The organism is Streptomyces sp. NPDC058308 (genome assembly GCF_042880275.1).
In the GTDB taxonomy this organism is placed as follows: domain Bacteria; phylum Actinomycetota; class Actinomycetes; order Streptomycetales; family Streptomycetaceae; genus Streptomyces.
The window spans coordinates 1-82,478 of the sequence record NZ_JBHVZA010000032.1; the positions used below are offsets into that span (position 1 = coordinate 1).

Consider the following 82,478-nt stretch of genomic DNA (forward strand, 5'->3'; position numbering starts at 1 on the left):
CAGCCTTTCGGCTGCGGCCACCCCGGCGGCACGTTTCTGCTGATGTCTTACGCGGTGGGATCAGACCTCTTCGTGGGCGACGGCGCGGCGCGCGTCGGCGTCCAGGACGCCCCAGCTGATCAGCTGCTCGGTCAGCACCGAGGGGGACTGGTCGTAGATGACGGCGAGGGTGCGCAGGTCGTCCTGGCGGATCGAGAGCACCTTGCCGTTGTAGTCACCGCGCTGCGACTGGATCGTGGCGGCATAGCGCTGCAGCGGGCCCGCCTTCTCCTGCGGGACGTGCGCGAGGCGCTCCAGGTCGAGGACGAGCTTGGGCGGCGGCTCGGCGGCGCCACCAGGAGCGGTACCCGGAAGGAGCTCCTGCACGGGGACGCCGTAGAAGTCCGCCAGCTCGGCGAGGCGCTGCACGGTCACGGCACGGTCGCCGCGCTCGTACGACCCCACGACGACCGCCTTCCAGCGTCCCTGGGACTTCTCCTCGACACCGTGAAGGGAAAGGCCCTGCTGGGTACGGATCGCGCGGAGCTTGGCCCCGAGCTGCTTGGCGTATTCGCTGGACATATAGCTCCCCGGACGCTGCGACAATCATGCGGCTCCGCCGCGTGGCTGGTAACTCACTGTGAGGTTACGCAGCGTTACTTGCCTGCGTCAAGCCGAATGGTCCTTACCGCCCCACCGGTGGAACCCGATGACGTGCCCGGCCTTGAGTACTGGTACCGTGGATGGCGCAATTTCGACGTCCTTTAACGTCCGTCCTGTGAGGCGGAGAAGGAGGTCCGTTTCATATGGACACGAATGACTCCGGTGTCGCGCGCCCTGTGCTCGAAGGGCCGGACATCGCGCGGGTGTTGACCCGCATCGCTCACGAGATCGTCGAGCGCGCCAAGGGCGCCGACGACGTGGTTCTGCTCGGCATTCCCACCCGCGGCGTCTTCCTCGGCCGCCGGCTCGCCCAGAAGCTCGAAGAGATCACCGGCCGCACGATCCCGGTCGGCTCCCTCGACATCACCATGTACCGCGACGACCTGCGCATGCACCCGCCGCGCGCCCTCGCCCGCACCGAGATCCCCGGTGACGGCATCGACGGCCGCCTGGTCGTCCTCGTCGACGACGTGCTCTTCTCCGGCCGCACCATCCGCGCCGCCCTCGACGCCCTCAACGACATCGGCCGCCCCCGTGCGGTGCAGCTCGCCGTGCTCGTCGACCGCGGCCACCGCGAACTCCCCATCCGCGCCGACTACGTCGGCAAGAACCTCCCCACGTCGCTGCGGGAGACGGTCAAGGTCCAGCTGGCGGAGGAGGACGGCCGCGACGCCGTGCTGCTCGGCGCCAAGCCCGCTTCCGCGTAGGACCGGCTTCCTCCCCCCTCACGGGCCCAGGGCACATCCCTGCGCGCCCGCGTGCCCGCAGACCTCCACACACCGGAGTACACGCAGATGATGCGACACCTCATCTCGGCCGCCGACCTCTCCCGCGACGACGCCGTCCTCATCCTCGACACGGCCGAGGAGATGGCGCGCGTCGCCGACCGGCCGATCAAGAAACTGCCCGCCCTGCGCGGCCGCACCGTGGTCAACCTCTTCTTCGAGGACTCGACCAGGACCCGGATCTCCTTCGAGGCCGCCGAGAAGCGCCTTTCCGCCGACGTCATCAACTTCGCCGCCAAGGGGTCGTCCGTCTCCAAGGGCGAATCCCTCAAGGACACCGCACAGACCCTGGAGGCGATGGGCGTCGACGCCGTCGTCATCCGGCACGGCGCCTCCGGCGCGCCCTACCGCCTGGCGACCTCCGGCTGGATCGACGCCGCCGTCATCAACGCGGGCGACGGCACCCACCAGCACCCCACGCAGGCCCTGCTCGACGCCTTCACCATGCGCCGCCGGCTCGTCGGACCGGACGCCGGTCTCGGCCAGGACCTGGCGGGCAAGCACATCACTCTCGTCGGCGACATCCTGCACAGCCGCGTGGCCCGCTCCAACGTGGACCTGCTGCACACCCTCGGCGCCGAGGTCACCCTCGTCGCCCCGCCCACCCTGGTGCCGGTCGGCGTCGAACAGTGGCCCTGCGAGGTCAGCTACGACCTGGACCGCGTACTGCCCAAGTCCGACGCCGTGATGATGCTGCGGGTGCAGCGCGAGCGCATGAACGCCGCGTTCTTCCCCACCGAGCGCGAGTACTCGCGGCGCTACGGCCTGGACGGCGAGCGGATGGCGAAGATGCCCGAGCACGCCATCGTCATGCACCCGGGACCGATGGTCCGCGGCATGGAGATCACCGCCGAGGTCGCCGACTCCGACCGCTGCACGGTCGTCGAGCAGGTCGCCAACGGCGTCTCCATCCGCATGGCCGTCCTCTATCTGCTTCTGGGCGGCAACGAGCCCGCCGTCACCCACACCCGTTCCGAGGAGAGCAAGTAAGCATGAGCAAGATCCTGATTCGTGGTGCGAAGGTGCTCGGCGGCGAGGCGCAGGACGTCCTGATCGACGGCGAGACCATCGCCGAGGTCGGCACGGACCTGAGCACCGAGGGCGCGACCGTCGTCGAGGCCGGCGGCAAGGTTCTCCTGCCGGGCCTCGTCGACCTCCACACCCACCTGCGCGAGCCGGGCCGCGAGGACTCCGAGACCGTCCTGACCGGCACCCGCGCGGCCGCCTCCGGCGGCTTCACCGCCGTCTTCGCCATGGCCAACACGTTCCCCGTCGCCGACACCGCCGGAGTCGTCGAGCAGGTCTACCGGCTCGGCAAGGAGTCCGGCTACTGCGACGTGCAGCCCATCGGCGCCGTCACCGTGGGCCTCGAGGGCAAGAAGCTCGCCGAGCTCGGCGCCATGCACGAGTCCGCCGCCGGGGTCACCGTCTTCTCCGACGACGGCAAGTGCGTCGACGACGCCGTGATCATGCGCCGCGCCCTGGAGTACGTGAAGGCCTTCGGCGGCGTCGTCGCGCAGCACGCGCAGGAGCCGCGGCTCACCGAGGGCGCCCAGATGAACGAGGGCGTCGTCTCCGCCGAGCTGGGCCTCGGCGGCTGGCCCGCGGTGGCCGAGGAGTCGATCATCGCGCGGGACGTGCTGCTCGCCGAGCACGTCGGCTCGCGGGTGCACATCTGCCACCTGTCGACCGCAGGCTCCGTCGAGATCGTGCGCTGGGCCAAGTCGCGCGGCATCGACGTCACCGCCGAGGTCACCCCGCACCACCTCCTCCTCACGGATGAGCTGGTGCGCTCCTACAACCCCGTCTACAAGGTCAACCCGCCGCTGCGCACCGAGCGCGACGTCATGGCCCTGCGCGAGGCACTCGCCGACGGCACCATCGACATCGTCGCCACCGACCACGCCCCGCACCCGCACGAGGACAAGGACTGCGAGTGGGCCGCGGCCGCCATGGGCATGGTCGGCCTGGAGACCGCGCTCTCCGTCGTCCAGCAGACGATGGTCGAGACCGGTCTGCTGACCTGGGAGGCCGTCGCCGACCGGATGTCCTTCAAGCCCGCCGCCATCGGGCGGGCCACCGGTCACGGCCGCCCCGTCTCGGCAGGTGAGCCCGCGAACCTCGTCCTGGTCGACGCCGATTACCGTGGGGCAGTGGACCCCGCGGGCTTCGCCTCGCGCAGCCGCAACACTCCCTATGAGGGCCGTGAGCTGCCGGGCCGCGTCACGCACACGTGGCTCCGGGGTCGGGCCACGCTCGTCGACGGGAAGCTCGCGTGACATCTCTTCTGGAACTGGCCGCCGAGAAGGAATCGGCGGACGTGACCGACTGGGCCGCACGGCTCGGCTGGGTCGTCGGACTGCTGCTCTTCATCGCGCTCGTCTACTGGCTGATGCGCGAGGGCTGGAAGTGGCGCGGCACGCTCCAGGGCGACCTGCCCGAGCTGCCCGCCGCGCCGGATGACCCGGGCCCGGCCAGACTTGAGCTGAGCGGCCGCTACCACGGCTCGACCACGGCAGGGCAGTGGCTCGACCGCATCGTGGCGCACGGCCTTGGCACCCGCAGCCGCGTCGAGCTGACGCTCACCGACGCGGGCCTGGACGTCGTACGCCCCGGCGCGACGGACTTCTTCGTCCCGGCCGCACAGCTGCGCGAGGCCCGCCTCGACAAGGGCATCGCCGGCAAGGTCCTCACGGAGGGCGGTCTCCTGATCGTCACGTGGGAGCACGGCGGCAAGCTGCTCGACTCCGGCTTCCGCTCGGACCACGCGGCCGAGCAGACCGAGTGGGTCGAGACGCTCAACAACATGATCGACACGAACAGCACTACGGAAGGCACCGCACGATGACGACCTCCAAGCAGGGGACGGCCTCGCAGAGGAAGGGGGCGCTTCCCGCCGTACTCGTCCTGGAGGACGGCCGCATCTTCCGCGGCCGCGCCTACGGGGCGACGGGGGAGACCTTCGGCGAAGCGGTGTTCTCCACCGGCATGACCGGCTACCAGGAGACCCTGACCGACCCCTCGTACGACCGCCAGATCGTGGTCGCCACCGCCCCGCAGATCGGCAACACGGGCTGGAACGACGAGGACGACGAGTCGGCCCGCATCTGGGTCAGCGGTTACGTGGTCCGCGACCCCGCCCGCATCCCCTCCAACTGGCGTGCCGCGCGCTCGCTCGACGACGAGCTGGTCGCCCAGGGCATCGTCGGCATCAGCGGCATCGACACCCGCGCCCTCACCCGCCACCTGCGCGAGCGCGGCTCCATGCGCTCGGGCATCTTCTCCGGCGAGACGCTCCCGTCCGACGCCGAGCTCGTCGAGCGCGTCACGGCGCAGCCCTCGATGAAGGGCCTGAGCCTGTACGAGGAGGTCGCCACCAAGGAGGCGTACGTCGTCCCGGCGGTCGGCGAGAAGCGGTTCACCGTCGCCGCCATCGACCTCGGCATCAAGGGCATGACCCCGCACCGCATGGCCGAGCGCGGCATCGAGGTGCACGTGCTGCCCGCCACCGCCACCGAGGAGGACGTCTACGCGATCAGCCCCGACGGCGTCTTCTTCTCCAACGGCCCCGGCGACCCGGCCACCGCGGACGGGCCGGTCGCACTGATGACCGCCGTCCTCAAGCGCAGGACGCCGCTCTTCGGCATCTGCTTCGGCAACCAGATCCTCGGCCGCGCCCTCGGCTTCGGCACGTACAAGCTGAAGTACGGCCACCGGGGCATCAACCAGCCGGTTCAGGACCGCACCACCGGCAAGGTCGAGGTCACCGCGCACAACCACGGCTTCGCCGTGGACGCGCCGCTCGACCAGGTCAGCGACACCCCCTTCGGGCGCGCCAAGGTCTCCCACGTCTGCCTCAACGACAACGTGGTGGAAGGCCTGCAGCTGCTCGACCAGCCGGCCTTCTCCGTGCAGTACCACCCCGAAGCGGCCGCGGGCCCGCACGACGCCGCGTACCTCTTCGACCGCTTCACGTCTTTGATGAACACCGCTCCGATGGAGGGCCAGCGTGCCTAAGCGCACCGATATCCAGTCCGTCCTGGTCATCGGCTCCGGCCCGATCGTCATCGGTCAGGCCGCCGAGTTCGACTACTCCGGCACCCAGGCGTGCCGGGTCCTCAAGTCCGAGGGCCTGCGCGTCATCCTCGTCAACTCCAACCCGGCGACGATCATGACCGACCCGGAGATCGCCGACGCCACGTACGTCGAGCCGATCACCCCGGAGTTCGTCGAGAAGATCATCGCCAAGGAGCGCCCCGACGCGCTCCTGCCGACGCTGGGCGGCCAGACGGCCCTCAACACGGCGATCTCCATGCACGAGCAGGGCGTCCTGGAGAAGTACGGCGTCGAGCTCATCGGCGCCAACGTCGAGGCCATCAACAAGGGCGAGGACCGCGACCTCTTCAAGGGCGTCGTCGAAGAGGTCAACAAGAAGATCGGGCACGGCGAGTCCGCCCGCTCGTACATCTGCCACTCCATGGACGACGTCCTCAAGGGCGTCGACGAGCTCGGCGGCTACCCCGTCGTCGTCCGCCCCTCCTTCACCATGGGCGGCGCCGGTTCCGGCTTCGCGCACGACGAGGAGGAGCTGCGCCGCATCGCCGGACAGGGCCTCACGCTCTCGCCGACCACCGAGGTGCTCCTTGAGGAGTCCATCCTCGGCTGGAAGGAGTACGAGCTGGAGCTGATGCGCGACAAGAACGACAACGTCGTGGTCGTCTGCTCCATCGAGAACTTCGACCCGATGGGTGTGCACACCGGTGACTCGATCACCGTCGCCCCGTCGATGACGCTCACCGACCGCGAGTACCAGACCCTGCGCGACGTGGGCATCGCGATCATCCGCGAGGTCGGTGTCGACACCGGCGGCTGCAACATCCAGTTCGCGGTGAACCCCGAGGACGGCCGGGTCATCGTCATCGAGATGAACCCGCGCGTCTCGCGGTCCTCGGCGCTCGCGTCGAAGGCCACCGGCTTCCCGATCGCGAAGATCGCCGCGAAGCTGGCCGTCGGCTACACGCTCGACGAGATCCCCAACGACATCACCGAGAAGACGCCGGCGTCCTTCGAGCCGACCCTCGACTACGTCGTCGTCAAGGCCCCGCGCTTCGCCTTCGAGAAGTTCCCGTCCGCCGACTCCACGCTGACGACCACCATGAAGTCGGTCGGCGAGGCCATGGCCATCGGCCGCAACTTCACCGAGGCGCTGCAGAAGGCGCTGCGGTCCCTGGAGAAGAAGGGCTCGCAGTTCACCTTCGTCGGCGAGCCCGGGGACAAGGCCGAGCTGCTGCGCGAGGCCGTGCGGCCCACCGACGGCCGCATCAACTCCGTCATGCAGGCCATCCGCGCCGGCGCCACCCCCGAGGAGGTCTTCGAGTCCACGAAGATCGACCCGTGGTTCGTCGACCAGCTCTTCCTGATCAAGGAGACCGCCGACGAGCTGGCCGCCGCCGAGCGCCTCGACGCCGACCTGCTCGCCCACGCCAAGCGGCACGGCTTCTCCGACGCCCAGATCGCCGAGATCCGCGGTCTGCGCGAGGACGTCGTGCGCGAGGTGCGCCAGGCCCTCGGCGTGCGCCCGGTCTTCAAGACGGTCGACACCTGCGCCGCCGAGTTCGCCGCGAAGACCCCGTACTTCTACTCCTCGTACGACGAGGAGAACGAGGTCGCCAAGCGCGAGAAGCCCGCGGTGATCATCCTCGGCTCCGGACCGAACCGCATCGGCCAGGGCATCGAGTTCGACTACTCCTGCGTCCACGCCTCCTTCGCGCTCAGCGACGCGGGCTACGAGACCGTGATGGTCAACTGCAACCCCGAGACCGTCTCCACGGACTACGACACCTCCGACCGGCTCTACTTCGAGCCGCTCACCCTGGAGGACGTCCTGGAGATCGTCCACGCCGAGGCGCAGGCCGGGCCGATCGCGGGCGTCATCGTCCAGCTCGGCGGCCAGACCCCGCTGGGTCTCGCCCAGGCGCTCAAGGACAACGGCGTGCCGGTCGTGGGCACCTCGCCCGAGGCCATCCACGCCGCCGAGGACCGCGGCGCCTTCGGCCGCGTGCTCGCGGAGGCCGGGCTCCCCGCGCCGAAGCACGGCACCGCGACGACGTTCGCCGAGGCGAAGGCGATCGCCGACGAGATCGGCTACCCGGTCCTGGTCCGCCCGTCGTACGTGCTCGGCGGCCGCGGCATGGAGATCGTGTACGACGAGACCCGCCTCTCCACGTACATCGAGGAGTCGACCGAGATCAGCCCCTCGCGGCCGGTCCTCGTCGACCGCTTCCTCGACGACGCCATCGAGATCGACGTCGACGCGCTCTACGACGGCGAGGAGCTCTACCTCGGCGGCGTCATGGAGCACATCGAGGAGGCCGGCATCCACTCCGGCGACTCGGCGTGCGCCCTGCCCCCGATCACCCTGGGCGGCTTCGACATCAAGCGCCTGCGCGCCTCCACGGAGGGCATCGCCAAGGGCGTCGGCGTGCGCGGACTGATCAACATCCAGTTCGCGATGGCGGGTGACATCCTCTACGTCCTGGAGGCCAACCCGCGCGCGTCGCGCACCGTCCCCTTCACCTCGAAGGCGACCGCGGTGCCGCTGGCCAAGGCCGCGGCGCGCATCTCGCTCGGCGCGACCGTCGCCGAGCTGCGCGCCGAGGGCATGCTCCCGGCCGTCGGCGACGGCGGCACGCTCCCCATGGACGCGCCGATCTCCGTCAAGGAGGCCGTCATGCCGTGGTCGCGCTTCCGCGACATCCACGGCGCGGGCGTCGACACCGTTCTCGGCCCGGAGATGCGCTCCACGGGCGAGGTCATGGGCATCGACTCGGTGTTCGGCACCGCGTACGCCAAGTCGCAGGCCGGCGCGTACGGCCCGCTGCCGACCAAGGGCCGTGCCTTCATCTCCGTCGCCAACCGCGACAAGCGCTCGATGATCTTCCCGGCGCGCGAACTGGTCGCGCACGGCTTCGAGCTGTTCGCCACGTCCGGCACGGCCGAGGTGCTCAAGCGCAACGGCATCAACGCCACGATCGTGCGCAAGCAGTCCGAGGGCGAGGGCCCGAACGGCGAGAAGACCATCGTCCAGCTCATCCACGACGGCGGCGTCGACCTCATCGTCAACACCCCGTACGGCACCGGCGGCCGCCTCGACGGCTACGAGATCCGCACGGCCGCCGTGGCGCGCTCCGTGCCGTGCCTGACGACGGTCCAGGCGCTCGCCGCCGCCGTACAGGGCATCGACGCGCTGGGCCGCGGCGACGTGGGCGTCCGGTCGCTCCAGGAACACGCGGAACACCTGACCGCGGCCCGCGACTAGCAGCCCACAAGGGGGACACCGGAAACACGGTGTCCCCCTTCTGCTGAGGACACCCGTCTGCCGAGGACCCCCGAGGAACCCCTTCATGTACAAGCTCTTCTTCCACCTCGTCTTCAAGCGCATGGACCCGGAGCAGGCCCACCACCTGGCCTTCCGCTGGATCCGGCTCGCGGCGCGCGTCCCCGTGCTGCGCACCTTCGTCGCGGCCGTCCTCGCGCCGCGCCACAAGGAACTGCGCACCGAGGCCCTCGGGCTGCGGATGCACGGCCCCTTCGGGCTGGCCGCGGGCTTCGACAAGAACGCCGTCGCGATCGACGGCATGTCGATGCTCGGCTTCGACCACATCGAGATCGGCACCGTCACCGGGGAGCCGCAGCCCGGCAACCCCAAGAAGCGGCTGTTCCGCCTCGTGCAGGACCGCGCGCTGATCAACCGCATGGGCTTCAACAACGAAGGCTCGGCGGCCGTGGCTGAGCGCCTGGCGGCGCGTACGCCGGTCTTCCGGACCGTCGTGGGCGTGAACATCGGCAAGACCAAGGTCGTCCCCGAGGACGAGGCCGCCGCCGACTACGTGAAGTCGACCGAGCGGCTCGCCCGCCACGCCGACTACCTCGTCGTCAACGTCTCCTCGCCGAACACCCCGGGCTTGCGCAACCTCCAGGCCACCGAGTCCCTGCGGCCCCTCCTGACCGCCGTGCGCGAGGCCGCCGACCGCAGCGTCGAGGACCGTCGGGTCCCGCTGCTCGTCAAGATCGCGCCGGACCTGGCCGACGAGGACGTGGACGCGGTCGCCGATCTCGCCGTCGAGCTCGGCCTGGACGGCATCATCGCCACGAACACCACCATCGCGCGCGAGGGCCTCGGGCTGACATCCGGACCCGCTCTCTACGAAGAGACCGGCGGACTGTCGGGGGCGCCGCTCAAGGAGCGCTCCCTGGAGGTCCTGAGGCGCCTCTACGCGCGCGTGGGCGACCGGATCACCCTCGTGGGCGTCGGCGGCATCGAGAACGCCGAGGACGCCTGGCAGCGCATCCTCGCGGGTGCCACCCTGATCCAGGGCTACAGCGCGTTCATCTACGAAGGGCCTTTCTGGGGCCGCACCATCCACAAGGGCCTCGCCGCGCGCCTTCGGACGAGCCCGTACGCCACCCTCGCCGACGCCGTCGGCGCCGACGTGAGGAACCCCAAGTGAGCAGCATGAGCCCCCTGCAGCCCTTCGGCACGCGCCTGCGCCACGCCATGGACGAGCGCGGCCCCCTCTGCGTCGGCATCGACCCGCACGCCTCGCTGCTCTCGGCGTGGGGCCTGAACGACGACGTCGCGGGCCTGGAGCGGTTCACGCGGACCGTCGTGGAGGCGCTGGCCTCGACCGTCGCCGTGTTCAAGCCGCAGAGCGCCTTCTTCGAACGTTTCGGCTCGCGCGGCATCGCCGTCCTGGAGAAGGCCGTCGAAGAGCTGCGCGCGGCCGGCGCCCTGGTCGTCATGGACGCCAAGCGCGGCGACATCGGCTCCACCATGGCCGCGTACGCCGAGACCTTCCTGCACAAGGACTCGCCGCTGTTCAGCGATGCGCTCACCGTCTCGCCCTACCTCGGGTACGGCTCCCTGGAGCCGGCCGTCGAGCTCGCCCGCGAGAACGGCGCCGGGCTCTTCGTGCTCGCCCTCACCTCCAACCCCGAGGGCGCCGAGGTGCAGCACGCGGTGCGCGAGGACGGCCGTACGGTCGCGGCCACGGTCCTCGGGCACCTCGCCGCGGAGAACGCCGCCCAGCGGCCGCTGGGCTCCTTCGGAGCGGTCGTCGGCGCGACGCTGGGCGACCTGTCGGCGTACGACCTCGGGATCAACGGCCCGCTGCTCGCCCCCGGCATCGGGGCGCAGGGCGCGACGCCCGCGGATCTGCCCGGCGTCTTCGGCCCGGTCGTCCGCAATGTGGTGCCGAGCGTCAGCCGCGGTGTGCTCCGCCACGGCCCCGACGTCACGGGCCTGCGCGACGCCGCGGCGCGCTTCGCGGACGAGATCAGGGCGGCGGTCGAAGCGGTCTGAGCGGGGCAACGGACCCGCCGCGCGCACTCCGTTGACGGCCCGTTGACGAATTGCCGAGCCAAATCCGGGGCGAAATGCCCGATATGTACGGCTCGACAGAGGCTGACCAGGACTTTTCGTCTGTTCTCGCTGACTCCGGCGGCCATGCCCGCTAGTCTCCGACGAGAGCGAACGGGCAAGCGCGTTGCACGTTGCTCACCTGGTGTGGGGCGATGAGGTCCCGCACCGGTCCGTATCCGACAGTTCGACATCCGAGGTGACGTAGGCGTGGCTCTTCCGCCCCTTACCCCTGAACAGCGCGCAGCCGCGCTCGAAAAGGCCGCCGCGGCTCGCCGGGAGCGGGCCGAGGTCAAGAATCGACTCAAGCACTCCGGCGCCTCGCTTCACGAGGTCATCAAGCAGGGTCAGGAGAACGATGTCATCGGCAAGATGAAGGTCTCCGCCCTCCTGGAGTCCCTGCCCGGCGTGGGCAAAGTCCGCGCCAAGCAGATCATGGAGCGTCTTGGCATCTCCGAGAGCCGCCGTGTGCGCGGTCTCGGCTCCAACCAGATCGCGTCGCTCGAGCGAGAGTTCGGTGGCGGTGCCGCCGGCTGATGTTCTCAGGCACTCCTGAGAACCTGGATAATCGCTGCATGGCTGCAACACCCCGGGGGACGTCCCCCGTACCCCCGGACGTATGTCCGCGGCTGACCGTGCTCTCCGGCCCCTCCGGGGTCGGCAAGAGCACGGTCGTCGCTCATATGCGCAAAGAACACCCCGAGGTCTGGCTCTCGGTCTCCGCCACCACCCGCAAGCCGCGGCCCGGTGAGAAGCACGGTGTCCAGTATTTCTTCGTCTCCGACGACGAAATGGACAAGCTCATCGCCAACGGCGAGCTCCTGGAGTGGGCCGAGTTCGCGGGCAACCGCTACGGCACCCCGCGTCGCGCCGTGCTCGATCGTCTGGAGGCGGGCGAACCCGTCCTCCTGGAGATCGACCTGCAGGGCGCGCGCCTGGTGCGCGAGTCGATGCCCGAGGCGCAGCTGGTCTTCCTCGCCCCGCCGAGCTGGGACGAGCTGGTCCGCCGGCTCACCGGCCGGGGGACCGAGGCGCCCGACGTGGTCGAGCGCAGGCTCGCCGCCGCCAAGATCGAGCTCGCCGCCGAGGCCGAGTTCGACACCACCCTGGTCAACACCTCCGTCGAGGACGTGGCCCGTGAGCTGCTAGCCTTGATGAAAGTTCTTTAGATCTACACCCGTGTCCTGACTGCTGGTCTCGACATCACTTGACCCCATCGGAAGGCGAAGAGTGTCCTCTTCCATCACCGCGCCCGAGGGCATCATCAACCCGCCGATTGATGAGCTGCTCGAAGCCACCGACTCGAAGTACAGCCTCGTGATCTACGCCGCCAAGCGCGCGCGCCAGATCAACGCGTACTACTCGCAGCTCGGTGAGGGCCTCCTGGAGTACGTCGGCCCCCTGGTCGACACCCACGTCCACGAGAAGCCGCTGTCGATCGCGCTCCGCGAGATCAACGCCGGCCTGCTGACGTCCGAGGCCATCGAGGGTCCGGCTCAGTAAGCGGTTCGTACGTTCACCACAGGCCCGGCAGCACGGCTGCCGGGCCTGTGGTGTGTCATGGAGCAGTACGCATCCGAGTGCGGGGAGACAGAGCCAGTGACCGAGAAGCCGAAGGTAGTCCTGGGCGTCAGTGGTGGCATCGCGGCCTACAAGGCGTGCGAGCTGCTGCGGCGCCTGACCGAGTCCGGCCACGACGTGCGCGTCGTGCCGACCGCGTCGGCGCTGCACTTCGTCGGCGCCGCGACCTGGTCCGCGCTCTCCGGCAACCCCGTCTCGACCGAGGTCTGGTCCGACGTCCACGAGGTGCCGCACGTCCGCATCGGACAGCACGCCGATCTCGTGATCGTCGCCCCCGCCACCGCCGACATGCTCGCCAAGGCGGCCCATGGCCTGGCCGACGACCTGCTCACCAACACGCTCCTGACGGCCCGCTGTCCGGTGGTCTTCGCCCCGGCCATGCACACGGAGATGTGGGAGCACCCGGCCACCCAGGAGAACGTCGCCACCCTGCGCCGCCGCGGCGCCCTCGTCGTCGAGCCCGCCGTCGGCCGCCTCACCGGCGTCGACACCGGCAAGGGCCGCTTCCCGGACCCCGTCGAACTCTTCGAGGTCGTACGCCGCGTCCTCGCCCGCAAGGACCTGGCGCAGGACCTCGCGGGGCGCCACGTCGTCGTGAGCGCGGGCGGCACCCGCGAGCCCCTGGACCCGGTCCGTTTCCTGGGCAACCGCTCCTCGGGCAAGCAGGGCTACGCGCTCGCCCGCTCCGCCGCCGCGCGCGGCGCCCGCGTCACGCTCGTCGCGGCCAACGCGGCGCTGCCGGACCCGGCGGGCGTCGATGTCGTACCGGTCGGCACCGCCGTGCAGCTGCGCGAGGCGGTCCTGAAGGCCGCGGCCGACGCCGATGCCGTCGTGATGGCGGCCGCCGTCGCCGACTTCCGCCCCGAGACGTACGCGGCCGGGAAGATCAAGAAGAGGGACGGGCAGGACCCGGCGCCGATCGCCCTGGTCCGCAACCCCGACATCCTGGCCGAGATCGCGGGGGAGCGGCCCCGGGCCGGCCAGGTGGTCGTCGGTTTCGCCGCCGAGACGGACGACGTGCTGGCCAACGGCCGCGCCAAGCTCGCACGCAAGGGCTGCGACCTGCTGGTCGTCAACGAGGTCGGTGAGCGCAAGACCTTCGGCTCCGAGGAGAATGAGGCCGTGGTGCTCGGCGCGGACGGAAGCGAGACGCCGGTTCCGTACGGACCCAAGGAGGCCCTCGCGGACACGGTCTGGGACCTGGTCGCCGAGCGGCTGTCCTGACGCCTCCCACGCCTCCCACGCCGTCTCACGATCCGGACAGCGAGTTCACTCCGGTTTCTGTGACCTGTTCTTGTGTCTCACTTTCGCCTCTTGGCGGAACTTGGCCACATTCAGGTGCTTCTCTTGACGGGGTCTGTGCAGGCAGGGCTCAATGTCACCTTCGCCCCATCGGGCGCCTCATACCCGGGAAAAAGGGGTACGAGGCCCTTTGGCGGAGGCGGATCGTCGTACCGCGCACAGCAGTGCCGCAGGTCACAGACCTCCCAAGTGGCGAGACATGTGGACCGGCGGCCGAGTGTGACCGATAAACTGGTCTCGGACGACGCCGGGCGCAGCTCCCGGCCGTCCACCCATGATCAGCCAGCAGCCGCTGCAACCACAGGGAGCGATGTGTCCCGGCGCCTCTTCACCTCGGAGTCTGTGACCGAGGGTCACCCCGACAAGATCGCTGACCAGATCAGCGACACCATTCTCGACGCGCTTCTGCGGGAGGACCCGACCTCTCGGGTCGCCGTGGAAACGCTGATCACCACCGGCCTCGTCCACGTGGCCGGTGAGGTGACGACGAAGGCGTACGCGCCGATCGCGCAGCTCGTGCGCGACAAGATCCTCGAGATCGGTTACGACTCCTCGAAGAAGGGCTTCGACGGCGCCTCCTGCGGCGTCTCGGTGTCCATCGGCTCGCAGTCCCCCGACATCGCGCAGGGCGTCGACACGGCGTACGAGAAGCGTGTCGAGGGCGATGAGGACGAGCTCGACAAGCAGGGCGCCGGCGACCAGGGCCTGATGTTCGGGTACGCCTGCGACGAGACCCCGGAGCTCATGCCGCTCCCGATCCACCTCGCGCACCGCCTCTCGCGCCGCCTCTCCGAGGTCCGCAAGAACGGGACCATCCCGTACCTGCGCCCCGACGGCAAGACCCAGGTCACCATCGAGTACGACGGCGACAAGGCCGTCCGCCTCGACACGGTCGTGGTCTCCTCGCAGCACGCGAGCGACATCGACCTGGACTCGCTCCTCGCGCCCGACATCCGCGAGTTCGTGGTCGAGCCCGAGCTGAAGGCCCTCCTCGAGGACGGCATCAAGCTGGAGACCGAGGGCTACCGCCTGCTGGTCAACCCCACCGGCCGCTTCGAGATCGGCGGTCCGATGGGCGACGCGGGTCTGACCGGCCGCAAGATCATCATCGACACGTACGGCGGCATGGCCCGCCACGGCGGCGGCGCCTTCTCCGGCAAGGACCCGTCCAAGGTCGACCGCTCGGCCGCCTACGCCATGCGCTGGGTCGCCAAGAACGTCGTCGCCGCGGGCCTCGCGGCCCGCTGTGAGGTCCAGGTCGCGTACGCCATCGGCAAGGCCGAGCCCGTCGGCCTCTTCGTCGAGACGTTCGGCACGGCCACGGTCGACACGGACAAGATCGAGGCGGCCATCGCCCAGGTCTTCGACCTGCGCCCGGCCGCGATCATCCGCGACCTCGACCTGCTCCGCCCGATCTACTCGCAGACCGCCGCGTACGGCCACTTCGGCCGGGCGCTCCCCGACTTCACGTGGGAGCGGACGGACCGCGTGGACGCGCTGCGGGAGGCGGTGGGGCTGTAGTCCCGGCCCCCTGTTGTCCTGACGAGGCCCGGTACCCCTGCGGGGGTGCCGGGCCTCGGCGTGCTCCGGGCACTGTCAGTGCGGTCTGGTAGGAATGCAGCTGTGAGCAGGGAGAACGAAGGGTTCGAGGGTGGCGGGGGAGCCGAGGAGCCGGAGCAGCTTGCGCTCATTCGGGAATCGGTGCGCAAGGCCAAGGTGCCGCGTGCCAAGCCGCGGACGTGGCGGGGAGCCGCGCTGGCCAAGGAGTTGCCGGTCGCGCGCGTGCTCGTCGACAAGGGCGTACTGCATCTCGACCGGTACTTCGACTACGCCGTGCCCGAGGAGCTGGATGCCGTGGCCCAGCCCGGGGTGCGCGTCCGGGTGCGATTCGGTGCCGGGGCGCGGAACGTGCGGGGAGGGCGGCGCGAAGGGGGCGGGCTGATCGACGGGTTCATCGTCGAGCGGTGCGCCGAGAGTGATTACAGCGGGCCGTTGGCGGCCCTGGCCCAGGTCGTGTCGCCGGAGCCCGTGCTCGATGCCGGGCTGCTGGATCTGGCCCGGGCGGTCGCCGACCGGTATGCGGGGAGCCTCGCCGATGTGCTGCAGCTGGCGATCCCGCCCCGGCACGCGCGAGCCGAGGCGCGGGAGTCGCCCGAGCCGCCTGCCCCGCCAGGCCCGCCCGACGCCGGGAGCTGGCGGCGGTACGGGCACGGGCCCGAGTTCCTCCAGGCGCTGGCCTCGGGGGGTGCGCCCCGTGCCGTGTGGACCGCGCTGCCGGGGCCGCAGTGGGCCGAGGAGATCGCCCGTGCCGTCCAGGCCACGCTCGCCTCGGGGCGCGGCGCGCTCGTCGTCGTACCGACCGGGCGTCCGGCCGCGCGCGTGGACGCCGCGCTCACGGAACTGCTCGGTGCGGGCCGGCACGCGCTGCTGACCGCCGATGCCGGGCAGGAGCGGCGCTATCAGGAGTGGCTCTCCGTGCGGCGCGGGGCCGTGCGGGCCGTCGTCGGCACCCGCGCCGCCATGTTCGCGCCCGTACGGGACCTGGGGCTCGTCGTCGTCTGGGACGACGGGGACTCCAATCTCAGTGACGATCACGCGCCGTTTCCGCATGTGCGGGAGGTCCTTGAGCTGCGCGCAACGCGGGACAAGTGCGGGTTCCTGCTGGGGAGCTGGAGCTGCACGGTGGAGGCCGCGCAGCTCGTCGAGAGCGGCTGGGCCGCGCCGCTCGTCGCCGATCGCGAGCAGGTGCGCGGGGCCGCGCCGCTGGTGCGCACCGTGGGCGACGGCGACCTCGCCCGGGACGAGGCGGCGCGGGCCGCCCGGTTGCCCACGCTGGCCTGGCAGGTCGCGCGGGAGGGGCTGAAGCACGGGCCCGTCCTGGTGCAGGTGCCGCGGCGCGGGTATGTGCCGCGGCTCGCCTGTGAGCGGTGCCGCGAGCCCGCGCGCTGCCGGCGGTGCGCCGGGCCTTTGGAGGCGCAGGAGAGTGGATCCGCCCTGCGGTGCGGCTGGTGCGGGGTGGAGGAGGCCCAGTGGCACTGCGAGTCCTGCGGTGCGTTCCGGCTGCGCGCGCAGGTCGTGGGGGCCCGCCGGACCGCCGAGGAGCTGGGGCGGGCGTTTCCCGCGGTGCCGGTGCGGACGTCGGGGCGTGAGCAGGTGCTCGACACGGTGCCGGGCGGGCCGGCGCTGGTGGTGAGCACGCCGGGGGCGGAGCCCGTCGCCGAGGGCGGTTACGCGGCCGCCCTGCTGCTCGACGGGTGGGCCATGCTGGGCCGGCCCGACCTGCGGGCCGGGGAGGACGCGCTGCGACGGTGGATCTCGGCGTCGTCGCTGGTCCGACCGCAGGGGGCGGGCGGCACGGTCGTGGTCGTCGCCGAGCCGACGCTGCGGCCCGTGCAGGCGCTGGTCAGGTGGGACCCCGTCGGTCACGCCGTGCGGGAGCTCGCCGAGCGGGCCGAGCTGGCCTTCCCTCCGGTGTCGCGGATGGCGGCGGTGTCCGGGGCGCCCGAGGCGCTGTCGGAGTTCCTGGCGGGCGCCGAACTGCCGCGCGACGCGGTGGTGCTGGGTCCCGTGCCGGTACGGGAGGCCGGACCGGCGCAGGACCGCCGGGGCGGGGGTGCGCCGACGGGGGAGCCGACGGAGCGGGTGCTGATCCGGGTCCCCCCGGGGAGCGGCGCCGCGCTGGCGGCCTCGCTGAAGGCGGCGCAGGCCGCGCGGATGGCCAGGGGGGCCAAAGGCGCCAGGGAGGTCGGGGGAGAGGCGGTGCGGATCCGGGTGGATCCGCCGGATATCGGGTGACGGATGGGGCGTCTTCGGCGGGGCTGACGGCGCCCGGCACCAGAGCTGACGGCGCCCGGCACCAGAGCTGACGGTGCCCGGCACCGGAGCTGGCCCGTGCGGGTGCCGACCCGCACAAAGCTGCCCCCTCGTCCTTGGCGGAGGAGCGAGGGGGCAGCGGTCGAGGGGGACGTCAGCCGCTGCGGGGGCCGGGGAAGGCGTTCGGCCTGGCTTCGTCGCGGAGCGTGGGGCTGCCCGCGGTGGGCTGGGTCGGCATCGCGCGGGCGGCGGGGACGGACGGCAGGGGGACGCCGACCGGCAGCGGACGCGTCGCTGTGGCTGTGGCTGTGGCTGTGGCGGTCACTGTGGCAGCGGCCGCCACGGTCGGCGCGGGCGCCTCCGTGGCGCGCTCCGCCTCGGCCGCCGCCTGCGTGGTGGCCCGTCGTGCGCCGTAACGGCGGTGGACCGCCTGCTTGGTGACGCCGAGGGCCGAGCCCACCGCGTCCCACGAGAACCCGAGCGAGCGGTCGAAGTCCACCGCCGCGGTCACCAGTGTCTCGACGCTGTCCCGCAGTTCCTGGGCGAGGCGTACGGTCGGGGCGGGGGCCCGCCCATACACGACGAAGCCCGCGGACGGGCTGGAGCGGCGCGGGCGGTAGACGTTCCCGAGCTGGGCGGTGAGGGTACGCAGCGCGTCCACCTGCCGGCGGACCCGCTCGATGTCCCGCACCAAGAGGTGCAGGCTGGCCCGTGCCTGGGCGTCGTGGGTTGCGTGGTCGGCCATGAACAAGCCTCTCGAACCGGCGTTTAAAAGGATCGGGCCGCATCCGAGGCCCGTTGTGGTCAACTCTTTCTTGACCAACGCGCTAGTTCGTGTGGGGTCACGGTGCAGGGGCGTATGTGCATATGCACAGGGCGCGCGGCGATTCGCACGCCCCCGACGGCGTCAACGGCAGGCCTCGCGAGGACCGTCCCGGGCGGCCCTCCGGAGCGGCCCATAGACTGGTGCGCTGCCGTCGCCCCACCCCAGAGATCCGAGGTATCCACCAGTGAAGCTCGTCTTCGCAGGCACTCCCGAGGTCGCCGTCCCCGCCCTTGACGCCCTGATCGCCTCCGACCGGCACGAGGTCGCTGCCGTCGTGACCCGTCCGGACGCGCCCGCGGGACGAGGTCGCAGGCTCGTCGCGAGCCCCGTCGCGGAGCGCGCGGAGGAGGCCGGCATCGAGGTGCTCAAGCCCGCGAAGCCGCGTGACGAGGACTTCCTGGCCCGGCTGCGCGAGATCGGCCCCGACTGCTGCCCCGTCGTCGCCTACGGGGCACTGCTGCCCAAGGCCGCCCTGGACGTCCCGGCCCGCGGCTGGGTCAACCTGCACTTCTCGCTGCTGCCCGCCTGGCGCGGCGCCGCTCCCGTGCAGCACGCGGTGATGGCGGGGGACGAGATCACTGGCGCCTCCACCTTCCTGATCGAGCAGGGGCTCGACTCCGGGCCGGTGTACGGCACGGTGACGGAGGCGGTGCGGTCCACCGACACCAGCGGCGACCTGCTCACGCGGCTCGCGTTCGCGGGCTCGGGACTGCTCGTCGCGACCATGGACGGCATCGAGGACGGCAGCCTGCAAGCGGTGCCGCAGCCGGCCGACGGGGTCACCCTCGCTCCGAAGATCACTGTTGAGGACGCCCAGGTGGACTGGGCGGCGCCGGCTCTGCGCGTCGACCGCGTGGTGCGCGGCTGCACGCCCGCCCCCGGCGCCTGGACCGTCTTCCGCGGCGAGCGTCTGAAGATCATCCAGGCCGCGCTCGTCCAGGACCGCACCGACCTCGCGCCCGGTGAGCTGTCCGCGGCCAAGAACAACGTGTACGTCGGCTCCGGATCGCACGCCGTCGAGCTGCTCTGGGTCCAGCCGCAGGGCAAGAAGCCGATGCGCGGCGCGGACTGGGCCCGCGGGGTGCGGATCGCCCCCGGCGAGCGGGTGGGCGCGGGCGACGTAGGCTGAACGGTGGGCCCGACCGGCCCTTTCCGTCCTGGGACCGCCCCTTTCAAGGCGTGAGGCGCGGTCCACCCCGGGGCCCTGGCGGTCCCTTACGAGCATTCGAACCATTCAGCAGCGGAGCACCTTTGAACGACCAGCCGAACCGGCCTCCCCGCAAGTCCTCCGGCAAGCCCGGGAAGTCCGGCAAGCCCTACCGCCGCCCGCAGAAGGACCCCGTCCGCTTCCTCGCCTTCGAGGCGCTGCGGGCCGTCGACGAGCGCGACGCGTACGCGAACCTCGTCCTGCCGCCGCTGCTGCGCAAGGCCAGGGAGAAGCAGGAGGGCTTCGACGCCCGTGACGCCGCGCTCGCCACCGAGCTGGTCTACGGGACCCTGCGTCGGCAGGGCACGTACGACGCCATCGTCGCGGCCTGCATCGACCGGCCCCTTCGCGAGGTCGACCCGCCGGTCCTCGACGTGCTCAACATGGGCGTGCACCAGCTGCTCGGTACCCGCATCCCGACGCACGCCGCCGTTTCCGCCTCCGTGGAGCTGGCGCGCGTGGTGCTCGGCGACGGGCGGGCCAAGTTCGTCAACGCCGTGCTGCGCAAGGTCTCCCAGGACGATCTGGACGGGTGGGTGCAGAAGGTCGCGCCGCCCTACGACGAGGACCCCGAGGACCATCTGGCCGTCGTCCACTCGCACCCCCGCTGGGTCGTCTCGGCGCTGTGGGACGCGCTCGGCGGCGGCCGCGCCGGCATCGAGGACCTGCTCGAGGCCGACAACGAGCGGCCCGAGGTGACGCTGGTGGCGCGGCCCGGCCGGGTCACCGCCGAGGAGCTCCTCGACTCCGTGGGTGAGGACTCCGCGCTGCCCGGCCGCTGGTCGCCGTATGCCGTGCGGCTCAGCGAGGGCGGCGAGCCCGGTTCTCTCGAGGCCGTGCGCGAGGGCCGCGCGGGCGTGCAGGACGAGGGCAGTCAGCTGGTCGCGCTCGCACTCGCGAACGCCCCGATCGAGGGTCCCGACGAGAAGTGGCTCGACGGCTGCGCGGGACCCGGCGGCAAGGCCGCCATGCTCGCCGGGCTCGCCGCCGGGCGCGGCGCCGCGCTGCTCGCCGCCGAGAAGCAGCCGCACCGCGCCCGTCTCGTCGCGCAGACGCTCGCCGGGAACCCCGGACCGTACGAGGTCATCGCGGCCGACGGCACTCGCCCGCCCTGGCGGCCCGGCACCTTCGACCGCGTCCTGATGGACGTGCCCTGCACGGGACTCGGCGCGCTGCGCCGCCGCCCCGAGGCCCGCTGGCGGCGCCGCCCGCAGGATCTGGAGGGCTTCGCGCCGCTGCAACGCGGGCTGCTGCGCACGGCGTTGGAGTCCGTGCGCGTCGGAGGCGTCGTCGGGTACGCCACCTGCTCGCCGCACCCGGCCGAGACGCGGGCCGTCGTGGACGACGTGCTGAAGCAGGTCGGCGGGGCCGAACTCATCGACGCGCGGCCGCTGTTGGAGAACGTCCCGGCGCTGGGCGACGGGCCCGACGTACAGCTGTGGCCGCATCTGCACGGGACGGACGCGATGTATCTGGCGCTGATCCGGCGGACCGCCTGAGGGAGCGCGGGCCGCAGGTCCGGGGTTCGCGGTCCGTACCGCTTGCGGTCGTCGCGGATGCCGATGGAGCGGGACGGGGCGGGCCGGAATCGCGCGCGGAGCGGTTTCGGCCCGCCGGTGCTCGTTACAGGCCCAGCTGTTGGGCGGCGAGGGCCGTGCCGCGGACCCGGGCCTCGATCTTGGCGAAGGCGATGTCGCGTGAGGTGGAGGTGTCGTCGGCGAAGGGGGAGAAGCCACAGTCGTCGCACGTGCCCAGCTGTCCGACCGGAATGCGTTGCGCCGCGAGCAGGATGCGGGCGCATACCTCTTCGGGGGACTCGACGCGTGGATCGATGGGGTCGGTCACGCCGATGAACACCCGGATGCCCGGGCGGAGTTGGGCGGCAACGACGTCGAGTACCCGCTCGGGGTCGGCCTCGCTGGCAAGCTGGAGGTAGAAGTTGCCGGCCTGGAGCCGGAAGAGGTCGGGCAGCAGCGAGGCGTAGTCGACGTCGAGGCTGTGGGTGGAGTCGCGGTCTCCGCCGGGGCAGGTGTGGATGCCGATGCGGGCCCGTTCGGCGTCGGTGAAGCGGTTCAGGACCTGGTTGTTGAGGTCGATGAAATCGTTGAGGAGGGCGCCGCTGGGATCCAGTTTGAGGGATAACCGGCCCTCGGTGAAGTCGAGTTGCACGACATGTGCGCCCGCATCGAGGCACCCCCGGATGTCGGCCTCGGCCTCGTCGGCGAGGTCGGCCAGGAACGCCTCGCGCGAGTAGCCCGCGAGGGGCTCGGACGGGTAGAGCAGGCTGAGGGCGGAGGGGGCGATGACGGCCTGCTTGACGGGCTTGTCGGTGTGGCGTTGGGCGTCGCGCAGGTAGGCGTCGGCGTGGATCTGGTAGCGGAAGGGGCCGGCCGTCAGGCAGGGCAGTTGCCGGGTGTGCCCGTCGGCGAAGGGGATGATCGCGCCGTCGGGTGAGAGCGTGTCCAGGCCGCTGAGCGGGTACGTGGCGAAACTTGGCTTGGACTGCTCGCCGTCGACGAGGACGGGGCAGCCGATGCGCTCGAGACGTGCCAGCGTGTCGGCGGCGGCTTGTGCCTGAAGCTTCGTTAAGTCGGCGTCGGAGAGCTGGCCTTGGGCGTGCTGGGCGAGGGCTTCCAGCAGGGCGGGCGGACGGGGAATGCTGCCGATGGGCTCAGTGGGGATGCTCATGGTGGGAACGTACGCCGCGGTGACTGCGGTGGGAATGCGATGCGGTTGTTGTGCCCCGGACGGGGGACTGATCTCGGATACCAGACGGTTGAGGCCAGCCCGCCGAGCCCGCCGAGCCCGCCGAGCCTGCCGAGCCCGCCGCACCGACCCCGCTGGGCCGCACGACGTCACTCATCGGCTCCCTCATCGGCGAAGTGAACGGTGCCGTCCTCGTCGAGGGCGGGGTGGATCGGGCCGGGGTCGTGGCTGTCGACGTCGGAGGGGCGGGGGCCCTCGGGTCCGTCGGGGCCCCAGCGCAGCAGCCGGCGGATGCGGCCGATCCGATGGACCGTGCCCAGGACCTCGATTTCGTCGAGGTGGCCGGCGCGGAGCCGGTCGGCGGCCTCGGCGTAGACCGCGAGCTCCGCTGCCGCGGGGTCGGCGCCCTCGGCGGTCAGGGTGCGGGCGTCGGCCGCCATGCCGGCGTCCATGGGGATCAGGCCGCGGTTGCGCGGCTCCCACCAGGTCAGGGAGAAGTCCAGCGTCTTGCGGGCGTCGTGCGCGGTGGCGTGCAGGGCGCTGCCCGGCGTCCAGCTCCTGTCGCTGCGCTGCACGACCGCGAACGTGGCGGGCAGCAGCAGGACGTCGGGGTGCGTGTGCAAGGCGCGGTGCGCGTCGGCGCGTACGTGCTCGGGGAACCGGGAGCCGGTGTAGGCGAGGCTGCGCAGCGCCAGCCGTTCCGCGGCCTGGGCCGGAGTGACGGGGGCGTCCGGGTCCAGGACCAGCCCCTCGTCGATCTTCGGACGGCTTGTGGCGCGGTCCCAGTCGAGAGTGCCGTGCTGTGCGTCGGTCGGGCGGGGCCGCTCGATGTCGCCGTGCGCGTCCAGCCCGGCGTATTCGTCGGCCCGCACGACGCGGTAGCGGGTGCCCGCCACGGTGAGTTCGTCGACGCGCTCGCTCTCCAGCCGGGCGACCGCCGCCAGCAGGGCCCGCCGCTCCGCCCGGTCCCGGGCGTCGTCCTTCGCCCGGAACCACAGCAGCGAGTTGAGGTCGTCCCGGGCCTGTTGCGGACAACCGTGCGTGACCTCGACGGTCACCCGCCACCGCAGGCCATCCTCCCGCCGCTGCGCGGCCACCCCGAACAGCGGGCCACGCACTCCGAGCGCGCTGGTCCGCGACGCGGCGTCGGACGCGTCGGCCTCCATCGCCGCTTCCACCGGCTCCACCGGCACCCGCACCGTCATCGACCACGCACGGACCGGCTTCGCGTCCCTCTGGCTCATGCCATCATCCTGGCGACCTTCGTACGCCGCTGCCGCCGGTTTCCTGAATTGTCCGCTTCCCGGATCGGTTTCAGCGTCGATGGTCGTGGTTGTGGTCGTATTCGTCGAAGTCGGGTGCACGGCGGCGGGCGCGCGGCCGCGGGAGCCGCTGTGCCCAGGCGGTGGACTGCGGTCAGCAACGCGCGCCGGGCATGGCAGGCTTGGGGCATGGCCGTGCAGATCAACCCCAGCATCCTGTCCGCGGACTTCGCCCGTCTTGCCGAGGAGGCGAAGTCCGTTTCAGGCACAGAAGGCGCCGACTGGCTCCACGTCGACGTGATGGACAACCACTTCGTCCCGAACCTCACCCTGGGGGTGCCGGTCGTAGAGTCCCTGGCCCGTGCGACGGACACGCCGCTGGACTGTCACCTGATGATCGAGGACCCCGACCGCTGGGCCCCGCAGTACATCGAGGCGGGCGCCGGGTCCGTCACCTTCCACGCGGAGGCCGCCGCCGCCCCGGTCCGCCTCGCGCGCGAGATCCGTGCCAAGGGCGCCCGCGCCTCGATGGCGCTGAAGCCGGCGACGCCCATCGAGCCGTACGAGGACCTGCTCCCCGAGCTCGACATGCTGCTGATCATGACGGTCGAGCCGGGTTTCGGCGGCCAGTCCTTCCTGGACATCATGCTGCCCAAGATCCGCCGCACCCGTGACCTGATCGGCAAGCATGGTCTGGAGATGTGGCTGCAGGTCGACGGCGGTGTCTCGGCCGAGACCATCGAGCGCTGCGCCGAGGCGGGCGCCGACGTGTTCGTCGCCGGGTCCGCCGTCTACGGCGCCAAGGATCCGGCAGACGCGGTACGTTCATTGCGCACCCAAGCAGAGGCAAAGACGGCGTCAAGTGCGTGGGCGTGCGACCACTGAGCCACCAGAACGTGAACGCAGTCCCTCAGGGCTGATCAACTAGGCCGGATCTGCAAGGATGAACGGCGAACCCAGTTTGTGAACAGCAGTGAGGAGAGCGTCGTGTCGGCCATGTCGGCGGGTCGGTCAGCCATGCGGATGGGACCCGCGGAGCTGGTGCAGGCGGCGGCCATGGCCCGCCGCTTCTACCTCGAGGGCAAGTCCAAGATCCAGATCGCCGAGGAGTTCGGCGTCAGCCGCTTCAAGGTGGCCCGGGTCCTGGAGACCGCTCTGGAGCGGGATCTCGTGCGCATCGAGATCAGGGTGCCCGCAGAGCTGGACGCGGAGCGCTCGGACGCGCTGCGCGCCCGCTACGGCCTGCGGCACGCCGTCGTCGTGGAGTCGCCGGCGCCCGCCGACGAGATCGACGAGTCCCCCGATCCCGAGAATCTCGGCGAGGTGGCGGCGGACCTGCTCGGCGAGCTGGTCAACGAGGGTGATGTGCTCGGCCTCGCCTGGGGCCGCTCCACGATCCACATGGCGGCCGCGCTCGACCAGCTGCCGCCGTGCACCGTCGTGCAGCTGACGGGCGTGTACGACGCGGGGACCGCCGAGCGCGGCTCGGTCGAGGCCGTCCGCCGCGCCGCCCAGGTGTCCGGCGGCGAGGCCCACCCGATCTACGCGCCCATGCTGCTGCCCGATCCCGCCACCGCGGCGGCGCTGCGCAATCAGACCGGTATCGCCCGCGCGTTCGAGTACTTCGACAAGGTCACGGTCGCCTGCGTCTCCATCGGCTCCTGGGAGCCGGGCATCTCCACCGTCCACGACATGCTCAGCGACGAGGAGCGGGCGCATTACGCCTCGCTGGGGGTGGCCGCCGAGATGTCGGCGCACCTCTTCGACGCCGAGGGGCGCCGGGTCGGGCGGGACCTCGGGGAGCGGTGCATCACCGTCGAAGCGGACCGGCTCCGGCGTATCCCGGAAGTCGTCGCCATTGCCGGGGGGCAGCGGAAGGCCGCGGCGATCGACGCGGTGCTCCGGTCGGGGCTCGTCACCAGTCTGGTGACGGACACCGCTGCCGCCGATCAGCTTCTCGTGGCGGGGCCCGCGCCTCGGTCCGCGTTGAACCGGGCCGACCCGGACGGTAGCTAGGCCCTGTCGTCAAGCTCGCGTCGTTCGCCCGGAGGGCGGCCTCGCGGCGTCTGGTGCGTGCGATCGCAAGGCGGAGGGTCATCCCGGTACTGGGCGTACCGGGGTGAGCCCGACAACGCGGCGAGCGTGCGTGCCAGGCGCCGCGAGGCAGACGGGAGTTTGACGACAGGGCCTAGCGGCTGTCGGTGCGCTTCGTCCTGCGGGGCGGTGGGGGCTTGTCGCGCAGTTCCCCGCGCCTCTTTCGGGGCGCTGTGGCAGGGTCTGCTTCATGGTGAGGCAGTTTGTTCCCCGCGTTCTCGGGGTGGTGCTCGGGTGTCTCGTGGTGCTTGTCTCGGGGTGTTCGTCGGGGGGCGGGCAGGCCTCGCCCGCCTCCGTTTCCGCCCCCGGCTGGGCGCACGGCATGGCCACCGTCCAGGCCGACCGCCTGCCCGCCGAGGCACGACGCACGCTGGAGCGCATCGACGACGGGGGCCCGTTCCCGTACGAGAAGGACGGCAGCGTCTTCGGCAACTTCGAGCGGGAACTGCCGCGGCGCGGGCGCGGTTACTACCACGAGTACACCGTCCGCACGCCGGGCGAGCGCGACCGCGGTGCCCGGCGGATCGTCACCGGCAGCGGGGACGAGATCTACTACACCGATGACCACTACGCGTCCTTCAAGGCGGTGCTCAGGTAATGCCCGGCAGTACTGACAGCGCACCCGACCCGCTCGCGCCCGTGCTCGACGCCGCACGCGGCGCCGGCTGGACCACGGCGACGCTCTCCCTGTCCGGCGTGGTGGACAAGACCGCCTTCATGGAGCGCTGCGCCCGAGACCTCGCTCTGCCCGACTGGTTCGGGCGCAACTGGGACGCCCTCGCCGACTGCCTCACCGACCTGTCGTGGGCGCCCCGCGCCAGCGGGCGGCTGCTCGTCGTCTCCGGCTGGCAGGAGTACGCGCGGGCGGCGCCGGGGGAGTGGGAGATCGCGCAGGAGGTGTTCGCGGCGGCGGTCGAGCACTGGCGGGGCGCGGAGACCGGCCTGGAGATCGTCCTCGCACTGGGCCCCGCGCACGGACCCGCGGCCACGGAGCGTCGCGAGCGCTGAACCGAGTGTTCCGCTTCGCTGGCCCGCTTGGACGATCCGACCACCGCCCGCGTCGCCTGCCTGGGTGATCGTCCCAGGCGGCACACCCCCGGTGGCATGGGACAATGAAGTACGTGCTTTCCCCCTGGCCTAACTGTCCGGGGGCCACCTCTGATCGACTGGGATGAGCAGCACGTGCGCTTCCTCAATGACATCCAGCCTGCGTACGACCTGACGTACGACGACGTCTTCATGGTCCCGAGGCGCTCCGCCGTCGGCTCGCGCCAGGGCGTCGACCTGTCCTCGCCCGACGGCACCGGCACCACGATCCCGCTGGTCGTCGCCAACATGACCGCGATCGCCGGCCGCCGCATGGCCGAGACCGTCGCCCGCCGGGGCGGCATCGTCGTCATCCCCCAGGACATCCCGATCGAGGTCGTCACCGACGTCGTCTCCTGGGTCAAGACGCGCCACCACGTCCTGGACACCCCGATCGTCCTGGCCCCCTCGCAGACCGTCGCGGACGCTCTCGCGCTGCTGCCCAAGCGCGCGCACAACGCCGGTGTCGTCGTCGACGCCGACCAGAAGCCCGTCGGTGTCGTCACGGACGCCGACCTGAGCGGCGTCGACCGCTTCACGCAGCTCTCCGAGGTCATGTCCAGGGACCTGCTGCTCCTGGACGCCGACATCGACCCGCGCGACGCCTTCAACAAGCTGGACGGCGCCAACCGCAGGTATGCCCCGGCCGTGGGCAAGGACGGCCGCCTCGCCGGCATCCTCACCCGCACGGGCGCCCTGCGCGCGACGCTCTACACCCCCGCCGTCGACGCCAACGGCGGCCTGCGCATCGCCGCCGCCGTCGGCATCAACGGCGACGTGGCGGGCAAGGCCAAGCAGCTCCTCGACGCGGGCGTCGACACGCTCGTCGTCGACACCGCGCACGGCCACCAGGAGTCGATGATCGCCGCGGTCAAGGCCGTGCGCGGACTCGACCCGCAGGTCCCGATCGTCGCGGGCAACATCGTCGCCGCCGAGGGCGTGCGCGACCTGATCGAGGCCGGCGCGGACATCATCAAGGTCGGCGTGGGCCCCGGCGCCATGTGCACCACGCGCATGATGACCGGTGTCGGCCGGCCGCAGTTCTCCGCGGTGCTCGAATGCGCCGAGGAGGCCAAGAAGTTCGGCAAGCACGTGTGGGCCGACGGCGGTGTCCGTCACCCGCGCGACGTCGCCATGGCGCTGGCCGCCGGCGCATCGAACGTCATGGTCGGCTCGTGGTTCGCCGGGACCTACGAGTCCCCCGGCGACCTCCAGCAGGACGCCAACGGCCGCCTGTACAAGGAGTCGTTCGGCATGGCCTCCGCCCGCGCGGTGCGCAACCGCACGAGCGAGGAGTCGGCGTACGACCGGGCCCGCAAGGCGCTCTTCGAGGAGGGCATCTCCACCTCGCGCATGTTCCTCGACCCGGCCCGGCCGGGCGTCGAGGACCTGATCGACTCGATCATCGCGGGTGTCCGGTCCTCCTGCACGTACGCGGGCGCGGGCTCGCTCGCGGAGTTCGCGGAGCGGGCGACCGTGGGTGTGCAGAGCGCGGCGGGCTACGCGGAGGGCAAGCCGCTGCACGCCAGCTGGAGCTAGCGGGCTCTTTGCGGGGGCTGCGCGTTCGGGTGCGGGGTGGCTGTGGCTTGTCGCGCAGTTCCCCGCGCCCCTGGGGGGCCTGGGCTCGCTCTTTCGGGCGCGGGCCCAGTGTGGTTGCGCGCGCGGTTACCCGCGCCCCTGGTGGGGCGAGCCTCCGGGTCAGCCCCGTACCGCGGCCGCGTATGCGTCGATCGCCGGGCGTGGCTCCCTGCCCAGCAGGGCTCGGAGCGTGCCCCGGTCCTCGATGGCTGTGCCGTCGAGGAAGCCGGACGCTATCGCCGCGTACGTGCTCAGGAGCATCGGCACCTGGAAAGGCAGGGCCTGGCCGGCTTCGGTGATGGCCTTGCGGGTCGCGGTGAGCGTGGCGGGTTCGTACCTGCCACCGGTCGCGGCGGCCAGGTCGGCGCCGCCCAGGGCGTGTTCGCCGACCAGTTCGTAGGTGCGGCCCGCGTGGCGGGCCGGGTCCTTCGCCACCCGTGCCGCGACCTCGGCCAGGTCCTCGCGGGCCACGGCGGCGAGGCGGCCCGCGCCCAGGGGCGCCGCGATGGTCCCGTCGGGGCCGGGCGCGGCGATCGCCGCGAGGAACTCCGCGTACAGGCCGTTGCGCAGGACCGTCCAGTTCAGCGAGGAGCCGCGCAGCCTGCGTTCGGTCCAGCGGTGGGCGAGCGCGTACGTCAGGTGGTCGCCGTCGCCGCTCAGGCTGGTGTAGACGAGATGGCCGACGCCCGCCTTCTCCGCCGCGGAGATCACGGCGTCGTGGCGGGCGGTGACCACATCGTCCTCGGCCGCCCCCGCGGAGATGACCAGGAGCGTGTCGACGCCGGTGAAGTCCAGGGAGTCCGGGTCGTCGAAGTCGATGCGCCGGCCGCCGGGGGCGGGGTTGCGGGTGCCGAGGACGACGTCGTCGCGGTCCGCGAGGCGGGCGGTGACGAGTGCGCCGAGGGCGCCCGTGGCGCCGGTGATCATGAGCATGGGAAGGTTCCCCCGTGGTGAGTGGTCGTGCCCGCTGTCCGGGCGGGGCCGGGTGACCGGGCCTGTGACCATGGTGATCGGCGCGACGCGTGCGCATAAGGAGGCACTCTGATGTCAGTAGGGCACACCGTGGTAACCACCCCGGTCGCTCCCGGCCCCGAACCGGTGATCAGCTGCGATACCCCGCAGGACGAGTGCGGTGTGCGGGACCTCCTCGACCGGCTCGGCGACAAGTGGTCCGTGTACGTCGTGGTCGAACTCGCCTCGGGCGTCCTGCGCTTCAAGGAGCTGCAACGCCGGATCCACGGCGGCATCTCGCAGCGCATGCTCACCCTCACCGTGCGGCGCCTGGAGCGCGACGGCCTGGTCAAGCGCACGGTGCACCCGACGATCCCGCCGCAGGTCGAGTACGAGCTGACCGAGCTGGGCCACAGCCTCACCCGCCTCGTCAAAGCCCTCGCCGACTGGTCCATCGACCACCGCCCGGCGATCGCCGCCGCCCGCGAGGCCTACGACGAAGCGGCTCGGGCGTGACGCCCGGGCAGCACCTCCCGCAGCGCTGACGCCACCGCCTCCGCGAGGACCGCGTGGCCCGCGTCCCCCGGATGCACCCCGTCCACCAGGTGCTTCGCGTCCAGCAGAGCGCCGCCCGGCAGCAGATCCGCCCCCGCGTCCAGGGCCGCCCGCTCCACGGCGGCCCGCAGGTCCCGCAGCGTGGCGCCGAGCGCGTTCGGCACCGCCTCCGCGTCCGGGCGGACCACGGGGGAGACGACCAGGAGCGGTACGTCCGGGTGGCCCAGGCGCACCAGGTCCAGGAACGCCCGCGCCGTCCCGTACAGCAGCCTCGCCGAATGCGGTGTACGCGACCAGCAGTTCGTGCCGAAGGCCAGGGTGATCACGTCGGCGTCCAGCGAGGCGAGTTGCTGGGCCGAAGCCGCCTCCCCGCGCGCCGCGCCCGCGTAGCCGAGGTTCACCGTCTCCACTTCGAGGGCGCGTCCCGTCAGCGCGGGCCAGGCCAGATGGGGCCGCGAGGCCGACCAGCCCTCCGTGACCGAGTCGCCGTAGGCGAGCCAGCGCGGCCGGGGCGCGGCAGGGCTCAGGGTGCCGCTCACCGGGCGCACGTCGTGCAGGGCTGGCCGCAGTGCTTCGGGCAGGTGCAGGGTGAACTCCCCGTCGGCGAGCGGGAGATGGATCAGCGCGCGGTGTTCGCCGGGGGCCGCGGGCGTGTCGAGGGCGTCCTCGCCCGCGAGCAGCGTGAAGACCGGGGGCGCGGCGCGGTGCGAGTCCGACTCGGCGGGAGGTGACGCGGTGTACGCGACCTCCACCGCGCTCACCCCGCGTGCCGTGAACTCAAGGCGTACTCCGGCCGGGAGGCCTGCCCGCTCCCACGTGTCCCCGGGAAGGCGTGCGCGGTCGGCGGGGTCGGCGCGCACCGCCCGGCCGTCCCCGGTCCACCAGGGCGCGCCCCGCACGAACTCCCTCACCGCGCGTCGCCGAGGGTGGGGTAGGGGAACTTCACGCCGACCCCGCCGTCCACGACGAGCGTCTGCCCGGTGACGTACGAGGAGAGCGGCGAGGCGAAGAAGAGCAGGGCGCAGGCGATGTCCGAGGTCTGCGCGACCCGGCCGAGCGGGGCGTTGCGGGCGTTGCGCTCGCGGCCCTCCTCGCCGAGCAGGCCCGCCACGCGCGGGGTCCACACCACGCCCGGCGCCACCGCGTTCACGCGTACGCCTCGCGGGCCGTACTCCACCGCCGCCGAGCGGACCAGGGAGATCAGGCCCGCCTTGGCCGCGCCGTACGCCGCGTGCCGCGGGGCCCCCGTCAGGCCCGAGACCGACGCGACGAAGACCAGGGGGCCGCCGCCGGCCGCCGCGAGCGCCTCACCGCCGTACTGGACCGCGAACCAGGCGTGCCGCAGGACGAGGGAGAAGTGCCAGTCCCAGGACGCGTCGTCCAGCTCGTCAAGCGGTGCGTAGCGGGCCATGCCCACGATGTCGACGACACCGCCGATCCCGCCCGGCTCCCGGCGCGCGGCGGCGAACAGCTCCCGCATGTCGTCGCGCCGCGTCACGTCGGCGACGTACGCGACGCCGCCCGTCTCCGCGGCGACCGCCTCGGCGCGGTCCTTGTCGAGATCCACGCACAGGACCCGCGCGCCCGCCGCCGTGAGGGCGTGTGCGCTCTGGCGGCCGATGCCGTTGCCCGCGCCCAGCAGGACGAAGGTGCGGCCGTCCAGACGGTGCAGGGCGGCGTAGTCGGGGACGGGGGAGGTGTCGAGGGGATCTTGGGGGTCCAAGGGCTCGCTCACGGCGCCGCCCGCCGGGGCCGGTACGCCGCCAGTTCCGGGATGACTTCCTTGCCGAGGATCTCGATCGTGCGCAGGATCTCCCGGTGCTCCAGGTAGCCCCACTGGACGTAGCAGATGAGCTGGTCCACGCCGAGGTCGGCGTAGCGCTTGGCCTTGCGGACGACGGTCTCCGCGTCGCCGATGAGGATCATGTCGCCGTCGTTGAACTCCTCGACGGGGGCGCTCTCTTCGATGATCGGGGTGAGCAGGGGGAAGGTCCGCTCGCGTTCCTCGGGGGTCAGGTGCGCCAGCTCCCAGTCGAGCGTGAACTGGGCGAGGTTCCGGTACCACCAGGCGACCGAGTCCCAGACCCGCCGCGAGGGGCGGTCCGCCACGTGCACCAGCGTGTACGCGCTGACGCGGTCCGTGGTGACGTCCGTGAGCGGGGTGGGCGTGCGCGCGGCGGCGCGGTAGGCGGCGATTTGCCGGGCCATCGCCTCCAGCGGCTGCATGATCGAGAAGGAGAGCAGGCCGAGGCCCGCGGCGCCCGCCACCTCCGCCGAGCCGGGCGACGTGGCGGCCATCCAGCAGGGGGGATGCGGGTCCTGGACGGGCTTGGGGGTGACCATCCGCCGGGGGAAGGTGAACCGCTCCGACGCATAGGCGAAGTACTCCTCGCGCCACATGCCCGTCACGATCTCGACGGCCTCGCGCCAGTCCGCCCGCGACCGCTCGCGGTCGACGCCGAAGGCCGTCTGCTCCATGGGGGTCGAGCGGCCCGTGCCCCACTCCACCCGGCCGCCCGAGAGCACGTCCACGGACGCCACCTTCTCGGCGATCCGCTGCGGGGGAGTGAAGCCGAACGGGGTGAGGGTGACGCCGAAGCCGAGGCGGATCCGTTCGGTCAGGGCGGCGAGGTGGCCGAGCAGGACCTCGGGGGCCGGGCAGTGCGAGCGGCCCTCGCGGAAGTGGTGCTCGACCGCCCAGACGGTGCGGAAGCCGACCCGGTCCGCGAGCCGGATCTGCTCCACGGCCTCGCGGTAGGCGCGTTGCTCGGCGGCGCGCTGGCCGTGCGGATGGGGTCCGTCCCAGGGCTTCGGAACGTCGATCTCGTACAGCACATCGAGGTCCATGGCCTGTGCCTCCCTCTCGACCGGGGTGCACGATGAGGGAGATCTGACGAAGTGTCAACCACCAGCACGGAGGCTCGGAACGCAACGGACGAAACGGACGGCGCAACGAAGAGACGTATATGAGGCAAGTGCGCAATGATCTTCCGTGGGTACGCAAGGTTGCTGCATTACGGTCGGGAAGGCGTGGACTCTAGAGTCAGGCGCTGTACGTGGTGTGGCGGGGACTGCCTGCTCGGTGGTTCCCGTCTCTCAGTGCGGGTGCCATGAGTCCTCGCCGCCCTCACCGGCAGCGACGAAGGAGCCAGCGCGTGCTCGACCAAGGCGCACCCCCGCAGAACCGCCCACGCCCCCCGGGCAGCCCTGGCCTCGGCAGCCGCCTGATGCGGCGCAAGCCGGTCGAAAGCCTGGTCGCGGAGGGTGGCCAGGGTGAGGGTGGCTCGCTTCGGCGCTCCCTCGGCATGTGGCAGCTGACCATGATCAGCATCGGTGCCACGCTCGGCACCGGCATCTTCGTCGTCCTCGGCGAGAGCGTCCCCAAGGCCGGCCCCGCCGTGACGATCTCCTTCGTCATCGCCGGACTCACCGCCCTGTTCTCGGCGCTCTCGTACGCAGAACTGGCCGGCTCCATCCCGGTCGCCGGCTCCTCCTATTCGTACGCGTACGCAACGATGGGCGAACTCGTCGCCTGGGTGTGCGGCTGGTGCCTGGTCCTGGAGTACGGCGTCTCGGTCGCCGCGGTCGCGGTCGGCTGGGGCGAATACCTCAACGAACTGCTCGACGGAACCATCGGCGTCACCATCCCCGACGCGCTCTCCGCGGCGCCCGGCGAGGTCGACGGCGCCATCATCAACCTGCCCGGCCTCGTCGTCGTGCTGCTCGCCATGGTGTTCCTGCTCGGCGGCGCCAAGGAGTCGGCGACGGCGAACACGATCATGGTCATCGTGAAGATCGTCGCGCTCGCCCTCTTCTGCGCCATCGGCTTCATGGGCTTCAAGTCCGGCAACTACTCCGACTTCATGCCGCTCGGCACGGCCGGCGTCAGCGCCGCCGCCGCGAGCCTCTTCTTCTCGTACATCGGCTTCGACGCCGCCTCCACCGCCGGTGAGGAGGCGAAGAACCCGCAGCGTGACCTGCCCCGCGCGATCATGCTCTCGCTGGTCATCGTCACCGCCCTCTACGTGCTGGTCGCCGCGGTCGCCGTCGGCGCCTGGAACTGGAAGGACTTCGAGGGCTCCGAGGCCACGCTCGCCGCGATCATGAACGATGTCACGGGCCAGAGCGTGTGGGGCACGATCCTCGCCGCCGGCGCGGTCATCTCCATCGCGTCGGTCGTCCTGACCGTTCTCTACGGCCAGACCCGCGTCCTGTTCGCCATGTCCCGCGACGGCCTGGTCCCCAAGGTCTTCGGCCGGGTCAGCGAGAAGACCGGCACGCCGCGGGTCAACACGGTCATCGTGTCGCTGTTCTGCGGCGCGCTCGCCTCGGTCATCCCGCTCGGCAAGCTCGTCGACGCCACCAGCATCGGCACGCTCTTCGCCTTCGGCCTGGTCAACATCGCCGTCATCGTGCTGCGCCGGACCCGCCCCGACATGCCGCGCACGTTCCGGGTGCCGCTCGGCTGGCTCTTCCCGGTGCTCGGCTTCGGCTTCTGCGCGTACAACATGTTCAGTCTCGACTCCGTCACGTGGGTCGTGTTCGGTGTCTGGATGGCCGTCGGCCTCGTGTTCTACTTCCTGTACGGCATGAGCCGCTCCCGATTGGCCACAGCAGAAAAGTGATCCACCCCCCGTGCGACTGAACGATCTCGACGAACGCATCGTGCACGCCCTCGCCGAGGACGCCCGCCGTTCCTACGCCGACATCGGCCAGCTGGTCGGACTCTCCGCGCCCGCCGTGAAGCGGCGCGTGGACCGGCTGCGGGCCACGGGCGCCATCACCGGATTCACCGTGCGGGTGGATCCGGCGGCGCTCGGCTGGGAGACCGAGGGATTCATCGAGATCTACTGTCGCCGGAACACGTCGCCGGAGGCGATTCAGCGGGGGCTCGAGCGGTATCCGGAGATCTCGTCCGCGTCCACGGTGACGGGGGACGCGGACGCGATCGTTCAGGTTTTCGCTGCTGATATGCGGCATTTCGAGCGGGTGCTTGAGCGGATTGCCGGGGAGCCGTTTGTGGAGCGGACGAAGTCCGTCCTGGTGCTTTCGCCGTTGATGCGGCGGTTTTCTTCCGGATCGCCTGCGTGATCCCTTCCTCGTGGCGCTGAGGGGGCTCGGGCCGGGTTTTCGGGTGCGGGTTCGTTGTGGCTTGTCGCGCAGTTCCCCGCGCCCCTGGGTGGGCTTGGGTCGGCCTTCGTGTGTCGCGTGCGGGCTTGTTGTGGTTGCGCGCGCAGTTCCCCGCGCCCCTGAGGTGCGCAGTTCCCCGCGCCCCTGATGCGTGCCGTCCCTGGGTGAGATCACGGTCTCGTGGCAAGGGGTCCCGGATACCCCCGCGTCGCCCGCGTCCGGCGATGGACACCGCTGCCGTGGCGTCCCCGTGCCGTCGCGCAACGAATCGTCGCCACAGGTCCCTCACGCGCAACAGATCGCGCAGCAGCCCGCAACGGTCGCACCTTGTCCGGGCAAGGTCGCCGACCGTACCGTCATAGCGACCCCGCCTTCCCCTCCGTACGCCTTGAGGTTCCGCCATGCCTGCGCTGCGCACCGCCCTGCTCCAGAGTTCGGGGCGGCTCGGATCCGTCGCCGAGAACCTCACGGCGCTGGACCGGGCCGCCGAGCGCGCCGCCGCGGCGGGCGCCGGGCTGCTCGTGGCGCCCGAGCTGTTCCTCACCGGATACGCGATCGGCGACGACATCGCCCGGCTCGCCGAGCCCGCCGACGGGGACTCCGCGAAGGCCCTCGCCGAGATCGCGGCCCGCCACGGCACCGGCATCGCCTACGGCTACCCGGAGCGCGAGGGCGACCTCGTCTTCAACTCCGTCCAGCTGATCGGCCCGGACGGGGCCCGCCTCGCGAACTACCGCAAGACCCACCTCTTCGGCGGCTTCGAGCGCGACTCCTTCACCCTGGGTGAACAGGCCGTCGTGCAGGCCGAGTTGGGTGGCGTACGGGTGGGCCTCATGATCTGCTACGACGTGGAGTTCCCGGAGAACGTCCGCGCCCACGCCCTCGCGGGCACCGACCTGCTGGTGGTCCCCACCGCGCAGATGCACCCCTTCCAGTTCGTCGCCGAGTCCGTCGTGCCGGTGCGCGCCTTCGAGAACCAGATGTACGTCGCGTACGTGAACCGGGTCGGCCCCGAGGGAGAGTTCGAGTTCGTCGGGCTCTCCACGCTGGCCGGGCCCGACGGCGTGGCGCGCGCCCGCGCGGGCCGCGGCGAGGAGCTGGTCCTCGGCGACGTCGACCCCGAGTTCCTGCGCTCCTCCCGCGAGACCAACCCTTACCTGCGCGACCGCCGCCCCGGCCTGTACGCGTCCCTCGTCTGAGCCTCCCCCCCCCCCAGGCTGCCCCAGCTTTCTGCCTCAGTTCCCCGCAAGGAGTCCGTACCCCATGACGTCCACGGTGCCCACAGCCGTCCAGCACACCGACGCCCAGCCGCCGATCACCATGTTCGGTCCGGACTTCCCGTACGCGTACGACGATTTCCTCGCCCACCCGGCGGGCCTCGGCCAGATACCCGCGACCGAGCACGGCACCGAGGTCGCCGTCATCGGCGGCGGTCTGTCCGGCATCATCGCCGCGTACGAGCTGATGAAGATGGGCCTCAAGCCCGTCGTCTACGAGGCCGACCAGATCGGCGGCCGCCTGCGTACCGTCGGGTTCGAGGGCTGCGACGCCGACCTCACCGCCGAGATGGGCGCCATGCGCTTCCCGCCGTCCTCGACGGCGCTGCAGCACTACATCGACCTGGTGGGCCTCAAGACCCGGCCGTTCCCCAACCCCCTCGCGGAGTCGACCCCCTCCACGGTCGTCGACCTCAAGGGCGAGTCCCACTACGCGACGTCCGTCGACGACCTGCCGCAGGTCTACCGCGACGTGATGAACGCCTGGAACTCCTGCCTGGAGGAGGGCGCCGACTTCTCCGACATGAACCGCGCCCTGCGCGAGCGCGACGTGCCGAAGATCCGTGAGATCTGGTCCAAGCTCGTCGAGAAGCTCGACAACCAGACCTTCTACGGCTTCCTCTGCGAGTCCGAGGCCTTCAAGTCCTTCCGGCACCGCGAGATCTTCGGCCAGGTCGGCTTCGGCACCGGCGGCTGGGACACCGACTTCCCGAACTCCATCCTGGAGATCCTGCGCGTCGTCTACACCGAGGCCGACGACCACCACCGCGGCATCGTCGGCGGCAGCCAGCAGCTGCCCCTGCGCCTGTGGGACCGCGAGCCGCAGAAGATCGTGCACTGGGAGCCCGGGACCTCGCTGAGCTCGCTGCACGAGGGCGGCCTGCCCAAGCCCGCCGTGACCCGGCTCGACCGCACCGCGGGCAACCGTGTCACCGTCACCGACGCCTCCGGCGACATCCGCACCTACCAGGCGGCGATCTTCACCGCTCAGTCCTGGATGCTGCTGAGCAAGATCGCGTGCGACGACACGCTCTTCCCCATCGACCACTGGACGGCGATGGAGCGGACCCACTACATGGAGTCCTCGAAGCTCTTCGTGCCGGTGGACCGGCCCTTCTGGCTGGACAAGGATGAGGAGACCGGGCGTGACGTCATGTCGATGACGCTCACCGACCGCATGACGCGTGGCACGTACCTGCTGGACGACGGGCCGGACAAGCCCGCCGTCATCTGCCTCTCCTACACCTGGTGCGACGACAGCCTGAAGTGGCTGCCGCTGTCGGCGAACGAGCGCATGGAGGTCATGCTCAAGTCGCTCGGCGAGATCTATCCCAAGGTCGACATCCGCAAGCACATCATCGGCAACCCGGTGACCGTGTCGTGGGAGAACGAGCCCTACTTCATGGGCGCGTTCAAGGCGAACCTGCCGGGGCACTACCGCTACCAGCGGCGGCTGTTCACGCACTTCATGCAGGATCGCCTGCCGGCGGACAAGCGGGGGATCTTCCTCGCCGGTGACGACATCTCCTGGACCGCCGGGTGGGCCGAGGGCGCGGTGCAGACCGCTCTGAACGCGGTGTGGGGCGTCATGCACCACTTCGGTGGTGCGACCGATGCGACCAATCCCGGGCCCGGGGACGTGTACGACGAGATCGCGCCCGTCGAGCTGCCGGAGGACTGAGCGCCGTTTCACCAGGGGCGCGTGGGAATGTGTCGGTCCGTTGTGGCTGGTCGCGCAGTTCCCCGCGTCCCTGAACGCGCCCCTGGGGCTGCGCCCCTGGAAGCGCAGCCCCGGACGTCTAGATTCCCGCCGCCCTCGCCGCCTCGTACACCTCCGCCGCCACGTCCTTCAGCTCCTCCGCGTCCCGCGTGCTGCCCTGTAGCTCGATGAGGATCTCCTGCACCGCGCCCGTTGAGGCGTGCGCCTGGAGGTCCTCGACGATCTGCTCGACATTGCCCTGGAAGGGGGCACGCTTCTCGCCCTCGTACGGCTTCTTCGTGTACCGCGTGTTGGCCCGCATGACGTTCTGGAGCGGTGCGGTGCGGCCCCGCTCGGTGGCCAGTTCCTTCAGTGCCTGGGCCTGCTCGGCCAGCTTCTCCGCGCCCGTGCCCACCGGCATCCAGCCGTCGGCGCGGTCCACGAGCCTGCGCAGGGCGCGCCGGCTGTTGGCGGGCAGCAGGATCGGGATCGGGCGGACCGGCTTCGGTCCCACCGCGGAGGGCACGATGGTCGTCAGCTCGCCCTCGTACGTCACCGGGTCCGGGCCCCACACCGCGTGGCAGACGTCGATCAGCTCGTCCAGGACCTTGCCGCGCCGGTCGAAGGGGGCGACCGAGGCGGCAGCGTACTCGTCGTGGGACCAGCCCGTGCCGAGCCCCGCGACGACGCGGCCGCCGCTCGCCGCGTCCAACGAGGCCAGCGAGCGGGCGAGTTGGAACGGCACGTGCAGCGGGGCGACCAGCACGCTGGTGCCGAGGCGGGCGCGTTCGGTGGCCCCGGCGGCTAGCGTCAGGGTGATGAGGGGGTCGGCGACCGAGCGGTACGCGTCCGGCCAGGGCAGGCCCGGGATCCCGTAAAGGCCCTGGGTGGGTGGGTCGGGGCGGAGGATGCGCTCGAAGACCCACAGGCTCTCGTAACCGATGTCCTCGGCGGACCGGGCCACCGTGGGTACGTCCCGTCCGATGGCGTACTGCCTGCCCTGCGGAAGACTCAGTCCGAGTCGGGTCGCCATGGCGCTTGCTCCTTCGCGTCGGGGTCGGTCATTTCAACGTACAACGATCGTGCGGGAGTTGCCCGGGGGCTGCCCGGGAGCGGTGTCGGGCGTGGCTGGAACGGGCCGGTGGGCCGGGCGGCCGGACCCGGGCCGTTCCGGCTCAGTCCGGCAGCGGTGTCAGCAGGATCCGCCCCACCAGACCCACCGCCCCGTCGAGCCGCTCCCCGAACTCCTCGGCGACACCCGGCAGATCGCGCAGCGCCCACAGGGCCCGCCCCGACGCCCACGCGCCGTCCCTGGCGCGCTCCAGACTCCACGAACCGGCCAGATGCGTCAGCGGGTCGCCGACCTGGAGCAGATCGGGGCCCGGCATCAGCTCTTCGCGGATGTGCTCCTCCAGACAGACGAGTACATCGCCCACCCGGTCGAACTCGTCCTCCAGATCGGCCGGTTCGCAGCCGAGCAGGTGACAGGCGTCCACGAGGGCGAACGCCAGATCGTGGCCGATGTGCGCGTTGATGCCCGCGAGCGCGAACTGCAGGGGCAGTACACCCGGATGGCGGCGGTACTGGAACAGCGGACGCCAGCAGGCGGGCGGGCGGCGCCCGTCTGCCGCCGCCTCGACGGCGGCGAAGTAGCGCTCGGCGAAACAGACGTTCAGCGTGACTGTGGACCGGGCGTCGGGGAAGACGCCGTGGCCGAGATGGCGGGCGACCTCCTCGGTCACCGACAAGTAGACGCGGTTGAAGACGGCCACCCCGTCGCGCGGCGGCCAGTCGTCACCGAGCGCCCGCATCCGCGCCGCCACGCCGTCGACCCCGTACGACGAGGCCCTGAACTCTGCGATTCGCTCCGACTGCGCCATGGGGGCAGGGTCCCAGCCACGGCCCGGCACGGGCGTCAGCGCACCGGGCGCTTCCCCGAAACGAGGGAACGCCCGGCGAAGCGGGGCGCCGAAGCCGCCGGTACCGCCTATGAACCGGCGGGCGACCGGGCCGGGGCGGGAGCCTCGCGGCGCAGGCCGAGCGCGACCGCGCCGGTGACCAGGGCCGCCGTCACCAGGAGAGCGCTGAGCCAGAGCGGGGAGCGGTAGCCGAGCCCCGCGGAGATCGCCAGGCCGCCGAGCCACGGTCCTGCCGCGCCGCCCACGTTGAAGGCGGCCGTGGCGAACCCGCCCGCCAGATGGGGCGCGTCGGTCGCCGCGTACAGGGCCTGCGAGATGAGCGTGGACCCGACCCCGAACGACAGCGCCCCCTGGACCAGGACGAGCACGACCGTCGCCACCGGATCGGCGGCGGTCACCGCGAACAGGACCCAGCCGGCGAACAGCGCGAGCGAGCCGAACACCAGGAGCGGCACGGGCCGCACGTCGGCGACGCGGCCGCCGACCGCCACGCCGGCGAAGGAGCCGATGCCGAACAGCGCGAGCACGACCGGCACCCACGACGGGCCGAGGCTGGTGACGTGGGTGACCAGTGGCGCCAGATAGGTGAACGTGCAGAACGTCGCGCCGTTCACCAGCGCGCCGAGCAGCAGCGTGACCCGGAGCCGCGGAGCGCGCAGCGCCCGCAGCTCACCGAGTGCGCCGGGTCCCGCGGCGGCCGGTTTCCCCGCGGGCACCGCCCGGGCGATGGCGAGGACGGCGGGCAGGGAGAGCAGGGCCACGGCCCAGAACGCGGAGCGCCAGCCCCACACTTCGCCGAGCAGCGCGCCCGCGGGCACGCCCGCGACGCAGGCGACGGTGACGCCGCCGAGCAGCGCGGACGTGGCGCGTCCCTTGGCGTCGGGCCCGACCATGCTCGTGGCGGTGACGAGGGCGACGGCGAGGAACCCGGCGTTGGCGAGGGCGCCGATGACGCGGGTCGTGAGCAGCACGGCGAAGCTCGTGGTGAGCGCGCCGACGATGTGGACGAGCAGGAAGGCGGTCAGGAAGACCAGGAGGGCGCTCCGGCGGGCGAAGCGTCGGCTCAGGGCGGCCATCAGCGGCGCGCCGACGACCATGCCGAGGGCGAACGCCGAGGTCAGATGGCCCGCGGCGGGGATGGGTACGGCCAGGTCACGCGCGATGTCCGGGATCAGGCCGGACAGCATGAACTCGGAGGTTCCTTGCGCGAAGACGGCGAGGCCGAGCAGATAGAGGGCAAAAGGCACAGCAGAACTCCGCAACCACAGCGTGGATCAGGGGATCGGGACGCGGGGCGGTGATCCGGCGGTGGCCGGTGCGGGGGTCGCGGACGGCTGCGGGAACGCAGCGCCGAGGGTCAGCGCGACAGCACGGGAAGCCACCGGACGACCGGTGGCCGAAGTCTTGAGGCCTCGGGGCTGGACATGGTGCGCAGCCTAAAGAGCCGTCGATCATCCCGTCCAGCGGTTTACGCGGCTCCCGTGACGCGGCGGAGAGGGGACAGACGAGGGGGACAAGCGTCAGAACCCGCTTCGAACAGGGCATCTTCCCGCAGACTCGGTCGCCATCAGGGGCCGTTGTGACCAGACATCACCGCATTTTGCGCAGTCGCCGTCCCCTGCGAAAAGGGCCGCTAACCTGGCCCGCACTTGCTCCCGATGTTCTTCTTCGTCCGTAGTTCCCGTCGGGCCCCTCGGCCCTGGAGGTGAGAGATGGCGGCTGCCGGCTCGGCGTCGGTCGGCACGATTCCGGTCCAGCACCTCAGGGCGGGCGATCACGCCTTCGTCAGCTACGCCGATGACGATGCGGGCCGGGACGTGGTGTCCGCCTTCGCATGGGCGGGCCTGGTGAAGAAAGAGAAGGTGATGGTCTTCGCCGCTCCGCACCAGGCGGAGGAGCAGGTGTGGAGCAGCCTCGACGGACCGGGGACTCTGCTGCGGACGGCCCGCGAACAGGGTCAGCTGGTGCTCGGCAGCATGCGCGCCCTCATCCATCCCCAGGCGGGGTTCACCCCCGAGAGGCAGTGGCAGCGCATCACGGAGGAGACCGACCGCGCCGTGGCCGAGGGGTACAGCGGGCTGCGCACCTACATCGACATGCACTGGGTGGGGGACCTGGACGCCGACGTCGAGGTCATGATGCACCGGGAGTCCCACGCCGACCATCTGTTCACCGGCCGCCCGTACACCGAGATCTGCGCCTACGACAGCCGGTGGTTCGACTCCGGCGTGCTGACGGCGATGCACGAGGCGCACCCCTGCCGGCTGCTTCCACGGCTGGGAGCCCTGCACGTGGAACACGCCGCCGGGACGGTGCGGTTGGTCGGCGAGGCGGACCTGGCCACCAGGGAGCAGTTCATCGGCGCCGTGCGGGAGGGGCTCAGACGCGGCGCGGATGCCCCGTCCCTGACCGTGGACCTGACCGGGCTCGTCTTCCTCGGCGCGGCCGGCGCGGTGGACCTGCTGCGCCTGGTGGGGGCGCATGCGCACGGTCCGGTCCACGTCCACTGTCCGCCGGCCGCGGCCCGCTTGCTGTGCCGGGCGGGCGCCGATCAGGTACCCAACCTGGTGATCAGTGAGGTGGACCGCTGATGACGACGGCACCGGAGCCCCAGGAGCCGCGCGAGGCCCTGCCTGTCACGTTGCTGGAAGTCCCTTTCCACCGGGACGACCTGCCCCGCCTGCGGATGCTCGTGGAGCGGCACGCCGACCACCACGGGCTGCCCGAGCCGCGCCGCGGGGACTTCATCGCCGCCCTGGACGCCGTCGCGGTGAACGCGGTCGAGCACGCGGGCGGCGGCGGCACGCTGGTCCTGCAGCGCACCGACGGACATCTGGCCTGCCATATCCACGACCAAGGGCCCGGCTTCAGCTCCGAGGACATCCCTGCGGGCAAGCCCGGGGCCGACGGCCACCCGGGCGGGCGCGGGCTGTGGCTCGCCGGTCTGCTCATCGACGAGCTCACCGTCTCCGGGGGGCCCGGGGGGAGCAGGGTGACCCTGGCCGTGCGACTCCCGGGGGAGCCGGGCGGCTCCCGGTCGTAGCGGTGGGCGCGCGCACTCAGGCCCTGGGGCTCGGCCCGCTCTCCTCGTCGTACGTCGAGGTGCCCGAATCCAGCAGCGGTTCCTGGGACTTGAGGTGGGGCGGGGCGAAGGCGCGCAGTACGTGGTAGCCGGTGATGACGACGATCGTGCCGAGCGCGATGCCGTTCAGCTGGAAGTTGTCGGTGAACTTCAGCGAGACGCCGCCGACGCCGATGATGATGCCCGCCGCGGCCGGTACGAGGTTCAGCGGGTTGCGCAGGTCGACCTCGGCGTTGATCCAGATCTGGGCGCCGAGCAGGCCGATCATGCCGTACAGGATGACGGTGATGCCGCCGAGCACGCCGCCCGGGATCGCGGCGACGACCGCGCCGAACTTGGGGCAGAGGCCGAAGAGCAGGGCGAAGCACGCCGCCGCCCAGTACGCGGCCGTGGAGTACACGCGGGTCGCCGCCATCACGCCGATGTTCTCGGAGTACGTCGTGTTGGGCGGGCCGCCGACCGCCGTGGAGAGCATCGAGGCCGCGCCGTCCGCGGAGATCGCGGTGCCGAGCCGGTCGTCCAGATCGTCGCCGGTCATCTCGCCCACGGCCTTCACGTGGCCCGCGTTCTCCGCGATGAGCGCGATGACGACGGGCAGCGCCACGAGGATCGCCGACCACTCGAAGGCCGGCGCGTGGAAGGAGGGCAGCCCGACCCAGTCGGCCTTGCCGACGGCCGAAAGATCCAGGCGCAGGTGGTCGACGACCTTGCCGGAGCCGTCCGCCGAGTGGATCTTGCCGAAGGCCTGGTCGAAGACCCAGGAGATGCCGTAGCCGAAGATCAGCCCGAGGAAGATCGCGATGCGTGAGAAGAAGCCGCGCAGACAGACCACGGCCAAACCGGTGAACAGCATCACGAGCAGGGCCGTCCACTGGTCCTGCGGCCAGTACGTCGACGCGGTGACCGGCGCCAGATTGAAGCCGATCAGCATGACCACCGCGCCGGTCACGATCGGCGGCATCGCGGCGTGGATGATCCGCGCCCCGAACTTCTGCACCGCGAGACCCACCAGGAACAGCGCGGCACCGACCACGAGGACCGCGCCGGTCACCGTGGCGCTGGAGCCGCCCTGTGCGCGGATGACGGCGGCGACGCCCACGAAGGAGAGCGAGCAGCCCAGGTAGCTGGGCACCCGGCCGCGGGTGGCGAGCAGGAAGATGGCGGTCGCGACGCCCGACATCATGATGGCCAGATTCGGATCGAGGCCCATGAGGACGGGCGCCACGAAGGACGCCCCGAACATCGCCACCACGTGCTGCGCGCCGAGCCCGAAGGTCCGTGGCCACGAGAGGCGCTCATCGGGCCGGACGACGGCACCCGGGGCGGGGTTGCGGCCGTCGCCGTGCAGTTTCCAGCGCACGCCGAGATCCATGGTGAGTGTCGCTTCCTGTGCGCCGAGCCGAGCCGAGCGGGCCCCGATGTGGCCCGAAATGATCGACGCCATGTTAGTGCGACATCAGTGCTGCTTCGCTCCGGTGCGGGGGACGGCCGCCCCCCGCACCCGCGACGTCAGGTCCGCGGGCCGGGCGCCGCCGCGTCCGCGGGTGTGGCCTGCGCCGCCTTGCGGCCGTCCGTGCGCAGGACGCCCGCGAAGACCGTGAGGCCGCAGGCGAGCAGCGTCACCAGGCCGAAGGAGGCGACCAGGCTCGTCGCGTCCGCCAGCGTGCCGATCGCCGACGGCGCGATCAGGCCGGAGGTGTACGTGATGGTGGCGACGCCCGCGATGGCCTGGCTCGGGTTGGGGCCGCTGCGCCCGGCCGCGGCGAAGGCCAGCGGCACCACGACCGCGATGCCGAGCCCGAGGAGCGCGAAGCCGCCCATCGCCATGACCGGGTGGGACGCGAGGACCACGAGGAGGCCGCCGAGCACCGCGAGCACCCCGCCCGCCCGCACCGTACGCACCGCGCCGAACCGGTTCACGACCGCGTCGCCCGCGAGCCGGGCGACGGCCATGGTGAGCGTGAAACCGGTGGTGCACGCGGCGGCGACACCGGCCGACGTGTCCAGGACGTCCCGCAGATAGACCGCCGACCAGTCCAGGCTCGCGCCCTCGGCGAAGACCGCGCAGAAGCCGACGGCGCCGATGAGCAGCGCCGACTTGGGCGGCAGCGAGAACCGCGGCGGCGCCTCCCCCTCGGGCTCCGCCCGCAGGTCGAGGACGCGCCGGCAGGCGACGAGGCCGATCGTGGTGAGTGCCAGGGCGGCGAGCGCGTGGTGCAGCCGGGCGTCGGAACCCAGGTGCGCGGCGACGGTGCCTGCCGCGGAGCCGATCAGGGCGCCGACACTCCACATGCCGTGCAGACCCGACATGATCGACTTCCGCATCAGCGTCTCGGTCTCGACGCCGATCGCGTTCATCGTCACGTCCGACATGCCCGAGGTCGCGCCGTACACGAACAGGGCCAGGCAGAGCGTGAGCAGGTTGGGCGCGAGCGACGGCAGGATCAGGGCCGTCGTCCACAGCGCGAGGAGCCCGCGCAGCGCGGTGCGGGCGCCGAAGCGGTGGCCGATCCGGCTCGCCAGCGGCATCGCGAGGGAGGCGCCGATCGCCGGGAAGGCGAGGGCGAGGCCGAGCATGCCTGCGCTGACCGAGGCGTGTTCCTGGATCCAGGGCACCCGCGTCGCGAAGGAGCCGGTGACCGCGCCGTGCACGCAGAACACGGCGGCCACGGCGATCCGCGCCTGCCTCAACCGGTGCTTGTCGTAGACCACTTCACTCATCGTGCTCCGCCCCTCCCGAGTGCTGCCCCGATACGGCGACGTAAACTATCAGGAACCCTGCCTGATAAATAGAACGTTTCTGTGGGAGGATCCGGCCATGTCTGTCTCGCCTGCCTCACCGAGCACCGCCCGGGCCATCAACGACCGGCTGGCGCTCGGCCTCCTGCAGAGCGAGGGGCCCCTGACCGCCAACCAGTTGAAGCAGCTCACCGGCCTGTCGCGGCCCTCGGTGGCCGACCTCGTCGAGCGGCTGCAGGGCTCCGGGTTCATCACGGTCGTGGGGGAGGCGGGTGCCCGGCGGCGCGGCCCGAACGCCCGGCTCTACGGCATAGTCGCCGACCGAGCCCACCTCGCCGCCCTCGACGTGCGCACCGAGAGCGTCTCCGTCGTCGTGACCGATCTGCTCGGCGCGGTGCTCGCCGAGGCCTCCGCGCCCATCGGCGGCGACACCGGCACCGGACCCGCCGTCGAGCGTGCCGTCGCCCTCGTCGAACGGGTGGCCCGCGAGGGCGGTGTCGAGCGGCTGCACACCGTCGGCATCGGCGCCCCCGGCCTCATCGACCCCGCCACCGGCGACCTGCACGACACGTCCTCCCTGCCCGCCTGGCACCGCCGCCTCGCCGGGGCGCTCAAGGAGCGGCTCGGCGTCCGCGTCCTCGTGGAGAACGAGACCAACCTCGCGGCCCGTGCCGAACGGCGCGACGGCGCCGCGCACGACCGGGACACCTTCGTGCTGCTCTGGCTCGGCGACGGTGTCGGCGCCGCCGTCGTCCTGGACGGCGTACTGCGCAGGGGCTCCTCCGGGGGCGCCGGCGAGATCGGGTTCCTGCCGGTGCCCGGCACGAGCTCGCTGCCGTCCGCCACCGGCTGCGACGGCGGCTTCCACTCGCTGGCCTGCGCCGCCGCGCTCCGTGAACTCGGCGCGGCACATGGCCTCGCGGAGCCGGGCGAGTCCGCGGCCGACCTGCTGAGGCACGCGGTGGAGAACGACGAGAGCGCCTTCCTTGACGCCGCCGCCGACCGGATCGCCGTCGGCGCGGCCGCGGTGGCCTCGATCCTCGATCCCGGCTGCGTCGTCCTGGGCGGTGAGCTCGGCCGCGCGGGCGGCACCGCGCTCGCCACCCGCGTCACCGACCGCGTCAGCGCCATGTCGCCCCTGCGCACCGAGGTGCGCGCGAGCACGCTCGGCGGCGCCGCGGTGCTGCGGGGCGCGCTGCTCGCCGCGCGGGACGCGGCGCAGGACGACCTCTTCGGATCGCGCCCGGGGCGCTGAGAGCCTGTCTTTGAACCCCCGTCGTCCGCCCGGAGGGTGGGGCGGACGGGAAGGTGACGACAGGACCTATCGCCGAGCGCCCGACCGCACCGCCAGGTACTCCTCGAACGTGCGCCTGCCCACGGCCTGTTCGGGGGCCAGATGGCCGCCCGCCCGCGCCGCCCGGTACGTCGCGCCCGCGAGCCGCACCGGCAGCAGCCTGCGCCGCTTGCCGCTCGCCCGCAGATAGGCGCGGGCCAGGTCGGGGAAGGTGCGGACCTCGGGGCCTCCCATGTCCTCGACCCGCCCGGCCGGCGGCGCCGCCGCCAACTCGGCGAGCCGGGCCGCCACTTCGGCGACCTCGATCGGCTGGTCGCTGACGCCCGCGGGCAGCAGCATGACGGGGAGCTTCGCCGAGGCCTCCATGATCCGCAGGACCAGGTCGTGGAACTGCGTCGTCCGCAGCACGGTCCAGCCGAGCCCGGACTCCTCGATCAGCCGTTCCACGGCGAGCTTCGACTTGTAGTAGCCGAGCGGCACCCGGTCGATGCCGACGATCGAGATGTAGACCAGGTGCGGGACGCCGGCCTTCCGTGCCGCGGCGATCAGATTCCGGGCGGCCCGCTCGTCGCCGCCGCGCGGTGTGGTCGCGCAGTGCACGATGACGTCCACGCCCGCCACGGCCGCGTCAAGACCCGCGCCGTCGCGCAGGTCCACGGTGTACGGCTGCGTGCGGCGGCTGAGCACCCGCACCTCGTGCCCGTCCGTCCGCAGCCGCTCGGTCACGAGGCGGCCGAGGGTGCCGGTGCCGCCGGTCACCAGGATCGTGCTCATCGAAAGGCTCCTTCGCGGTGCGGGCGCCGCAGACGTGGGGGGACTACGCAGCGGCCAACTGTCGCTCGACGAACGTCAGCTTGTCCGGATTGACCACCGAACGCACGCCGGTGACCGTATCGTTGCCGCCTTCGAACGCGGTGACGGCCGTAATGTACCCCTCGGCCCGCATGACCAGCGCGGGCGCACCGTTGATCTCCGCGTACGAGATGTCCGACGCCGCCCCGAGCCTGTCCATGACGCCGAGCAGGAACCGCAGGACGTTGTCGCGCCCGAGGATCGGTGTGCGCGCCGCGGCCGCCTTGCCGCCGCCGTCGCCCCACCAGGTCACGTCCCTGGCCAGTATCCGCTCCAGACCGGCGACGTCCCCCTCACGGGCCGCCGCGATGAACGCCTCGACGAACGTCCGCCGCAGCTCGTGCCCCGGCTCGAAGCGGGACCGCGCCCCGGCGACCGCCCCGGCCGCTCTGCGGTACAGCTGACGGCAGTTGGCCTCGCTCGCGTCCAGGACCTCCGCGATCTCCCGGTGGCTGTACGCGAACGCCTCCCGCAGCACGTACACCGCGCGCTCCTTGGGCGTGAGCCGCTCGAGGAGGACGAGCAGCGCCATCGACACCGCGTCGCGCTGCTCCGCCGACTCCAGCGGCCCGAGGGTGCCGCCCGAGGTGATCACCGGTTCGGGCAGCCAGGTCCCCACGTACTGTTCGCGGCGGGCGCGGGCCGAGGTCAGCCTGGTCAGGCAGAGGTTCGTGACGGTCTTGGCAAGCCAGGCGGCCGGCTGCGCGATGTCCTCGCGCCGCGAGCCGTTCCAGCGCAGGTAGGCGTCCTGCACGGCGTCCTCCGCCTCCTGCGCGGAGCCGAGTATCCGGTAGGCCAGGCCGAACATCCGGGGGCGGTGGGATTCAAACTCCTCGGCCAGTGCCGTTGCGGTGCTCACGCCCACAGGGTGCCAAATCCCGCCGGCGTGAGCACTCCGGAGCGTCAGCAGGCGCCGAGATCCTGCCAGACGCCCCACGTGCCGCCGGCCCCGGGCTCCTCGCCCTTCGTCCACCACTTGGCCTTCCAGGTGTGCGACGTGTGGGCGACGGTCGTGCCGCTGCCGTACTCGGAGGCCGCGCTCCACGCGGGGGCGGTGCACTTGCCGGGTCCCGGCGGGTCGGTCGGGTCCGGCGGGTCGGTCGGCCCCGTGCCGCCGCCCGGCTCGACGAGCGTGGTGCCGCGCGCCAGGTCACCGGCGAGGGCGTACGTCGTGCCGCTGATGTTCACCGTCCAGTTCCACGGCGTGGACACCGGCAGGTAGTAGTTGAAGGAGAGGTCCACGGAGGCGCCGGGCGCCAGGGACTGCCAGGCGGGCAGCTTCAGCGAGACCCGGTGGAAGTCGCCCTTGAGACCGCCGGCGTTGCTGCCGGTGTGGTCGCTGCTGATCACCTTCGTGCCGAAACCGGACTGGTCGGAGGCGTTGCCCGGGGCCGCGGTGGAGTAGTCGAACTGGAACTCCGTACCGCCGGGCAGCGCCGTCTTCGTGTTGTTGGTGATCTTCACCTTGGGTGTGATCGGGTAGTTGGAGTCACCCAGCTTGAAGTCCCCGAACTCCACCCCGATGTCGACGGCCTTGGCGGGCAGTTCCTTGTTCGAGACCTTGGCGCCGTAGGGCTTGGCGGCCTTGAACTTGTCGTGCATCAGCGAGGTGAGCGTGTCGCCCATCTCGTACTGGCCCTTCGTGGCGTTCCAGCGGTAGTCGCCCGCCATCTCCCAGATCATCGTGCCGCCGATGCCCTTGTCGACCACGTAGTCGGCCTTCCTCGCCACCGACTCCTCGTCCTCCGTCGACAGGAAGACCTTCTTGTCCGCGTTCCACAGCCACGGCGCGACCAGCGAGGAGCTGTACTTGCGGGCGTAGGTGCCGGTCAGCTTGGTGTCCGCGGGGAAGCCGTACTTGGTGACGTAGTCGCCGACGATCCCCTTCTCCAGGTTCTTGGCGTGCCACATCGGGTTGGAGCCCGCGGGCGACTCCTTGCCGTTGTCGTCCTTGTCGTGCCAGAGGTTGTCGATGCCGACCGCGCCGTCACCGCACTTGGTCAGGCCGGATCCCGCCGGACAGCTGGTCGAGGCGGCCTTGCCCCACAGGCCGTCGGTGCCGCCCTGCACGTTCTTGAAGCCGCGGGTGTAGTACGGCAGGCCGATGTTGATGCGGCCCGCGGGCATCGAGCCGCGGAAGTAGTGGTAGGCCCAGTCGGTGTTCAGATAGCCGATGCCGCCGTACTGGGAGCTGCCGTAGACGTTGGCGGCCGCGAGCTCGGCGTCCTTGCCGTCGTCGAAGAGCGAGGCGTTGGGGCCGACGTACTCGTTCCAGGCGCCATGCAGGTCGTAGGACATGATGTTGACGTAGTCCAGGTACTTCTGGACCTGGAAGGTCTCCATGCCGCGCAGCAGATAACCGGAGGAGGGGGCCGCCACGGTCAGCATGTAGTGCTTGCCGTCGGCCGCGCCCGCCCTGTCGAGCCTCTGGCGCAGGGACTTCATCAACGCCGCGTAGCCCTTGACGAGCCCGCTGCGGCGGGCGTTGGAGAGCGAGTAGTCCAGGGGGTTGCCCGCGTCCTTCATCGAGGTCGGGTACTCGTAGTCGATGTCGACGCCGTTGAAGCCGTACTTCTTTATGAAGGCGACCGCCGAGTCGGCGAACGTGTCGATGCCCGCCTGGTTCACCGAGCCGTCCGCGTTGGTGGCCATCGAGTAGAAGCCGCCCGAGTTCACGCGCTTGCCGTCGTCACCGAAGTAGCCGCCGGTCTCGGCCCAGCCGCCCACGGATATCAGCGTCTTGACGTCCGGGTGCTGCTTCTTGAACTTGTTGAGCAGGTTGAAGTGGCCCTTGTACGGCAGCGCCGGGTCCATCTCGGCGCCCGCGACGCCGGGCCAGGTCATGCCGGTGGCGGCGTTCTTCTCGCCGTCGGAGCCGACGGAGAGCCTGTTGTCCTTGTCGACGTGCGCGAAGGCGTAGTTGATGTGGGTGATCTCGTCCCACGGGATGTCCTTGGCGAGGTAGGCGGGCTCGCCGTTCTTGCCGGTGCGCCAGCCGGTGAAATAGCCGATGGTGCGGCGCTGGTGGTCGGAGCCCATCTTCTCGCGGCCGTCGCTGTCGTAGACGGAGCAGTAGGGGACGTTCACGCCGGGCGTCCGGTAGAGGCCGTCGGGGCGGCAGGACGCGTCGTCGGCGGCGGAGGCGGGCGAGGCGACGCCGGAGACCAGGCCGAGCAGCATTCCGGCGACGGCGGCGCCGGAGGCGAGCAGCGGGGGTCTCGCGCGGGTGAGGGACGACAAGGGTGCCTCCTGGGACGGTGCGGACGTCGAGCGGACGTCGGACGGGGCGGAACAACACAACTGGTGAAGATGTGATCCGTTCTGGGGCCCCGGTGTGCGCACACCGTCGGCTCCGGCTCCTCTGAGGTGACGCAGAGATTAAGAGGACTAGACCAGTGCGTCAATAGGTCTGGACCAAGTTGGTTGAATGATGATTCTGTGAGCCAGGCCACAGCCGGTCACCCGTATGGCCTTCGTTCGGCCATGGCACACTGGCCTCGTACCAGAAGCAGCGCACTCCGGGGTCGGTGTAATTCCGAACCGGCGGTTACAGTCCGCGACCCGGCCGCCTCCAGCGGCCGGTTGACCAGGTGAAATTCCTGGACCGACGGTGAAAGTCCGGATGGGAGGCAGTGCGCGGCGGGCGGGCATCTCTGCACGCCGTCGTAGTTGGCTCGTTCCTGGCGTTCCCAGGAGCGGTTCCCGGGATTTCCCGGGACGCAGGTCCCTTCGGCGTCGCCACAGGTGTCGTTGCCCGTACGTTCTGTCGTCATCGACAGTGCCCCGGAGTCCGTGCCCGAAGAGGCAGGAGGACCCGGTGGCCACCGCCGCAGCCGAAGCGACCGCGATGCAGCGTGCCATCACGCTGGCCGCGCACGGACTCGGCTCCACCAGCCCCAACCCCGTCGTCGGCTGCGTCGTCCTCGACGCCGCGGGCGAACGCGTCGGCGAGGGCTGGCACCAGCGCGCCGGCGGCCCGCACGCCGAGGTCAACGCCCTGCGCGCGGCCGGCGAGCGGGCCCGCGGCGGCACCGCCCTCGTCACCCTCGAACCCTGCAACCACACCGGCCGCACCGGCCCCTGCGCGCAGGCGCTCATCGACGCCGGGATCGCCCGTGTCGTCTACGCCGTCGGCGACCCGAACCCCACCGCGACCGGCGGCGCGCAGACCCTGCGGGCGGCCGGGATCTCCGTGGAGCAGGGCCTGCTCGAACCGGCCGCCGCCGAGGGCAACGCCGCCTGGCTGACCTCCGTACGGCTCGGCCGCCCCCACGTCACCTGGAAGTACGCCGCCACCCTCGACGGCCGCACCGCCGCCGCCGACGGCACGAGCCGCTGGATCACCTCCGCCGAGGCCCGCGCCGACGTGCACCGGCTGCGCGCCGAGTGCGACGCGGTCGTGGTCGGCTCCGGCACCCAGCGCGCCGACGACCCGCACCTCGCCGTGCGGGGTGTCGAGAACGCCGTCCAGCCGCTGCGGGTCGTCGTCGACACCTTCGGCACCGCCGTCGCGCCCGGCGCCCGCGTCCTGGACGACGCGGCACCCACCCTGATCGCCGTCGCCGAGGACGTCACCCCCGCGTACGAAAAGGCGGAGACGGTCCGACTGCCGCGCGCCGAGGGCGGCCTGGACATCCCGGCCCTCCTCGCCGCGCTCCACGCGCGCGGCGTGCGGTCCGTCCTGCTCGAAGGCGGCCCGACGCTCGCCGGAGCCTTCGTCGCCGCTGGCACCGTCGACCGCGTCGTCGGCTACCTCGCCCCCGTGCTGCTCGGCGCGGGGCCCGCCGCCCTGACCGGCGGCGGAATCACGACCATCACCGAAGCGTTGCGGCTCGACGTGCGCGACACCGTCCGCCTCGGCCCCGACCTGCGCATCACCGCGAACCTCGTAGCGAAGGAGCACTGACGTGTTCACCGGAATCGTCGAAGAGCTGGGCGAGATCACCGCCGTCGAGAACCTTCCCGACGCCTCCCGCTTCCGCCTGCGCGGCCCCCTGGTCACCGAGGGCGCGAAGCACGGTGACTCCATCGCCGTCAACGGCGTCTGTCTGACGGTCGTGGAGCACGAGGGCGAGGAGTTCACCGCGGACGTGATGGCCGAGACCCTGAACCGCTCCAGCCTCGGCGCGCTCGTCGTCGGCTCCCGCGTCAACCTGGAACGCCCCACCTCGGTCGGCGCGCGCCTGGGCGGACACATCGTGCAGGGACATGTCGACTCGGTCGGCACCGTCGTCGAGCGCAAGCCCTCCGACAACTGGGAGATCGTCAAGATCTCGCTCCCCGCCGGCCTGTCCCGCTACGTCGTCGAGAAGGGCTCCATCACCGTCGACGGCGTCAGCCTCACGGTCGTCGACGCGGGCCCCGACTACTTCACCATCAGCCTGATCCCCACGACCCTCGCGCTGACCACGCTCGGCATCAAGCAGCCCGGCGACCCGGTCAACCTGGAGGTCGACATCATCGCCAAGTACGTCGAGCGCCTGCTCGGCGACCGGGCCCTGCCGAGCAGCCAGGAGGCCACCCAGTGAACGGGCTCGACTGGCTCAACTCCGAGGCCTTCACGGCCTTCGGCCAGCACATCCTGTGGTCCGACATGATCGGCAACACCGTCGGCCTCATCGCGCTCGCGCTCGGCTGGCGGCGCTCGATATGGACCTGGCCCGCCCAGTTCCTCTCCGGCGTCATCCTCGTCGCCGCGTACGCCTCGGCGCAGCTGTCCGGCGGTGTCGGCAAGCAGCTCCTCGTCATCGGCGTCGCGGTGTGGGGCTGGCGGCAGTGGACGCGCGGCAGGCAGCAGGCGCAGGACGGCTCCATCGCCATCCGCTTCGCCACCTGGAAGGAGCGGGGCGTCCTGCTCGCGGGCACCGCGGTCGGCACGCTCGCGGTCGGCGCGCTGTTCAGCGCAGTCCCCGACCTCTCCTGGAACCCCTGGCCGGACGCCTACATCTTCGTCGGCACGCTCGCCGCGATGGTCGCCCAGGCCCGCGGGCTCGTCGAGTTCTGGTTCGCCTGGCTGCTCGTCGACGTGGTCGGCGTGCCGCTCGCCTTCAGCAGCGGCCTGGCCTTCTCCGGACTCGTGTACGTCGTCTATCTCGCCCTCGTCCTCTGGGGCCTGCGCGACTGGTGGCTGCGCTCCCGCACCGCCGCCTCGCAGCCCGTCATGGAAGGAGCCCCGGCATGAGTACGGCACCCGTCTGGTACGGCACAGGACCCGCCGAAGACCTGACGCTCGACCCGGTGGAGCAGGCCGTCCGCGACATCGCGGCGGGCCGCCCCGTCGTGGTCGTCGACGACGAGGACCGCGAGAACGAGGGCGACCTCGTCATCGCCGCCGAGAAGGCGACCCCCGAGATCGTCGCGTTCATGATGAGCGAGTGCCGGGGCCTGATCTGCGCCCCGATGGAGCCCCTCGAACTCGACCGGCTCCGCCTCCCGCAGATGGTCGAGCACAACACCGAGTCGATGAGCACGGCCTTCACCGTCTCCGTCGACGCGTCCGCCGCGCACGGCGTGAGCACCGGCATCTCCGCCGCCGACCGCGCCACCACGCTCCAGCTGCTCGCCGCGGGCGACGCGGGCCCGGACGACTTCGTGCGCCCCGGACACATCTTCCCGCTGCGCGCCAAGCCCGGCGGCGTGCTCGTACGCAACGGCCACACCGAGGCCGCCGTCGACCTCGCCCGCCTCGCGGGCCTGCGCCCCGCCGGAGCCATCGTGGAGATCGCCGGCGAGGACGGGAAGATGCTCCGCCTGCCCGAGCTGGTCCCCTTCGCCCGCAAGCACGGCCTGACGATCATCTCCATCGAGGACCTGATCGCCTACCGCCGCTCCTCGGAGCCCACCGTCCGCCGCGAGGCCGAGGTCAGCCTGCCGACCGCGTTCGGCACCTTCACCGCGTACGGCTACCGCTCCACCGTCGACGGCGTCGAGCACGTCGCCCTCGTCCACGGCGACCTCGGCGACGGCGAGGACGTGCTGGCCCGGCTGCACTCCGAGTGCCTGACCGGCGACGTCTTCCACTCCCTGCGCTGCGACTGCGGCCCGCAGCTCGAGGCCTCCATGCGGCGCATCACCGCCGAGGGGCGCGGCGTCGTGGTCTACCTGCGCGGCCACGAGGGGCGCGGCATCGGTCTGCTCTCCAAGCTGCGCGCCTATGAGCTCCAGGAGCGCGGCAGCGACACGCTCGACGCCAATCTGGAGCTGGGCCTGCCCGCCGACTCCCGGGACTACGGCGCGGGCGCGCAGATCCTGCGCGATCTCGGCGTGCGCGGCGTACGGCTGATGACCAACAACCCCGACAAGACCGACGCGGTCCTGCGGCACGGCCTGAAGGTCACCGGGCGCGAGCCCATGCCCGTCGAGGCCGGCGAACACAATCTTCGGTACCTGCGCACCAAGCGGGACCGGATGGGGCACGACCTGCCCTGGCTGGACACCACCGAAGTGTCCGCCTGCGGCAACCAGTAACACCGAACACGGTCAGAGGATCTGAAGGAGAAGCACGTGAGCGGCAAGGGTGCACCCGAACTGAGCGTCAAGAACTGCGGCGACCTCCGGGTCGCGGTGATCGCCGCACAGTGGCACGAGAAGGTCATGGACGGACTCGTCGACGGCGCCCTGCGCGCCCTGGGCGAACTCGGCATCAGCGAGCCGACCGTCCTTCGCGTGCCCGGCAGCTTCGAGCTGCCCGTCGTCGCCAAGGTCCTCGCGGGACGCGGCTACGACGCGATCGTCGCGCTCGGCGTCGTCATCCGCGGCGGCACCCCGCACTTCGAGTACGTGTGCCAGGGCGTCACGCAGGGCCTCACCCAGGTCTCCGTGGACACCGGGGTCCCGATCGGCTTCGGCGTGCTGACCTGCGACACCGAGGAGCAGGCCCTGGACCGCGCGGGCATCGAGGGCTCCCGCGAGGACAAGGGCCACGAGGCGGTCACCGCCGCCGTGGCCACCGCCACCACGCTCCGTACCGTCTCCGAACCCTGGCGCTGAGGGGGACCGCCCGGCCGCGTAGAGTGGCGACCATCATGTCCAAGAAGACTTTCGAGGAGCTCTTCTCCGAGCTCCAGCACAAGGCCGCCAACGGCGACCCCGCGACCTCCCGCACCGCCGAGCTGGTCGACAAGGGCGTCCATGCCATCGGCAAGAAGGTCGTCGAGGAGGCCGCCGAGGTCTGGATGGCCGCCGAGCACGAGGGCAAGGAAGCCGCCGCCGAGGAGATCTCGCAGCTCCTGTACCACGTGCAGGTGATGATGGTCGCCCGCGGCATCTCCCTCGACGACGTCTACGCCCACCTCTGAGCCGTACGTCCACCACCTCAGCCCGACCCACCCGTCACGCAAAGGAATCCCGCCTCATGCTGCGCATCGCCGTCCCCAACAAGGGTTCACTGTCCGGACCTGCGTCGGCGATGCTCCATGAGGCCGGATACCAGCAGCGCAAGGAGTCCAAGGAGCTCGTCCTCGTCGACCCCGACAACGAGGTCGAGTTCTTCTACCTGCGCCCCAAGGACATCGCGATCTACGTCGCGACCGGCCGGCTCGACATCGGCATCACCGGACAGGACCTGCTGATCGACTCCGGCGCCGACGCCGAGACGATCCTGCCGCTCGGCTTCGCCCGCTCCACCTTCCGCTTCGCCGCGAAGCCGGGCACGGCGAGCACCCTGCAGGACCTCTCCGGCAAGACCGTCGCGACCTCCTACGAGGGCATCGTCGCCAAGCACCTCGCCGAGCAGGGCGTCGACGCCGCCGTCGTGCACCTGGACGGCGCCGTGGAGACCGCCATCGAGCTGGGCGTCGCCCAGGTCATCGCGGACGTCGTCGAGACCGGCACCTCCCTGCGCAACGCGGGCCTCGAAGTCTTCGGCGAGCCGATCATGAAGTCCGAGGCCGTCGTCATCCGGCGCACCGGCGCCGACACCGACGACCCGAAGGTGCAGCAGTTCCTCCGCCGCCTCCAGGGCGTCCTGGTCGCCAGGGCGTACGTGATGATGGACTACGACTGCCGCGCCGAGCACCTGGAGCAGGCCGTCGCCCTCACCCCGGGCCTGGAGTCGCCGACGATCTCCCCGCTGCACAACGAGGGCTGGGTGGCGGTCCGCTCCATGGTCCCCGCCAAGGAGGCCCAGCGGATCATGGACGACCTGTACGCCATCGGCGCGCGGGCCATCCTGACCACGGCCATCCACGCCTGCCGTCTCTGACCGGCCCCTGATCCGGCAGGAGCACCGCCGCATGTCCGAGAGTCCCGCCAGTCCCGCCCTTCCCGCCCTGCCCGTCACCTTCCGGCCGACGCGGACCCGGGCCGTCCTGCTCACCGCGGGCGTCGCGATCCTCGTGGTGATCACGGTGATCGCCTTCCTGCTGCCCGCGCTCAGCCCGGGGGAGCGGACCAGCTTCGTCTTCACCGGCGCGCTGCTCTTCGGCGTGCTCGCGCTGCTCAGCAGGCCCAAGGTCGTCGCCGACGAGTCCGGCGTGACCGTCGTCAACATCGCGACCAGCCGCCGACTGGCCTGGGCCGAGATCGTGCAGGTCAACCTCCGCCCCGGCGACCCATGGGTGTTCCTGAACCTCAGCGACGGCACCAGCCTGCCGGCCCTGGGCATCCAGCCGGGCATCGCCAGGCAGCAGGCCGTCACCGACGCCCGCGCCCTGCGCGCGCTCGCGGACGCCCGTGCGGCCCGCGAGAACTAGGCCCGCGAGAACTGGGCCCGCGAGAACTGACTGCTCCGGGCCGAACCACCGAACAGGCCCTGGACGTTCCGCGGCCGGTCTTGATTAATCTGGTGGCGGGGCGCGCACGGTGCGCCGCCCCGCTCCTGACGGGCCCGCCCGGCTCCCAGGGGCTCCTGCTATCCGAGGAGTGACTCCCTCCGGCGATGGACGGATCGTCCTGTAGTACCTGCGCCGCCCCCTCCCGACATACCGGGACCGGCACGACCGGAGAGGCGGCGGCATGACAGTGCCCCTGCTGCTTCTCGGGGCGGCATTCCTGCTGATTCTCGCGAACGGCTTCTTCGTGGCGGCCGAGTTCGGCCTCGTCACCGTGGAGCGGCCGGACGCGGAGAAGGCCGCGGCCGACGGCGACCGAAGGGCCGCAACGGTCGTCAGCGCCCTCAAGGAGCTGTCCTTCCAGCTCTCCGGCACCCAGCTCGGCATCACCATCACCTCGCTCGTCGTCGGCATGCTCGCCGAACCGGCCCTCGCGCACCTGCTCGCGGGCCCGTTCACGGCCGTCGGCGTCCCCGAAGGCGGTGTCGGCGGTGTCTCCGTGGTGGTCGGCATGCTGCTCGCGTCCGCCGTGCAGATGGTGATCGGCGAGCTGGTGCCCAAGAACTGGGCGGTGTCCAGGCCGCTGCAGGTTGCGCGGTTCGTCGCGGGCCCGCAGCACGTGTTCGCGCGGCTCTTCCGGCCCGTGATCGCCCTCCTGAACACCGTGGCCAACCGACTGGTGCGCACCCTCGGCGTCGAACCCGCCGAGGAGCTCGCCTCGGCCCGCACCCCCGGTGAACTGGTCTCCCTGGCCCGGCACTCGGCCCAGGCCGGCGCCCTGGAGCAGGACACCGCCGACCTGTTCGTGCGCACCCTCTCCCTCGGCGAGCTGACCGCGCAGCACGTCATGACGCCGCGCGTGAAGGTCAGCGCACTGCAGTCATCGGCGACCGCCGAGGACGTGGTGAACCTGACCCGCGCCACCGGCCTGTCCCGCTTCCCGGTCTACGACGAGCGGATCGACGAGATCGTCGGCATGGTGCACCTCAAGGACGCCCTCGCGGTCGCCGCCCACCAGCGGCTCAGGACACCCGTGCGCCGCATCGCGCGCTCCCCGCTGCTCGTCCCCGAGACGCTGCCCGTGCAGCCCCTCCTGGAGCGGCTGCGCAGCGAACAGCCGATAGCCGTCGTCGTCGACGAGTACGGCGGCACGGCGGGCGTCGTCACCCTGGAGGACATCGTCGAGGAACTCGTCGGTGAAGTCCGCGACGAGCACGACCACTTGGACCTGCCCGAGCTCTGCCAGGCGCCGGCCGAGGACAGCGGCCCCGCGTGGGACGCCGACGGCAGCTGCCGGGTCGACACGCTCCAGCGGATAGGACTCGACGTGCCCGAGGGCCCTTACGAGACCGTGGCGGGCCTCGTCGCCGATCTGCTCGGGCGCATCCCGGCCCCCGGCGACCGGGCCGAGCTCCCGGGCTGGCGGCTCTCGGTGCGTCAGGTCGGCCACTACCGCGCGGAGCGGGTGCGGCTCGTCCGCGTCCAGGAGGCCGGTGCCGTCCGCAGCGGTGCGGGCACTGCCGTGGAGGCCCTGCGATGAGCCTGCTGCAACTTCTCTTCGCCGTCCTGCTCGTGCTCGCCAACGGCTTCTTCGTGGGGGCGGAGTTCGCGCTCGTGTCCGTGCGCCGCAGCCAGATCGAGCCGCTGGACTCCAAGCGGGCCCGCCAGGTCCTTTACGGCCTCGAACACCTGCCGCAGATGATGGCGGCCGCCCAGTTCGGCATCACCGTCTGCTCGTTGACGCTCGGCGCCGTCGCCGAGCCGACCGTCGCCCAGCTCCTGGAGCCGCTCTTCGAGGCGGCCCGGCTGCCCGAGGGCATGATCCACCCGCTCGGCTACGTGATCGCGCTCGCCGTCGTCGTCTTCCTCCACCTCGTCATCGGCGAGATGGTCCCGAAGAACCTCGCGATGGCGGCCCCCGAGAAGACCGCCCTCTGGTTCAGCCCCGGCCTGGTCACCTTCGCGCGGCTGTGCCGACCGGTGACCGTGGCGCTGGGGGCCTGCGCGCGGCTCGTCCTGCGGCTGTTCAAGGTGGAGCCCAAGGACGAGGTCGAGGCGGTGTTCACCAGCGTGCAGCTGGGCCGCCTCGTCGAGGACTCGGGCCAGGCGGGGCTGCTCGACCCCGTCGAGCAGGAGCGCCTGGAGGACGCCCTGGAGCTGGGCTCGCGCCCGGTCACCGACGTTCTGCTCGACCGGGCGTCGCTGGTGACGGTGGGGCCATCGGTGACCCCGGCCAGGGTCATCGAGCTCACCGGCCGCACCGGCTACTCCCGCTTCCCGGTCTGCGCGGAGAACGGCGCCTTCATGGGCTATCTCCACGTCAAGGACGTGCTGGACCTGGAGGAGACCGACCGGGCCGTGCCGCAGCAGGTGTGGCGGCCGATGACCACGCTGCGGTCCGAACTCCCGCTGGACGACGCGCTGACCGTGATGCGCCGCGCGGCGACGCACCTGGCGCAGGTCGCCGACGCGACCGGCAAGGTGCTCGGCCTGGTCGCCCTGGAGGACGTCCTGGAGCTCCTGGTCGGCGAGGTCCGTGACCCGGCGCACCGGGTCACGGTGCCGAGGACGCCGCAGGAGGGGAGCAGGGACTCCGCGCGGGCGGTCAGCTCGGTGGGCTGAGCCGCGCACGGCACCCCGGCCGGGCGGCGCGTCCCGCCTCAGAGACAGGCTCTCAGAGCCCCGGGGTGTCCTGCGGTCCCCGTCCCGAGAGCACCTCGCCGTACGCCTGCATCAGGTCGGGGAGCCGCAGCGTCGACAGGTCGGCGCGCCCCGGGTCGCCGGGATAGGTGGAGAGCCGCAGGTCGCGGTAGGCGCAGCTCTTCTCGTACAGCGTGCGCAGGAAGCGGCCGTTGCCCAGCTCGTCGATCCAGGCCTGGTCGACGACGTGCCCGCTGATGGAGCGCAGCTCGTCGAGCGCCTCCTCGTCCCACACGTCGCCGTTGTCGGCCGCGAGGACCTCGCCGATGGCGGTGAGTTCGAGCGGGCGGTACGAGGGGAAGTCGACGCGGGTCGTGAAGCGCGAGGACAGGCCGGGGTTGGCGGCGAGCAGCCGGTCCATGCCCTCGGGGTAGCCCGCGAGGATCACGACGAGGTGGTCGCGGTTGTCCTCGGCGCGCTTGAGGAGGACCTGCAGCGCCTCGTCGCCGTACGCGTCGCCCTTGCCGTATCCGGAGTTGGAGAGCGAGTACGCCTCGTCGACGAAGAGGACCCCGCCGATGGCCGAGTCGATCAACTCGTTGGCCTTCACGGCGGTCTGGCCGAGGTACTCGCCGACGAGGTCGGCGCGTTGCGCCTCCACCAGGTGGTCGCCGCCGAGCAGGCCGAGCGCGTAGAAGACGCGGCCGAGGATGCGGGCGACGGTGGTCTTGCCGGTGCCCGAGGGGCCGGAGAAGACGAAGTGTCGTTTCGGCGGCTGTACGGGAAGGCCCTGGGCGGCGCGCAGGCGTGCCATGTTCAGCTGGGCGGAGAGCGCTTTGACCTGGCGTTTCACCGGTTCCATGCCCACCATGCCCTCCAGTTCGCAGAGCGCGGCCTCCAGCAGCGCGGGGTCGGTGGGCCCCGGCGGCAGCTGTGCGGGACCGGCCTTGATCGGGATGATCGCCTTCTCGCGCACGGCGTCGGTCTCGGAGGGGCCGGTGGCACCGGTTCCGGTTCCGGTTCCGGTTCCGGTTCCGGATCCGGATCCGGATCCGGAACCGGCGTCGGTGGCCGACGGGTCGCCGACGGTGGGCGGTTCGGGGCCGGTGACCTTCACGTCACGCCCCTCCGTGCCGAACAGCGTGTCGATGCCGTCGGGGCCCTCCAGCATGTCCTGGCCCGCCCCGGTGAGGCTGATCGCGGCGGCGAGGTCGGCCGCCTCGTCGTACCCGTCGCCCTCGGCGATCGCCGCGAGCCGCGCCGAGGTGTCCATGAACGAGGCGTCGACCCGGTGCACCGCGCGGTACAGCGGCAGGGCGGCGGCCGAGCGGCCGGTGCCCTCGTGGGCGCGGGCCAGCCAGTAGCGCAGCTCCTTGCGCTGCGGCTGCTCGCTGCGGCAGCGCATCAGGGCGGCGGCCAGGAGCGGCTCGGCCTGGCCGTACGTCTCCAGGCGCACCCGCGCCATGCCGCCGAAGAGCCCCGCCTCGATGCCCAGCATCGGGTCGTCGATCAGCGGGTCGGTGTGCCGCACCAACTGCTCCCAGTCCTTGACCAGGTACGAGCGGCAGGCGTGCAGGAAGCGCACCTGCGGGTCCGCGTCGACGGGCGGCAGGCCCGCCAACGCCCGGTCCAGCTCGGGGACATGGCGGCCGTCCAGCCAGTGCGAGGCGTGCGCGAGCAGCAGGTCGCGGGTGCTTTCCAGGACGGGCTGCACCCACCAGCCCAGCCAATACCATGAGTTGAGGGCGCGTGCGTGGCGGGTGCGCTGTTCCCCGAAGCGGTCGCGGTGCTGGAACATCCGCAGCAGCGCCGTCGTCGTGTCGATGCGCAGGGCGTGCAGCCCGAGCCAGCCGTCGGCCATCCCGGGATCCATCCGGACCGCCGTCCGGAATTCCTCCTCCGCCTGCGGATAGGCGCCCATCGTGTAGGCGTCGACGCCCCGCAGCCAGGCGAGGTCGGCCGGGGCGGGTGAGCCCACCGCGTCGAAGTCCATCAGGTCCCCCACAAACCGTGCCCCCGTTTGCGTACCGCCGGACCTGTGCCCGCCGGCGACTGCGCTGAACCACTGCGCTGAACCACTGTGCTGCGGACGGGAGTTGCCTCGATGCGCAGAGCAGCCGTCCGAAAAGGCGCACCGATACGCATCGTACCTGCGGAGGAGCGGTCGGCCGTAGGGTGCCGCACCGGCGGATCGGCCGGAAAGGGCCGTCGGGGAGTCGATCGGATGGTGACCGACGGTGAGCGAATGCTGGCTCGCGGCGGCCGGAAATCGACCGCGGAGGGCAGAACGAAGCCCCCGATCACGGGGGAACAACCGGGGGCTTCGTGTCTGCGGGCGGTCCGTTAAGACCGCACATTCAGAACGTAAGTCCTGTAAGGGCCCTGGGTCAAGAAGAGTTGGGGCACTCGCGGAAACTCGTGGGGTCGTACGAAAGCGCGCTTCCGAAGGTTCAGCGGACCGCCGATGGGTCATCACTCTGTGTGACATCTTGGGTGGCTGAGGGCACCCCATTGGGCCCGGTAATCACTTGGTATCCCTCTGGGCACTGTCGTACCAAGAGATCGGCGTAGGGCCGGGAGGGATCCTCGGTGAAGTGCTGGAGTTCCGCGGGCTCCCAGCCGTCCCAGAAGTCACTCTGGACCGCCCCGTCCCGTCGGCGCCCCCGCTGCCACGCCTCCTCCCGCGGCACGTCCATCCAGAGCACCGCGGCGAGGTGCGGGCGCAGCGCCCGGCGGCCCGCCCCGACGCCCTCCACGAGCACCACGGGCGCGGGCGGCAGGGGGGTGCCGGCGGGGCCGAAGCGGCGCTCGTGCCAGTCGTACGTCGCGTAGTGCGCCGTCGCGCCGCGCGCGAGCGGTCCGATGACCTCCCGCCGCAGCCGCTCCGTCCAGCCGAACAGCTCGGTGTGGCTCGCGATGTCGTCGAGCCGCAGGACGGGCGCGCCGCCGGCCGCCTCGGCGAGCCGCCGGGCGAACGTCGACTTGCCCGAGCCCGCGTGCCCGTCCACCGCGATCAGCCGGACGGGCCCGCACGAGGGCGGCAGCCGGCGCAGCGCGTCGGCGAGGCGGGGGAGCGCGGGGAGCGGGGCGTGCGGGTGCTGTCCGGTCATCACCGGCAAGGGTACGACCGCGGAAGAATGTGTTCCGCGCGCCGTCGCAGGTCATGCCATTGGTTGAGGCCAATATTGGTGCGTACGGCAGTGTCCGGACCGCTGGCAGAAGTCGGCCGGTAACCGCCATAGTTGGCCCACTTCCGTGCACCTGACCCGACCTTCCGGATCCCGCCGGAAACCACGTCGACTGGGGGTCCCTTCCATGGACCGAGCAGGCAGAACCGACCGTACCGACGACATCTCCCGCAGATCCGTCCTGGCCACGGCCGCCGCCGTGACCGCCCTCGCGGCGACCGCCGCTCCCGCCCTGGCCGCCGGGGCCGCGGCCGGCCGGGAGAGCGCCCCGCGCGCGGACCGGCTCGTGGACAACCGCTTCTGGGTCTCGCTCAAGGACTGGCGCACCGGCACCGCCGAGGGCACCACCCCCGTCACCGGCGCCCGCCCCGGCCTGCGGATCAAGAAGCCCGCGGGCCGCACCGACTACACGGACCCGCACACCGGCAGGACGGCCACCTGGGAGTACGCCCGGTGGACCTCGCCCGCGCACCGCTCCGCCGTCCCCGCCACGGAGCTCATCGCGTCCTGGAACGCCGACACGCCGCCCGGCACCTGGCTCCAGGTCGAGCTGTGCGGCACGTACGCCGACGGGACGAAGACCCCCTGGTACGTGATGGGTCGCTGGACCTCGGGCGACGACAAGGAGACCGACATCCGGCGGACCTCCGTCGACGACCAGACCGACGGCAAGTCGACGGTCTGGACGGACACGCTCTCCGTCGACGACGCGGCCGCGGGCCCGCGCGTCGTCTCCTACCGGCTGCGCCTGACGCTCCACCGCAAGCCGGGCGCCACCGCGACCCCCACGGTGTGGCGCCTCGGCGCGATGGCCTCGGCCGTCCCCGACCGCTTCACGGTGCCCGCGTCGAAGCCGGGCCTCGCCAGGGAGCTGAAGGTCCCGCGCTACTCGCAGGAGATCCACGCGGGCCAGTACCCGGAGTACGACAACGGCGGCGAGGCGTGGTGCAGCCCGACGTCCTCGCAGATGATCATCGAGTACTGGGGCCGCAGACCGACGCCCGAGGAACTGGCCTGGGTCGACCCGTCGTACGCCGACCCGCAGGTGTGCCACGCGGCCCGTCGTACCTTCGACTACCAGTACGACGGCTGCGGCAACTGGCCCTTCAACGCCGCGTACGCGGCCACGTACAAGGACCTCCAGGGCGTCGTCACCCGGCTCGCCTCGCTCACGGAGCTGGAGTCGCTGATCGCCGCGGGCATCCCGGCCATAACGTCCCAGTCGTTCCTCAAGGAGGAGCTGACGGGCGCGGGCTACGGCACGGCGGGCCATCTGATGACGGTCATCGGCTTCACGGCGGACGGCGACGTGATCGCCAATGACCCGGCGTCGCCGAGCGATGCGGCGGTGCGCCGCGTCTACCGGCGGCGTGAGTGGGAGAACATCTGGCTGAGAACGAAGCGCTACAACGCCTCGGGCAAGGTCGTGTCGGGCACCGGTGGCGTCTGTTACCTGTACTTCCCGGCGAAACCTTCCACGCGCCAGCGTGCCGCGCTGGCCGCCGTCGGGGTGCGCTGAGCGCGGTCGCGGAGAAGGCGCCCGCCTCCGCGCATGGGAGCGGGCGCCTCCTGCGGGGTTCAGCGGGCGCCGGGGCCGTAGCCGGGCCGGGCCGCCGCGCGCTTGCGGACGGTGTCCGTACTCAGCGGTGGGGGCTGGTGGGGGCGGGTCGGGCCCTGCCGGTACTGCATCATCACGAACTGGGAGGCGATCTCAGGGAGCGGGGCGGCGGCGGTCGCGATCACCCAGCCCGGCCCCTTGACGGCGTGGTTGATCTGCCGCACGGCTCCGTCGGGGTGCAGGGCGTGGGAGGACACGGTCGCCAGGTAGATGGGCCCCGCGAGGGGATGGCAGCGGACCTCGTGGGCCAGATTGATCAGCGCGGGATCGGCCGGGTGGTTCGTGACCGCGCGTCTGACGGCCGGGCAGGCCCCTCGCGCCCAGTCCTCGGCCCAGTTCAGCAGCGTCTCCTCACGGGCCCGGTCGTCGAGGAGCATCCACCGCATGAGGTTGGTCGGTGTCCGGCCGTCGGGGAAGAGGGCCTTGAACTCGGCGTTGTAGACGACGATGTCCCAGTGGTCGTCGACGATGTACGCCATGGCGCCCGTGACCCCTTCGACGACCGTCTGCCAGGCCGCGTGCATCGGCGTCCAGCCTTCCAAGTCCTGTCTGTCCAACCGCACTTGTCTGCGCCTCTCACGTCATGTCGTCGGCAGTTCGGCATCACTGCGACAGGGTAGGTCGGCCCGCCGTCCGGGGGAGCGAGGACCCGTCGGAGCCCGGCCAGGCCCGAGCGGAACCCGAGTGGAACCCGACGGGTCGGCCGCTTTTCGGGACCAATACCCGCATTTCGCGCACCCTGTCGGCAGGTACCGCGTTCTACGGTCACGTCAGACCTGATCACCGAATGCGGGGACCTTATGGATGTGCAGCAAACCCCAGCCCTGTCGGAACTGAGCGACCTCCAGCGCCGTGGCCGCGCGTGCGTCTCCTGCGGGGTCGCCCTGGACAACGCCACCGCCGTCGACCTCGGCAGCCGTCCGGACGTGGCCGTCGACCACCGCGCCGACGTGTTTCCCCGTGCGTGCCCGTGCTGCGCCGCGGGGGGAGTGTCGTGACGCTCGCGAGAGTCGCGGAGAGACAGGGCAGGCTCCTCGACCACCTCGACCGGTGCGACTCCTGCCGTCGCCTCGCGTACTGCCCCCAGGGCAGGCGGCTGCAACAGCAGGTGCGGGAGGCCCGTGATGCTCTGCGCCCGGTGTGATCAGCCCATTCGCCCGGGCCAGCCGTACACCACCCACGACATCCACGGCGCGTCGGCGGGGGGTGCCACCGTCCGCCTCCACGTGGCCTGTCCGGGTGTCGGGGGTGTCAGGGACGCCGGGGGCGTCGGGGTACGGAGGTGACGCCGTCTTCTCCCGGTGATGCCGGTGATGCCGGTGACGCCGCCGGTGACACACGTGTGCCCGCCCTCCCGTGCGGGAGAGCGGGCACCGCGTGGGGTCAGCGGTCCTCGCGGAACGAGTCGCGCATGCCCTCGGCCTTGTCGCGCATGTCGTCCGCGGTGTCCTTGGCCTTGCCCTTTGCCTTGTCGGTCTTGCCCTCGGCTGCCATCCGGTCGTTGCCGGTGGCCTTGCCCATCATCTCTTTGGCCTTGCCCTTTGCCTTGTCCATGGCGTTGTCGCCCATGACGGCTCCTCTGGTCGGGGATGCCCCCACGCTATGAGATGCGGAGAAGTAGCGCATTTCGGGCTCGGCGTCACCGCGGGTCACCTGGCCGGGTCCACCACCCAGTCCGGGTGGCCCGGCATCGGCGGAGTCCTGTCGCCGTACAGCCACGGGTGCAGGAAGCCCTCCAGATCCTGGCCCGCGACCTTCGACGCCAGGTCGACGAACTGCCGGGTGCTCGCCGTACGGCCCTTGAAGCCGCTCACCCAGGCGCGCTCGATCTTCTGGAACGTGGCGTCGCCGACCTGCTCGCGCAGCGCGTACAGGACCAGGGCCGAGCCGTCGTACCGCATGCGCTTGAAGAGGTTCGGCTCGGTCGGCTCCGCGGGGGCGCCGTAGTCCCTGCGCCACTGGTCGTGGGCCTGGTAGGCGGTCTTCATGGCGGCCTCGAAGCTGCCCCCGCCGTGCTGCTCGGAGTACTCCCGCTCGTAGAAGCGCGCGTGCCCCTCGCTCAGCCACAGGTCGGACCAGCTCTTGAGGGCCACGCTGTCGCCGAACCACTGGTGGGTGAGCTCGTGCACCAGGTTCCGCTCGGCGTCGACCTGAGTGCCGAGCAGGTCCGCCTTCGGGACGAGCGAGAGGGTCTGGGTCTCCAGGGCCACGCCGAGATCGGTGTCGCCGACCAGGACGCCGTAGCGGTCGAAGGGGTAGGGGCCGAGCTTCTCCTCCAGCCACTTCAGATGGTCCGGGGTGAGCCCCCGGTACGCGGCCGTCGGCTCGACCAGCGAGTCCGGGACGACGTCGCGCAGCGGGAGGCCGCCGGGCCCTTCGCCGTCGATCAGCTGGAATTTGCCGATGGCGAGCTGCACGAGCTGGGTGGAGAGCGGCTGTTCGGAGTCGTACGTCCAGCGCACCCGGCCGCCGGGGCGCTGGGTGCGCGAGACCAGCTTGCCGTTGGCGACGGCCGTGCGGTCGCCCGGCGTCGTGATCCGGAAGGTGACCGGCGCCCGCCGGCTCGGATGGTCGTCGGCCGGGAAGATCAACCGGGCGCCGTTCGGCTGCGGGTAGACCACCGTGCCGTCGGGCGTGGGGATCCAGCCGTAGTCCTCGATCGCGTCGTCGCGGTGCCGGGTCTGCGTCGGGTCGGCGGTGTACGTGACCTTGACCGTGAAGGAACTGCCCTTGTCTATCGGGGACTTGGGGGTGACCGTCAGCTCGTCGCCGGCGCGGGAGGCGAGCGCCGCGGAGCCGTTCACGGTGACGGTGTGCAGGGTGTTGCCGCCGAAGTCCAGATTGAAGCGCGAGAGCGCCTGCGTGGACCGGGCCTTGATCGTCGTCGTCGCCTCGAACGGGGTTCTGGGCGCCTGCCAGTCGAAGTCCAGGTAGTAGCGGTCCACCTGGTACCCGCCGTTCCCGTCCAGCGGGAACAGCGGGTCGCCGAGACCGGGGGCGCCCGGCGACGGCTTCTCGGCGGTGGCCGGTGCGGCCTGTGAGACGGGTGCGGTGAGGGCGGCCGCCGCGGTGATCGCGGCCGCGAGGGCGAGCCGCGCTCTGCGGCGCGGGCGGGGCGACGTCGTCCGGTTCGTGCTCATCGGGAACCTCTCGGTCGTACGGTGCACGGGCGAACGGACGGGGCACACCTGCACACCCCGCCGTCCATAGGTAGACGCGCGCCGCCGTGTCCGAGTTGTGGGGTGACCAAGCTCTCTCCCGCGCAGGCGGCTTCTGCTGGCATGGTGGAGAGGGATCCCGTCCGGCGTGTGAACGCGCGGGGATCACCCGGGGGGAAGTCACCTGCCAGACGAACGTCAGCGAGAAGACATGACTGCGACCTCTGCCACCGCCGTCCGCGCGAAGGCCCGCACCGGCGGCCCCGAGGAGGACGGGCACAAGATCCTGGAGCACCTCGCGGGCTGGACCCTCGTCGTCGTCCTCGCGATGCTCGTCACCCAGACCGGCCTGATGTGACGCCGCTCTCCTGATCGCCGGGGTGGCCGGGCTCTTCCAGGCCCGCCCGCCAGTGCCGCGCGGGCACCCCCACCAGCCCGTACAGCCACCGCACCGGCGAGCGCCGGTGCAGCAGCGTCACACCGGCCGCCACCGCGAACAGCGGGAGGCCGAGCCACCCGCCGGCGAGGCGCACCAGCACGCTGGCGAAGAGCGCGCCCACGAACGGCAGCCCGTAGACACCGGCCGCCGCGATGACGACGGCGAGGAGCCTCGGCACCTTGCGCTCCTCGTCGGCGCCCGGCAGCGACCAGCCCTCCATGAGCCAGCCGATCTCGGTCACCAGCATGGTGCCGATCACCGCGGCCCCGAAGAGCAGCAGTGCCAGGAACGTCCCGGACGTCAGGAAGTCCAGTACGTGATTGACGACGCTGTCCCGCGGCCAGTCGGCGAAGTCCCCCGCACCGGACGACAGGAAGCGCTCGTACCCGCTGCCGTCCCAGCCGTGGATCAGCGTCCCGAACAGCAGGAAGTACCCGCCGACGCAACTCAGGTACGCCCAGTAGCCCGCGCCCACGAGCACCAGGGCCTGCGCCACGAGAAACCCGAGGATCGCCGCCACCGGGAGCCCGCCCGCATAGAACAGCACGAACCCCGCCCACACGTCGTCGTGCCCGCCGGCCACGTGCATCGTCGCCCAGGACGGGTTCTGCCACAGCAGGAAGAGCCCGGTCGGCACCAGCAGGACGGCGGCGAAGAGCCCCGTGAGGGCGAGATAGGGGTTGGCGGCCCGGCTGCGCGTGCGCGGCCCCTCGCCCGCGTTGATCCGCTCCCACACCTGCAGCTGCCGCCCGGCGGAGACGGCGAACGTCGCGCCGATCGCGTACGCCCAGAAGAGGGCGGCCTGGATCTGGATCATGCCGGGCCCCTCATGCCGAGGCCTTCAGGGTGAGTCCGCCCGCCACGATCGAGTCCGAGGTGACCAGCGCCTGTTCCGCGCTCACGTCCGTCATGAACACGAACGGCGGCACGACGGGCGGCACCGGCAGCTTGTCGGGCGTGAAGGTGAGGCAGAGGACGCCCTCCAGGCACCCCTTGAACTTGGTCAGATAGAGCGTGACCGCACCGCTCAGGTCCAGCGTGTCGGCGCCCAGGGCGAGTTCCTCGCTCCCGTCGCGCGTCCTGAGCCGGTAATCGGTGAGCGAGGCCGCCTTCATCCGCAGCACCATGACCTTCAACGGGCCGTCCGCGGTGGGGATCTCGCGGACGCCCGCCAGGATGAAGCCCTGCGGCGCGAAGAGCGTCGTGGTGATGGTCGGCGGGACGCGCGCCGCCACGATCGCCTCCGCAGGGGCCGCCTTCACCTCCGCCGGTGCCGCCCGCGCCGGGCTCCCGTGCACCACGAGCCCGGCGACGATCGCCACCGGCAGCAGCACACCGAGCGTCCGGGTGCCCTGCCCGTCCCGCACCCTGGGGCGCGCCGGGTCCTCCTCGGCGTCCTGCGGCACCGGCGTCCACCCGAACCCCATGGCGCTGCCCGCGATCCCGAGCAGCATGCCGACCAGGAACCCGCCGAGGTTGGTCGCCGCGAACGAGAGCACCGAGAGGATCAGGGCGTTGATGCTCACGTAGTGGTGCGCGTGCGGCAGCAGCCACAGGAAGAGCCCCGCCACGACAAGGGCGATCCCGATGCCGAGCGCCGCGATCCCGCCGAGCCCCAGGCTGACCAGCACCGTCAGGGGCGAGAGCGGGGTCAGGACCAGCTCGGCGCCGCCGAGGATGAGCAGCAGCCCGCCCCAGAAGGGCCGGGTGCGCCGCCACCTGCGGACGACCCGGCGCTGCTCGGGCCACGGCAGCCGCCGGTCGAGCCAGCCGCCGCCGTCCGTGCGGAAGGGACTGACCCCGCCTCTGCCGCCGCCGGTCAGAAGCACTTCTTGCCGCCGAGGCTGACGTCGACCCGCATGCCCTTGAGCCGGAAGTTGCCCCCCGTCGCCGACCAGGCGTGCGACTTCACCCCGGCGACCTCGATGTCCCCGGCCTGCAGCCCGAACTTGCCCTTCTCGCCCTTGACCCCGGGCACCTCGTCGAGCGTGGAGGCGTCCCGGCCGATCTCGGCGGTGCCGAAGCGGGCGTCGCCCACCAGGTCCTCGCCGTCGATGACCAGGTTGCTGGCCGTGACGTTTCCGGCGTCGCCGCCCGCGGTCAGCTTGAAGACGACGTTGCCCACCGGGGTCTTCACCTCGGCGGCCTGGCAGATGTCGGTGAGGGTCGCGTCGCCGATCCCGAGGAGCGCCACGGGGTGCCCCTTGCCGTCGACGTCCCGGTCCGTCTGCACGTACGACGACAGGCCCTCGCTGGTCAGTTTGCCGGACGACACCTGGAAGCTGGTGCCCGAGACGGCGAAGGACGCGGCGAGCGCGCCCTCGGCCATCACGGAGGCCATGACGCCGACGGCCAGGACGGCCGGCAGGGCCACCACGGCCGTCTTCTTCCAGGATGTTCTGCCCTCGCGTAACGCGCTGCGTGCTGCGCCCACTGTCTTCCTCCCGTACGTCTTTTCGCGGTGCGTGGCGTGCGTAAGGGGAGTGCGTGAAGCGCCGTCGGGAGCCGAACCGGCAGGAGGCACTGGTCTGCCATACTGCGGACATCCCGAGGCAGTTGGAGACTAGGGCCGAAATTGAATAATAGTCAACAGCGCGGCAGTGACCGCTCCGCGGCACGCCGCGCCGAACTCATCACCATCGGCCGGAAGCTGTTCGCCGACACGTCCTACGACGCCCTGTCGATGGACGACATCGCGAAGCAGGCGGGCGTCGCCAAAGGGCTGATCTACTACTACTTCAAGTCCAAGCGCGGCTACTACCTCGCGATCATCGAGGACTCCGTCACCGAACTGGTGGCGCGCGCCGGCCGCCACGACGACCTCCCGCCGGTGGAGCGCGTGCAGCGCACGATCGACGGCTATCTGCGTTATGCCGAGCACCACCAGGCGGCGTACCGCACGATCATCAGCGGCGGCGTCGGCTTCGACGCCGAGGTGCACGCCATACGGGACGGGGTGCGGGAGGCGCTGATCGCCGCGATCGCCGAAGGGGCGTACGGCCGCAAGGACATACCGCAGCTGGCGCGCACCGCGCTGATCGGCTGGCTGTGCAGCGTGGAGGGCGTCACGCTCGACTGGATCGGCCACCGTGAGCTGTCGCGCGAGACGGTCGGCTCGCTCCTGGTGCGCACCCTCGGGGACACGCTGCGGGTCATCGAGGACTTCGAGCCGTCGTATCCGGCACCGGTGCACCCCTGAGAGCCTGTCTTTGAGCCCTGCCACGCGAAAGGGGCGGGAGTCGGCCGGCTCCCGCCCCGAACGCCTTGGACGGAACGTCAGTTGATGGCCTTGATCAGCTCGCCGCCCGACGTGTCACCGCTGAGCTCCCAGAAGAAGGTGCCGCCGAGGCCCTGCTGGTTCTTGTAGTTCATCTTCCCCGCGATGGTGGCCGGGGTGTCGTAGCTCCACCAGTTGTTCCCGCAGTGCGCGTACGCGGTCCCGCCGACGGTGCCGTTGGCCGGGCACTTGGTCTTCAGTTCCTTGTAGTCGTCGATGCCCTGCTCGTACTTGCCCGCCGCGGGGCCCGTCGCGGTGCCGCCCGGCGCCTTCTGCGTGACGCCCGTCCAGCCGCGGCCGTAGAAGCCGATGCCGAGCAGCAGCTTGTTCGAGGGGACGCCGAGGCCCTTGAGCTTCTTGATGGTGGCGTCGGAGTTGTAGCCGTCCTTCGGTATGCCGCTGTAGGAGGTGAGCGGCGAGTGCGGGGCGGTCGGGCCCTTCGCGTCCCAGGCCCCGAAGTAGTCGTACGTCATGGGGTTGTACCAGTCGACGTACTGGGCGGCGCCCGCGTAGTCGGCGGCGTCGAGCTTGCCGCCCGCCGAGGCGTCGGCCGGGATCGCCGAGGTCACGAGGTTGCCGCTGCCGAACTTCGAACGGACCGCGGACATGAGGTTCTTGTACGCCGCGCGGCCGCTGGTGTCACAGGTGAGGCCGCAGGTGTTGGGGTACTCCCAGTCGATGTCGATGCCGTCGAAGACGTCGGCCCACTTGGAGTTCTCGACCAGGTCGTAGCAGGACTGGGCGAAGGCCGCGGGGTTCTTCGCCGCCTCGGTGAACCCGCCCGACCAGGTCCAGCCGCCGAACGACCAGAGGACCTTGAGGCCGGGGTGTTTCTTCTTCAGCTTGCGCAGCTGGTTGAAGTTGCCGCGCAGCGGCTGGTCCCAGGTGTCGGCCACGCCGTCCACGGACTGGCCCGCGGTGTAGGCCTTGTCGGTCGCCGCGTAGGCGTCGCCCATCGTGCACTTGCCGCCCTGGACGTTGCCGAAGGCGTAGTTGATGTGCGTGAGCTTGGCTGCCGAGCCGGACGTCTCGACGTTCTTGACGTGGTAGTTCCGGTCGTAGACGCCCCACTCGGTGAAGTATCCGACGACCTTGGAACCGGCGGCGGCCTTCGTCGCGGTGGGCCGGTCCTGCCCGGCGGCGGCGCTGCCCGCGCCGGCCAGCAGTCCCGCGCCGAGGACGGTGCAACAGGCGGTGGCGAGGAGCGCCCGGAACGAGGCGCGGGAGGTGTGCGGTCTGAGCATCGTTGTCTCCTCGTGGGGGGAAACCTGGAGGGGGAAGTAGTGCCGTGGACCTGCGTGCGACTTGGCATGAACGCGTTAAGACGTTCGGGGGAACAGTAGGAGGACTAGACCAGTGTGGTCAATGGTTCGTACCAATCGGGCCGCCACGGGCGATCTTCGGCTATCTTTCAAGTAAGCGGTCGTTAACTAGTGACGGGCCGCCGCCGATCGGTCATACTCAACGCGCCACAGCCGCTGGTCAGCTGCTTCCGTGACCCGGAAGGAGAGCCTGGCTCGGCATCGTTTCCCGGCGGCGCCGCCCCACCCAGCGCGGGCGTCCGCCGCAGCCCCACAGGGAGGAGAGCGCCATGCCCGACCGCATCGCGCCGTCGGTGGACCGTCAGCTGCCCACGGACGAGGCCAGGGACCTGCTCTCGCTGGTCCGGGACATAGCCCAGCGCGAGATCGCCCCGAAGACGGCCGAGGAAGAGGACGCCGGGCGCTTTCCCCGCGAGGTCTTCACGCTGCTCTCCGAATCCGGCCTCCTCGGACTGCCGTACGACGCGGAGTTCGGCGGCGGCGACCAGCCGTACGAGGTCTATCTCCAGGTTCTCGAAGAGCTCGCCGCGGCGCGCCTGACCGTCGGTCTCGGCGTCAGCGTCCACACCCTGTCCTGCCACGCGCTCGCCGGGTACGGCACCAAGCAGCAGCAGGCCGACCACCTGTCGGCCATGCTCGGCGGTGGCCTCCTCGGCGCGTACTGCCTGTCCGAGCCCGCGTCCGGGTCCGACGCGGCCTCGCTGCGCACGAAGGCCGTCAGGGACGACGAGGGCTGGGTCATCACCGGCACCAAGGCGTGGATCACGCACGGCGGCATCGCCGACTTCTACACGGTCATGGCCCGCACCGGCGGCGAAGGCGCCCGCGGCGTCACTGCCTTCCTGGTGCCGGGCGACGCCGAGGGGCTGAGCGCCGCGGTGCCCGAGAAGAAGATGGGCATGAAGGGCTCGCCCACCGCCCAGATCAACTTCGACGGCGTACGCGTCCCGGACTCGCGCCGCATCGGCGACGAGGGACAGGGCTTCGCCATCGCGCTCTCCGCGCTCGACTCGGGGCGGCTCGGCATCGCGGCCTGCGCCATCGGCGTGGCCCAGGCGGCGCTCGACGAGGCCGTCGCGTATGCCACCGAGCGCCGGCAGTTCGGCAGGCCCATCGCCGACTTCCAGGGGCTGCGCTTCATGCTCGCGGACATGGCGACGCAGATCGAGGCGGGCCGGGCGCTCTATCTGGCCGCGGCCAGGCTCCGCGACGCCGGCCGGCCGTTCGCCAAGCAGGCGGCCATGGCCAAGCTGCTGTGCACGGACGCCGCGATGAAGGTGACGACGGACGCCGTGCAGGTCCTCGGGGGGTACGGCTACACCGCGGACTTCCCCGTGGAGCGCCTCATGCGCGAGGCCAAGGTGCTGCAGATCGTCGAGGGCACCAATCAGATCCAGCGCATGGTCATCGCACGTCACCTCGCGGGTCCCGACTCGCGCTGAACGAGCCGTAGTTCACCGGCGGCGCCACGAGCCGCGCCCACTCCGGGTCGTGGCGCCCGGGCAGCGTCCGGCCGCGGTCGGCCCAGAGGCGGAGCAGCGTGCCGTAGATCGGCGGGTCCTGGAAGTGCGGCTGCTGGTACGGCTGCTGCTGGTGGGGCTGTTGGTACGCCTGTGAGGGCTGCGGGTAGGCCTGCTGGGGCTGCTGGTAGGCGTACTGCTGCTGGTGCTGCTGCTGGTGCTGGTGGTGCGCAGGGGAGTGCGGGTGCGGTGGGGAATCCTGAGGCCGCTGCGGAACCGATTCTGCGGAGGCGGGCAACGTCACCAGGGTGCGCCGTCGGCGTCCGGTGGGGAAGTGCGCCGGGCCCGTCTCGGTGCCCATGTCCGTGGGGGTCATGCCAGACCAACGGCGGCCGCCGCACGGAAGTCACCGTCCCGGGGAATCGAGCGTCTGTGCCCGGCGTGCCCATACGGCCCAGCGGGAACGCCGCGCCCGTACGGCCCGGCGGGCGCACGCCGGAGCGCGGCACGGGTCGCGCGCGTGTATGGCTCCGTCCCGTCAACTGACGTACCGTCAACTCCGCGCCGGAGGGCCCCACCGCCCCGGCTGCCCTGAACTGCCGTGCAACCAGGGAGGTTTGACGTGGCAGACGACCGTCCGGTCCCGCTCGACGAATACCCCGTGCACCAGGTCCCCCTGTCGATGAAGCACGTCGCGACAGGCGACCGCAACGCCTACGACCGCTGCATCTTCCACCTCTTCGACCACCGGGGCCGCGCCCTGCTCATCCTCGGCCTCGGCGTCTACCCGAACACCGGTGTCATCGACGCGTACGCCACGCTGCGTACCGGGGACACGCTCCACGCCGTACGGGCCAGTGACGCCCTCGGCGAGGACCGGATGAACCTCCGCGTCGGCCCGCTGCGCATCACCGTGGACGAGCCGCTGCGCCGCATCCGCCTCGAGTGCGCCGCCGACCCGGCCGACCCCGCGTCCCTCTCGTACGACCTCACCTGGACCGCCGACTTCCCCGCCCTGTGGGAGCCGCACCACATCCAGCGGCGCGGCGACCGGCTCACCCTCGAAGGGCGCCGCTTCGTGCAGGCGGGACGGCCCTCCGGAGTGATCAGGGCGGGCGGTGACGAGACCGTCGTGGCGCCGGGGGAGTGGACCGCGACCCGTGACCGCAGCTGGGGCGTGCGGCCCATCCCCGGCGAGGAACGCGGGCTCCTCGAGGAGGAGTTCGCCACTGAGGGCTTCCACTGGATCTGGTGCCCGGTGCGCTTCGACGACCGCTTCCTCATGGTCATCGCCCAGGAGGACGCCGACGGCTACCGCACCCTCAACGACGCCACGCTCGTGCGGCCCGGCGTGCGCGACCGCCAACTCGGCTGGCCGCAGGCCGACATCGCCTACCGCTCCGGCACCCGGCACCCCGAGCGCGCCGTCATCCACCTCACCGACCCCGACGGCCGCGAGCCCCTGGAGCTCGGCGTGCAGGTCCTCGCCTCGCTGCCGCTCGCCGTGGGCGCCGGCTACCCGCCCGCCGACGACTGGCAGCACGGCACCTGGCGCGGCCGCGACTGGACCGACCGCCGCACCTACGACCTGTCGGACCCCGCCGCCCACCCCCTCGCCGCGTACGGCGTCATCGACCACGCCGCGCGTTTCACCCTGAACGGGCAGACGGGATACGGCATTTTCGAGCACGGCAGCTTCGGCCGCCACGACCCGAGCGGCTTCACCGGCTTCGGCTCCGTGGCGCCCTGAGCCACCGGCACGAGGGAGGAGTACGCAGATGGCAACGGCACCCCGCCCCCGCACCACCACCCGCGAACCGGAGGACCTCGCTCGCCGCCTCACCGCCTGGCTCGACAGGCGCCTTCCCGGCGCCGAGGCGGTCGACGTGACCGTGCCCGAGTCCAACGGCATGTCCAGCGAGACCCTGCTGTTCGCCGTCGAACACCCCGAACCGCCGCTCAGGAACTGCGCGTTGCGCGTGGCGGCCGATCCGGCGGCGTACACGGTCTTCCCCGTCTACGACATGCCGCGCCAGTACCGCACGATGCGGCTCGTCGCCGAGCACAGCGACCTGCCCGTGCCGCGCGTGCTCTGGCTGGAAGAGGACCCTGGCCCGCTCGGCGCGCCCTTCTTCGTCATGGAGCGGGTCGACGGCCACGTCCCGCCGGACGTCATGCCCTATACGTACGAGGGCAATTGGCTGCACGCGGCGACCGACAGCGAACGCGCCCGCCTCGAAGAGGCATCGGTGCGGATCATCGCCCACCTGCACGACCAAGTGCCGCCGGGCGCCGCCGATTTCCTCTCGCTGCCGGGCGAGGGCAGCCCGCTGCGCCGCCACGTCACGGTCCAACGCGCCTACTACGAGTGGGTGGTGCGCGGACTGCCGCGCTCGCCCGTCATCGAGAGCGCCTTCGACCGGCTCGACGAGCTGTGGCCGCGGGACACGGGTGAGGCCGTTCTCAATTGGGGCGACGCGCGCATCGGGAACATCATCTACGACGGCTTCGAGCCCGCTGCCGTCCTCGACTGGGAGATGGCGTCACTCGCCCCGCGCGAGGTGGACCTCGGCTGGATGGTCTATCTGCACCGCTTCTTCCAGGACCTGACGGTGAGTTTCGGCCAGCCGGGCCTGCCGGACTTCCTGCGCCGCGACCGCATCGAGGAGGCCTACGCCCGGTTCACCGGACACACCCCGCGCGACATGGACTTCTACACGCTGTACGCGGCGCTGCGGCACGCGATCGTCATGCTGCGCGTCGCCTACCGGCAGGTCCACTTCGGCGAGGCCGCCGTGCCCGGGAGCGCGGAGGCCGCGGACACACTGATCCTGCACCACGGCAGTCTGGCCGCCATGGTGCAGGGCAGCTACTGGTGAGGCCGGTGGGTCAGGCGGCGGGCCGGTCCTGGCCCGGCACCCGGAGGGGGCGCGAGCCCGGCCCGTTCACGTGCGAGAACGGCTGCGTCCGCCAGTCGAGCCCCTGAGGGAGCGTCAACAGCAGGGCGGTGTCCTGCTCCTGAACCTCCGTCGACTCGTCGGCGGGCTCCGCGTCGGTGGCGTCCCGGCCGGTGCCCGCACAGACCGTCAGGCCGAACGGGTTCCACGGAGTCGCGCACAGCGCGTGCTCGGGCAGCACGTCCTCGTCCGCGAGGAGCGCGATGGGCTGCCCGCAGTCGGGGCAGTTCACCCGGTACATCTCGAAGGTGTCGTAGGAGTCGAGAAAGGCGTCTGCCGGTTCGACGCCCTCCGGCTCGGGCTCGACGGCCGGTTGCTGCCTGGCGCGGGCAGACCGGCCGGGGCGCTTCAAATTCTGCATGGGATTCTCCCCCTCGGGTGGGCCGACAAGGCGCTGCGGCCTCGACCACAGCAAGCACTTCCCGTCCCGTCGTGGGGGTAATCGTTGCATCCCGTCGGACACGGTCACAGCACTGTGGCATTCGTCACATGCCGCGTGGAGTTGCCCGGTCGCGGGGAGGCGAGTGGGCCGGTCGGACCGAGGGCCGGGCGGCCGGGCGGACGTCACCGGTGTGCGGGACCTTCGGGCGCTCAGGTATCCGGAGGGATCAAGAGCCCTGTAGGTTCGCCGCATGGAGGAGCTGGACCGACAGATCGTGCAGCTGCTCGTCAAGGACGGGCGGATGAGCTACACCGACCTGGGCAAGGCCACGGGCCTGTCCACGTCGGCCGTGCACCAGCGCGTGCGCCGCCTGGAGCAGCGGGGCGTCATCCGCGGGTACGCGGCGGTCGTCGACCCCGAGGCGGTCGGCCTGCCGCTCACCGCGTTCATCTCGGTGAAGCCGTTCGACCCCAGCGCCCCCGACGACATCGCCGACCGGCTCGCGGGCGTCCCGGAGATCGAGGCGTGCCACAGCGTCGCCGGCGACGAGAACTACATCCTCAAGGTCCGCGTCGCCACCCCGCTGGAGCTGGAGCACCTGCTCAGCCGCCTGCGGGCGCTCGCCGGTGTCTCCACCCGCACGACGGTCGTCCTCTCCACCCCGTACGAGGCGCGCCCGCCCCAGGTGTGACCCCCGCGTCGGCCGCCCGCCGACAGGGGCGAGACTGGTGCCCATGAGCCAGAGCACCGCCCCCGGGAACGACCCCCAGGATCCATCGAACCACCGCACCGTGCTGCTGCGCGGCGGCGACGTCCACAGCCCAGCCGACCCGTTCGCGACCGCGATGGTCGTCGACCGCGGACACGTCGCCTGGGTCGGCTCGGAAGGCGCGGCGGACGCCTTCGCCGACGGCGTCGACGAGGTCGTCGACCTGGAAGGGGCCCTGGTCACCCCGGCGTTCACGGACGCCCACGTGCACACCACGGCCACCGGCCTCGCGCTGACAGGGCTGGATCTGACCGGCGCCCGTTCGGCGGCCGACGCACTCGTTCTCGTACGCGAACACGCCGCCGCCCGACCGCAGGACACCATCCTCCTGGGGCACGGCTGGGACGCCGCCCGCTGGCCCGGCGGACGGCCGCTGACGCGCGCGCAGCTCGACGAGGCGACCGGCGGCCGCCCGCTGTACCTCTCCCGCATCGACGTCCACTCGGCGGTCGTCACCACCGCGCTGCTCGACCTCGTGCCCGGCATCACCGAGCGCACCGGCTACCACCCGGACGCCCCCCTGACCGCCGACGCCCACCACGGGGTCCGAGCCGCGGCCCTCGCCGCCGTCACCCCGCAGCAGCGCACGAAGGCCCAGCGCGCCGCGCTCGCGCACGCCGCCTCGCTCGGCATCGGCTCCGTGCACGAGTGCGGGGGCCCCGAGATCTCCGACGAGGACGACTTCACCGGGCTGCTGCGGCTCGCCGCCGAGGAGGCGGGGCCGCGTGTCGTCGGCTACTGGGCCGAACAGGACGTCGAGCGGGCCCGGGATCTCGGCGCGGCCGGCGCCGCGGGCGACCTCTTCGTCGACGGCGCCCTCGGCTCGCACACCGCCTGCCTGCACGAGCCGTACGCGGACTCGGCCGCCGCCCGCACCGGCGCCGCCTACCTGGACGCCGCAGCCGTCGCCGCCCACGTCGCCGCATGCACGGAAGCGGGCCTCCAGGCGGGCTTCCACGCCATCGGGGACGCGGCGGTGACCGCGGTGGTCGACGGCGTGCGCGCGGCCGCGGAGCAGGTCGGCACGGCCCGCGTGCGCGCCGCGCGGCACCGGATCGAGCACGCCGAGATGCTCACCCCCGAGACGATCGCCGCCTTCGCCGAGTTCGGCCTCACCGCGTCCGTCCAGCCCGCCTTCGACGCGCTGTGGGGCGGCGAGGACGGCATGTACGCCCAGCGCCTGGGCGCCGAGCGGGCCCGCACCCTCAACCCGTACGCGGCCCTCCTGCGCACCGGCGTGCCCCTCGCCTTCGGCTCCGACAGCCCCGTCACCCCGCTGGACCCGTGGGGCACCGTACGGGCCGCCGCGTTCCACCGGACGCCCGAGCACCGCGTCTCCGTGCGGGCCGCGTTCACCGCCCACACCCGCGGCGGCTGGCGGGCCGTCGGCCGCGACGACGCGGGCATCCTGGTGCCGGGCGCCCCCGCGGACTACGCCGTGTGGCGCACCGCCGATCTGGTGGTGCAGGCCCCCGACGACCGCGTGGCCCGCTGGTCGACCGACCCGCGTTCCGGCACGCCGGGTCTGCCCGACCTGTCGCCGGGCGCCGAACTGCCCGTCTGCCTGCGCACGGTGGTGGGCGGCCGGCCGGTGTTCGTGCGGCCGGACGAGTGATGTACCGGCGGTGCGCGCCGCGGATTGCGCCCCCGTGCGGCGACGCACGACCTGGGAATCCTCGGCCCTGACCTGGCCGCCTTTGAAGTCGCCGCAGTTCAGCGGGGTATTGACAGAGAGCCGTCGTGGGCCGGTAGGTTCGGCCGGGTCCACCACAGGACGTCCGACCGGCGAACCTCCACGCAGTCGTCGAACGCCGCTGGGTCATGGGTGGTGTGCCGCACCGGCGCACCACCACTGGGAGCCAGGTCCAGCGCCCGCGACGCGGAGGCGAGGGAACGTATCAGCCGGCCGGCAGGTGTGACCCGGGTGGGGCCCGGACGCTCAGTAGACAACGGCTTTCGGTCGATCCGCAGCCAGCGGGTCCCAGGCCGGCCCGAAGGGCGCCGGGCCCCGATCCGCTGTACGTTCCGCCCTCACGGGCCCAGTTTCCCGCCCTCCTCGGCGGGTGCTCGCGGCCCCGACCTCCGTGCCGCCGCTGCGCCGCAGGCCGGGGCCACTATGGTGGTCCTCTGCGTACGAACGAAGGGGCAGTAGTGAACGACGGCGGTCGGGTCTCCGAAGCAGGGGACCAGGGGAGGCAGTTCGGCTCGCTCGGCACGGCCTTGGTGATCATTCCGACCTACAACGAGGCGGAGAACATCCAGTCCATCGTCGGCCGGGTGCGTGCCTCCGTACCGGACGCGCACATCCTTGTCGCCGACGACAACAGCCCCGACGGCACCGGCAAGATCGCCGATGAGCTCGCGGCCGAGGACGAGTCGGTCCACGTGCTGCACCGCAAGGGCAAGGAAGGGCTCGGCGCCGCCTACCTCGCGGGCTTCCACTGGGGCCTCGACAACGACTACGGCGTGCTCGTCGAGATGGACGCCGACGGCTCCCACCAGCCGGAGGAGCTGCCCCGGCTGCTCACCGCGCTGAAGGGCGCCGACCTCGTGCTCGGCTCGCGCTGGGTGCCGGGCGGCCGGGTCGTCAACTGGCCCAAGCACCGCGAGTTCATCTCCCGCGGCGGCAGCACGTACTCGCGTCTGCTGCTCGACGTGCCCATCCGCGACGTGACGGGCGGCTACCGCGCCTTCCGCCGCGAGACCCTGGAGGGGCTCGGCCTCGGCGAGGTCGAGTCGCAGGGGTACTGCTTCCAGGTCGACCTGGCGCGCCGCGCCGTCAAGGCGGGCTATCACGTCGTCGAGGTGCCCATCACGTTCGTCGAGCGCGAGCTCGGGGACAGCAAGATGAGCCAGAACATCGTGGTCGAGGCGCTGTGGCGGGTCACCGCCTGGGGTGTGGGGGAGCGCGTCGGCAAGGTCATCGGCCGCAAGCAGCCTTGAGGGCGGCCGGTGTGCGGCCGGTAGCGGCGGGGGCCGGTCTTCTTGATCATCCCCTTATCCCGGACTGAGGCGGCGCCAGGCACACTGGGAGCATGACGACTGGCGCACCGCCTCCCATCCGACCTGCCCGGCCCCGGCGCTCCGGGCCCCTGAGGTACCTGCCGCTCGGGATCGCCGTGTGGCTGGTCCTGGAAATCTGGCTGCTCACCGTCGTGGCGGGCGCCACGAGCGGGCTCGTGGTCTTCCTGCTCCTCGTGGGCGGCCTGGTGCTCGGCTCCGCGGTGATCAAGCGCGCGGGGCGCAGGGCGTTCCGCAAGCTCAGCGAGGCGGTGCAACAGCAGCAGCAGACGGGCGTGGCGCCCACCCAGGAGAGCGGGGGCGGTGGCGCCCTCACGATGCTGGGCGGGCTGCTGATCATCCTGCCCGGACTGATCTCGGACGCTCTGGGGCTGATCCTGCTGGTTCCGCCGGTCCAGAAGGCGCTGGGGCGGTACGCGGAGCGGACCTTCGAGCGCAAGGTGCGCGAGGCGACGCCCGGCGGTCTCGGTGACGCCTTCCAGCAGGCGCGCATGCGCCGCCCCGACGGCAACGTGGTCCAGGGCGAGGTCATCAGGGACGACGAGGCCTCGCGGCGCGGCACGCGCCCGGACGACCCGCAGCTGCCGCGCTGAGCCATAGGGAGCGCACGAAGAGGGGCGGGGGGGGGGGCGCCCCGGGACGGCCCCCCCCCCCCCCACGCAACAAGAGATACTAGGGG

The 82,478-nt window shown here is 71.7% G+C and carries 78 protein-coding genes and 1 riboswitch; of the genes, 51 read left to right on the forward strand and 27 right to left on the reverse strand.

Translation table 11 applies throughout. The features are described from left to right. Positions 1-60: 60 nt before the first annotated feature. Complete coding sequence (bldD, locus tag ACFVYL_RS31815) at positions 61-561, reverse strand: transcriptional regulator BldD (RefSeq protein WP_030787240.1); 501 nt, start codon at positions 559-561, stop codon at positions 61-63. Between the two features lie 224 nt (positions 562-785). Here bldD and pyrR point away from each other — a divergent pair, with 224 nt between their 5' ends. The 14 genes from pyrR to ACFVYL_RS31885 all read left to right on the forward strand — a co-directional run bounded on the left by pyrR (position 786) and on the right by ACFVYL_RS31885 (position 17,523). Beyond that, complete coding sequence (gene pyrR, locus ACFVYL_RS31820; protein ID WP_389722106.1) at positions 786-1,349, forward strand: bifunctional pyr operon transcriptional regulator/uracil phosphoribosyltransferase PyrR; 564 nt, start codon at positions 786-788, stop codon at positions 1,347-1,349. A gap of 87 nt (positions 1,350-1,436) precedes the next feature. Next, positions 1,437-2,417 carry an aspartate carbamoyltransferase catalytic subunit gene (locus ACFVYL_RS31825; RefSeq protein ID WP_150182823.1) on the forward strand — a complete coding sequence of 327 codons (981 nt, stop codon included), beginning with the start codon at positions 1,437-1,439 and terminating at the stop codon, positions 2,415-2,417. A gap of 2 nt (positions 2,418-2,419) precedes the next feature. Further along, positions 2,420-3,706: a dihydroorotase gene (locus ACFVYL_RS31830; protein WP_389722108.1), complete on the forward strand. Its 1,287-nt coding sequence runs from the start codon at positions 2,420-2,422 to the stop codon at positions 3,704-3,706. After that, complete coding sequence (locus ACFVYL_RS31835) at positions 3,703-4,275, forward strand: hypothetical protein (protein ID WP_389722110.1); 573 nt, start codon at positions 3,703-3,705, stop codon at positions 4,273-4,275. The genes ACFVYL_RS31830 and ACFVYL_RS31835 overlap by 4 nt, the downstream gene beginning before the upstream one ends. Continuing rightward, a complete protein-coding gene (carA, locus tag ACFVYL_RS31840) occupies positions 4,272-5,444 on the forward strand; it encodes a glutamine-hydrolyzing carbamoyl-phosphate synthase small subunit (protein ID WP_389722112.1) in 1,173 nt (390 codons plus the stop codon). Before ACFVYL_RS31835 ends, carA begins: the two co-directional genes overlap by 4 nt. Then, positions 5,437-8,745 carry a carbamoyl-phosphate synthase large subunit gene (gene carB / locus ACFVYL_RS31845; RefSeq protein ID WP_389722114.1) on the forward strand — a complete coding sequence of 1,103 codons (3,309 nt, stop codon included), beginning with the start codon at positions 5,437-5,439 and terminating at the stop codon, positions 8,743-8,745. The genes carA and carB overlap by 8 nt, the downstream gene beginning before the upstream one ends. Before the next feature lie 85 nt (positions 8,746-8,830). Continuing rightward, the gene (locus tag ACFVYL_RS31850) at positions 8,831-9,937 is read left to right on the forward strand and encodes a quinone-dependent dihydroorotate dehydrogenase (protein WP_389722116.1); all 1,107 of its coding nucleotides are present in this window, start codon (positions 8,831-8,833) and stop codon (positions 9,935-9,937) included. A gap of 5 nt (positions 9,938-9,942) precedes the next feature. Further along, positions 9,943-10,788 carry an orotidine-5'-phosphate decarboxylase gene (pyrF, locus tag ACFVYL_RS31855; RefSeq protein ID WP_389722235.1) on the forward strand — a complete coding sequence of 282 codons (846 nt, stop codon included), beginning with the start codon at positions 9,943-9,945 and terminating at the stop codon, positions 10,786-10,788. A gap of 267 nt (positions 10,789-11,055) precedes the next feature. Further along, complete coding sequence (locus ACFVYL_RS31860; protein WP_055564204.1) at positions 11,056-11,382, forward strand: integration host factor; 327 nt, start codon at positions 11,056-11,058, stop codon at positions 11,380-11,382. Positions 11,383-11,420: 38 nt separating this feature from the next. Then, positions 11,421-12,014, forward strand: a complete 594-nt coding sequence (gene gmk, locus ACFVYL_RS31865) for a guanylate kinase (RefSeq protein ID WP_389722118.1) — start codon at positions 11,421-11,423, stop codon at positions 12,012-12,014. 61 nt (positions 12,015-12,075) lie between these two features. Further along, a complete protein-coding gene (rpoZ, locus tag ACFVYL_RS31870) occupies positions 12,076-12,348 on the forward strand; it encodes a DNA-directed RNA polymerase subunit omega (RefSeq protein WP_005319902.1) in 273 nt (90 codons plus the stop codon). Positions 12,349-12,405: 57 nt separating this feature from the next. After that, entirely contained in the window at positions 12,406-13,650 is a 1,245-nt protein-coding gene (gene coaBC, locus ACFVYL_RS31875) for a bifunctional phosphopantothenoylcysteine decarboxylase/phosphopantothenate--cysteine ligase CoaBC (protein ID WP_389722119.1), read from the forward strand. 390 nt (positions 13,651-14,040) lie between these two features. Next, positions 14,041-15,249 carry a methionine adenosyltransferase gene (gene metK, locus ACFVYL_RS31880; protein WP_389722121.1) on the forward strand — a complete coding sequence of 403 codons (1,209 nt, stop codon included), beginning with the start codon at positions 14,041-14,043 and terminating at the stop codon, positions 15,247-15,249. A 102-nt stretch (positions 15,250-15,351) separates the two neighbouring features. Beyond that, complete coding sequence (locus ACFVYL_RS31885) at positions 15,352-17,523, forward strand: primosomal protein N' (RefSeq protein ID WP_389722123.1); 2,172 nt, start codon at positions 15,352-15,354, stop codon at positions 17,521-17,523. Positions 17,524-17,695: 172 nt separating this feature from the next. Here the strand turns inward: ACFVYL_RS31885 and ACFVYL_RS31890 are convergent, their stop codons facing one another. Beyond that, entirely contained in the window at positions 17,696-18,286 is a 591-nt protein-coding gene (locus ACFVYL_RS31890; RefSeq protein WP_389722125.1) for a hypothetical protein, read from the reverse strand. A 265-nt stretch (positions 18,287-18,551) separates the two neighbouring features. Between ACFVYL_RS31890 and fmt the strand changes: the two genes are divergently transcribed. Next, positions 18,552-19,496: a methionyl-tRNA formyltransferase gene (fmt, locus tag ACFVYL_RS31895; RefSeq protein WP_389722127.1), complete on the forward strand. Its 945-nt coding sequence runs from the start codon at positions 18,552-18,554 to the stop codon at positions 19,494-19,496. Positions 19,497-19,618: 122 nt separating this feature from the next. Next, the gene (locus tag ACFVYL_RS31900) at positions 19,619-21,073 is read left to right on the forward strand and encodes an RsmB/NOP family class I SAM-dependent RNA methyltransferase (protein ID WP_389722129.1); all 1,455 of its coding nucleotides are present in this window, start codon (positions 19,619-19,621) and stop codon (positions 21,071-21,073) included. A gap of 124 nt (positions 21,074-21,197) precedes the next feature. Here the strand turns inward: ACFVYL_RS31900 and ACFVYL_RS31905 are convergent, their stop codons facing one another. Together ACFVYL_RS31905 and ACFVYL_RS31910 are read right to left on the reverse strand one after the other, a co-directional pair. Continuing rightward, positions 21,198-22,262, reverse strand: a complete 1,065-nt coding sequence (locus tag ACFVYL_RS31905; protein ID WP_389722130.1) for a cobalamin-independent methionine synthase II family protein — start codon at positions 22,260-22,262, stop codon at positions 21,198-21,200. Between the two features lie 167 nt (positions 22,263-22,429). Next, complete coding sequence (locus ACFVYL_RS31910) at positions 22,430-23,524, reverse strand: DUF5954 family protein (RefSeq protein ID WP_389722132.1); 1,095 nt, start codon at positions 23,522-23,524, stop codon at positions 22,430-22,432. Positions 23,525-23,731: 207 nt separating this feature from the next. Between ACFVYL_RS31910 and rpe the strand changes: the two genes are divergently transcribed. From rpe to ACFVYL_RS31935, 5 genes are all read left to right on the forward strand, one after another. After that, entirely contained in the window at positions 23,732-24,427 is a 696-nt protein-coding gene (gene rpe, locus ACFVYL_RS31915; RefSeq protein ID WP_389722134.1) for a ribulose-phosphate 3-epimerase, read from the forward strand. Between the two features lie 78 nt (positions 24,428-24,505). Continuing rightward, positions 24,506-25,558, forward strand: coding sequence for a sugar-binding transcriptional regulator (locus tag ACFVYL_RS31920; RefSeq protein ID WP_389722136.1), 1,053 nt, complete (start codon positions 24,506-24,508; stop codon positions 25,556-25,558). A 268-nt stretch (positions 25,559-25,826) separates the two neighbouring features. Then, positions 25,827-26,234, forward strand: a complete 408-nt coding sequence (locus tag ACFVYL_RS31925; protein ID WP_389722138.1) for a ribonuclease domain-containing protein — start codon at positions 25,827-25,829, stop codon at positions 26,232-26,234. After that, on the forward strand, positions 26,234-26,644 hold the full coding sequence (locus ACFVYL_RS31930) for a barstar family protein (RefSeq protein WP_389722140.1): 411 nt from the start codon (positions 26,234-26,236) through the stop codon (positions 26,642-26,644). Before ACFVYL_RS31925 ends, ACFVYL_RS31930 begins: the two co-directional genes overlap by 1 nt. 174 nt (positions 26,645-26,818) lie before the next feature. Continuing rightward, on the forward strand, positions 26,819-28,261 hold the full coding sequence (locus tag ACFVYL_RS31935; protein WP_389722142.1) for a GuaB1 family IMP dehydrogenase-related protein: 1,443 nt from the start codon (positions 26,819-26,821) through the stop codon (positions 28,259-28,261). A 159-nt stretch (positions 28,262-28,420) separates the two neighbouring features. On the opposite strand, the gene ACFVYL_RS31940 is transcribed toward ACFVYL_RS31935, so the two are convergent. Next, positions 28,421-29,233, reverse strand: coding sequence for an NAD(P)H-binding protein (locus ACFVYL_RS31940; protein ID WP_389722143.1), 813 nt, complete (start codon positions 29,231-29,233; stop codon positions 28,421-28,423). A 111-nt stretch (positions 29,234-29,344) separates the two neighbouring features. Between ACFVYL_RS31940 and ACFVYL_RS31945 the strand changes: the two genes are divergently transcribed. Then, positions 29,345-29,767: a winged helix-turn-helix transcriptional regulator gene (locus ACFVYL_RS31945; RefSeq protein ID WP_389722145.1), complete on the forward strand. Its 423-nt coding sequence runs from the start codon at positions 29,345-29,347 to the stop codon at positions 29,765-29,767. On the opposite strand, the gene ACFVYL_RS31950 is transcribed toward ACFVYL_RS31945, so the two are convergent. Genes ACFVYL_RS31950 through ACFVYL_RS31960 form a run of 3 tightly spaced genes read right to left on the reverse strand, consistent with a single transcriptional unit; the run spans position 29,743 to position 32,653 of the window. Further along, positions 29,743-30,705 (reverse strand): GDSL-type esterase/lipase family protein, encoded by a 963-nt coding sequence (locus ACFVYL_RS31950; RefSeq protein ID WP_389722147.1) that lies wholly within the window; start codon positions 30,703-30,705, stop codon positions 29,743-29,745. The two genes, ACFVYL_RS31945 and ACFVYL_RS31950, sit on opposite strands and share 25 nt — an antisense overlap. An 8-nt stretch (positions 30,706-30,713) precedes the next feature. Next, a complete protein-coding gene (locus ACFVYL_RS31955; RefSeq protein WP_389722149.1) occupies positions 30,714-31,541 on the reverse strand; it encodes an SDR family NAD(P)-dependent oxidoreductase in 828 nt (275 codons plus the stop codon). Further along, on the reverse strand, positions 31,538-32,653 hold the full coding sequence (locus ACFVYL_RS31960; RefSeq protein WP_389722151.1) for an LLM class flavin-dependent oxidoreductase: 1,116 nt from the start codon (positions 32,651-32,653) through the stop codon (positions 31,538-31,540). The genes ACFVYL_RS31955 and ACFVYL_RS31960 overlap by 4 nt, the downstream gene beginning before the upstream one ends. A 308-nt stretch (positions 32,654-32,961) precedes the next feature. Here ACFVYL_RS31960 and ACFVYL_RS31965 point away from each other — a divergent pair, with 308 nt between their 5' ends. From ACFVYL_RS31965 to ACFVYL_RS31980, 4 genes are all read left to right on the forward strand, one after another. Then, on the forward strand, positions 32,962-34,431 hold the full coding sequence (locus ACFVYL_RS31965; protein ID WP_389722153.1) for an amino acid permease: 1,470 nt from the start codon (positions 32,962-32,964) through the stop codon (positions 34,429-34,431). A gap of 10 nt (positions 34,432-34,441) precedes the next feature. Next, entirely contained in the window at positions 34,442-34,897 is a 456-nt protein-coding gene (locus ACFVYL_RS31970) for an Lrp/AsnC family transcriptional regulator (protein WP_268770070.1), read from the forward strand. Positions 34,898-35,337: 440 nt separating this feature from the next. Beyond that, positions 35,338-36,135: a carbon-nitrogen hydrolase family protein gene (locus tag ACFVYL_RS31975; RefSeq protein WP_389722155.1), complete on the forward strand. Its 798-nt coding sequence runs from the start codon at positions 35,338-35,340 to the stop codon at positions 36,133-36,135. Positions 36,136-36,199: 64 nt separating this feature from the next. Next, on the forward strand, positions 36,200-37,894 hold the full coding sequence (locus ACFVYL_RS31980) for a flavin monoamine oxidase family protein (RefSeq protein WP_389722157.1): 1,695 nt from the start codon (positions 36,200-36,202) through the stop codon (positions 37,892-37,894). A gap of 118 nt (positions 37,895-38,012) precedes the next feature. Here the strand turns inward: ACFVYL_RS31980 and ACFVYL_RS31985 are convergent, their stop codons facing one another. From ACFVYL_RS31985 to ACFVYL_RS31995, 3 genes are all read right to left on the reverse strand, one after another. After that, positions 38,013-38,945 (reverse strand): LLM class F420-dependent oxidoreductase, encoded by a 933-nt coding sequence (locus ACFVYL_RS31985; RefSeq protein ID WP_389722158.1) that lies wholly within the window; start codon positions 38,943-38,945, stop codon positions 38,013-38,015. Positions 38,946-39,087: 142 nt separating this feature from the next. Further along, positions 39,088-39,792, reverse strand: coding sequence for a DUF5995 family protein (locus ACFVYL_RS31990; protein WP_389722160.1), 705 nt, complete (start codon positions 39,790-39,792; stop codon positions 39,088-39,090). Between the two features lie 107 nt (positions 39,793-39,899). After that, positions 39,900-41,078: a Cmx/CmrA family chloramphenicol efflux MFS transporter gene (locus tag ACFVYL_RS31995; protein ID WP_389722162.1), complete on the reverse strand. Its 1,179-nt coding sequence runs from the start codon at positions 41,076-41,078 to the stop codon at positions 39,900-39,902. 465 nt (positions 41,079-41,543) lie between these two features. Here ACFVYL_RS31995 and ACFVYL_RS32000 point away from each other — a divergent pair, with 465 nt between their 5' ends. Together ACFVYL_RS32000 and ACFVYL_RS32005 are read left to right on the forward strand one after the other, a co-directional pair. Beyond that, positions 41,544-42,422 (forward strand): MEDS domain-containing protein, encoded by an 879-nt coding sequence (locus tag ACFVYL_RS32000; protein ID WP_389722164.1) that lies wholly within the window; start codon positions 41,544-41,546, stop codon positions 42,420-42,422. Then, positions 42,422-42,874, forward strand: coding sequence for an ATP-binding protein (locus ACFVYL_RS32005; RefSeq protein WP_389722166.1), 453 nt, complete (start codon positions 42,422-42,424; stop codon positions 42,872-42,874). Before ACFVYL_RS32000 ends, ACFVYL_RS32005 begins: the two co-directional genes overlap by 1 nt. Positions 42,875-42,890: 16 nt before the next feature. On the opposite strand, the gene ACFVYL_RS32010 is transcribed toward ACFVYL_RS32005, so the two are convergent. Beyond that, complete coding sequence (locus ACFVYL_RS32010; protein ID WP_389722237.1) at positions 42,891-44,285, reverse strand: uracil-xanthine permease family protein; 1,395 nt, start codon at positions 44,283-44,285, stop codon at positions 42,891-42,893. 137 nt (positions 44,286-44,422) lie between these two features. Continuing rightward, positions 44,423-45,634, reverse strand: coding sequence for an MFS transporter (locus tag ACFVYL_RS32015; protein ID WP_389722168.1), 1,212 nt, complete (start codon positions 45,632-45,634; stop codon positions 44,423-44,425). A 97-nt stretch (positions 45,635-45,731) separates the two neighbouring features. Between ACFVYL_RS32015 and ACFVYL_RS32020 the strand changes: the two genes are divergently transcribed. Then, positions 45,732-46,907 (forward strand): ROK family transcriptional regulator, encoded by a 1,176-nt coding sequence (locus ACFVYL_RS32020; RefSeq protein WP_389722170.1) that lies wholly within the window; start codon positions 45,732-45,734, stop codon positions 46,905-46,907. A gap of 66 nt (positions 46,908-46,973) precedes the next feature. On the opposite strand, the gene ACFVYL_RS32025 is transcribed toward ACFVYL_RS32020, so the two are convergent. From ACFVYL_RS32025 to ACFVYL_RS32035, 3 genes are read right to left on the reverse strand one after another with little or no spacing between them, the layout of a single operon-like run. Continuing rightward, positions 46,974-47,720, reverse strand: coding sequence for an SDR family oxidoreductase (locus ACFVYL_RS32025; RefSeq protein WP_389722172.1), 747 nt, complete (start codon positions 47,718-47,720; stop codon positions 46,974-46,976). Between the two features lie 43 nt (positions 47,721-47,763). Further along, the gene (locus ACFVYL_RS32030) at positions 47,764-48,657 is read right to left on the reverse strand and encodes an RNA polymerase sigma-70 factor (RefSeq protein WP_389722174.1); all 894 of its coding nucleotides are present in this window, start codon (positions 48,655-48,657) and stop codon (positions 47,764-47,766) included. Positions 48,658-48,701: 44 nt separating this feature from the next. Further along, positions 48,702-50,978, reverse strand: a complete 2,277-nt coding sequence (locus tag ACFVYL_RS32035) for a chitinase C-terminal domain-containing protein (protein WP_389722238.1) — start codon at positions 50,976-50,978, stop codon at positions 48,702-48,704. A gap of 329 nt (positions 50,979-51,307) precedes the next feature. After that, positions 51,308-51,438: riboswitch (FMN riboswitch) on the forward strand. 207 nt (positions 51,439-51,645) lie between these two features. Between ACFVYL_RS32035 and ribD the strand changes: the two genes are divergently transcribed. The 10 genes from ribD to ACFVYL_RS32085 all read left to right on the forward strand — a co-directional run bounded on the left by ribD (position 51,646) and on the right by ACFVYL_RS32085 (position 60,190). Next, on the forward strand, positions 51,646-52,704 hold the full coding sequence (gene ribD, locus ACFVYL_RS32040; RefSeq protein WP_389722240.1) for a bifunctional diaminohydroxyphosphoribosylaminopyrimidine deaminase/5-amino-6-(5-phosphoribosylamino)uracil reductase RibD: 1,059 nt from the start codon (positions 51,646-51,648) through the stop codon (positions 52,702-52,704). A gap of 1 nt (position 52,705) precedes the next feature. After that, positions 52,706-53,326: a riboflavin synthase gene (locus tag ACFVYL_RS32045; protein WP_389722176.1), complete on the forward strand. Its 621-nt coding sequence runs from the start codon at positions 52,706-52,708 to the stop codon at positions 53,324-53,326. Further along, positions 53,323-53,979 carry a nicotinamide riboside transporter PnuC gene (locus ACFVYL_RS32050; RefSeq protein ID WP_389722178.1) on the forward strand — a complete coding sequence of 219 codons (657 nt, stop codon included), beginning with the start codon at positions 53,323-53,325 and terminating at the stop codon, positions 53,977-53,979. Before ACFVYL_RS32045 ends, ACFVYL_RS32050 begins: the two co-directional genes overlap by 4 nt. Then, positions 53,976-55,265 (forward strand): bifunctional 3,4-dihydroxy-2-butanone-4-phosphate synthase/GTP cyclohydrolase II, encoded by a 1,290-nt coding sequence (locus ACFVYL_RS32055; RefSeq protein WP_389722180.1) that lies wholly within the window; start codon positions 53,976-53,978, stop codon positions 55,263-55,265. The genes ACFVYL_RS32050 and ACFVYL_RS32055 overlap by 4 nt, the downstream gene beginning before the upstream one ends. Positions 55,266-55,301: 36 nt before the next feature. Continuing rightward, the gene (gene ribH, locus ACFVYL_RS32060; protein ID WP_389722182.1) at positions 55,302-55,787 is read left to right on the forward strand and encodes a 6,7-dimethyl-8-ribityllumazine synthase; all 486 of its coding nucleotides are present in this window, start codon (positions 55,302-55,304) and stop codon (positions 55,785-55,787) included. Positions 55,788-55,822: 35 nt separating this feature from the next. Beyond that, positions 55,823-56,095 carry a phosphoribosyl-ATP diphosphatase gene (locus ACFVYL_RS32065; protein WP_389722184.1) on the forward strand — a complete coding sequence of 91 codons (273 nt, stop codon included), beginning with the start codon at positions 55,823-55,825 and terminating at the stop codon, positions 56,093-56,095. Positions 56,096-56,151: 56 nt separating this feature from the next. After that, on the forward strand, positions 56,152-57,000 hold the full coding sequence (gene hisG, locus ACFVYL_RS32070) for an ATP phosphoribosyltransferase (protein WP_389722186.1): 849 nt from the start codon (positions 56,152-56,154) through the stop codon (positions 56,998-57,000). 31 nt (positions 57,001-57,031) lie between these two features. Next, a complete protein-coding gene (locus tag ACFVYL_RS32075) occupies positions 57,032-57,490 on the forward strand; it encodes a PH domain-containing protein (RefSeq protein ID WP_389722188.1) in 459 nt (152 codons plus the stop codon). 262 nt (positions 57,491-57,752) lie between these two features. Beyond that, a complete protein-coding gene (locus ACFVYL_RS32080; protein WP_389722190.1) occupies positions 57,753-59,108 on the forward strand; it encodes a hemolysin family protein in 1,356 nt (451 codons plus the stop codon). Beyond that, on the forward strand, positions 59,105-60,190 hold the full coding sequence (locus ACFVYL_RS32085) for a hemolysin family protein (RefSeq protein WP_389722192.1): 1,086 nt from the start codon (positions 59,105-59,107) through the stop codon (positions 60,188-60,190). Before ACFVYL_RS32080 ends, ACFVYL_RS32085 begins: the two co-directional genes overlap by 4 nt. A 52-nt stretch (positions 60,191-60,242) precedes the next feature. Here the strand turns inward: ACFVYL_RS32085 and ACFVYL_RS32090 are convergent, their stop codons facing one another. Together ACFVYL_RS32090 and ACFVYL_RS32095 are read right to left on the reverse strand one after the other, a co-directional pair. Next, positions 60,243-62,201, reverse strand: coding sequence for an AAA family ATPase (locus ACFVYL_RS32090; RefSeq protein WP_389722194.1), 1,959 nt, complete (start codon positions 62,199-62,201; stop codon positions 60,243-60,245). A gap of 457 nt (positions 62,202-62,658) precedes the next feature. Next, a complete protein-coding gene (locus ACFVYL_RS32095) occupies positions 62,659-63,318 on the reverse strand; it encodes a uridine kinase (protein WP_389722195.1) in 660 nt (219 codons plus the stop codon). Positions 63,319-63,523: 205 nt separating this feature from the next. Here ACFVYL_RS32095 and ACFVYL_RS32100 point away from each other — a divergent pair, with 205 nt between their 5' ends. After that, positions 63,524-64,915, forward strand: coding sequence for a peptidase C39 family protein (locus ACFVYL_RS32100; protein ID WP_389722197.1), 1,392 nt, complete (start codon positions 63,524-63,526; stop codon positions 64,913-64,915). 59 nt (positions 64,916-64,974) lie between these two features. Here the strand turns inward: ACFVYL_RS32100 and ACFVYL_RS32105 are convergent, their stop codons facing one another. Further along, entirely contained in the window at positions 64,975-65,577 is a 603-nt protein-coding gene (locus ACFVYL_RS32105) for a hypothetical protein (protein WP_389722199.1), read from the reverse strand. Between the two features lie 243 nt (positions 65,578-65,820). Here ACFVYL_RS32105 and ACFVYL_RS32110 point away from each other — a divergent pair, with 243 nt between their 5' ends. Together ACFVYL_RS32110 and ACFVYL_RS32115 are read left to right on the forward strand one after the other, a co-directional pair. Beyond that, entirely contained in the window at positions 65,821-66,012 is a 192-nt protein-coding gene (locus ACFVYL_RS32110) for a hypothetical protein (RefSeq protein ID WP_389722201.1), read from the forward strand. Then, positions 66,009-66,158: a hypothetical protein gene (locus ACFVYL_RS32115; protein ID WP_389722203.1), complete on the forward strand. Its 150-nt coding sequence runs from the start codon at positions 66,009-66,011 to the stop codon at positions 66,156-66,158. The genes ACFVYL_RS32110 and ACFVYL_RS32115 overlap by 4 nt, the downstream gene beginning before the upstream one ends. A gap of 239 nt (positions 66,159-66,397) precedes the next feature. Here ACFVYL_RS32115 and ACFVYL_RS32120 read toward each other — a convergent pair whose 3' ends face one another. Together ACFVYL_RS32120 and ACFVYL_RS32125 are read right to left on the reverse strand one after the other, a co-directional pair. Then, positions 66,398-66,583, reverse strand: coding sequence for a CsbD family protein (locus tag ACFVYL_RS32120; RefSeq protein WP_389722205.1), 186 nt, complete (start codon positions 66,581-66,583; stop codon positions 66,398-66,400). An 80-nt stretch (positions 66,584-66,663) separates the two neighbouring features. Continuing rightward, the gene (locus ACFVYL_RS32125; RefSeq protein ID WP_389722207.1) at positions 66,664-68,154 is read right to left on the reverse strand and encodes a M1 family metallopeptidase; all 1,491 of its coding nucleotides are present in this window, start codon (positions 68,152-68,154) and stop codon (positions 66,664-66,666) included. Between the two features lie 229 nt (positions 68,155-68,383). On the opposite strand from ACFVYL_RS32125, the gene ACFVYL_RS32130 reads away from it, so the two are divergent. Further along, positions 68,384-68,530, forward strand: a complete 147-nt coding sequence (locus ACFVYL_RS32130; RefSeq protein ID WP_389722209.1) for an SCO1431 family membrane protein — start codon at positions 68,384-68,386, stop codon at positions 68,528-68,530. Here ACFVYL_RS32130 and ACFVYL_RS32135 read toward each other — a convergent pair. Genes ACFVYL_RS32135 through ACFVYL_RS32145 form a run of 3 tightly spaced genes read right to left on the reverse strand, consistent with a single transcriptional unit; the run spans position 68,508 to position 70,988 of the window. Then, a complete protein-coding gene (locus tag ACFVYL_RS32135) occupies positions 68,508-69,428 on the reverse strand; it encodes a hypothetical protein (RefSeq protein WP_389722211.1) in 921 nt (306 codons plus the stop codon). The two genes, ACFVYL_RS32130 and ACFVYL_RS32135, sit on opposite strands and share 23 nt — an antisense overlap. A 10-nt stretch (positions 69,429-69,438) precedes the next feature. After that, positions 69,439-70,440 carry a DUF6114 domain-containing protein gene (locus ACFVYL_RS32140; protein WP_389722213.1) on the reverse strand — a complete coding sequence of 334 codons (1,002 nt, stop codon included), beginning with the start codon at positions 70,438-70,440 and terminating at the stop codon, positions 69,439-69,441. Beyond that, the gene (locus ACFVYL_RS32145) at positions 70,431-70,988 is read right to left on the reverse strand and encodes a DUF6230 family protein (RefSeq protein ID WP_389722215.1); all 558 of its coding nucleotides are present in this window, start codon (positions 70,986-70,988) and stop codon (positions 70,431-70,433) included. Before ACFVYL_RS32145 ends, ACFVYL_RS32140 begins: the two co-directional genes overlap by 10 nt. A gap of 198 nt (positions 70,989-71,186) precedes the next feature. On the opposite strand from ACFVYL_RS32145, the gene ACFVYL_RS32150 reads away from it, so the two are divergent. Continuing rightward, entirely contained in the window at positions 71,187-71,810 is a 624-nt protein-coding gene (locus ACFVYL_RS32150; RefSeq protein ID WP_389722217.1) for a TetR/AcrR family transcriptional regulator, read from the forward strand. A gap of 77 nt (positions 71,811-71,887) precedes the next feature. On the opposite strand, the gene ACFVYL_RS32155 is transcribed toward ACFVYL_RS32150, so the two are convergent. Then, on the reverse strand, positions 71,888-73,132 hold the full coding sequence (locus tag ACFVYL_RS32155) for a glycoside hydrolase family 18 protein (RefSeq protein WP_389722219.1): 1,245 nt from the start codon (positions 73,130-73,132) through the stop codon (positions 71,888-71,890). A gap of 347 nt (positions 73,133-73,479) precedes the next feature. Here ACFVYL_RS32155 and ACFVYL_RS32160 point away from each other — a divergent pair, with 347 nt between their 5' ends. Beyond that, positions 73,480-74,652 carry an acyl-CoA dehydrogenase family protein gene (locus ACFVYL_RS32160; RefSeq protein WP_389722221.1) on the forward strand — a complete coding sequence of 391 codons (1,173 nt, stop codon included), beginning with the start codon at positions 73,480-73,482 and terminating at the stop codon, positions 74,650-74,652. Here ACFVYL_RS32160 and ACFVYL_RS32165 read toward each other — a convergent pair. After that, on the reverse strand, positions 74,615-75,046 hold the full coding sequence (locus ACFVYL_RS32165; RefSeq protein WP_389722242.1) for a hypothetical protein: 432 nt from the start codon (positions 75,044-75,046) through the stop codon (positions 74,615-74,617). The two genes, ACFVYL_RS32160 and ACFVYL_RS32165, sit on opposite strands and share 38 nt — an antisense overlap. 246 nt (positions 75,047-75,292) lie before the next feature. On the opposite strand from ACFVYL_RS32165, the gene ACFVYL_RS32170 reads away from it, so the two are divergent. Beyond that, positions 75,293-76,420, forward strand: coding sequence for a hypothetical protein (locus ACFVYL_RS32170; RefSeq protein ID WP_389722223.1), 1,128 nt, complete (start codon positions 75,293-75,295; stop codon positions 76,418-76,420). Positions 76,421-76,448: 28 nt separating this feature from the next. Next, a complete protein-coding gene (locus ACFVYL_RS32175; RefSeq protein ID WP_389722225.1) occupies positions 76,449-77,549 on the forward strand; it encodes a phosphotransferase family protein in 1,101 nt (366 codons plus the stop codon). Between the two features lie 10 nt (positions 77,550-77,559). Here ACFVYL_RS32175 and ACFVYL_RS32180 read toward each other — a convergent pair whose 3' ends face one another. Further along, entirely contained in the window at positions 77,560-77,988 is a 429-nt protein-coding gene (locus tag ACFVYL_RS32180) for a hypothetical protein (RefSeq protein ID WP_389722227.1), read from the reverse strand. A gap of 271 nt (positions 77,989-78,259) precedes the next feature. Here ACFVYL_RS32180 and ACFVYL_RS32185 point away from each other — a divergent pair, with 271 nt between their 5' ends. From ACFVYL_RS32185 to fxsA, 4 genes are all read left to right on the forward strand, one after another. Beyond that, positions 78,260-78,700, forward strand: a complete 441-nt coding sequence (locus ACFVYL_RS32185; RefSeq protein ID WP_150219824.1) for an Lrp/AsnC family transcriptional regulator — start codon at positions 78,260-78,262, stop codon at positions 78,698-78,700. 43 nt (positions 78,701-78,743) lie between these two features. Further along, positions 78,744-80,393 (forward strand): amidohydrolase, encoded by a 1,650-nt coding sequence (locus ACFVYL_RS32190; RefSeq protein ID WP_389722229.1) that lies wholly within the window; start codon positions 78,744-78,746, stop codon positions 80,391-80,393. A gap of 536 nt (positions 80,394-80,929) precedes the next feature. Further along, positions 80,930-81,721, forward strand: a complete 792-nt coding sequence (locus tag ACFVYL_RS32195) for a polyprenol monophosphomannose synthase (protein ID WP_389722231.1) — start codon at positions 80,930-80,932, stop codon at positions 81,719-81,721. 92 nt (positions 81,722-81,813) lie between these two features. Next, positions 81,814-82,392: an FxsA family membrane protein gene (fxsA, locus tag ACFVYL_RS32200; RefSeq protein WP_389722233.1), complete on the forward strand. Its 579-nt coding sequence runs from the start codon at positions 81,814-81,816 to the stop codon at positions 82,390-82,392. Positions 82,393-82,478 lie beyond the last annotated feature (86 nt).

Excerpts from the sequence above, each read along its gene's own strand:
- bldD (WP_030787240.1), bottom strand. The coding sequence starts at position 561 with ATGTCCAGCGAATACGCCAAGCAGCTCGGGGCCAAGCTCCGCGCGATC.
- pyrR (WP_389722106.1), top strand. The coding sequence starts at position 786 with ATGGACACGAATGACTCCGGTGTCGCGCGCCCTGTGCTCGAAGGGCCG.
- ACFVYL_RS31825 (WP_150182823.1), top strand. The coding sequence starts at position 1,437 with ATGATGCGACACCTCATCTCGGCCGCCGACCTCTCCCGCGACGACGCC.
- ACFVYL_RS31830 (WP_389722108.1), top strand. The coding sequence starts at position 2,420 with ATGAGCAAGATCCTGATTCGTGGTGCGAAGGTGCTCGGCGGCGAGGCG.
- carA (WP_389722112.1), top strand. The coding sequence starts at position 4,272 with ATGACGACCTCCAAGCAGGGGACGGCCTCGCAGAGGAAGGGGGCGCTT.
- ACFVYL_RS31850 (WP_389722116.1), top strand. The coding sequence starts at position 8,831 with ATGTACAAGCTCTTCTTCCACCTCGTCTTCAAGCGCATGGACCCGGAG.
- pyrF (WP_389722235.1), top strand. The coding sequence starts at position 9,943 with ATGAGCCCCCTGCAGCCCTTCGGCACGCGCCTGCGCCACGCCATGGAC.
- gmk (WP_389722118.1), top strand. The coding sequence starts at position 11,421 with ATGGCTGCAACACCCCGGGGGACGTCCCCCGTACCCCCGGACGTATGT.
- coaBC (WP_389722119.1), top strand. The coding sequence starts at position 12,406 with ATGGAGCAGTACGCATCCGAGTGCGGGGAGACAGAGCCAGTGACCGAG.
- ACFVYL_RS31890 (WP_389722125.1), bottom strand. The coding sequence starts at position 18,286 with ATGGCCGACCACGCAACCCACGACGCCCAGGCACGGGCCAGCCTGCAC.
- ACFVYL_RS31905 (WP_389722130.1), bottom strand. The coding sequence starts at position 22,262 with ATGAGCATCCCCACTGAGCCCATCGGCAGCATTCCCCGTCCGCCCGCC.
- ACFVYL_RS31910 (WP_389722132.1), bottom strand. The coding sequence starts at position 23,524 with ATGAGCCAGAGGGACGCGAAGCCGGTCCGTGCGTGGTCGATGACGGTG.
- rpe (WP_389722134.1), top strand. The coding sequence starts at position 23,732 with ATGGCCGTGCAGATCAACCCCAGCATCCTGTCCGCGGACTTCGCCCGT.
- ACFVYL_RS31925 (WP_389722138.1), top strand. The coding sequence starts at position 25,827 with ATGGTGAGGCAGTTTGTTCCCCGCGTTCTCGGGGTGGTGCTCGGGTGT.
- ACFVYL_RS31930 (WP_389722140.1), top strand. The coding sequence starts at position 26,234 with ATGCCCGGCAGTACTGACAGCGCACCCGACCCGCTCGCGCCCGTGCTC.
- ACFVYL_RS31940 (WP_389722143.1), bottom strand. The coding sequence starts at position 29,233 with ATGCTCATGATCACCGGCGCCACGGGCGCCCTCGGCGCACTCGTCACC.
- ACFVYL_RS31945 (WP_389722145.1), top strand. The coding sequence starts at position 29,345 with ATGTCAGTAGGGCACACCGTGGTAACCACCCCGGTCGCTCCCGGCCCC.
- ACFVYL_RS31960 (WP_389722151.1), bottom strand. The coding sequence starts at position 32,653 with ATGGACCTCGATGTGCTGTACGAGATCGACGTTCCGAAGCCCTGGGAC.
- ACFVYL_RS31975 (WP_389722155.1), top strand. The coding sequence starts at position 35,338 with ATGCCTGCGCTGCGCACCGCCCTGCTCCAGAGTTCGGGGCGGCTCGGA.
- ACFVYL_RS31980 (WP_389722157.1), top strand. The coding sequence starts at position 36,200 with ATGACGTCCACGGTGCCCACAGCCGTCCAGCACACCGACGCCCAGCCG.
- ACFVYL_RS31985 (WP_389722158.1), bottom strand. The coding sequence starts at position 38,945 with ATGGCGACCCGACTCGGACTGAGTCTTCCGCAGGGCAGGCAGTACGCC.
- ACFVYL_RS31990 (WP_389722160.1), bottom strand. The coding sequence starts at position 39,792 with ATGGCGCAGTCGGAGCGAATCGCAGAGTTCAGGGCCTCGTCGTACGGG.
- ACFVYL_RS32000 (WP_389722164.1), top strand. The coding sequence starts at position 41,544 with ATGGCGGCTGCCGGCTCGGCGTCGGTCGGCACGATTCCGGTCCAGCAC.
- ACFVYL_RS32005 (WP_389722166.1), top strand. The coding sequence starts at position 42,422 with ATGACGACGGCACCGGAGCCCCAGGAGCCGCGCGAGGCCCTGCCTGTC.
- ACFVYL_RS32010 (WP_389722237.1), bottom strand. The coding sequence starts at position 44,285 with ATGGATCTCGGCGTGCGCTGGAAACTGCACGGCGACGGCCGCAACCCC.
- ACFVYL_RS32015 (WP_389722168.1), bottom strand. The coding sequence starts at position 45,634 with ATGAGTGAAGTGGTCTACGACAAGCACCGGTTGAGGCAGGCGCGGATC.
- ACFVYL_RS32020 (WP_389722170.1), top strand. The coding sequence starts at position 45,732 with ATGTCTGTCTCGCCTGCCTCACCGAGCACCGCCCGGGCCATCAACGAC.
- ACFVYL_RS32025 (WP_389722172.1), bottom strand. The coding sequence starts at position 47,720 with ATGAGCACGATCCTGGTGACCGGCGGCACCGGCACCCTCGGCCGCCTC.
- ACFVYL_RS32035 (WP_389722238.1), bottom strand. The coding sequence starts at position 50,978 with ATGCTGCTCGGCCTGGTCTCCGGCGTCGCCTCGCCCGCCTCCGCCGCC.
- ribD (WP_389722240.1), top strand. The coding sequence starts at position 51,646 with ATGCAGCGTGCCATCACGCTGGCCGCGCACGGACTCGGCTCCACCAGC.
- ACFVYL_RS32055 (WP_389722180.1), top strand. The coding sequence starts at position 53,976 with ATGAGTACGGCACCCGTCTGGTACGGCACAGGACCCGCCGAAGACCTG.
- ACFVYL_RS32065 (WP_389722184.1), top strand. The coding sequence starts at position 55,823 with ATGTCCAAGAAGACTTTCGAGGAGCTCTTCTCCGAGCTCCAGCACAAG.
- hisG (WP_389722186.1), top strand. The coding sequence starts at position 56,152 with ATGCTGCGCATCGCCGTCCCCAACAAGGGTTCACTGTCCGGACCTGCG.
- ACFVYL_RS32075 (WP_389722188.1), top strand. The coding sequence starts at position 57,032 with ATGTCCGAGAGTCCCGCCAGTCCCGCCCTTCCCGCCCTGCCCGTCACC.
- ACFVYL_RS32080 (WP_389722190.1), top strand. The coding sequence starts at position 57,753 with ATGACAGTGCCCCTGCTGCTTCTCGGGGCGGCATTCCTGCTGATTCTC.
- ACFVYL_RS32085 (WP_389722192.1), top strand. The coding sequence starts at position 59,105 with ATGAGCCTGCTGCAACTTCTCTTCGCCGTCCTGCTCGTGCTCGCCAAC.
- ACFVYL_RS32090 (WP_389722194.1), bottom strand. The coding sequence starts at position 62,201 with ATGGACTTCGACGCGGTGGGCTCACCCGCCCCGGCCGACCTCGCCTGG.
- ACFVYL_RS32095 (WP_389722195.1), bottom strand. The coding sequence starts at position 63,318 with ATGACCGGACAGCACCCGCACGCCCCGCTCCCCGCGCTCCCCCGCCTC.
- ACFVYL_RS32100 (WP_389722197.1), top strand. The coding sequence starts at position 63,524 with ATGGACCGAGCAGGCAGAACCGACCGTACCGACGACATCTCCCGCAGA.
- ACFVYL_RS32120 (WP_389722205.1), bottom strand. The coding sequence starts at position 66,583 with ATGGGCGACAACGCCATGGACAAGGCAAAGGGCAAGGCCAAAGAGATG.
- ACFVYL_RS32125 (WP_389722207.1), bottom strand. The coding sequence starts at position 68,154 with ATGAGCACGAACCGGACGACGTCGCCCCGCCCGCGCCGCAGAGCGCGG.
- ACFVYL_RS32130 (WP_389722209.1), top strand. The coding sequence starts at position 68,384 with ATGACTGCGACCTCTGCCACCGCCGTCCGCGCGAAGGCCCGCACCGGC.
- ACFVYL_RS32135 (WP_389722211.1), bottom strand. The coding sequence starts at position 69,428 with ATGATCCAGATCCAGGCCGCCCTCTTCTGGGCGTACGCGATCGGCGCG.
- ACFVYL_RS32155 (WP_389722219.1), bottom strand. The coding sequence starts at position 73,132 with ATGCTCAGACCGCACACCTCCCGCGCCTCGTTCCGGGCGCTCCTCGCC.
- ACFVYL_RS32160 (WP_389722221.1), top strand. The coding sequence starts at position 73,480 with ATGCCCGACCGCATCGCGCCGTCGGTGGACCGTCAGCTGCCCACGGAC.
- ACFVYL_RS32165 (WP_389722242.1), bottom strand. The coding sequence starts at position 75,046 with ATGACCCCCACGGACATGGGCACCGAGACGGGCCCGGCGCACTTCCCC.
- ACFVYL_RS32175 (WP_389722225.1), top strand. The coding sequence starts at position 76,449 with ATGGCAACGGCACCCCGCCCCCGCACCACCACCCGCGAACCGGAGGAC.
- ACFVYL_RS32180 (WP_389722227.1), bottom strand. The coding sequence starts at position 77,988 with ATGCAGAATTTGAAGCGCCCCGGCCGGTCTGCCCGCGCCAGGCAGCAA.
- ACFVYL_RS32185 (WP_150219824.1), top strand. The coding sequence starts at position 78,260 with ATGGAGGAGCTGGACCGACAGATCGTGCAGCTGCTCGTCAAGGACGGG.
- ACFVYL_RS32190 (WP_389722229.1), top strand. The coding sequence starts at position 78,744 with ATGAGCCAGAGCACCGCCCCCGGGAACGACCCCCAGGATCCATCGAAC.
- fxsA (WP_389722233.1), top strand. The coding sequence starts at position 81,814 with ATGACGACTGGCGCACCGCCTCCCATCCGACCTGCCCGGCCCCGGCGC.